Origin of the sequence: Rhodococcus sp. NPDC006774 (assembly GCF_040636045.1) — a bacterium.
In the GTDB taxonomy this organism is placed as follows: Bacteria; Actinomycetota; Actinomycetes; order Mycobacteriales; family Mycobacteriaceae; genus Rhodococcoides.
The window spans coordinates 172,249-278,766 of sequence record NZ_JBEYIW010000008.1; the positions used below are offsets into that span (position 1 = coordinate 172,249).

Below are 106,518 nucleotides of genomic sequence, written 5' to 3' on the forward strand. Positions count from 1 at the left end.
GTGTCGGTGGCCTGCTCGAACAACGGAATACGGGTCTCGTGCCACAGCGCGCGACCGGCGAAGAACGGTGAGTTTGCGGCGAGTGCCACCTGTACGCCCGAAAGAGCTTGCGCTGCATTCCAATACGACGCGAACTCGTCCGGAGCCACCTGGAGGTGCAGCTGAACCGACGTGCAGGCCGCCTCGGGCAGGATCGTGTCGGTCACGATGTCGAGGTCCTCGGCCGCAGCGGCACCGGGCAGCCGAACTCCGCCGATCTTCAGTTCGATGTCCTCGCCGCGAGCGGCGAAGATCTGTTGGTTGAGGAGGTCGTAGCGCGGATTCGCCGAGAGCCACCGGTGCTCGAAGTGCTCCTCGTCCAGAGTCGGGAGCATGCCGATCATGGCGAGACGACTACCCGAGGTGCGGGCGCGTTCGTCCGCTGCATTCAGCGATCTGCGCAGGTCCGTCTCCAACTCGGCGATCGAGGCACCGCGCAGTGGCCGAGGGTCGACGTTGATCTCGATGTTGAACTGGCCGAGCTCGGTTTGATAGTCGGGGTCGGCGATGGCGTCGAGCACCGCCGCGTTGGCCATGGACGGCTCCATGTCGTCGTCGACGAGATTGAGCTCGATTTCCATGCCGATCTGGGGTTCACCGACGTGGAAGGTCTCGTCGGCCAACATGACCGCCAGGGCATCGAGACAATCCTGGACCTTCTGGCGGAACTCGTGCCGGTCCTGCCTGGTGAACTTACGGCGCTCGACGTCCTCGCCCATGGTGACCGCCTATCGGTGCGTGAAGAAGGGCCGTTCGCTCACGCGCAACGACTTCGAGTTACGAGTATCGCAGTCCGCGTTCACCGAGGGGGACGCACGCGAAAATCACCAGGGTGACGGCTGGTAGTCCTTGAGGAACGAGCCGTACAGATCGTTTCCGAGCTCTCCCTGCACGATCGGGTCGTACACCCGGGCGGCTCCGTCCACCAGGTCGAGTGGAGCGTGGAAACCTTCGTCGGCGAGCCGCATCTTGGTGGGGTGCGGTCGTTCGTCGGTGATCCAGCCGGTGTCGACGGCGGTCATCAGGATTCCGCTCTCGAGCATCTCCTTCGCGCTGGTGCGCGTCAGCATGTTCAGCGCGGCCTTGGCCATGTTGGTGTGGGGATGCCCCGGCCCCTTGTAGGCGCGGCCGAATTGGCCCTCCATGGCCGAGACGTTCACGACGTACTTGCGTCGTGCCTCCGAGGCCTCCATCGCGGTACGTAGCCGTGAGACCAGGATGAAGGGTGCGACGGAATTGCAGAGCTGGACCTCGAGCAGTTCCACCGGGTCGACCTGCTCGACGGTGTGGATCCAGCTGTTGGTCTCGGCCAGATCGGGTACCAGACCCCCGGCGTCGATGGCGAGCCCGCTCTCGATCCTCTCGGCCGTGACCGAGCCGGCGACCATGGCGAGCGAGGCCACGTCGTCCGCGCTCAGGGCAGCAGTCGATGTGCCGCCGATCGCGGTGGCGGGCAACGAACTCGCCAGCGACGCGGGGTGCGCATCGCTGGTCTTGCCGAACGTGATGCGCTCCGGCCCTGCGCCCTCGGTCAGGGCCGCGGGCAGCGGTTCGGCTTCCGCATCGGCCAGTGCGCTGTAGGAGCCGGGGGAGCGCTTGACGGTCTGTGCGGCGTTGTTGATCAGGATGTCCAGAGGTCCCTCGGCCGCGACGGAATCGGCAAGTGCCACAACCTGAGCCGGATCGCGAAGATCGATACCGACGACGCGCAGACGGTGCAGCCACTGATCGCTGTCGTCCATCGCGGCGAAGCGACGTACGGCATCGTTGGGGAAGCGAGTGGTGATCGTGGTGTGAGCACCGTCGCGGAGCAGTCGAAGTGCGATGTACATGCCGATCTTCGCTCGACCGCCGGTCAGCAACGCCCGCCGTCCGGACAGGTCGGTTCGAGCGTTGCGCTTGCCGCGATTGAGCGTCGCGCACTCCGGGCACAGCTGGTGATAGAACGAGTCGACGTGGGTGTAGCGCTGCTTGCAGATGTAGCACGGACGGGCCTTGATCAGCGTGCCCGCGATGTCTCCCTCGGCGCGGGAGGTGAGGGAAAGGCCTGCGGTCTCGTCGTCGATCCGGTCAGGGGATCCTGTTGCGGTGGCGGCGACGACGGCACGGTCGGCCGCGTTGACGGCGTTGCGCGCCGCGACGCGTCGAGCACGCTTGAGGTCCTTGAACATCGCACCGGAGGCGCGCTGGACAGCGATCGAATCGGGATGGTTCTTGTCCAGCTCTGCGGCCTGCTTCAGCACGCGCAGGCACGTCTCGAGATCGGTTGGGTCGATCGCGTTCATCGTCGGTCTCCTAGCATCGGCCCCTTCGAGCCGAAAGAAGCGAGTGCAGAACGAAAAAGACCCCGATTCCGAAGAATCAGGGTCCGTTTCGTCTGTCTCAACTCAGATCTGTGAAAATCTCTGTCTGGCAACATCTTTCAGACGGTGTCCGAGGGGGGACTTGAACCCCCACGTCCGTTAATAGGACACTAGCACCTCAAGCTAGCGCGTCTGCCATTCCGCCACTCGGACAAGTGCGACCACTGCCGCATATTCTTTTGTTGCTTTCACAGCCGGCCGCTGTGTGCTGCGTAAGATTATCCGACGGGTTCCCGATAACCCAAATCCCCACGTCAGTTCATGCTCGAGGCCGTTTCTCATGGTGCCCGGAGCGGATTCTGGTGGTAGGAACGACGTGTGCCCAACGATGTGAGCAATCCCGGAAAGACAACCGATATCGACGCCACCGTTGCCCTCGACGAAGTCGTGGATCTCGTCAGTTCCCTCATCCGGTTCGACACCTCGAACACGGGGGAGCTCGACACCACGGTCGGCGAGAAGGAATGTGCCGAGTGGGTGGCGAGCAAGCTCGAGGAGGTGGGGTACGAGACGGAGTACGTCGAGTCCGGGGCCCCCGGTCGAGGCAACGTGTTCGCGTGGCTGCGCGGGTCGGACTCCTCTCGCGGAGCGCTGCTGCTCCACGGACACCTGGACGTCGTGCCCGCCGAACCCGCCGACTGGAGCGTGCATCCGTTCTCCGGTGCCGTCGAGGACGGGTACGTGTGGGGCCGGGGAGCAGTGGACATGAAGGACATGGTCGGCATGGCTCTCGCGCTGGCCCGCCAGTTCAAGTCCAACGGAACCGTCCCACCCCGCGACATCCTGTTCGCGTTCCTGGCCGACGAGGAGGCAGGCGGCAAGTACGGATCCCACTGGTTGGTCGACAATCGACCCGATCTGTTCGAGGGCGTCACCGAGGCGGTCGGCGAGGTCGGCGGCTTCTCCCTGACCGTCGCGCGCCCGGACGGCACCGAGAAGCGGCTCTACATGGTCGAGACGGCGGAGAAGAGCCTGGCCTGGATGCGGCTGACGGCAAAGGCTCGGGCCGGGCACGGATCGTTCCTGCACGACGACAACGCCGTGACGTACCTGGCCGAGGCAGTGGCCAAACTGGGCAATCACACGTTCCCGCTGGTGCTCACCGAATCGGTCTCGCAGTTCCTGCAGGCCGTCTCGGAGGAATCGGGTCTCGATTTCGACCCGACGTCACCGGACATCGACGGCACCCTGCTCAAGCTCGGCAGCATCGCGCGCATCGTCGGAGCGACGCTGCGCGACACCGCGAACCCGACGATGCTCTCGGCCGGCTACAAGGCCAACGTGATTCCGCAGACGGCGACGGCAGTGGTGGACTGCCGAGTGTTGCCGGGCCGGCAGGCGGCGTTCGAGAAGGAGGTCGACGAGTTGATCGGCCCGAACGTCGAACGCGAGTGGATCACGAAACTCGAACCGTACGAGACCACCTTCGACGGCGATCTCGTCGATGCGATGAACGACGCCGTCTTGGCACACGACCCGAACGGTCGAACAGTTCCTTACATGCTGTCCGGTGGCACCGATGCAAAAGCGTTCGCGCGCATCGGTATTCGCTGCTTCGGCTTCGCTCCACTGAGGTTGCCACCGGAACTGGATTTCGCGGCGTTGTTTCACGGCATCGACGAACGAGTACCCGTGGAATCGTTGGAGTTCGGTACACAGGTACTCGAACACTTCTTGCTGCACAGCTGATACGAAAGGAACCATCGTGGCGTACAACCCATACGACTCGCTTCCGGACCTCCCGTCCTTCGAGTTGACGTCCGAGGACGTCGAGGACGGCCAGACATTGGCCGCTCAGCAGGTCAGTGGAATCATGGGAGCCGGTGGGCACGACAACTCTCCGCAGCTGTCCTGGTCCGGATTCCCCGAGGGCACCAAGAGCTTCGCCGTCACCGTCTACGACCCAGACGCGCCGACGGCATCCGGCTTCTGGCACTGGGCAGTGGCGAACATCCCCGTCGGGACGACCTCACTGGTGTCCGGCGCGGGCGACGACGGCGGGACCGGGGTTCCCAGCACCGCGGTGACGCTCAAGAACGACGCCGGTCTGTTCCGCTACATCGGTGCGGCTCCGCCCGCAGGCCACGGCCCGCACCGCTACTTCATCGTGGTTCACGCGGTGGACGTCGAACGGCTCGAAGTGGACGAGACGGCCACCCCGGCCTACCTCGGCTTCAATCTGTTCTCGCACGCCATCGGTCGTGCGGTCCTCACCGGCATCTACGAGGCCTGAGATCGATCGTCGGGTGTCGGAAGATTCGTTTCGACACCCGACGGTTCAGGACTGGTTCGCCGAGCCCACCGCATCGCTGATCGTGGCGAACCCGTGTTCCTCCAGCCGAGCCGCCAATCCACGGTGAATGCTCTTGATCCACAGCGGGCCGCCGTAGATGAACCCGGTGTAGCCCTGCACCAGTGACGCGCCCGCGGTGATGCGTTCCCACGCCTGCGCCTCGGTCTCGATACCGCCCACGGAGATCAGCGTCAGACGCGTTCCCACTCGCCAGTACAGACGTCTGAGCACCTCGAGCGAGCGGTCTGCCAGCGGAGCACCGGACAGGCCACCTGCCCCTGCTGCGGCGACCACGTCGGCGTCGGTCCGCAGACCGGCGCGGGAGATCGTCGTGTTGGTGGCCACGATCCCGTCGAGACCGAGTTCGACGGCCAGGTCGGCCACGGCGTCGATGTCCTCGTCGGACAGGTCTGGGGCGATCTTGACCAGTACCGGGACCGTCACCACGGACTGAACCGCCTCCAGGATCGGCCGCAGCGATTCGACGGCCTGAAGGTCACGTAGTCCAGGGGTGTTGGGGGAGCTGACATTGACGACCACGAAGTCCGCCAACGGGCCCAGCAGCCGAGCGCTGGCCGTGTAGTCCGCGGCAGCACCGACCGGCTCCACGATCTTGGTCTTGCCGATGTTGGCACCGATCGGGATACCGGTGCGCCTGGCCCGGACACGCTGGGCGGCGTGCTCGGCACCGTGGTTGTTGAAGCCCATGCGGTTGACGATGGCGCGGTCCTGAGGCAATCGGAACAGCCGAGGCGTCGGATTACCCGGCTGGCTCTGCGCTGTCACGGTGCCGATCTCGGCGAAACCGAATCCGATGGGCCCCCACGCATCGATGCCGTCGGCATTCTTGTCGAAGCCGGCCGCGAGACCGAGCGGAGCCGGGAAGTCGACGCCGAACACCGTCGAGCGCAGTCGCGGATCGTCGACCACGAACATCTTCTCGGCCAGGTAGCGGAGCGGCGGCACCACGGCGACGACGCGGAGCACCCGAAACGCCAGGTGATGAATCCTCTCCGGTGGAACGAGGAACATCAGGCGCAACAGAACTCGGTACAGACGGTCTCCCACGGTCTTCTCTCCGGTCGATCTGGCTCGGTCGAACACATACTGCGGTTTCAACGATCGTGCGGTCGAACAGTACTGCGAAATGCTCAGATTCCGGGCTCGGGGATGTGATGCGCGGTCTTCTTGCGTTTGAGCAACACACGCCTGCTGCCGTCCGTGTACAGCCGAACCCGCGACAGTTCCCAACCGCCGAACTCCGCCTGAATCGCCAGGCGCATCGAGGCCGTCACACGGGTCACATCCGGTGGCAGCCGCAACGGCACGTACTCCCAATCGTCGGACGGAGACACTTCCCAGCCAACGGGCATCTTTGCGCGCCCAGGTGCCGAATTGTCATGCGCGTCCATATGCCTCCTCAGTCCATAACGGTCGTTTCTGCAGGCTCCACTCCTGCCCTATCGGTAGTTCCTGCAGGCTCCACTCCTCGGTCCCTGTAGGTCAACGACCGGCAGCAGGGATCCGCTGCAGTCCGTCACCGGTTGCCGAACCCACGTACAGGTCGCCGGTGTCGGCGTCGACAGCAACCGAATTCGGCTGCCGCACAGTGGCCAACCGCTCGGCCTCGACCGGAATTCCGGTGTCGAGTGTGTACCCGACCACCTCGTTGGACGCGGGAAGCGTCACCCATGCGACACCGGACTGCTCATCGTAGGCGATCGCCCACGGCTGCGACCCGACCGGAAACCGTTGCCGCATCAGCAGGTCGTGCGAAGTGAAGACGAGCAACTCGGTCCCGGTCGAATCGGTGACCAGCAGGCGTCCGAACTCGTCGCTCGTCATCTCCGCGGCACCTTCGCCTGCGCGCAGGGCCACTCCGAGGGTGCCGTCGTCCAGGTTCAGGTCGGTCACCGACGTCTGGCGACGATCGAGAACCGAGACCCCGTTCGGTGTACTGGCCAGAGCATCGGCCGAGGTCACGTTGCCGCCGGAGACCGTGGTGGTGACCTGACCGTTCGTGTCGAGAACGCGGACCGCTCCGGTGTCGTCGCCGACGGCTGTCGTTCCGTCGGGCAGGTCTGCTGCGGACAATGCGTCACCGTCGACAGGCACGTCGGTGCGCTGTCCATCCGCCACGGCGACCCTCGCGACGGCGCCGTCCATGGGCACCAGCACTGTCGAGTCCCGTCCGGCGACGAGTGCTGCTCCCGTGGAGCCCAGATCGACCACCTGGGTCTGCGCCGTGGCTCCGTCGCGGACCAGAGTCACGGTTGTCGATGCGTCGGTCAGCGCCACCAGGGTGCGGGTGGCGGGGTCGAACGTGAGGGCGTCCACGGGCGCGAACGCGCTGACGGTTCCGGCGGGGGTCACGGTCGCCTCGGGGGACTCGGCCGGCGGTCGGGGTTCGACGGAGATGTCTTCGGCGTTCTCGTCGTCACTGGAGCACCCGCCGATCGACAGGACGGTGACGACGGCGAGCGCAGACGCGACTGCCGCTCGAATCGAACGAGCCGACGGTGTTCGCATGAGGCCGAACCTACTTCCTCGAGAAGACGCTGCCTGTGGAGGCGTTGCCACATCTGTACCAGCGCGCAGCGATCTCGGCGAAATCGACCACGCCGGATCGGTTGTCGTCCGATCGCATCCGAGGACGCGGTAGCGTGATCGTCCGAGGTGAGTGCACGACATGGGAGTGGACGTGGGAACCGAGGAAACACACTTCGTCGTCGAGGAAGTGAACGCCGGAACGCATCCGAACGGCTTCGGGCGCACCGACGACGGCCGAGCGTTCGCGTTCCGTGTGCATCGAAGCACCCTGTACGTGGAGATATACCGCGCCGATGTGCAATCTCCTGTGCCGGACCGGTCCGAGGTCGAAGCGGTGGCCGAGCACTCGGTGACCGAGGTCGATCTGACGGACGAGCGCAGCATCGTCGGTGTGGTGCGTGACGCGGTCGCTCATGCGCAGCAGCTGTCCGATACGTCACAGCGGGACACCACAGCAGTACGTGCCTTCTTCAACCGGGTCAATTCCGTGCTGGAGGGTTTCTGACACGGTGGGGAACCACCAACTGTTCGCCCGTGTCCGGATGATCGAACACGTCGACGGGGTGCCGGTAGACCCGGGCCAGCCGCTCGGCGGTCAGCACCTCCCGCGGCGGACCGGTTGCAATCAGTTCACCCGAGTCCAGGATCGCGACGCGGTCGGCGTAGGCCGCCGCGAGGCCGAGATCGTGCAGCACGACGACCACCGCACGGCCCGCGGCAGCGAGTGAGCGCACCACGGCCATCACCGACTCCTGATGGCCCAGGTCGAGAGCGGCAGTGGGCTCGTCCAGCATGATCGTCGCGGTGTCCTGGGCCACGACGCGCGCCAGCGCAACCCGGGCCTGCTCGCCACCGGAGAGCGACGCGAACGGTCGGTGCGAGAAGTCCGCTACGTCGCACGCGGACATGGCTGCGGCGACGCGGTCGTCGTCGAAGCGCGCCGCCGATGTACCGACCCAGGGGGCTCGACCCATTCGGACGATCTGGCCGGCCGAGAACGCGAACCCGACGCCGTGTTGCTGAGGCAGCACAGCGCGTCGCCTGGCCACATCGACCGTACGGAAGCGGGTCAGTGGTTCGTCGCCCAGTAGAACCGATCCGGCGCTGGGCTCGGTGTCTCCCGCCAGAACGGAGAGCAGCGTCGATTTGCCGGCGCCGTTGGGGCCCACCAGCGCCAAGATCTCGCCCGCGACCACGTCGAGGTGGACGTCGGACAACACCGTCGCGTCCCCGCGCCGTGCGGAGACTCCGCGGGCGACGAGGGTGCTCGAACCCGGTACAGGGGTGGCCGGGATCTCGCGCCGCGCCGCGCCGATTCGTTTCGTCACGCCCAGCCGCCCTGGCGAGCACGGGTACGGCGGAGCAGCCAGAAGAAGAACGGGGCACCCGCCAGTGAGGTGACCATGCCGAGCGGCAGGTCGACGTTCGCTACGAGGGTCCGGGTGACGAGATCGGCAGCGAGCAGCACGACGGCCCCGGCGAGGGCGCTGGCCGGGATGAGCAGTCGATGCGCGGGGCCGAGCACCATCCGCATGGCGTGCGGGACCACCAGACCCACGAACAGGATGATCCCCGTGAACGCGACGCCGGATGCGACGAGCAAGGCGACGACGACGATGGCGAACTGTCTGAGTCGTTCGACGTTCACTCCCAGATGGCGTGCCACGTTCTCCCCGAGCGCAAGCAGGTCGAGTCGGCCGGCGATCGCCAGGGAGGCTCCGATTCCGAGCAGAGCGAGCGGGCCGACCACGGCCACCGACTGCCAGGTTGCGCCCGCGAGCGACCCCAGCTGCCAGAACACGATCTGATCGCGGGCGGCGGGACTGGCGACGAACGTGAAGAACGCGATGACACCGCCGGCGAATGCATTGACCGCAACGCCGGTGAGGATGAGAGTCACCACCTCGGTGCGGCCGGCGTTGCGAGCGAGGAAATACACGGCGATCGTAGTGATCAGCCCGCCGACGAATGCTGCGAACGCCACACTCCAGACTCCGGCGAAGCTGCCACCGAGCACGATCACCGAGCTGGCACCGACGGCAGCGCCCGAGGAGACCCCGACGACACCCGGCTCTGCCAATGGATTGGCGAACACTCCTTGAAGCAGCGCGCCCGCGCACCCCAGACACGCGCCGACGACGATTGCCAGAGTCAGCCGCGGGAATCTGACCTGCCACAACGTCACTTCGCCGCTGGGATGCGCCGGCATCGGGCCGATGTCGAGTCCCACCCGATGCGCGAGGCTGCCCAGCACTTCGAGCGGAGTGGTCGGCACCTGTCCCACGACGGCCGAGATCAGGGCCAGGCACACCAGTGCTACAACGAGGGCTCCGAATGTCGCGAGAACCCGTCCCCGGCCCGTGCCCGGTTCGGCGAGTGTGCGGTCGGTCATGACGCCGGGTCGTACACGGCCTTCGACAGTGCGCCCAACACCTTTCCCGTGTTCGGGCCGAAACTGAGGATGGTGCCGTCGTCCATGTCCACCACCCGGCGTTCTCGGCCTGCCGGGGTCTGAGCGATTCCGGGGATCTGCTCGAGACCCTCGATTCCGCCGATCGATTCCAGGCCCTTGGTCATCATCAGAATGACGTCGGGTGCTGCGGCGATCAAGGCTTCGCTGGTGACCGGCACGAATTGTTCGGTCAGGCCCGATTCGACACCTGCGTCCCTGGCACCGAGAGCCTCGATCAGTGCATCCGCTCCGGAGCCGGGCCCGGCAAGCATCTTGATCGCCGGGCCGCGCATGTACAGGAACGCGATCTTCGGTGGTTCGGTGGACTCGGGTGTGGCGTCCGCCGCTGCCGATATCTCGGTGTTCGTTCGTTCGGCGAGATCGGCACCGGCGTCGGGCACACCCAGGGCGGCTGCCACGGCCTCGATCTGGGTGGCGACGCCTGCCAGAGTGCGCGTGGGGTCGAAGTACACGACCGGAATGCCAGCGGCTCGGATCTGATCCTGCACAGCGCGGGGACCGATGCTGGTATCGGTCAGGACGACGGTCGGCGAGAGCGCCAGAATCCCCTCGGCACTCAGAGAATGGCCCGTCGGGGTGACGTCGGGCACATTCTCGGCCGCAGGAAATGCAGCAGACGTGTCACGTCCGACGAGGTTGTCGCCGAGTCCGAGCGCGAAGACGGTCTCGGCCAGCGTGCCGTACTGGTCGGCCGCGACGATGCGGCTGTTGTCCGTCACCGTGACGGCCACGCCGTCGAATCCGGTCACGGTGACGGGAAGTACCCCCGCCGGATCGTCGGTGATGGGTTCCGGATTCGGATCGTCGACGACGGCGGTGCGGGGGCCGACGGAGTCCGAGGATCCTGCGCCGGGGGTGTTCGCCGAACAGGCGACCAGGAGTCCGGCGACGAGGAGCACGGCGGCGAGACGGTTGACGGTCACAACGGAAGGTTAGCCTGTCCGATGTTTGTGGGGAATCAGGCGCTGACGTCGTCCAGGGCCGACGCGATCGCCGGCGGCAGCTCGAGTTCCTCGGCCATCAGCGCGCCCATCAATTGCGCGAGGTCACGTGCTCCCACGATGGCGCTGCTCACTCCTGGTCGGTCCCGCGCCCATGCGAGTGCGACCACCAGGGGAGACGTGGCCAGCCCGTCGGCAGCGGTGACGGCCGCGTCGACGACGCCCACCGCGGAATCGGTCAGGTACGCGTGCACGGCCTCGGCGTGCAGCTCGTCGGCCCCGCGGGAGTCCGCGGGTACGCCGTTGCGGTATTTGCCCGTCAGGACGCCGCCCGCCAGGGGGACCGCCGCGAGGATGCCGATGCCGTGGTGGTGCGCGGCGGGAACCAGCTCGTCCTCGATTCCGCGCGCGAGCAGCGAGTACTCCGCCTGCGTGGCCACGATGTGTCCGGTACCGGCCGCGCCTGCTGCTGTCGCCAGTTGCCAGCCGAGGTAACCGCGGGCTCCGGTATAGCGGACCCGTCCGCTGGTCACGGCGTAGTCGAGGGTTGCGGCGACCTCGTCGACGGGCGTCATCGGGTCCCAGGTCGCGACCTGCCACAGGTCGAGGTAGTCGGTTCCCAGTTCGCGCAGCGTGGCGTCGAGTTGGCCGAGCAGTCCGCGCCTCGAGCAATCCACGTGATAGCGGCCGTAGCGCGAACTGAGGCCCGCTGCGCTGCTGATCACCAATTCGTGCCGCGGGACCACGTCGTCGAGCAACTCGGCGAGCACTCGTTGCGCGCGTCCGTCCCCGTATGCCGGAGACGTGTCGACGAGCGTGCCGCCTGCCTCGGCGAACGCCGACAGCTGTGCTGCGGCGTCGTCACCGTCGGTTCCGCTTCCCCATCCGAGGGTGCCGAGGCCGAGTCTCGAGACTCGAAGTCCGCTGGTGCCGACCGATCTCTGCTTCATATGTGCCGATTGTCCTTTTACGTGTGATCGTCGGTGTCGAACTGCACTGCCGCCAGTGCACAGTAGTGCGCCGCGCCGCTCGGTGCGTACGTGCCGCGCCGGGTACGGTCGTGCCCGTGAATCGCGAATTCAGGGGGCAGGCCGGCGGCCTCGCATCGACAGTGGACAGTCCATCGACGCTCATCTCGGAGGGTGGCCCCGCATGATCGACATGACGTGGCTGCAGGCGATCATCCTCGGCGCAGTCCAGGGCCTGACCGAATTCCTGCCGATCTCCTCGTCCGGGCACCTGCGCATCGTCTCCAGTGTGTTCTGGAACGAGGACGCCGGTGCCTCCTTCACCGCGGTGACCCAGCTCGGCACCGAAGCTGCAGTGCTGCTGTTCTTCTGGCGAGACATCGTCAGAATCGTCAAGGCCTGGTTCGTCGGCCTGACGAAGAAGGAAGAACGCGGTCTCGACTACCGGATGGGGTGGTACGTGATCATCGCCACCATTCCCATCGGCATTCTCGGCCTGTTGTTCAAGGATCAGATCCGAACCGGTGCCCGCAACCTGTATCTCATCGCGTTCATGCTCATCGCCTTCGCCATCGTCATCGCGATCGCCGAGAAGGTCGGCCGCAAAGAACGTCCGATCGAGAAGCTGACCACCCGGGACGGCCTCGTCATGGGTCTGGCGCAGTGTCTCGCCCTGATCCCCGGAGTCTCCCGTTCCGGGGCGACGACCAGCGCAGGCCTGTTTCTCGGACTCGAACGCGAAGCAGCTGTGCGATTCTCGTTCCTGCTCGCCATCCCGGCGGTCACCGCCTCCGGTCTGTTCTCGCTGCCCGACGCCTTCGAGCCAGTCGGCTCGGGGCTGGCCGCGTCGGGCCCGCAGCTGCTGGTGGCCACGATCATCGCCTTCGGCCTCGGCTACGCCTCGATCGCCTGGTTGCTGAAGTTCGTTGCGAACCACTCGCTGTACTGGTTCGTCGGATACCGCATCGTGCTGGGCGTCGTCGTGCTCGGTCTGCTGGCCGGCGGGGTTGTGTCTGCAACGTAGGTTCACCTTCATTACTCTCGATGCAATGACAGTCATCTTGCTTCGGCACGGCCGCTCGACGTCGAACACCGCAGGCACGCTCGCGGGTCGAAGCGCTGGAGTCGAGCTCGATGATCGTGGTCGTGAGCAGGCGCAGGCGGTGGCGGATCGTCTCGGCGAGCTGCCCGTGTCCGAGATCGTGCGCTCGCCGTTGCTGCGGTGCGAGCAGACGGTCGAGCCGTTGGCCGCCAAGCTCGGGCTCTCGCCGGTGGTCGAGGATCGGTTGGTGGAGGTCGACTACGGACAGTGGACCGGCCGGACGATCAAGGAGCTGCTGGCCGAGCCGCTGTGGAAGGTGGTGCAGCAGCATCCGTCGGCTGCGGTGTTCCCGGAAGGTGAGGGCTTGGCGACGGTGCAGCAGCGCGCGGTGCAGGCCGTGCGCGAGCACGACGCTCGGTTGGCCGCGCAGCACGGCCGCGACGTGTTGTGGGTGGCCTGCTCGCACGGTGACGTCATCAAGTCGGTGCTCTCGGACGCGATGGGTGCTCACCTCGATTCGTTCCAGCGCATCGTCGCCGACCCGGCATCGATCAGTGTCGTTCGCTACACCTCGACGCGGCCCTTCGTACTGCGGACCAACGACACCGGGTCCGATCTGAGTGCGTTCGTGCCGAAGGCCGAGGAGCCCAGCACAACGGAACCGGGCAACGCGGACTCGTCCGACGCGGTCGTCGGTGGTGGGGCAGGCAGCTAGAGCGCCGATTCGGCGCTGACACCCCGATCGGTGGCAGGCTGGAGGGCAAGCAATACCGTCCATGGTCGATCTGTGGCCGATAATGAAAGTTCCGAGAATTGTTTCGCGGAGCTGTTCGAGTCGTTAGGAGGTGCAATGCCGCGCGCCATACACGTTTTTCGCACCCCTGATCGTTTCGTTGCCGGGACCGTTGGGGAACCGGGCGACCGAACGTTCTTCCTCCAGGCGGTGCACGACGCCCGCGTGGTGTCGGTCGCCTTGGAGAAGCAGCAGGTCCAGGTACTCGCCGACAGGATGGGGCTGCTCCTCGAAGAAGTGCACCGCCGCTTCGGAGCCGACGTTCCGGCCGAGGAGACCGATCCGGTCGACACGAGTCCGCTGTTGACTCCGATCGACACCGAGTTCCGCGTCGGAACGATGGGACTCGGCTGGGATGCCGACGCCAACGCCGTCGTGGTGGAACTTCTCGCTGTCAGCGAAGTCGAGGTGGACGAATCGGTCGTTCTCGACGACACCGACGAGGGCCCCGATGCAGTCCGGGTGTTCCTCACTCCGGTGCAGGCCCGCGAATTCGCGGTGCGGTCCGAGCGCGTCATCGCGGCGGGCCGTGCACCGTGCCCGCTGTGCGGGCAGCCGCTGGCTCCCGAGGGACACGTCTGCATCAGAACCAACGGCTACCGCCGCGGTGCGACGTTCGGACCGGTGACCGAGGTCGACGAGTCTTGACCGTCGAACTGCCGCCGTTCGAGGGCCGCGAAACCATGGAGACCGGCGACCTGACAATCGTCGGTCGCGTGGTGTCGGCCAGCAACGCCACGCTGGTGTGCGAGGCGGGCGAAGGCGACTCGGCCGTGCGGTGCGTGTACAAACCCGTTCGCGGTGAAGTGCCGCTCTGGGACTTTCCGGACGGCACTCTCGCGGGTCGCGAAGTGGCGTCCTACGAAATCTCCGAGGCCCTGGGTTGGGGTGTCATTCCACCGACGGTCCTGCGCGACGGGCCGTTCGGCCCCGGCATGGTGCAGAAGTGGATCGACACGCCCGACGATCACGCCGAGGGACGCGTCGACCTCGTCGATATCTGCCGTCCCGATCTCGTGCCGGCGGGATGGATTCCGGTACTGCAGGCGTACGACGGCGAAGGCGAGGAGATCGCGCTCATCCACGCAGACGATCCGCGGCTGCAGCGGATGGCGGTTCTCGACGTGATCCTCAACAACGCCGATCGCAAGGGTGGCCACGCACTCGAAGGTCTCGACGGCTACGTGTACGGAGTCGATCACGGCATCTGCCTGCACGCCGAGAACAAGTTGCGCACGGTGCTGTGGGGGTGGGCTGGCCAGGCCGTGGACGATGCACTGCTGACCGACGTGGTCAGGTTCGTCGAGACGTTCGACGCGGTCACCGCACCCCGATTGGTCGACAAGATCACCCTGACCGAAACGGTCGCAGTGCTCGACCGAGCGCAGGAACTGATCGCCCGCCCCATCATGCCGGAGCCCCGCTCGAGCAGACCCATACCCTGGCCCGCCTTCTGATCGGGCTCGGATAGGCTCGGATACATGCATTCTTGGTCGAGCCCGGAGATCCCGACAATTCCAGGACAGGGTCCAGCGCTTCGATTGTTCGATACCGCAGACCGCCAGGTACGACCCGTCACTCCCGGTTCGACGGCTCGGATGTACGTCTGCGGAATCACCCCGTACGACGCCACCCACCTCGGGCACGCGGCGACGTACCTGACCTTCGACCTGATCTACCGGCTGTGGCTGGACGCGGGCACGGACGTGCACTACGTGCAGAACGTCACCGATGTCGACGATCCGCTGTTCGAGCGCGCCGACCGTGACGGCGAGGACTGGCGCGATCTGGGAGCTCGGGAGATCGAACTCTTCCGCGCCGACATGGAAGCGCTCCGGGTACTCCCTCCGCGCGACTACATCGGTGCCGTCGAGTCCGTCGACGAGGTCGTCGAACTGGTGGAGAAGCTGGTCGCGTCCGGTGCCGCGTACGTCGTCGACGACGCCGAATACCCGGATGTGTACTTCCGTGCCGATGCCACCGAGCAGTTCGGCTACGAGTCCGGTTACGACCGCGCCACGATGGACACGTTCTTCGCCGAACGCGGCGGCGACCCCGATCGGGTCGGTAAGCGGGATCCACTCGACGCGTTGCTCTGGCGCGCGGTGCGGCCGGGTGAGCCGTCGTGGCCGTCGCCGTGGGGTCCGGGTCGGCCCGGGTGGCACATCGAATGCGCCGCCATCGCACTCAACCGCATCGGTACCGGCTTCGACATTCAGGGCGGCGGAAGCGATCTCATCTTCCCGCACCACGAATTCTCGGCCGCACACGCCGAGGCGGCGACCGGTGATCCGCGCTTCGCCCGGCACTACGTGCACACCGGGATGATCGGGCTCGACGGCGAGAAGATGTCCAAGAGTCGCGGCAATCTGGTGTTCGTCTCCAAGCTCCGGGCCGAGAACGTCGATCCAAGCGCCGTGCGACTCGGTCTGCTCTCCGGTCACTACCGGCAGGATCGGCCCTGGTCCGACGAGGTCCTCGAACGGGCTCACACCCGGCTCGCACTGTGGCGGCGGGCTGCGGCCCTCGAGAGCGCAGCATCTGCCGACGATGTGATCAATCGGTTGCGGCAGCATCTGGCCGACGATCTGGACACCCCCAAGGCGCTCGATGCGCTCGACGCGTGGGCGAGTTTCGCCGTCGAGCGTGGCGGATCGGATGCGGGCGCACCCGGTGCCTTCGCCGATGCGGTCGACGCGTTGCTCGGAGTTCCGCTGCGTTAGGTCGAATCCCCGGTCCGCAGATCCGTCAACAGATCCGGGATCAGCCGTTCTTCCATGACTGCCCGGCCCGAGTCACGAAGGGCAGCAGCCAGTTCCGGATCCCACGGACTGTCCGTCGGATGGCCCTTCAGCGGTTCGGAATTCCGTGCATCGAGCGCGTGCCGGTAGGAGTCGACGTCCATGCGCCACGGCGTCGCGTCGTATCGGTCCACTGCGTTTTTCACCATGTTCACTCCGGCCCAATCGAAGTCGGCACGCCATTCGATCGTGGTGCCGGGCGCGCGGGAGGCCAGCAACCGGTGTACCGCGGCGGAGGGCTGACCGTCGGTGCAGATCAGGCTCGCGCAGTTCGACCCGAGAGTGCGGGCTGCAGCGGCGAGAACCGCCACGTTCTCGCAGACGAACACTGTCGACGAGCTGTTGGTGAGCGTCCCGCGCATGAGCATGTCCACGGTGACGGGGAAGGGGATGCCCTCGTCTGCGGCATCGTTCAGCCAACGGGCCACCGTGTGGGTCTCGTCGACGCGGTAGCCGAGCACCAGCACCCGGCTGGACACCGCGTCCACCGACACACCCGCGGTCTCCCACAACGCCCTGATGCCGACCGGATCGACGGGCCGAGGGACGTTCTCGCGCAACGACAGTGCATCCAGAACAAGTTTCGGGGCACCGCCGGCCGAGAGTGCCTTGGTATCACCGCAGGCGCGTTCGGCCAGCTCGGTGAGCGACATCCCGTCCACCGGCAGCATTGCGAGGACCTTCGTTGCCACCTCGAGCGCATCGACGGCGACCCGGCCGCCGAGGGTGCCGTCCTGGTTGAGCAACGATGCGATCCAGTACTCGATCCATTCTCGGTCGGTGCCGCCGCCGAGAACCTCCCTGGCTCGATCGAGTGCATCGGCACGCACCTGAGCCTTGTCTGCGGCGATCCGTTTCTTGTCCTGCAACGGGGCCTGCGAAGTGAGGGTGTCGATCAGTCCGAGGCCGCCGTTGAGCGGATGGCTCAGCCAGGCGTCGAACCGCTCGAGGTCGAGCCTGGTGCTGCGCGCCCGAGAATGCAGACTGGAGTTGGACCGAGAGATCGCGCTGCACAGACGCCACAGCTCCTGGGCGTCGCTCAGGTCGACGGTGATGTTGCCGCCGACGCGAAGCCAGTTGGACTCCAACTTCTTTCGTGCCGCATCGAGCAGCGCATCCAATTCGACGCTGCCGCGCCACTCGCTGTTACCGCTCAAACTCCAGCCCACCTTCGGTTCGGGTCGGCACACGGCGCGTCAGCGGTGACCCGAGTGCGGCAGCGAGGTCGGTACCGTCGTGCTCGGCGAACAGTTCACCGTTCTCCCACACCAGAAGTGCTGCGCTGACGGTGTTCTCGGCCGTCGAATGCGCCAGGTCGTAGTGCGCGCAGCCGGGGACGTCCCCGTAGGTGATCCACAGGTCGTATCCGGTCATGAACAGATCGAGATCGAATTGCACACTCAGGCCGAGCAATTCGCTGCGTCCGTTGTCGTCGACACCGGCGAACGCCTCATCCAGCGCAAGCAGCCGAGGTGAATGTGGATCGGCGGACGAGAGCATCACGTGCGCCGCGGCGAACAGTGGCAGGTGCAGCGACACCGACTGCTCACCGCCTGAGAGCGCACTGTGGCGTGCGACGGTGAGACGATCCTCGTTGCCGTCACCGCTGATGAGCGTGAAAGCGAACACGCGCCAACGACGGTAGTCCAGTGTCGTGGACAGGATCTCGGGGTAGGACCGTTCCGGATGTGCCGCGCGAGCGATTCTGATCTCCGACGCGAAGTGGGCTCGCATGGCGGCCAGATCGTCCTGGTTCAACGCCGAGGCGTCGCGGTCGAGCAGTTTGGACACCGCCCGGGCCCCGTCGTCGAGGTTGTCTGCGAGCACCCAGTGCACGCCGATCGTGTTGCCCGAGGACATGCGGCGCTGCTTCATCTCGGTGGACATCTGGGCGATCAGCTCGCGTGCGTCGACGGTGCGCTCGTGAATCTGCTGCGCCAGGCCGGTCAGCAATGCATCTTCGAGAATTCGGCGCTCCTGCTCGGTCAGCAGCAACTCCTGATCGGCCCTCGCCGAACCGATTCGATCGGCGAAATCTCCGACCGACGAGTAGCCCTGCTCATCCTGGACGCGGACCACGGTCAAACCGTCCGGCGCATCCCACTGCAGGCGGTAGTCCTGACCCGATGCGGCGAGTTGCGAGTCGAACTCCTGCAGCGCACTCGTCAGCGCAGTCCGGGTCGACTTCCGGCTCGAGTCACTGACTTTCACCGACGCCGTCGCTGCGTCGAGTGCCGAATGCAGTGCGCGCACCACCGGTGGAAGTACCGGAACCTCGTCGTCGGGACCGTCGGCCTGCTGGACTCGGTAGAGAATCTGCTCCACGGTCAGCCAGGCGGAATCACTGGCCGGCCAGGCGTACGCCTCGTGGACGCCGAGGATGCCGAGCAGGTCCTTACGAGCGTAGGGCGCGAGCCGTACGGCGTCGCCCAGGGTTTCGGTGACGGCACCCCGCAGGCTTTCCAACGCTGTGTTGCAGGCACCTTCGGCCTTGCCGATCGCTTCGCCGGCTTCCTTGTCCGCTTTACGCGCGGCCCGCTGCTCGGCGCGGCATTTCTCGATGCGTTCGCGTGCGTTCTCGAGATCGGTGTCGATCTGTTCGGCGGTGGCACCGAGCTTCTCGCTCAGGAGCTCGAGGCGTTGCACCTGCTGCCGGTAGTTCTCGTCGGCTATCGCGGCTTCCTCGGCGAGCTCTTCGGCCAGGCCACTCGCTTCTTCGAGCCGGTTGGTTGCTTCGCGGGCGCGTTCTGTTTCACGCGTGTGATCGCCGCGCTTGCGGATCACCATCGAGCCCTGATGCTCGAAATGCCGAATCGCAGCGGCGAGGGCGTCGATGTCTCGACCGATGTGTGGGGTTCGGTGAGCAACGGCGACGGTGCGCAGCTGCTTCTCCTTCGCCGACAGGTCCGCGATCGCCTGGTCGAACTCGCGGTCGGCTGCGGCAGCACCCTCCGTGGAGGTGCGCAGCGCCCCGGCGGCGGCAGTGACGGCGCGTTGCGCTTTCACGATGGCCGAGACCCGGGGAAGTTGCTTCGCGGCCGCACTCAGTGCCTGAACCGATTCGCGGGCAGATCGCTCGTCGGCCGTTGCGGTCTCCAGCGCGGCGGTCGCGGTGTTCATCGCGGCGCCGAGCTCGGCGATGCGTTGCTCTCGCCGACGCGCCCGCGCCGTCGCGCCGATGTACTCGGCATCGGTCTTGGTGTGGCGACCCTGCTGCACACCCTGCCAGTACCGACCGTCGACGCCTACCGAGACGGCGCAGTCCGAGAATGTGCCCTGATCCTGTTGCAGTGCAACCGAATTCAACACGTCGAGTATGCGTGATTCCGATACGGCGGTACCGGGCTCGGGTTCGAGGACGGACGCCAACGTGGTCCCGGTCGGCCTCGAGGCCTCAGGCAGCGGGGACAGATACTGCTCCGAGTTCGATTCGCCCGGGAAGTCCGCGATCGGGTGGATCCAGCCGTCGAGCAGATTCGCCGCCTGCAGCGCGGATTCGATCCCGGCCGCGTCGCCAGGGGACACCGAGTCCGCGAACCGAACCAGCTGCCACAGTGGAGCACCCGAGAGCTCGGCGCGAGAATCGGTTCGGGCCGCGAACGGCGGCGGCGCGTCATCGTGTTCGGCCCGAACCAGGGACAGCTCGTCGCGCAGCGCGTTCAGTTCGGTAGTGCGGGTCGACACGTCGACGCGGGCCTGTGCCTGCCGGGCACGAAGCGCGTCGACCCCATCCGAGGTCTGGTCGGCCAGCACCGATTCCAGGCTCGGAGCGTCGTCGTCGCCGACGTCTGCCAACGCGGCGTCGAGGGCCTCGAACGCTGCGGAGGTGACGCCCGCTGAGGAGTAGAGCGCGGAATGGGTCGACCACCAGGCCCGCAGCCCCGAAGCGAACTGCGCCTTCTGCAGGTCGACGGTCGCCTCGGCTTCGGTGACCGCAGCCGACGCGGCCTCGAGCATCTCGCGAGCCTTCGAAGCGGCCTTCTCCGCACGAGCGCGTTCCGTCGACGCCTTCTCGACGGTTCCCAACGCCTCGCGAACTGCTCGCACGTCGCCGTCGCGTTCCTCGGCATGGCCACGCAGCGCGGTGCTGATCTGATCGCTGCGGGCTGTTACCGGCAGTGGGGTCCAGACGATTCCGGCATCCTCGGCCGCAGTCTGCAGCTCCTCCTCGGCGCGGGTCACCCCGGCAATCGAATCCCGGAGGGCGGAATCGGCCCGAGCCGCTTCGGTGGTGCGCTGTTCCAGTTCTGCTCGAGCCTTGCGTGCGCGGTCGGCCTGTTGGGCGGTCGAGATCTCCAGCTTCGCAGCGGACTCGGCCAGGTCGTCCAGTTGCTGCTTGCCCTCGTACGCGCTCGAGCGCTGCAGGGTCTCGCGGTCTGCGACGGCCTGATCCAGTGCGCGTTCGGCCTCGTCGAATCGAGTTTCCGCAGCCGCTCGCTCCAGCAGACGCCGGTCCTTCAGGGCGGCGGCGGCGAAGTGCGCGGTGGTCGCATGCGTGACTGCCTCGAGCCGGCGCGAGACCTGCTCGACATCCGAACGAGTCTGCACCCGAAGGTATTTGGAGTACACCGAGACGAAGTTCTTGGCGGCGTGATCGGCCTGCGCCAGTCCTTCGAGCGCCCGGCCCACCTCCTCCATGTCGCTGAAGGAGCGCGCAGCTTCCAGTACCAACTGTTCGTCCAACGGGCGCAGGCCGTCGGTCAACGCCTGCGAGAGCCCCTTGGGGTCGAGGTTCTTGGCCAATTGCGGGCGGCGAAGCGTCAGAATCAGATTGATCAGCTGGTCGTAGCGCTGCGCGCCCAGTCCGAACATCCGGGCATCGATCGCGGCGCGATAGTCCACCGGGCGATCGGTCAACGCGTCGGTGCCCAGCTGTTCGCCGAGTTGCTTCTTCGTCAACGGCCGGTCGTCGGAACCCAACAACGAGAAGTCCACGCCCACTCTGCCGTCGGCCACGAAGTACCAGCGGGTCACCTTGTCGTTGTGGCGGCTCGCCCGCATACCGATGCCGACCGTCACCGATTCGGGATCGGCGCGTGAACCGCGGCCGAACTCCATCCACACGTACGAGTGCGCGCTTTCCTGCCCTCGATAGAGCAGGTTGGATTTCATCGTCCGCTCCTCTCCGGCAAACGGATTGAGCCGGCGCGGTTCGATACGACCGTCGAGGACGAACGGGAACAACACTTCGAGCGCTTTGGTCTTGCCTGATCCGTTGGGACCACGCAACACCAGCCGACCGTCGGCGAAGGAGAACTCCTGATCGCGGTAGTCCCAGAGGTTGACGATCCCTGCTCGCGTCGGCCGGAAACGTGTCGAGTGTGTGGTCATCTACTCAAGCCTCTACTTCGGATGGATCGGTGCTGTCGGCCTGGTCGGTACTGGGGGCCTGTTCGGTGCCGAAAAGCGAGTCCTGCGGGGTCCGATCGCGCACACTCACCATCACGTCTCGGTAGCGCGCGATCACCGGCAGCACCAGCACGCCGCCGGACACGCTGTGTATCAATCGAAGTCGGTGCAACAGCGCAATCGACCGCAGCCGCAGGCCGTCCCGATCGGTTTGCCACTGAGCAGCGAAGGTGCGGCCGAAGCGTTCGACGAGATCATCGACGACCGATGTCAGCCAGCTGTCCTCGATCAGCGGATACCGCGTCGCGCCGTCCGCATTCTCGGCTGTCGGGGAATCGGAACCGAACCCGAACTCGGCAAGATCGCCGAATACTCCGCCGTCGGGAATCGCGTCGTCCAACTGCTCGATCAGGGCGTCACCGTCGGGAAGGGGGTAGGTCGCCAGCGCGGGTGCATCCGGATCGATCACTCGGTCCGAGATCTCGCCCGCGATCAACAATGCGACCTGGGCAATGGTTCCGGTGCTGGGGAATCGGTAGTCCGAGAGACGTCCAGAGGTATCGATGAGCGCCACTCCCTCGGCGCGCCGCTCGGCAACGAGGCCGGTGAGCAATTCGACATCGGCAACGGTGCGCGACGCGGCCAGGGCGGTACGGCCGTCCGAGTCGAGATCGTCGAGATAGACGACCGGGTGCTCGACCAACGCCCGGCGTACCGCACGCAGCGTTTCCTTCGGGTCTGCCTCACGTCCGGAATCGGTGTGTGCCGAATCGAACTCCTCGGGATCGATCGGGGCGTCCGAGCCGGCCAACAAACCGCGAATCGATCGCAGATGCTGGACGGCGCGAGGCGGCCTGAACAGGGCGACGACAACGGGTCGGTCGATGTCGTAGAGCGCCTCGCCTGCGGACGGGTTGTTCGCCCAGCCGGTTGCGTCACCGTCGGCCAACGCGATGGCCCCGCGGGTCGCCAACCAGCCGATCGCGTCGACGAACGCGTCTCGGTCGCTCGCCCGGTCGGTCGTCAGTTCGACACCGTCGACCTGACTCGCCTCTGCTGCAACATGATCGGCGAGTTCGGACAGAGTGATCTGGTTGCCCGCCCGGCCGAGTGCAGCCAGAGCCAACGCCAGGTACGCGTACCTGCGGCGGTCGAAGATTCGGTCGGTGGACGTCCGCGCGGGTTGACTGTCGTCGAGTGCGTCGATCACCGGGAAGAGTCGGGCCGTGGTCTCGGTGACCTCGAGGCGATACCCGAACAGTTCGAGCAGGTCCTCGCGCAACTCGGTGGCCCATCTACGCAGCAGTGGCAGCGCGATCCGATCGGGATACGTCGTGGTCACCAGGTGATTCGACAGCGCGACCCGGGCGGCCCGCTGGTAGGAATCCAGTGCGAGGGTGGAGATCTCGCGAGCTCTCATCGGCGTGCCACCTCGCTGACGTCGAGCGCGAGGCGATCCAGATGCAGCCGGCCTCTGCTGGTCCGCACGATCGTCGAACGGTCGCTGTCGCTGAGCGTCAGGCGCACGCCGCTGTCCGATCCGGACGAGTCGGAGGTGCGTCCGCTCACGCGCACCCGCGCCGTGAGTGCAGCGTTCAGCAGGCTCAACAGCACCTCGGTTTCCTGCTCGTCGAGAATTCGGTCGTGGATTCCGGCCGAGGCAAGCGATTGTGCTGCGGCACTGCGTGATCGCTGCGACTCGAGTTGTTGCTCCCGAAGCCGTCTGATGCCGCCGTCGTTGCGCTGCACCCGTCCCGGAACACCGGGGGTCGGAGTGCGTCCGGTCTCGGCCAGGGTGCGTGAGATCTCGACCGGTGGTGCCTCCCACCACGATCGGGACGTCGGGATGATGTCGGCGTCGGGATGCACCATCGACAGATGCCGTGGTTTGCCGAGGCCGAACACGGCATGGAACAGGGCGTGCGCGCTGTCTTCGGTCGGTGCGGCAGCGAACCAACCGGCGAGGTGGCGTAATTGACTTTCGCGACTGACTCCGCCCTTGCGGGTTTCGGTCACCCGACGCAGCAGCGACAGTACGGCAGCGATCGCGCTCATCGTGCCCTCGCGGAGTCGTTCGGACTCGCTGAGTTCGGACTCGGCCGAGACGAACCAGTGCGAGAGGCCGGCCCAGCGGTCGGTCCAGTCGGCGCGGCGTTCGGCGACGGTGAGAAAGACTCGTTCGTCGCTGATCGCGGCTCGCTCGACGAGCTCCTCGATACCGGTGCTCTCGACGAGTGCTATCGCCTCGGCGAGCTTCGGTGCGTAGCGGGTCAGATCGGAGCTGAACTCACGCATGTGCGTCAGTAGGGCGTCCTTGTGGACCAGAAACGACTCCGGAGTGATCTCGGTGGTGCGCACGAGATCGCCGAGCACCAGATAGAAGTGGGCGGCACGGGTCGCCATCTCCGACAGTGTTGAATCGAGTCGGCTGAGCTTGCGGTAGATGCGATCGCCGTCGGCAAGACGGTTCGCCTCGGCCAGCTCGTGCATGTCGGCCAGCAGTTCGGGCAGCACCAGCCGCGACAGCGCGGCGTCGTCCAGGCGGGCCCCGAGCACGTCTTCGACCGCGCGGTAGGCCTTGTATCCGGCTTGGCCGAACTGGTAGACGAAGTGACGGTTGCGGTACTCGGCGAGAGTTGCGGCGCGGGTGCCGTCGTAGCTGCGTTCGAGCAGGCCCCAGGCGTGGAGCTGATCGAGGAGGGGCGCGATGTCGAGGGTGGTCGGAGCTTCGTGGCGCCGCCCGGAGTTGCGCGCGATCAGGTCGGCCACGTCTCCGGAGTGCAGCAGGACGACGTAGTTGGCTCGTGCGGTGTCGAATGCCCGGAGAACGGCCAGGTACTCGGAGCGCTTCTCGGCAACGGCGAACGAGAAGAGACCGAGACGATCTTCCTCGACGAACGCATTCACGACTCCCTGCCGCGCGTCCTCACCTGATTCGCTCACTGGAACAGGGTAGGTGTTCAGTGCCCCAGTCGTTGAACCGTGCCGGTTACAGCTCCACGGTCACTTTTCCGTTCACCACTGCGGCGGGGTAGGTGCGCACCGAATCGATGCCGCTGGGGCAGGTGCCGTCGTCGAGCGAAAAGGTGTACTGGTGCATCGGACACACGACGATGGATCCGTCGATCTGACCGTCGGCCAGTGGCCCGCCCTTGTGCGGGCACACGGCGTCCATCGCCCGCACCGAGCCGTCGTTGAGCAGGAACACAGCGACTTGCTTGCCGTCGACCACGTAGGCCCGTCCCTCGCCGGGTGTCAGGTCCTCCAGCGCACCCACCGGCACGCTCATCGGACCGGCACCTGCGGCAGCGGAAGCAGTGGCAGCGACGGGGTGAACTGGGCGGCCGACTTGGGTGCCGCGCGATCCTGCCATGGGTCGATGTACCCGTCCACCGATGTCTGCATCCGCTCGTCGAGTCCGGCCACGATGCCGTCGCGGTCGTCGATCAACACGCTCTGCAGTTCTTCCAAGCCGAGGCGTGGCACCCACGCGTACGTTCGCTCCAACCACTGGGCGTTCTCGCGGTAATGCTGGATGAACCTGCCTGCCACAGCCAGAACCTCCTCGGCTCCCGTCACGGTGGCCAGTAGATCGCCCTTGCGAATGTGCGCACCGGCCGCGCCGCCCACGTAGATCTCCCACTTGTCCTCGCCGACCGAGACCACGCCGAAGTCCTTGCACAGTGCCTCCGAGCAGTTGCGCGGGCAGCCCGCGACCGCGAGCTTCAACTTCGCCGGAGTCTCCAAGCCCTGGAATCGCTCCTCGAGGGCGATGCCCAGTGCCGTCGAGTCGCCGAGACCGAAACGGCAGAAATCGCTGCCCACGCAGGTCTTCACCGTGCGCATGCTCTTGCCGTACGCGAAGCCCGAGGGCATGTCCAGATCTCCCCACACTTTCGGCAGGTCTTCCTTCTTGATGCCGAGGAGGTCGATCCGTTGGCCGCCGGTGACCTTGACCAGCGGTACGTGGTACTTGTCTGCGACGTCGGCGATCTTGCGCAACTGATCCGGGGTGGTGACGCCGCCCTTCATCTGCGGCACCACCGAGAACGTGCCGTCGCGCTGGATGTTGGCGTGGACTCGGTCGTTGATGAACAACGCCCCGCGCTCGTCCACCCAGTCCGGGCCCCACACCGTCCGCAGCAACGACGCCAACGGCATCTTGGCTGCGGCGTCCTCCGCTCCGCCGGTCGCCAACGCCGCGAACACCGCCGACACCGCGCGAAGATCCTGCGCTCGAACGGCCTCGATCAGTTCCGGCTTGGTCATGGGGATGCAGGGGACGTACCAGTCCGCTGTCGGATCGGCCTCGACGGCACCGCCCGCTGCGCAGGCGATGATGTCCTTGACCAGACCCTTGCACGATCCGCACCCCTTGCCCGCCCGGGTCTTCGCGGTCACGTCGCCGAGGTTCTTCGCGCCCGCGTGTACGCAGGCCACGATGGCACCCTTCGTCACGCCGTTGCAGTTGCACACCTGGACGTCGTCGGCCAATTCGGCGGCTCCTGTTGCCGCAGAGGGCGTTCCCATGTCGAAGAGCATGCTGATGCGCTCGTCGGGTAGCGGCACTTTCTCGTCGAACGCCTGGGTCAGGAAGTTGGCCTTGGAGATGTCGCCCAGCAGGGTGGCGCCGACGAGTTTGTTGCCCCGCACGATCACCGATTTGTACGTACCGCTGCGTGGCTCGTAGAACTGGACGAACTCGTCGTCGTCACGTTCGGGGGAGGTGATCCCCATCGACGCGACGTCGACACCGGCCACCTTGAGCTTGGTGGTCAAACGCGAACCATGGTATGCCGCAGTGGGATCGGCTCCGGTGAGTACGTCGGCCAACACGACGGCCTGCTCCCACAGCGGTGCGACGAGACCGTAGACCTCGCCTCGATGCTGACAGCATTCACCGACGGCATAGATGGAACCCTCGTCCTCGCACCGCAATTGGTCGTCGACGACGATTCCGCGTTCGATGACCAACCCGCCCGCGCGAGCGAAGTCGACGCTGGGACGAATGCCTGCGGTGACCACGACCATGTCTGCGGCGAGCGAGGTGCCGTCGTTGAACCCCACACCGGTCACGACGCCGTCCTCGGAGCGCAACACCGAGGTGGTCCGCTTCGAGGTGTGTACGCCGACGCCGAGTGACTCGATCTTGTTGCGCAGCACGCGTCCACCGCGTTCGTCGAGCTGCTGGTTCATCAGGTGACCGGGGGAGTGCACCACGTTCACCTCGAGGCCCTGGGTGCGCAGACCGTAGGCGGCTTCGAGCCCGAGCAGTCCGCCGCCGATGACGACGGCCGAGACGTCGTCGCGTGACTGCGCCATCTGCAGCATGCCGTTGGTGTCGGCGATGGTACGGAAGCCGAAGACGCCGCGCGCCAGCCTGCCGTCCGACTCACGCAGGCCGTCCATGTTGGGGAAGAAGGTGTTACTGCCGGTGGCGATGATCAGCACGTCGTAGTCGACGGACCGACCGCTCTCGCAGACGACGGTCTTGGAGAAGCGGTCGAGTGAGATCGCGCGGTCCCCGGCGTGCAGTGTGACGCCGTTCTCGCTGTACCAGCTCATCGGATTGAGGATCAGATCCTCGTCGTCGACGGTGGCCTCGCCGGACAGCACGTGCGAGAGCATGATTCGGTTGTAGTTGCCGTACGGCTCGTCGCCGATCATGGTGATCTCGAACAGCGCACTGCCATCGCGTTTGATGATCTCCTCGACCGCCCTGGCACCGGCCATCCCGTTGCCGACCACCAGCAGTCGCTGCTTGCCCTGAGTCATCAGATCAGCACCAGACCGAAATCGACGACGACCTCTCCGCTGGTTCCGGCAGGGGCGGCGACGACCAGTTCCAGCACCGTGTCCGGATCCACGTCCTCCACCACCCGCAGCGGAATGTTCACTCCGTCCTTGGCGCCCATCGGGAACATGCGCATCGGGCTGCCGTCGCGCAGCAAGGTCACGACCACCAGCTCGTCGCTGGAATTTCCGCCGCGAAAGTACAGCGGCTGAGCCGTCGCACCCTCGGGGACGACGAAGCTGAGGCTTGGATCGATCAGCTCGGGCTTGTCCAGACCGTGCCCGGTGAAGGAGAAGATGCCCTGCAGGAATCGCGGTGTGCTGGCCATACCCACGAGGTTGCGGGGTCGGGGTGACGTCACCGCTGCGGTGACGTTACGTCGGGATCAGAAAGACCTCACCGGCTCCCGGTCCGTCGTGTGCGGTCGGTCAGAGCCCGAAGTTGCCCGGACCGCGGCGCCTCAGGTACTTCTCGAACTCGGCCGCGATTGCGTCGCCGTCGATCTTGGCGATTGCATCGGACATGTCCACCTCGGCGTCGCCCCGCTCTTCGAGGCTGCGCACGTACTCGCTGATCTCCTCGTCTTCCTTGGTCATCTCGGTCACCGCCTCTTCCCATTCCTCGGCCTGGGTTGGCAGTTCGCCGAGCGGTACCTCGATGTCGAGCACGTCCTCGACCCTCTGCAGCAGCGCCACGGTGGCCTTGGGGTTGGGCGGCTGAGAGACGTAGTGCGGAACAGCAGCCCAGAAGGAGACCGCCGGCACCCCGGCCTTGACGCACTCGTCCTGCAGAACACCGGTGATCCCGGTCGGTCCCTCGTAGCGGGTCTGTTCGAGGTTGAACTGTTCTGCCGACTCCGTGCTGTAGGCGGTGCCGGTCACCGGAACTGGCCTGGTGTGCGGAGTGTCGGCCAGCAGCGCTCCCAGGATCACCACGGTCTCGACGCCGAGCTGTTCGACGAATTCGAGCAGGTCGTCGCAGAAACTGCGCCAGCGCATGTTCGGCTCGATACCGCGCAGCAGCACCACATCGCGCGAGCTGCCGGGAGGCGAACACACCGACAGTCGAGTCGACGGCCACTCGATCTCGCGAGTGACACCGTCCACCTGGCGGACCGTCGGGCGGTTGACCTGGTAGTCGTAGTAGTCCTCGGAGTCCAGTTCGGCCAGCGGGCTGGCGTCCCAGATCAGTTCCAGATGTTCGATCGCGCCGCTGGCGGCATCGCCTGCGTCGTTCCAGCCCTCGAAGGCAGCCACCAGGATCGGGGAGCGCAACTCGGGAATGTCTTCGTCGAGATCATCCAGATCGTCGATGTCTGTGGCGTTGGCCACAGCATCGTGGACGGCCTCGATCAATGCGGCGTCCAGAGGCACATCCGATCCGGAACCTGAAATGTCCGTATTTTGGGTTCCGTCGTCGATCGGGGACTGGTCATCGAGGTTTCGGGGACTCACCACGACAGCCTACGACCCGACGTGACTTCGGTGCCCACTACTCTGTAGTGATGCCCGCTCAACACAAGCCCAGTCTGCTCGATGCGATTTCACGTCGCGTTGTCATCGGCGACGGTGCGATGGGCACGATGCTCCAGGACGCCGACCTGACTTTCGACGACTTCATCGGTCTCGAGGGCTGCAACGAAATCCTCAACGACACCAGGCCCGACGTCCTGCGCGAGATCCACCGCGAGTACTTCGCGGCCGGCGCGGATGCCGTGGAAACCAATACGTTCGGGTGCAACCTGCCCAACCTGGCCGATTACGACATCGAGAACCGGATCCGTGAACTCGCGGAGAAGGGCACCCGGCTGGCCCGTGAGGCGGCCGACGAGATGGGTCCGGGCCGCGACGGGATGGACCGTTACGTGCTGGGCTCGATGGGGCCGGGCACCAAGCTGCCCACTCTCGGTCACGCGCCCTTCGCCCGACTGCGCGACGCGTACACCGAAGCCGCCCTGGGCATGATCGACGGCGGTGCCGACGCCATCCTGGTCGAGACCTGCCAGGATCTGCTGCAGGTCAAGGCCGCGATCATCGGCAGTCAGCATGCGATGGACAAGCTCGGTGTCCGCATCCCGATCATCACCCACGTCACCGTCGAGACGACGGGCGCGATGCTCGTCGGCAGCGAGATCGGTGCTGCACTGACGGCACTCGAACCCCTCGGTATCGACATGATCGGGCTCAACTGTGCGACCGGCCCGGCCGAGATGAGCGAGCACCTGCGCCATCTGTCCAAGCATTCGCGTCTTCCGGTGTCGGTGATGCCCAACGCGGGTCTGCCCACTCTGGGCGCAAAAGGTGCCGAGTACCCCCTGACCGCCCCCGAACTGGCCGCGGCCCTGAGCGGTTTCGTCAGCGAGTACGGGTTGGCTCTCGTCGGTGGCTGCTGTGGCACCACGCCCGAGCACATCCGCCAGGTTGCCGACATGGTCCACGGGGCAACGAAACTCGAACGTCGGCCTGCGCCCGAGCCGGGCGTCTCCTCGCTCTACTCCGCCGTTCCGTTCGAGCAGGATGCCAGCATTCTGATGATCGGTGAGCGCACCAACTCCAACGGATCCAAGGCATTTCGCGACGCGATGCTCGCGGAGGATTACGAGAAGTGCCTCGACATCGCCAAGGATCAGACACGCGACGGCGCGCACATGCTAGATCTCAACGTCGACTACGTCGGCCGCGACGGTGCCGCCGACATGGCTGCGTTGGCCAGCCGCCTGGCGACGGCGTCGACCCTGCCGATCATGCTCGACTCCACCGAACCTGCCGTTCTCGAAGCAGGTTTGGAGCACCTCGGTGGCCGCAGCGCGGTCAACTCGGTCAACTACGAGGACGGCGACGGGCCGGACTCGCGATTCCAGAAGATCATGCGTCTGGTCAAGGAGCACGGTGCCGCTGTCGTTGCTCTGACCATCGACGAAGAGGGACAGGCACGTACGGCCGAGTGGAAGGTGCGTGTCGCAGACCGGTTGATCACCGACATCACCGAGAACTGGGGCCTGCGCCACGAGGACATCATCGTCGACACCCTCACCTTCCCGATCTCGACGGGCCAGGAAGAGGTGCGACGCGACGGCATCGAGACCATCGAGGCCATCCGGCAGCTCAAGGAAAAGTACCCGAAGGTGCACACCACCCTCGGGCTGTCGAACATCTCGTTCGGCCTCAATCCCGCTGCGCGCCAAGTGCTGAACTCGGTGTTCCTGCACGAATGCACGCAGGCAGGCCTCGACACCGCCATCGTGCACGCGTCGAAGATCCTGCCGATGAACAAGATTCCCGACGAGCAGCGAGAGACTGCCCTCGATCTGGTGTATGACCGTCGTGCCGAGGGCTACGACCCGCTGCAGAAGCTCATGCAGCTCTTCGAGGGTGTCTCCGCGGCGTCGGCGCGCGAATCCCGCGCCGAGGAGCTCGGCCGACTGCCGCTGTTCGAGCGACTCGAACGACGCATCGTCGACGGTGAACGCAATGGCCTCGACGCCGATCTCGACACCGCGATGACCGAGAAGCCACCGCTGGAGATCATCAACGAGACCTTGCTCTCGGGGATGAAGACCGTGGGTGAACTGTTCGGCTCCGGCCAGATGCAGCTGCCGTTCGTGCTCGCCTCGGCCGAGGTGATGAAGGCTGCTGTTGCGTATCTCGAGCCGCACATGGAGGCGACCGACGACGACGGCAAGGGCCGCATCGTGCTCGGTACCGTCAAGGGCGATGTACACGACATCGGCAAGAACCTCGTCGACATCATCCTGAGCAACAACGGCTACGAGGTGGTCAATCTCGGTATCAAGCAACCGATTTCGACCATTCTGGAGGCCGCGATCGACAAGCGCGCCGACGTGATCGGCATGTCCGGGCTGCTGGTGAAATCCACCGTGGTCATGAAGGACAACCTGATCGAACTCAACTCGAAGGGTGTCGCCGAGCAATTCCCCGTTCTGCTGGGCGGAGCGGCGCTGACGCGGTCGTATGTCGAGAACGATCTGCAGGACGTCTACGAGGGCGACGTGCACTATGCACGTGATGCGTTCGAGGGCCTTCGGTTGATGGACACCATCATGACCACCAAGCGCGGCGGCGGACCGGCCCCGGACAGCCCCGAGGCACTCGCCGCGAAGGCCAAGACGGCCGAGCGCAAGGAACGCCACGAGCGCTCCAAGCGCATCGCCGAGAAGCGCAAGGCCGCCGAAGCACCGGTGGTCGTGCCCGAGCGATCCGATGTCGCTGCCGACATCGACATCCCGGTGCCGCCGTTCTGGGGCACGCGCATCGTCAAGGGCGTGTCTCTGTCGGAGTACTCGGGGCTACTCGACGAGCGGGCCCTGTTCCTGGGGCAGTGGGGTCTGCGCGGTGCCCGCAAGGGCGAAGGTGCCACGTACGAGGATCTGGTGGAATCGGAAGGCAAACCGCGCCTGCGGTATTGGCTGGATCGACTGAGCACCGACGGTATCCTCGCGCACGCGGCGCTGGTGTACGGGTACTTCCCGGCGGTCTCGGAGGGTGACGACGTCGTCGTACTCACCGAACCCGAACCCGATGCGCCCGAACGCTTTCGGTTCACGTTCCCGCGGCAGCACCGCGACCGCTTCCTCTGCATCGCGGACTTCGTTCGATCGCGTTCGGCTGCACGGGAATCGGGCAAGGTCGATGTTCTGCCGATGAACCTGGTGACGATGGGCCAGCCCATCGCGGACTTCGCCAACGAGCTGTTCGCCGCCGACTCGTACCGTGACTACCTCGAGGTCCACGGAATCGGCGTCCAGCTCACCGAAGCCTTGGCCGAGTACTGGCATCGCCGGGTACGCGAGGAGCTGAAGCTGTCCGACGGCAATTCCGTTGCCTCGGAGGATCCCACCGAGGCCGAGGGCTTCTTCAAACTCGAATATCGGGGTGCTCGTTACTCGTTCGGTTACGGCGCGTGCCCGGATCTCGAGGACCGCATCAAGCTCGCCGCTCTTCTCGAACCCGAGCGAATCGGCGTGAAGCTGTCCGAGGAACTGCAGCTACATCCCGAACAGTCGACCGATGCGTTCGTACTTCATCACCCGGAGGCCAAGTACTTCAATGTCTAGCGCAACTCACCTGCACGGTGTCCTGTGGGACATGGACGGCACACTGCTCGACTCGGAGAAGATCTGGGACGTCGCCATCGGTGAGTACTCCCGCACACTGGGAACGGAACTCAGCGCGGAGGTGCGCGAGAGCACCCTCGGCAACTCGATGTGGGATGCCCTGCGCAAGGTATTGGCGAATGCCGCGGTCGAGGTCACCGACGAGCACCTGATCCAGGGCCGCGAATGGCTGACCACGCGAGTCGGGGATCTCTTCGCCGAGGGGATTCCCTGGCGCCCCGGTGCCAAGGACGCTCTCGCTCTCGTGCGCGAGATGGGTCTGTCCACGGGGCTGGTCACCAACACCGAGCGGGGTCTGGTCGAGCGGGCTCTGGACACCTTGGGTCGCGAGTACTTCGACATCACGGTGACCGGCGACGAGGTCGAGGCTGGCAAGCCGCATCCGGCGCCCTACCTGCGCGGAGCTGCACTGCTGGGACTGGATGCCGCCTCGTGTCTTGCGGTCGAGGATTCACCCACCGGGTCGTTGTCGGCGCACAGTGCCGGCTGCCCGGTGCTGGTGGTTCCGTCCGAAATCGCAGTGCAGGCCGCACCGGGATACACGATTCGCGACGGTCTCGTCGGACTGACCGCGGACGACGTCAGACGGGCATGGTCGTCCTGATCTCGACCGATTCGCACCCCTGATCGACGACGTGAAAGAATATGCAGCCGTGAAGACTTTCGATTCCCTGTTCGCCGAGCTCACCGACCGCGCGAAGACCCGTCCCGAGGGCTCGGGCACTGTCGCAGCGTTGGACGCCGGAGTTCATTTCCAGGGCAAGAAGGTCCTCGAAGAAGCTGGTGAAGTGTGGATCGCGGCCGAGCACGAGAGCGACGAGGCGCTCGCCGAGGAGATCTCGCAGCTTCTGTACTGGGTTCAGGTGATGATGGTGGGCAGAGGCATCGAGCTCGAGGACGTCTACCGACATCTGTGAGGCAAGGTCCGCACCCCTCCTACGAATTCACCGATGAAGGAAAACTCCATGCTGCGCGTAGCCGTACCCAACAAGGGCGCACTGTCCGAGTCCGCCGCCGAAATTCTCAGCGAAGCCGGCTATCGACGTCGAAGCGACTCGAAGGACCTGACGGTTCTCGATCCGGCCAACGGCGTCGAGTTCTTCTTTCTCCGCCCCAAGGACATCGCAATCTACGTCGGATCCGGTCAGCTGGATCTGGGCATCACCGGACGCGACCTGGCGCTGGATTCCGGTGCCGCGGTCGAGGAGCGCCTGGCACTCGGATTCGGTCGTTCGACCTTCCGCTACGCCGCGCCGGCGGGCAAGGAGTGGGCACCCGAGGACCTGGGCGGACTGCGCATCGCGACGTCCTATCCCAACCTGGTTCGTAAGGATCTGGCCGCCCGAGGACTCGAGGCAACCGTCATTCGCCTCGACGGCGCAGTCGAGATCTCCATCCAGCTCGGGGTCGCCGACGCGATCGCCGACGTCGTGGAGTCGGGACGATCGCTGCGTCAGAACAACCTCGTCGCCTTCGGTGAATCTCTCTGCGATTCGGAGGGAGTGCTGATCGAACGAGCAGGCACCCCGGGCACGGACTCCGCGCGCAAGCAACTGATCGCCCGCGTACAGGGTGTCGTCTTCGCGCAGCAGTATCTGATGCTCGATTACGACTGCCCCAAGTCGATCCTCGACGAAGCAGTCAAGATCACTCCTGGAATCGAGTCGCCGACTTTGGCACCGATGGTCGACGACAACTGGGTTGCCGTGCGCGCCATGGTGTCTCGTAAGGTGCACAACAACGTCATGGATCAGCTCGCCGAGCTCGGTGCCAAGGCCATCCTCGCCTCCGACATCAGGTCCTGCCGCGCCTTCTAGATCCGATACGGCCGTCAGCTCCGACGCCGAACCAACACCGTCTGAGCGATGCGACCGACCGGACCCAGTTCGTCGCTGAGTGTGCCCGCACACATGGCGATACCGTCGGGCCCGGTGGAGGTCTCCGCCGACACCCCGATCCATTCGCCCTGCGGCACTCGGAACACGTGCACGGTCAGGTCGGTGTTCAAGAACGTCCACTCGTCGATCGGGAGCTTCGCTCCGATTCCGTTGGCGATGTCCGCGATCGAGAAGAGCCTTTCGAGGGGCGTCATCGATTCACCCTGCACGAGAACAGGTGTGGGCCTGGCCCAGATCTCGCCCGGCCCATCCGCACCGAGCCCGGTGAGCATCTTGAACTCGACGGCGTCGAGATAGCCCGACGACCAGGTGCCACCGAAGGCGTAGTCGACACCGTCGCTCACCGGTCGCATCACCGGATCGCCCGAGTGTGCAACGTCGTCGGTCGGTACGGTGCGCATGCGCCATGCGCTGCCGCGGGCCACCGCGCGCGCAGTTCCCGAGGTGCCTTCCGCCCAGAGCTCCGCGACGACGAGTTCGATGTTCGCACCGGGTCGCTCCGTCCATGCCCGAATCTCGATGTCCCCGACAGGAATCGGCCCGAGAATGTCGACGGCCACGCGACTGATACGGGTGTCCTCCCTGACGTCCACTCGCTCGAGCGCACGGACCAACAGGGCCGACGGTGGAGCGCCGTGCTGCATCGTCGGTGCCCACAGGCTGACGGTGTGCTCGGTGGCGGTGACCCTCTCGTGGCCTTCTCTGCCGACCCCGGCGGGAACGAAGAAGGCATTCGGAACCGTCACAGCTCGGCGCCCGTCGGTTCGGCAGCGGCCGTGGGCCAACCCGGATAAGCCGGGGGAGTACCGCCGAACTCCGGACACAGCGCCTGGTGGTCGCACCACTTGCACAGTGCGCCTTTCTTGGCGCGGAAGTCACCGGTCTCACCCGCCGCCAGAATCGCCTTCCAGATCGCGGACAGCATGCGCTCGAACCTTCGCAGTTCACCCTCGTCGGGGGTGTAGGTCAGCTCCTGCTTGTCGGAGAGATACATCAACTTCAGTTGCGCTGGAACGACTCCACGCATCCGCATGATCATCAGGGCATAGAACTTCATCTGGAACAGCGCCTTGGACTCGGTGAACTCCCGTGGAGCCCGGCCCGTCTTGTAGTCGACGACGCGGATCATCCCGTTCGGTGCCACGTCGATCCGATCGATGAATCCGCGCAGCGGCGTACCGTCGTCGAGCACGATTTCCACTCGTTGTTCACAGGACTCGGGCTCGAACCGAGTGGGGTCTTCGAGTTCGTAATAGCCGGCGACCAGCGCACGAGCCCGGTCGAGAAACGCCGGTCGCTCGTCCACCGGGACCAGAGTCTCTATGTCGGGTGACCGAGCGACCACTCGCTCCCAGGCCGGATCGACGAGCTCTCGCGCAGTGGTCGGCACACGATCCTGTGCGGGCAACGCGTACAGGGCCTCCAATGCGGCATGCACCACAGTTCCCTTCACCTGAGCTTCGGTGGAGACCTCGGGAATTCGGTCGACGGCACGGAGGCGATAGAGGAGTGGGCACTGCTTGAAATCACCTGCGCGCGAAGGCGACAACGCCGGCGTACTACGAGAACCGGTCGTCGACGGCGAGGGGTGCGCAGTGTCGCCGAGATCGAGTAGAGGCAAGTCGATGGGCGTCGACACGGAAATACTCACGACTGCGAGACTATGCCGTTGGTCCGACATCTTCGGTCAAGGCCGTAGTCTGGCACGTCGAGTCGTCCCAGGTGTCGGACCGAACAGGTCGGGCGTCCAACAGAGCAACGAAAGCAGGTTCCGCTGTGCCGTCCGGTGATGCTGTGTCCTTCGGTGATTCCGCGTCCGCGTCTACCGACGGGTCCGAGGTCGACGCGATCGTCGATGCCCCGGTCATCGGTGCGGACGAAGTGGTCAGCGCGAGTGTCGACGAAATCGAACTCGACGAAGCTTCGACGGCCGACGACGGCATCCCGGTCGAGCCGGTTCCGACCGGACCCGCCCGCAGCGGGCCGTTCCGCGTCGGAGATCGAGTCCAGCTGACCGACGGGAAGGGCCGCCATTACACGGTTGTTCTCGAGGCGGGCAAGGAGTTCCACACCCATCGGGGCGGAATCACCCACGACAAACTTCTCGGTGCCGACGAGGGCAGCGTCGTCACGTCCGTCAACGGCACCCCTTACCTCGCGCTGCGGCCCCTGCTGACCGACTACGTGCTGTCGATGCCGCGTGGCGCGCAGGTCATCTACCCCAAGGACGCAGCCCAGATCGTGCACGAGGGTGACATGTTCCCCGGGGCGCGCGTGCTGGAGGCCGGTGCCGGATCCGGCGCTCTGACGTGCTCGCTGCTGCGTGCCGTCGGCACGGCAGGCACGGTCATCTCCTACGAGATCCGCCAGGACCATGCCGACTACGCGATCAAGAACGTCGAGACCTTCTTCGGCGAGCGGCCGTCCAACTGGCACCTGACGGTGGCCGACGTGGATCAATTCGGTGTCGATCGTCCCGGTGAGCAGGTCGATCGGGTCGTCCTCGACATGCTCGCGCCCTGGGACGCACTGCCCGCCGTATCGAAAGCTCTCGTTCCGGGCGGCGTGCTGCTCGTCTACGTCGCCACGGTGACACAGTTGTCCAAGGTCGTCGAAGCCCTTCGGGCGCAGGAGTGCTGGACCGAACCCCGTTCGTGGGAGTCGATGGTGCGTGGGTGGCACGTCGTCGGACTGGCGGTTCGTCCCGAGCATCGGATGCAGGGGCACACGGCATTCCTCGTCAGTGTCCGACGCCTCGCCGAAGGCACCGTCACGCCGAAGCCGCAGCGTCGATCCGGCAAGGGCTGACGACAAGAGCCGCCACCGGCGATTCCGACCTCGGTCTAGGCGCAGGGAGCCTGCCCCATCGCGAGGATCTGGCAGGTGCTGGCATCGGAAAGCTTCCAGTCGCCGTCGATCAGCACCCAGGTCTGCGGGGACGGAGCTGCCGTTCCCTGAGGCGTGGCAATAGCGACGTCGGCGGTGGATGTCTCGCCCTCGACCGTCGGTTCGGCCACCTCGAAGGTGATCGCGCCGTAGTTCGCCAGGGCCGCGGTCATCGTTTCGAGGTTGGTCAAGCGTGCCTGTCCGTTCTCGACCGCGGCCGCCTTCGTCGCCGCGTCGACGTCCGCGGCCACCAGCTGCAGCAGAGATGCTTCGAGTTCGCCGGAGGTCGGCGGCGCGACGGCGGGTGCATCGGTTGCCGTGGCGCTGCTCTCGGCGGCCGACGTCGAATTGTGATCGGTCCGATCGGATTCGTCGGCCGAGCTGCACCCGGCTACCGACATCACTGCTGCCGCGAGCGCGACACCTGCCGAGAAAATGCGCATCTTCACTGGTGAAGCCCCTGATTCCGTGGTCGGTCCGCTGATTGGTCAGGTGAGGCTAACATGAACTCGACCGACGCTCGGGTGCGGTCGAACACACTGCTTCTCCGTCCCGATCGTGGTGTCGGTCCGCACATTCGGGCCGGTGCCGGTAGCGTTGATAGATCGTCACTGGGAGGAGTCGCTCATGAGCTCAACAGACAATCCGGATGTGGCCGCGGCCAGAGCCGAACTGGACGCCGTGCGAGCCGAAGCTGCTTCACTGCGCCGTCAACTGGGGGAGTCCCCCGAGCAGGTACGCGAACTCGAAGGTCGCGTCGATTCGCTCTCGCTCCGCAACGCGAAGCTGATGGACACCCTGAAAGAGGCCAGGCAACAGCTCATCGCGCTCCGCGAGGAAGTGGACCGCCTCGGCCAACCACCGAGTGGCTACGGCGTTCTGCTGAGCGTCTTCGACGATGGAACGGTCGACGTGTTCACCTCCGGACGCAAGATGCGGCTGACGTGCTCACCCAACATCGAGGCCGACTCGCTGGCACCGGGACAGACGGTGCGCCTGAACGAAGCGTTGACCATCGTCGAGGCCTGCACCTTCGACCAGGTCGGCGAGATCAGCACTCTGCGTGAGCTTCTGGGCGACGGATCGAGGGCACTCGTCGTCGGTCATGCCGATGAGGAGCGAGTCGTGTGGCTGGCCAAGCCGTTGATCGACATGGTCAACGACGAGGCTCCCGTCGACCCGGACGAACCGTCCCGCAAACTGCGCCCTGGCGATTCCCTGCTCGTCGACACCAAGGCCGGCTACGCCTTCGAGCGAGTCCCCAAGGCCGAGGTGGAGGACTTGGTCCTCGAAGAGGTGCCGGACGTCGGGTACGAGGACATCGGTGGTCTCGGTCGACAGATCGAGCAGATTCGCGACGCCGTGGAACTCCCGTTCCTGCACAAGGATCTGTTTCGCGAATACTCGCTGCGTCCGCCCAAGGGTGTTCTGCTCTACGGTCCTCCCGGCTGCGGAAAGACGTTGATCGCCAAGGCTGTTGCCAATTCGTTGGCCAAGAAGATCGCCGAGGCACGCGGGCAGGACGCCAAGGAAGCGAAGTCGTTCTTCCTCAACATCAAGGGCCCCGAACTGCTCAACAAGTTCGTCGGCGAGACCGAACGTCACATCCGCATGATCTTCCAGCGAGCACGGGAGAAGGCGTCCGAGGGCACCCCGGTCATCGTGTTCTTCGACGAGATGGACTCGATCTTCCGCACCCGTGGTTCGGGAGTCTCGTCCGACGTCGAGACGACGGTCGTTCCGCAGCTGCTCGCCGAGATCGACGGCGTGGAGGGGCTCGAGAACGTCATCGTGATCGGTGCCTCCAACCGTGAGGACATGATCGACCCCGCGATCCTGCGGCCCGGTCGCCTGGACGTCAAGATCAAGATCGAGCGGCCCGACGCCGAATCGGCACAGGACATCTTCTCCAAGTACCTGACCGATTCACTGCCGGTCAACGCCGACGATGTCGCAGAGTTCGGTGGAGACCGCGCTGCGTGCATCCGAGGGATGATCGACCGCGTCGTCGAGCGCATGTACGCCGAAAGCGACGACAACCGCTTCCTCGAGGTCACGTATGCCAACGGAGACAAGGAAGTTCTGTACTTCAAGGACTTCAACTCCGGTGCCATGATCCAGAACATCGTCGACCGCGCGAAGAAGTACGCCATCAAATCGGTACTGGAAACCGGCAACGGCGGTCTACGAATTCAGCACCTGTTCGACTCCATCGTCGACGAGTTCGCCGAGAACGAAGATCTGCCGAACACCACGAACCCGGACGACTGGGCTCGAATCTCCGGCAAGAAGGGCGAGCGGATCGTCTACATCCGCACGCTGGTCACCGGCAAGAACGCCAGCGCGAGCCGGGCGATCGACACCGAGGCCAACACCGGCCAGTACCTGTAGATCCTGTACAGAGCAGTATCGGGGCGCGTCCGCACAGGGCGCGCCCCGATCTGTGTCCAGGTGCCGTCTAGGCTCGACTCATGCAGCGCATCATCGGTATCGAGGTCGAGTACGGCATTTCTTCGCCCACCGAGCCCACCGCCAATCCGATCCTGACGTCGACCCAGGCAGTGTTGGCCTACGCGGCCGCTGCAGGGGTACCGCGGGCCAAGCGCACGCGCTGGGATTACGAGGTCGAGTCGCCTCTGCGTGACGCTCGCGGCTTCGACCTCGGACGCTTCAGCGGCCCCGCGCCGGTGATCGACGCCGACGAGATCGGCGCAGCCAACATGATTCTCACCAACGGTGCTCGCCTGTACGTCGATCACGCTCACCCCGAGTACTCGGCTCCGGAGGTACGTGACCCGCTGGATGCAGTGATCTGGGACAAAGCAGGCGAACGCGTGATGGAAGCTGCCGCCCGCCATGCGTCGAGCGTCCCGGGAGCACCGCGCCTTCAGCTGTACAAGAACAACGTCGACGGTAAGGGTGCGTCGTACGGCACCCACGAGAACTACCTGATGTCGCGCGAGACACCGTTCTCGGCCGTCGTCGCCGGTCTGTCGCCGTTCTTCGCCTCGCGGCAGGTCATCACCGGGTCGGGACGCGTCGGAATCGGCCAGTCCGGTGACGAAGCGGGCTTCCAGCTCTCGCAGCGGGCGGACTACATCGAGGTGGAGGTGGGCCTGGAGACCACCCTCAAGCGCGGCATCATCAACACGCGCGACGAACCGCACGCGGATGCGGACAAGTACCGCCGCCTGCACTGCATCATCGGCGACGCGAATCTCGCCGAGATGTCGACCTACCTCAAGGTCGGCACCACAGCGCTCGTGCTCGACCTCATCGAAGCGGGGGTCGACCTGTCCGATCTGCAGCTGGCCAGGCCGGTGACCGCAGTCCATCAGATCAGCCACGATCCGACGCTGCGCAAGGCCGTCGCTCTCGCCGACGGCCGCGAACTGACGGGTCTTGCGCTGCAGCGGATCTACCACCAGCGCGTTGCGAAATTCGTGGCTGCCGAGGGCAGCGACGATGCGCGCGCACTGGACGTGCTCGACAAGTGGGCCATGGTTCTCGACCTTCTCGAACGAGATCCGATGGAGTGCGCACATCTGCTGGACTGGCCGGCGAAACTGCGCCTGCTCGAAGGGTTCCGCCAGCGGGAGGGGCTCGGGTGGTCGGCTCCGCGGCTGCATCTGGTCGACCTGCAGTACTCCGATGTGCGGCTGGACAAAGGACTCTACAACCGGCTGGTTGCTCGTGGGTCGATGGATCGACTGGTCACCGAGCAGCAGGTGCTCGATGCCGTCGGCACCCCGCCGGACGATACGAGGGCGTACTTCCGCGGCGAGTGCCTACGCAAGTTCGGGGCCGACATCGCTGCAGCGAGCTGGGACTCGGTCATCTTCGATCTCGGCGGCGACTCCCTCGTTCGCATCCCGACCCTCGAGCCGCTCAGAGGCACCAAAGCGCACGTCGGGGCACTGCTCGAGTCGGTCGACAGCGCCGCAGAACTCGTCGATCAGCTCACCAACTGACGCACCCGAGAACCGGTGCCGACTATTCGCGGTGTCTTGCCAACCGGCGGAGTCGGTCTGTCGGTAGGGTAAAGGTCCGTGCACTTTCGGCGGAACGTTCGGTTGCACTTGCACATCCACGACGGTGCACCTGGAATCGACCGGTGAGAGTGCAGTAGATCTGTTTTCTCGATATACGGAGGAGGTCGGCGACTATGGCACAGGAGCAGACACGGCGCTCTGGCGGCGGCGACGACGATGAGGTTCCCGGCGACACCGGAGCCGGTGGTCAGGAACGACGCGAGAAGCTGGCCGAGGAGACCGACGACCTTCTCGACGAGATCGACGACGTGCTCGAGGAAAACGCCGAGGACTTCGTCCGCGCCTACGTTCAGAAGGGCGGCCAGTGACGGTGGATCGTTCGGACCCGCGGTCGGTCGGCGACGGCACGGCGATCCCCTTCGGGTCCAGCAGCTCGTCGTTCTCCGATTACCTGCGTCAGCACGCCCCTCATCTGTTGCCCGAGAGCGGTATCGCAGCGGATCTGGCGTCTCACACCGCGAACGGCGGCTCGGACAAGTCCGGCATCGCTCCGCATGGGACGACGATCGTCGCACTGACCTACGCGGGCGGAGTTCTGATCGCCGGTGATCGGCGTGCCACGCAAGGCAATCTGATCGCCAATCGCGACATGCAGAAGGTCTACGTCACCGACGACTACTCCGCTGCGGGCATCGCCGGGACGGCAGGCATCGCGATCGAACTGGTACGGCTCTTCGCCGTCGAACTCGAGCACTACGAGAAGATCGAAGGCGTGCCGCTCACGTTCAACGGCAAGGCCAACAAGCTGTCGTCGATGGTGCGAAGCAACCTCGGTGCCGCGATGCAGGGGCTCGCCGCCGTCCCGTTGCTGGTCGGATTCGACATCGACATCTCGGATCCGGATCGAGCCGGACGGATCGTGTCCTACGACGTGGTCGGTGGGCGCTACGAGGAGCGTTCGGGCTACCACGCGGTGGGATCGGGATCGCTGTTCGCCAAGTCCGCGCTCAAGAAGCTCTATCGCCCCGGAATGACCGAGGAGGAGGCGATACGTGCGGCGGTGGAATCGCTGTACGACGCCGCCGACGACGATTCGGCCACCGGTGGTCCCGACGTCACCCGCGGGATCTACCCGACGGCCGTCGCCATCACCAGCGTCGGGGCGGACGATGTTGCGCACGAGCGAATTTCGGCTGCAGCTCGGTCCGTCCTCGCGGAGCGAACCGAGAGTGCAGCGCATTCCGGCGGCGCCGAGCATCACACCCGGGCCGGCCAACAAGTGAGCGAAGGGGGTAGCGCACCATGACGATGCCGTACTACGCATCTGCCGAACAGATCATGCGCGATCGTTCGGAGTTGGCGCGCAAGGGAATCGGCCGCGGCCGCAGCGTCATCGTGCTGACGTACGCGGACGGGGTCCTGTTCGTGGCCGAGAACCGTTCGACAGCGTTGCACAAGGTGAGCGAACTCTACGACCGGATCGGCTTCGCAGCCGTGGGCAAGTACAACGAGTTCGAGAACCTGCGCAAGGCCGGTATTCAGCACGCCGACATCAAGGGATACACCTACGATCGGCGTGACGTGACCGGCCGTTCGCTCGCCAAGACGTATGCGCAGGCACTCGGCACGATCTTCACCGAGCAGCTCAAACCGTACGAGGTCGAGATCTGTGTCGCGGAGGTGTCGCATCAGGACGAGCCGATCGCGACGCAGCTCTACCGCATCACCTACGACGGATCCATCGTCGACGAGCAGGATTTCGTCGTCATGGGCGGGACGACCGAGCCGATCGTGGCTGCACTGAAGGACACGTACCGCTCCGGGCTCGATCTCGCCGACGCGGTTCGTGTCGCCGTCGACGCACTCACGGCAGGTCCGGCGACACCGCCTGCGGCGGGCGGCGAGCCGGAGAAGAAGGTTCTCGAGGTGTCGGCGCTCGAGGTTGCGGTGCTGGACCAGGGGCGGCCGCGACGAGCGTTCAGACGCATTGCCGGAGCCGCGTTGGAGGACATGTTGCCGACGCCGACTGCGGCGGTCGAGACGGTACCCGACACCGAGGGTGCACCGCCTTCCTGACGGTCGGTCCCCACACTCGTACGGCCTCGTGCGCTACCGCTTCCGGTAGAGCGCGAGGCCGTTCTTGTCACTGGTGAACTCGAACGACGTTCCGTCGCCCACCACTTCGCCGTCGGCCGCGAGCGCGACGGCGGCACCCTCCACCTCGACGGTCAGCTTCTTCACCGCTCGACGGACGTAGGCGGGCGACGAGCCGAGGGTGCCGGTCAACGTTGCACACAGCAGTCTGGTCCTGGATGCCTTCGGCTCCGACGGCAGAAACCGAACATCGAGCGTTCCGGTGTGAATGCTGCTGCGAGACATGGGGACCTGGTCTGTCGGTACGTAGTTGCCGTTACCGACGAACAGCATCCAGACCGAGTGCCTGGTGCCGTCGAGCCGGATGTTCAGCGGTTCGGCAGCAGCCAGCACCCTCGTCATCGCGATCGCGGCGGCCGGCCATTTGCCGATTCGGCGCTGCAGCTTCTGACGCAGCCGCACCGAGTCGGGGTAGCCACCGAATGTGGCGGTGTTGACGAACGACACGCTGCGGCCGTCGACGGACACCTCGGCGATGTCCACCAGTTCGGCGGTGCCCGCTTCGACGGCAGCAGCAGTGTCCTCCACGACGGTCAGCCCGGTGTCGCGAGCGAAGTGGTTGAGGGTGCCACCCGGAAATGCTGCGAGCGGCAAGCCGTTCCGCACCGCCGATGCGGCAACACTGACCACCGTGCCGTCGCCACCGCAGACACCGAGGGCGCGCGGAGACGTGCTTCGAATCCGCTGCTCCAGTTGCTCGTTGAAGTCCTGATCGGGATCGGGCACGAACAGATCGGCGTCGGGAAGTGCTCGACGGATCGCATCGGGCACCGCTTCCGAATCGTCGCCCGAACCCGGATTGACCAGCACCAGCAGCCCCCGGCCGCCGTGCAGTGGCTCGACCTCGGCCGGGGAGCCCAGATCGGCGGGCTTTTCCGACCGCACGGCCCACCAGCGACGGGTGGACAATGCGATGGCCGAGCCGAGAGCGGCACCGGCGATGACGTCCGTCGGCCAATGCACCCCGACGTGGACCCGCGAATAACACACCGCGGCCGCGACGGGTGCCAGCAGCGCGCCCGCCACCGGGGATTCGATCGCCACCGCCGTGACGAACGCAGCCGCCGACGCCGAATGCCCGGAGGGAAACGACGACGACACCGGCGGAGCCAGGACCTGGCGCAGGACGGGAACCGACTCGGAATCGGGACGAGTCCTTGGGAACAGCGGTTTGAGCAGCCCGTTCGCCACCGAGCTCGCACCCGCCAGCGCCACGAGACCCCGAACGCCGCCGCGTCGGGCCGGGCCACCTGCAGCCACGAGAAGTGCGGCCGCGCCGAGCCACAGACGACCGTGGTCGGCGGCGTTACTCAGTGCGCGCAGGCCGCCGTCAGCTCTGCTCTGCCGCAGGGCGGCACTTCGAGCAACCAGGGACAGATCCCACGCGTGAACGGTCGTCGAGATCGAGGTGCGCGTGGAAGTCATGACGCCCAGCCTAGGCACGTGCGACGGCATCTTCACGGACGGACGACATCGGGGCGCTCCGACACATCGTTTCGAGGGTTGCGTTGTAGTGTCGAAGTGTGCAGCGACGAATTATGGGCATCGAGACAGAGTTCGGTGTCACATGTACTTTCCACGGACATCGACGGCTGAGTCCGGACGAAGTGGCTCGCTATCTGTTTCGCCGAGTCGTCTCGTGGGGTCGCAGCTCGAATGTGTTCCTTCGCAACGGTGCCCGCCTGTACCTCGACGTGGGCTCGCACCCCGAGTACGCCACCGCCGAGTGCGACAGTCTGCTGCAGTTGGTCACCCATGACCGCGCCGGCGAGCGGGTCTTGGAAGACCTGCTCATAGACGCCGAGCAGCGCCTGGCAGAAGAGGGCATCGGGGGCGATATCTATCTGTTCAAGAACAACACCGACTCGGCGGGAAACTCCTACGGCTGCCACGAGAACTTCCTCGTCCAGCGTGCCGGTGAGTTCTCCCGAATCTCGGACGTGCTGCTGCCGTTCCTGGTCACGCGCCAGTTGATCTGTGGCGCAGGCAAGGTACTCCAGACGCCGAAGGCTGCGACGTTCTGCCTGTCGCAGCGCGCCGAGCACATCTGGGAAGGCGTCTCCTCGGCAACCACTCGTTCCCGGCCGATCATCAACACTCGCGACGAACCGCACGCCGACGCCGAGAAGTACCGCCGCCTGCACGTCATCGTGGGCGACTCGAACATGGCCGAGACGTCGACGATGCTCAAGGTCGGAACGGCAGCCCTCGTTCTCGAAATGATCGAGGCGGGTGTGTCCTTCCGAGATTTCGCATTGGACAATCCGATTCGCGCCATCCGCGAGGTCAGTCACGATCTCACCGGACGGCGTCCCGTTCGACTGGCCGGGGGACGACAGGCCAGCGCCCTCGACATTCAGCGCGAGTACTACGCACGAGCCGTCGAGCACCTCAAGACGCGCGAGCCGAACACTCAGGTGGAACAGGTCGTCGACCTGTGGGGACGAACGCTCGACGCCATCGAGACCCAGGATTTCGCGAAGGTGGACACCGAGATCGACTGGGTCATCAAGCGCAAACTGTTCCAGCGTTACCAAGACCGGTACTCGATGGAGCTGTCCGATCCCAAGATCGCTCAGTTGGACCTGGCTTACCACGACATCAAGCGCGGCCGGGGAGTGTTCGACCTGTTGCAGCGCAAGGGGTTGGCCAAGCGCGTCACCGAGGACGAACAGATCGACGAGGCCGTGGACCTGCCGCCCCAGACTACCCGAGCCAAGCTGCGCGGAGAATTCATCACGGCCGCCCAGGAGGCAGGTCGCGACTTCACGGTCGACTGGGTGCACCTCAAGCTCAACGATCAGGCTCAGCGAACCGTGCTCTGCAAGGATCCGTTCCGCTCGGTCGACGAGCGAGTGGAGAGGCTGATCGCGTCGATGTAGTGCCCGACGCAGTCGGGTCGTTACCGCTGCGGCCACCCACGAGCAACTAGGCTCGACTGTCGTGGCCACCACCAAAGTCGAACGCCTGATGAATCTGGTCATCTGTCTGCTGTCGACACGTCAGTTCCTCACCGCGGAGTGGATCCGCGAGAGCGTTGCCGGATACGACGACTCCACCAGCCACGAAGCGTTCAGCAGGATGTTCGAGCGGGACAAGAACGAACTGCGTGACCTCGGTGTCCCGTTGGAGACCGGTACCGCCACCAGATTCGGTGGCGTCGAGGGCTATCGCATCAACCGCGATGCCTACGAACTGCCCGACATCGACCTCACCAGCGAGGAATCGGCCGCCGTCGCGGTCGCCGTCAAGCTGTGGGAGTCGCCCGAACTCACCTCCGCGGCACAGAGTGCGTTGCTCAAACTCCGAGCCGCGGGAATTCAGGTCGACCAGAACGAGTCCGCCGCGTCGGTGACCGCGGTTCCCGCACGCACTCGCGGCTCCGAACCTGCGCTGGGAGCCTTGCTGGCCGCGATCGACGACGGCAAGTCGGTGCGGTTCCAACACCGCCCGTCGTTGACCGAGCCGTTCACCACCAGAACCGTCCAGCCCTGGGGTGTCGTGACGTTTCGCGGTCGCTGGTATCTGGTGGGACACGACGTGGACCGCAACGACACCCGCACGTTTCGCCTCTCCCGAATCGGCGACGAGGTCAAGTCGTTCGGCACCCCGCAGAGCGTCCGCAGGCCCGACGGCGTCGATCTGCAGGACATCGTCCGTCGAGTCGCGGGTACGTCCTCGGTATCGGGCACGGCCCGGGTATGGCTGCACGACGGAAGGGCGCTGGAATTGCGCAGGATGGGAACGGTGGTCGGCGTGCAGAGCCTCGGTACCCGCAGCGGCACTGTCGTCGAGGTTCCCGTGCGGTCCTGGGATTGGATCTCGCGGTTGATCGCAGGTCACGGAGCGGATGCGGTGGTACTCGAACCCGCCGAGCTGCGCGCAGACGTGATCTCGACCCTGCAGACAGCGGCCGACGTGGAGAACGAGCGATGAGCGCGCGACTGTCGGTTCGGCTGGCCAGGTTGCTCAACATGGTGCCGTTCTTCATGGCGAATCCCGGGTTGAGCGCCGAGGAGGCCGCGCGGGAGCTGGGGGTGTCGACGGCGACGCTGATGGCCGATCTCAATCAGCTCTGGATGTGCGGTCTGCCCGGCTACGGCCCGGGTGATCTGATCGATCTGTCGTTCTCCGAGGAGAGCATCGACGTGACGTTCTCGGCCGGGATCGATCGACCGCTACGCCTGACGTCGACCGAGGCGACGGCTCTGTTGGTTGCGCTTCGATCTCTGACGTCGATGCCCGGCATGGTCGACCCGTCCGCCGCTCAGCGAGCGATCGCGAAGATCGAGACCGCAGCAGGCTCGGCGGCGGCCAACGTGCCACTTTCGTCCGATCACGACGGAGCAGGTGCAGAGGAGGGCCCGGTCTCGAGTACCGTCCGATCTGCCCTGCGTCACCGGCACGCGTTGGAACTGACCTACTACTCCGCGTCGCGGGATGTCGTCACCGAGCGAACCGTCGACCCGATCAGGACGGTGGTCGTCGACGACCACAGCTACGTGCAGGCGTGGTGCCGAAGCGCCGAGGGAGTTCGACTGTTCCGGTTCGACCGCATCGACTCGGCCACCGAGCTCGACGAACCGGCCGCGCCGCCGGAATCGGTGCAGGACGAGGACGCCTTCGAGATCTTCAACGACGATCCCTCGCTGTCGCAGGCGCGGCTGAAGGTGTCGCCTGCCTTCACCTGGATCCTGGACTACTACCCGATGACACAGGTCGCTGCGGATGCGGACGGGTCGATAGTGGTCACGATGCGGTTCGCGACGCTGCAGTGGATGACTCGGTTGACGTTGGGCTTCGGCGGCGGCGTCACGGTACTGGCACCTGAATCCTTGGTGAACTCCGTCCGCGACCGAGCGCGTTCGGCCCTGGATGCGTACGCCGAGCTCGACGCCACCGGCGTGGACGGCACCGTCGCCACATGAACGCGGGGCAAACCCGCGGCCGCCGCTGCCGGAGGCGGTACCCGCGGTCGGGTACGCTCGATTCATCTGATCTGTAGGAGGTTCGCATGGGATTCACCAGTCCCTGGCACTGGGCCATCGTTGCGGTGGTCGTCATCATTCTGTTCGGTTCCAAGAAGCTGCCCGAGGCTGCTCGCGGACTCGGCCGGTCGTTGCGCATCTTCAAGAGCGAGGTGAAGGAGATGCAGAACGACGGCAAGTCGGACGCCGACACTGCGACGGCACAGCAGCCGACCGCTCCCGCACAGCTGCCCTCGCCTGCGCCCGTCGTGCAGCCGAACAGCGAGACCCAGCACGACGCCAAGTCTGCCTGAGCGCACGGCCGCTCAGCACACCTTCGGTGCCAAGTGGCACCGAAGGTTCACTGCTGTCGGTGACGGCCCTCCGCCGCCGTCCGACCGAAGAAGGCTGACCGTAGAACACCATGCGCATTCCGTTCGATCCGCGGCGTAGCAAGCGCCGAGTCAATCCCGACGGCACCATGTCGTTGGTCGATCACCTGTACGAGCTGCGAACCCGGCTCCTGTGGTCGTTGGTAGCAGTTGCAGTGACGACTGCTTTCGGGTTCTTCTGGTACTCGCACACCATCTTCGGCGTCGAGAGCCTCGGCGACCTCCTACGGGGTCCCTACTGCACGCTCGATCCCAGCCTTCGCGCGAATCTGAGCAACGACGACCAGTGTCGTCTGTTGGCGACCGGACCGTTCGATCAGTTCCTGTTGCGATTCAAGGTCGCGTTCACCGCCGGTGTCGTGCTGGCCTGCCCCATCTGGCTGTATCAGATCTGGGCGTTCATCACGCCGGGCCTGTACGCCAACGAACGTCGACACGCGGTGTCGTTCGTCTCCGCAGCGGCAGCGCTTTTCGTCGCCGGAGCCGTCCTGGCCTACTTCGTGGTCGCCAAAGGCCTGCACTTCCTGCTCTCCATCGGTGACAACGTGCAGATCACTGCCCTGAGCGGCGATCAGTACTTCGGATTCCTGATCAACCTCCTCATCATCTTCGGCGTCAGTTTCGAGATTCCGTTGCTGGTCGTCGCCCTGAATTTTGTCGGCGTACTCACCTACGAGCGACTCAAGGCATGGCGTCGAGGTCTCATCTTCGGGCTGTTCGTCTTCGCGGCCATCGCAACTCCGGGGCAGGACCCGTTCTCGATGCTGGCCTTGGCCTTGGCGTTGACGGTTCTCTTCGAGATGGCAGTGCAGATTGCGCGGATTCACGACAAGCGTAAGTTGCGCAAGAGAAGAGACGAATGGGGTGATGTGTCAGATGACGAAGCAACACGTATCGAAGGCGCAAGTACGATCGAGTCCCCACACGCTGTCGCTCCGACACCGCCGCCCAGCGGATTCGGTGCTGCGACCCGCACCCAGTCACAGTACGACGACACCATCTGATTCCGGCCGCTTCGTTGGGACCAGCGCATGACGGAGACTACGGCGGACGTCCAGCTGAGTCCGAAACCTACTCAGCTGCAACGCTTCTCGGCCGAACTCGGTTTCCCGCTCGATCGGTTCCAGGTCGATGCATGTACTGCTCTGGAGAACGGCCACGGCGTTCTGGTCTGTGCCCCCACCGGTGCCGGCAAGACCGTCATCGGCGAGTTCGCGGTGCACCTGGCGCTCGCCGCGGGACGTAAGTGCTTCTACACCACCCCGATCAAGGCGCTGAGCAACCAGAAGTTCGCCGAGCTGACCGCGCGGTACGGGCGCGACACGGTCGGGCTGCTGACCGGAGACTCGTCGATCAACCCCGATGCCCCCATCGTCATCATGACGACCGAAGTGCTGCGCAACATGCTCTACGCATCATCGGACGCGTTGCGGGGCCTCTCGCACGTCGTCATGGACGAGGTGCACTACCTGGCCGACCGTTTCCGAGGCGCGGTGTGGGAAGAGGTCATCCTGCACCTGTCCGACGACGTTCGACTGGTCAGCCTGTCGGCAACGGTGAGCAACGCCGAGGAGTTCGGTGCCTGGATGAGCACGGTTCGCGGTGACACCTCCGTCGTGGTGGACGAGAACCGCCCGGTGCCCCTCTCGCAGCACATCATGGTGGGCCGCCGATTGTTCGATCTGTTCGACACGCGAGCCCAGTCTGCCGACGGCAGCCAGAAGATCGTCGTCGATCGGGAACTCGTCCGGCACGTCAAACAGCGTCAGTCCCTCGACTCGATGGACCGCTGGCACGCTCCACACAGCAGAGGCCGCGGCGGTCGGTCAGGCGGCGGCGGTCGAGGTGGCGGCCATGGCAGTGGCGCGAACAACCGCCCGCTGGCCCGTCCCGATGTGATAGCCAAGCTCGACGAAGAGGGTCTGCTCCCTGCGATCACCTTCATCTTCAGCCGCGCCGGGTGCGACGGCGCTCTGACCCAGTGCATGCGTTCGCGGCTGGTGCTGACCACGCCCGAGCAGGCGGAGGAGATTCGGTACATCGTCGAGAAGCACACCTCGGAGCTGCCGCGCGAGGACCTGGAGGTTCTGGGTTTCTGGGAGTGGCGCGACGCACTCGAGCGCGGATTCGCCGCCCATCACGCCGGGATGTTGCCGGTCTTCCGGCACACCGTCGAGGAGTTGTTCGTCAAGGGCCTGGTCCGGGCGGTGTTCGCCACCGAGACGTTGGCTCTCGGGATCAACATGCCTGCCCGAACCGTCGTGCTCGAGAAGCTGGTCAAGTTCAACGGTGAGACACACGCCGAGTTGACGCCGGGGGAGTACACCCAGCTGACCGGCCGGGCCGGACGCCGCGGCATCGATGTCGAAGGACATGCCGTCGTGCTGTGGCAGCCGGGCACGGAGCCGACCGAGGTCGCGGGTCTGGCGTCGACCCGTACGTTCCCGCTGCGCAGTTCGTTCGCGCCGGCGTACAACATGTCGATCAACCTGATCGAGCAGTTCGGTGCAGCCGATTCACGTCTGTTGCTCGAAAGGTCGTTCGCACAGTTCCAGGCCGACCGCTCCGTCGTCGGGATGGTTCGCGGTATCGAGAAGAACATGCAGACGCTGGAGGCGCTCGGTGCACGCCTCGGCGGCCCCGACGGGGAGTACTTCGAGTATGCGCGGCTGCGCGAACGACTGAAGGATCGCGAGAAGACCCTCGAACGCCAGAACAGATCCGATCGGCGAGACAAGGCAGTCGATTCGCTGCGCGCACTGCGCCGCGGCGACGTGATCTCGGTGCCGACCGGTCGCCGCAGCGGCCTTGCCGTGGTTCTCGAGCCCGATGACGACCGAGCCGATCCGCGTCCGCTCGTACTGACCGAGGACAAGTGGGCCGGCCGACTCTCGGCAGCGGACTTCCCTTCTCCTGCCACACCTCTGGGCACCATGCGGCTGCCCCGTTTTGTCGACCATCGCACGGCGAAGACCAGGCGAGACCTCGCAACCGCCCTGGTGACGCGCGGAATCTCGCAGCCGTCGGACCGCATCCGACGCAAATCGACCGCAGCGGACGACAAGGAACTGGCCACCCTTCGACGAGCCATCCGATCGCATCCGGTGCACGCGCGCCCCGACCGCGACGTGCTCGGCCGCACCGGTGAGCGATACAACCGGTTGGCGCGAGAGACCGAAACGATGCGGCAGAAGGTATCGGCGACGACGAACTCCCTCGCCCGGACCTTCGACCGCATCCTGGCCTTGCTCGCCGACCGCGGTTACGTGACGGCAGGCAAGGATCCGAAGGTCACCGACGACGGCGCGCGGCTGAGTCGGATCTATTCCGAGTCCGATCTGCTGGTCGCCGAGTGCTTGCGCGGCGGCCTGTGGCAGGGCCTTTCTCCGGCGGAACTGGCGGCCGTGGTCTCGGCTGTGGTCTACGAGTCCAGGTCGGAGGGTGACATCACTCCGCACGGTCCGACGGGTCCGATTCGACACGCGCTGACCGAGACCGTGCGGGTGTGGCACGAGCTGCGGTCCGACGAAGTTCGGCACAAGCTTCCCCCGACGAGAGAACCCGACATGGGCTTCGTGAAGGCGATCTACAAGTGGGCGTCGAACCATTCGTTGGTCGATGCTCTCGTCACAGCGGGTGACAACGGCAAAGCACTCTCGGGTGGAGACTTCGTGCGTTGGTGTCGGCAGGTGATCGACCTGTTGGATCAGGTTCGGCTCGCTGCCCCGGAGCCGGAACTGTCGCGAACTGCGGCGCGGGCGATCGCAGCTCTCCGCCGCGGCGTGGTCGCGGTCGATGCCGCATGACGGGACCGAATCCGACTGCCGGGTCGGTACAGCGGCGAGTCGTACGGGCGGGTTACTGTACCCCCGACGAATCCGAATTTTCAGTGGAGGCGAGATGAGCGGCCCATACGGTCCGAACGATCCGGACAACAGCTGGTCGCGCAAGCCCGATCAGCAGGACGGCGCCGCGAAAGACACGCCGGAGACGCAGCCTGGTGGTTCTTCGGCCGAGTCACAGACTCCGACGCCTTCGGCGTGGGGTCAGTACGGACAGCCGCCGGCCGCGCCCTACGGCGAACCCGGCCAGACGGCGTACGGGCAGAGCCCACAGCAGCCCGGCGGCCAGTACCCTCAGGGCCAATACCCTCAGGGGCAGTACCCCCAAGGGCAATACCCTCAGGGCCAATACCCCCAAGGCCAATACCCACCCGCCGGCTATCCGCAGGGGCAGTACCCCCAGGCCCCGAACGCGCAGGGCGGCTATCCCCAGGGACAGAACCCCACCGCGCAGTACCCCGCCGGTCAGCAGTACGGCGCACCCTATCCCGGTGCCGGCGCGCCTGCATCGGGCGATGCGGCATACCAGAACCCCTACGCACCACAGCAATTCGGTAGTGGGCAATACGGGCCAGGGCAATACGGTCAGCAACCACAGCAGCCTTGGAATCCCAACCAGCAATATCCCAACCAGCAATATCCGAATCAGCAGGGGCCCGGGCAGCCCGGGGCCAAGTCGAAGACGCCCCTGATCATCGCAGGTGCCGTGGTCGCAGTAATCGCGGTGATCGCTGTGGTGTCGTTCTTCGCGTTCGGACGCACGACCACCCTCGATACTGCGGCGGCAGAGGAGGGCATTCGCACGGTCGTCACCGAGTCCTACGGTGCGTCCGACGTCTCCGGTGTGTCCTGTCCCCAGGACATCGAGGTCAAGGCCCGGACCAGTGTCGATTGCACCCTGACGGTCGACGGTGCTTTCAAGACGGTGACGTTGACCTTCCTCGACGACGACGCCAACTACGAGGTCTCTCTACCCAAGTAGACCCGTTTCGGTCACTCGGTCAGGTCGTCGACGCCGTGGCCGCCATCGCAGCGACGAGGCGGGCCACGGCGTTCTCGATACCGAGGGTCTCTGCGAGCGTGTTCAGCGCGTCGAGATCGGCGGGCTCGGCCGGAAGCTCGTCGGACTTCGACAGGACCACATCGGCGTCGGTGACAACCCGGACGACGGGCAGCGCCGCGTCCAGGTAGTCGCCGGCATTGGCCAGCTTCGCTCGGATGCCCTTGGCCATGTCCGACGACGGGTCGAGTGCCGCAGCGCGCAACGCACCGACGGATTCGTAGGTCATCATCAGGCTCGATGCCGTCTTCTCCCCGATACCTTTGACGCCGGGCAGGCCGTCGGAGGCATCGCCGCGCAGCAAGGCGAGTTCCGCGTACGCCGCACCCGCTCGATGAAATGGCACCCCGTAGCGCTCGGAAACCAGTGCGGGATCGAACAATTCGGCTTTGGCCAGCCCACGTCCCACGTAGAGAACGCGCACCTCGTTCGGCTCGTCGGCGGCAACCTGAAGCAGGTCTCGGTCTCCACTGACCACGACCACGGGGTCCTGACGCTCGCGCGCGGCCAGGGTCCCCAGCACGTCGTCGGCTTCGAGACCGTCTGCGCCCGCGGTCGCGATCCCCAATGCGGCGAGCACATCCATGATCATGTCCACCTGCGGTGTCAGCGTTTCCGGAACTTCTTCGCTCTCGGCGACCTCCGGGGCAGCCTCGGCCACACGGTGCGCCTTGTAGGACGGCACGAGATCGACGCGGAACTGTGGCCGCCAGTCCAGATCGAGACACACGGCCAGTCGGCTGGGTTCGGTGCGCGCGATCAACGCCGAGATCATGTCGAGGAAGCCGCGAACGGCATTGACGGGTCGCCCGTCTGGGGCCGTAATCGACTCGGGCAGTGCGTAGTAAGCCCTGAACCACAGGCTCGCACCGTCGAGGAGCAGCAACGGAGACTTTCCGGGGGCGGTCATGGCGCTCATCTTGCCGTACGGCATTAGCCTGAAGGTATGAGTGTCGATTCTTCGGTCAGTTCCTCACGTTTCTCCAGCGATGTCTATGCGTCCAGGCTCGCCCGCGCGGCTCGCCTGACGTCGGAAGCGGGCTTGGATGCCCTGTTGATCACGCCGGGTCCGGATCTGCAGTACCTGATCGGCTCGAAGGCCAGCTCGTTCGAGCGTCTCATCGCTCTGGTGGTTCCGGCGGACGGCAGCACCCCCACGGTCGTCGTTCCGCGGCTCGAGCTCGCCGCGCTGGGTGATTCCGCGGCTCAGGAGCTGTCTCTGACGCTCGTCGACTGGGTCGACGGTGTGGATCCGTACGCACTGGTGTCGGCCGCTGTTCCCGGCGGAACGAGAACAGCCGTCGCCGACGCCATGCCCGCCCTGCATTTCGTGCCGCTGGCCGGTGTCTTCGGCACGGTCCCTGTACTGGCCACGGACGTGCTGCGCGAACTTCGTATGGTCAAGGATGCAGCCGAGATCGACGCGTTGCGGCGCGCCGGTCACGCCATCGACCGCGTGCACGCCCGGATGGGTGAATGGCTTCGAGTAGGCCGCACGGAAGCTCAGATCGCGTCGGACATCGCGGCCGCGATCGTCGAAGAAGGCCACACAGCACCGGAATTCATCATCGTCGGATCCGGGCCTCACGGTGCCGATCCGCATCACGAGGTATCCGATCGAGTCGTCGAGGCGGGCGACATCGTGGTGATCGACATCGGGGGACCCGTCGCACCGGGATACAACTCCGACTCGACCCGGACCTACAGTCTCGGCGAGCCGCAGGCGGAGATCGCCGAGCAGTACGCGGTACTGGAGCGGGCCCAGCAGGCAGCTGTCGATGCGGTGGTGCCCGGTGTCACGGCGCAGTCCATCGATGCGGCCGCCCGCGCCGTCCTGGTCGACGCCGGTCTGGGGGAGGCGTTCCTCCACCGCACCGGTCACGGGATCGGCCTGTCGGTACACGAGGAGCCGTACATCGTTGCGGGTAACGACATCACGCTGACCGAAGGGATGGCGTTCAGCATCGAGCCGGGAATCTACTTCCGCGGACGGTGGGGTGCACGCATCGAGGACATCGTCGTGGTCACCGCAGACGGGTGCGAGTCGGTCAACCTCAGGCCGCACGGTCTGGCCGTCCTGCCGGTGTGACGCCACCGGACGAGACCGACTTCGTCTCGATCGTTCGATCCAATCCCGCTGTCGGCGAGATTCTTCGACGCGCACCGCAGCTCGGGCTGCCCGGGTGGTATCTGACGGCGGGTGGCCTCTTCCAGACGGTGTGGAATCACCTGGCCGGTCGGGATCTTCGTGCGGGTATCCGGGACTACGACTTCTTCTACTTCGACGACTCCGATCTGTCCTACGAAGCGGAGAACGAGGTGATCGAGTCCGCGGCCTCGGTGTTCGCCGACCTCGGTGTGGACGTCGAAGTACGCAACGAGGCGCGCGTACACCTGTGGTACGAGCAGCATTTCGGCTCTGCGATCGCGCCGTACCGAAGTACCGAGGATGCGATCGATCATTTCGTCTCCACCACGTGCTGCTTCGGCATCACCACCGACGAGGGCGGAACGGACGTCGTGTACGCACCGCACGGATTCGACGATCTCTTCGCGGGAATCGTGCGGCCGAACCCGCGGTTACCGATGCAGCACGTGTACGAGGCGAAGGCTGCTCGGTGGATCACCGAATGGCCGAACCTGACCGTCCTACCCTGGGCGTGAGGGTCGAGGAGGTGGCTCTCGTCAGCGATTCAGCAGCGAACGGCTACCCAGCACGCGCTGCACCTGTATCTCGATGACGACCCGGGTGGGGTTCTCCCTGGGTACGCGGTAGCGCTGCGCATAGCGGTTCTCCGCATCGACGACCGATTCACGGTCGTTTCGCACCGACGCGGGCCCCTCCAACGTCAGCCAGCGGGCGCCGTCGATCTGAGTGACCGCGGCGTAGGCGCCGCGACCGGCGTTGATCGCCTTCTGCGACACGTCGTTGGTGATGACCCGAGCACATCGGGATTCGGCATCGTAGGTGAAGCCGACGGCGACGACGTGCGGAGTTCCGTCGGGTCGCAGTGTCGTCAGAGTGGCCAGGTGCCGCTCGGCAAGGAATTCGAATGCGTCGTCGGCGAGGGCAGTCGCGTCTGCGGGGATTGCGGCCATGCCCCGACTGTAGTGAATGCGATTTCATCGGCAAGACTGGTCGGCGTGAGCAGACGAGGAGAACCCGCGGCCGGAACGCTGTTGCTGTTGGGCGGTCGCAGCGAGATCGGACTCGAGGTCGCTACCCGACTCGCGTCGGGGCGCACCGTCGTACTGGCCGCTCGGCGCAGCACCGACCTCGATGCCCAGCAACGACGAGTGCAGCAGGCGGGCGCGGACGCCGTCCACACCGTCGAGTTCGACGCGAACGCGATGGACACTCACGCCGAGCTTCTCGGCCGGGTTGCCGAGCGACACGGTCCTATCGGGATCGTGGTGCTGGCGTTCGGGATCCTCGGGGATCAAGCGCGTGCCGAGGACGACGCGCAGCACGCTCTCGACGTCATCACCACCGACTTCCTGGCTCAGGTTTCGGTGCTGACCCACGCCTCGACACTGCTGCGAGCACAGGGGAGTGGCGACCTGGTCGTGTTCTCGTCGGTCGCGGGTGTTCGAGTGCGACGCGCCAACTACGTGTACGGATCCGCGAAGGCCGGTCTCGACGGGTTCGCCAGCGGACTGAGCGACTCACTGCACGGCAGCGGGGTGCATCTCCTGCTCGCACGTCCCGGATTCGTCATCGGTTCCATGACCGACGGGATGACACCGGCACCCATGTCGAGTACGCCGGATCAGGTCGCCGAAAGCGTCGTCGCGGCGCTGCGCAAGCGTCGGGCCAGCGTGTGGATACCTGGGACTCTGCGACCGGTGTTCTTCGCCATGCGTCTACTGCCGCAATGGCTCTGGCGCAGAATGCCGCGCTGATGGTGGCACCCGAGCCCACTCCGATCGTGGTCGTGGGAATCGGTGCTGACGGTTGGGACGGACTGTCTCTCGGTTCCCGCACGGCCGTCGAGCAAGCAGATGTGGTGTTCGGCTCCGCTCGCCAGGTCGCGGGGGTACGGGAGCACTGCACCGAGACCAGGACATGGCCCAGTCCGTTGGTGCCGAATCTGCGGCCGATGATCGACGCCTGCGCAGGTTCTCGCGTGTGCGTGCTGGCCAGTGGGGATCCGATGTTCCATGGCATCGGGGTGACGCTGGCGCGGGAGTTCGGTGCCGAGCGCTTGAGGGTGCATCCGGCCCCGTCCTCGGTGTCGTTGGCGTGTGCCCGGTTGGGCTGGGCGCTCCACCACACCACGACGGTGTCACTGGTGAACAGTCCGGCCGAGACGGTGTTGCCCGAATTGGCCGACGGTCGTCGGATACTGGTGTTGAGCCGGGGCAGCAGCACGCCGGGTGAGATCGCGGTGGTGCTGTCCGCCAACGGTTTCGGAGCGAGCGAGATGACGGTCCTCGAACAGCTCGGCGGACCGGCCGAGCGCATCGTCGGCGGGATTGCGCGAGAGTCGACGTTCGAGAGCGTCGACCCACTCAATGTCGTTGCACTGCTGTGCGTCCGAGATCCCGACGCTGCCCGCCACACCCGCATTCCCGGCCTGGCCGATTCCGCGTACACCGGGGACGGTCAGATGACCAAGCGGGAAGTTCGAGCACTGACACTCAGCGCGTTGGCGCCAGGGCCCGGAGAGCTGTTGTGGGACATCGGGGGCGGATCGGGAACAATTGCCATCGAATGGATGCGGACCGACGAATCCTGTCGTGCAGTGACGTTCGAGAGTTCGCAGGCGCGCCGTGAGCAGATCGAGACCAATGCACTGCATCTGGGAGTTCCGGGCCTCGTGGTGTACGGCGGTGCCCCGGAGAGTTTCGCGGTGGTCGCGGACGCAGACGCGGCACCGGATGCGGTGTTCATCGGTGGTGGGTTGACCGGCACCGACATGCTCGAAGCGTGTTGGGCCGCGGTGCGCACCGGCGGACGAGTGGTAGCCAATTCGGTGACCGCCGAATCGGATTCGTTGTTGCTGACCGCTGCCGCGAAGTACGGCGGAGAGCTCCGCAGGTTCCAGATCTATCGTGGTGAACCGCTGGGCGCGTTCACGACGTGGAGACCGCAGCTGCCGGTCACACAATGGAGTGCGACCAAACGGTGAAAGTCCTGATTCTCGGTGGTACGACGGAGTCGCGGGCACTCGCGGCCGCTCTGGGCACGGTGCAGGGGATCGAGACGATCACCTCGCTGGCCGGCCGGGTCGCCGAGCCGATACTGCCCGTCGGGCCGACGCGAATCGGCGGCTTCGGGGGTCCGGATGCCCTTGCAGTGTGGCTGCGAGACAACACGATCGACGTGGTGGTGGACGCGACACACCCGTTCGCCTCCACCATCGCGGCGCACGCCGAACAGGCCACTCGGGCAGCGTCGGTCGCGCTCCTGGTGCTGACGCGGCCACCGTGGACCGCGGGCGAGGGTGATCGATGGACCTCGGTTTCCTCGTTGCCCGACGCGGCGTCGGCGATCACCCCCGGCAGCCGGGTGTTCCTCACGACAGGCAGGCAGGGTGTTCACCATTTCGCAAGTGTCGATCACTCGTGGTTTCTGGTCAGGGCGATCGACCCTCCGACAGGTCCGGTGCCGCCGCACATGTCACTGCAACTGAGCCGTGGGCCCTTCGACGTCCACCACGAGTCGATGATGCTCGCAGACAACCGAATCGACCTGTTGATCACCAAGAACAGCGGCGGCGACATGACGCGAGCCAAACTCGATGCGGCACGTGCAGCCTCGATCCCGGTGCTGATGGTCGACCGTCCAGCATCACCTACTGCGGCACCGACCGTGCACGCGGTCGCCGCGGCCGTGGACTGGTTGACGAATCGCTATGCGCTGCCTGCTGATGGGTAGCGCCTGGACGTGAACACCTTCGGCCCGCTTCCCGTCTCCACCACCGTCGTCATCGACGATCCGATGATGAGCAGGCACCGCATGTCGATCGACTCCGGGTCGAGTTCGCCGAGCGTCACGGTACGAACGGATTCCTGCGGGCCGCCCACTGCGCGTCCGATGACCACGGGGGTGTGCGGCGAACGATGCTCGAGCAGAAGCTCTTTCATTGCCGCAACCTGCCAGGTACGTGACTTGGACGCCGGGTTGTAGATCGCGATCGCCATGTCGGCTCCTGCGACAGCCGAGAGCCGCGCTGCGACGACGTCCCAGGGCTTGAGGCGGTCGGAGAGGGAGACGACCGCGTAGTCGTGACCCAGTGGTGCACCCACTCGACTGGCGACGGCGTTGGCGGCCGTCATTCCGGGCACCACCCGCACCGGTACCGAGTTCCACTGCTGCTCGGCTGCCACTTCGATCACGGCGGTGGCCATCGCGAACACACCCGGATCGCCCGAGGAGACCACCGCTACCCGTCGGCCCTGCTTGGCGAGATCGAGTGCGAACGCCGCTCGTTCGGACTCGACCTTGTTGTCACTGGCGTGCCGAATCTGCCCGGGCCTCGGCGGTACCCGATCGATGTAGGTGACATAGCCGACCAGATCGGTGGCGGCGGCGAGTTCGGCGCGCACCTCGTCGGTCGTCCATGCGTCGTCGCCGGGGCCGAGGCCGACGACGACCACTTCTCCGGTGCCGGTGGGTGTTTCGGCTCGGTTGGACGGGCTCGGCACGACGATCATCGAGAAGTACGGCACGTTGTCGGCGTCGGCGGCGTCGAGTATTCGCTGCTGGGACGTGCTGGCGCGTTCCACGTAGCGCGCCTCGTCGAGGCGGCCGGAACGCTCGAGTGCCTCGAGCACCGTCGGGTAGGTCCGGCCCAGTTTCATGATGACAGCCGCGTCGGTGCCGCGCAGTCGACGCGTGAGTTCGTCTGCGGGCAGTGTGCCGGGAAGCACGGTGAACACTTCGTCTCGCTCCACGAGCGGAGTTGCCAGCGCGGCCGAGGCCGCGCTGACCGACGTCACGCCGGGCACGACCTCGACATCGAAGCGGTCGGCCAACCGTTTGTGCATGTGCATGTAGGAGCTGTAGAACAGCGGATCGCCCTCGGCGAGAAGTACTACGGAGCGTCCGGCGTCCAGATGGGTTGCCAGCCGTGCGGCAGCGGATTCGTAGAACTCGTCGATCGCACCCTGATATCCGCCGGGATGCGCCGTGGCCTCTGTGGTCACCGGATAGACGAGATGTTCCTCGAGCTGCCCGTCCCGCATGTACCCGGCCGCCAGTCCGCGGGAGATGCTGCGACCGTGCTGTGCACTGTGGAAAGCAACCACATCGGCCTCGGCGATCACGCGAGCGGCCTTGACGGTCAACAGCTCCGGGTCTCCGGGACCGACGCCGACTCCCCACAGTTTTCCGGTAGTACTCATTCCTGTTCACTCGCAATGGCATTGACGGCCGCGACGGTGATGGGGCTGCCACCACGTCTGCCTCGAACGACCAGGTACTCCACGCCGAGGTCGGCAGCGATCAGATCTTCCTTGGACTCCGCTGCTCCGATGAAACCGACCGGGCCGCCGACGATGGCCGCAGGCTTCGGCGCTCCGGCAGCCAGCATCTCCATCAGGTGAAAGAGCGCCGTCGGTGCATTGCCGATCGCTACGACGGCACCGTCGAGCTTGTCGCCCCACAACTCCAGCGCCGCAGCAGTTCTCGTGGTGCCCATCCTTTTCGCCAAATCCGGTACCCGAGGATCGGACAGCGTGCACAGCACCTCGTTGTCGGCGGGCAGTCGGCGACGAGTGATGCCTGCGGCGACCATGTTGGCGTCGCACAGAATCGGCGCGCCCGCGTTCAGTGCCGCGCGAGCGGAGGTCACGACGGCTGGGGTGTACCCGATGGTCTCGGTCAGATCGATCTCTCCGACCGCGTGAATCATGCGCACGACGACCTGCGCAACGTCCGGTGAGAACCGAGACAGATCTGCTTCGGCACGGATGGTCGCGAACGATTGTCGGTAGATCTCCGCGCCGTCGCGGACGTAGTCGTGCATGCGTTTCACGATAGGGGAGAGGGACCCCTCAGCAGAAAGCCGGTCGCACCTCCGGCGCAGGCACCGACTCAGGACACGCGGTAGCCGATTCCTGTCGCGATGACGTCGGTCACTTCGCCCTTGGGTCGTCCGCACCGCCGTTCGCACCCGGACCAGTGTTGCCGCTCGTCGCGCGGAGTCATCCGGGCATCGACTGCCGCGGAGAGGTCGGCTCGTACGTCGGCCAACGACTTCTCGCACCCCGGCGATCCGGTGCACGAGCTGACGCGAATCCACGGTGATGCCGCGTCGAAGATCAGTCCCATCGGGGCGAGTACGCGGACGACCTGTCCGGCCGGTTCCTCGTCCAGATCACACACGATCAGCGATCGCCACGGGGTCATGATCAGCGGGCGGTCGATGGCCGCGAGGAACTCGGCGAGCCGCGCCCCGAGCACGCCGTTGGCCAATCCCGCAGCCAGCGCCACCAGGCCGTCGTCCTGGTCGAGCCATCCGATCGGTGGCACCTCCACGGGCGCGGGCATCGACACCACGGGGCCGGCCGAGAGCCCGAGGCGGTCGACGATCCGGGCCGGTCCGTCGTCCAATTCGGCCACCCGCCACTGGGACTGCCGCAGCTCCACGAAGGCACCTGCGCAGTCCAGCAGCGTCGACACGACGCCGTCGCGGTCCACGCGAACGCCGCTGTCCCGGCCCGCCAACAGCACCGCGTAGGACCCGTCGGACTGGGCGTAGGCACCGAAATCCGGTTCCAGTCCGCACAGGTCGCCTCGGCCGTCGTCGAGAGCGAACAGCGTCCTACCCGGCAGGTCGGCCAGATCGGGTCGCGCACGCAGGCCCTCGTCCAGCCCACCGACCAGGGCACGCACATCGGTGAGACCGCCCACCCGGCCCGACAGTGGGGAGGCGAGGATGTTGCGCACTCGCTCGTGAGTCGACGACGGAAGCAGCCCTGCATCGGCCAACCTGGTCGCGAAGTCGTCCGGGTCCGACACCGCGCGGACCTGGATGTTGCCCCGCGAGGTCAGCTCCAACGTGCCGTCACCCAACTCCGCGGCGGCCTGTGCCAACACCTGCATCTGCCCCGGCAGCAAAACCCCGCCCGGCAGGCGGACCCGCGCCAGCGGACCGTCCGCGGCCAGATGCGTCGTCAGCGCTCCGGGGCAGCCGTCGGGCACCGACCTCTCTGGCGAACTCATGGTCACCAGGCTACAAGCGCAACGGGTGGCCCGATTCCACGCTCGCCCCGGTAGCATTCGATGTCCACGGCTCCGGCCGAGAGGAAACCGGCGAGAATCCGGTACGGTCGCGCCACTGTGACGGCCTTCGATCCTTCGGGTCGGGGCTGGAGTCAGACCCTTTCGCCGACGAGTCGAAGAGCAGTTTTCACCGATTTTCAGGGGCGCGAAACCCCCGAGGAGGGCGTTACCCGTGTTCTTGTTGCTGTCCACGTCGGACACCGATCTGCTCAGCGCCCGTGCCAGCGGAGCAGACTTCACCTGGGGCAACCCTTCCCGGCTGCTCGCCGAGGACATCCCGGCGATGGCCGAGTCGGCCGAGTTGATCATCGTGCGCATCCTGGGCTCGCGACGGTCGTGGGAGTCGGGCATCGAAGCGGTTCTGGCGACCGGGCTGCCGGTCGTCGTGCTCGGCGGTGAACAGACACCCGATGCGGACCTGATGGAGATCTCGACGGTGCCCGCCAACGTGGCCGCGCAGGCGCACAACTACTTGGCCGAGGGCGGATCCGACAATCTCGAGCAGCTCTACAACTTCCTCTCCGACACCGTGTTGCTGACCGGCCACGGTTTCGACGCTCCGCGGCACCTGCCGACATGGGGCTACCTCGAACGATCGTCCGCTCCGCACTCCGCGGGTCCGACGGTGGCGATCCTGTACTACCGAGCCCAGCATCTGGCCGGAAACACCAGGTACATCGATGCCCTCGCCACTGCAGTGGAGAACGCCGGAGCCACCGCGCTCCCGATCTACTGCGCCTCACTGCGCACGGCCGAACCCGACCTGCTCGACACTCTGAAGTCGGCGGACGCCCTGATCGTGACCGTGCTGGCCGCAGGTGGCACCAAACCGGCCGGAGCGTCGGCCGGCGGCGACGACGAGGCCTGGGACGTCGCCGAGCTGGCCGCACTCGACGTACCGATCCTGCAGGGTCTGTGTCTGACGAGTTCTCGCGCGACGTGGGCCGAGAACGACGACGGACTCTCTCCATTGGACGTGGCAACGCAGGTCGCCGTCCCGGAGTTCGACGGCCGGCTCATCACGGTCCCGTTCTCGTTCAAGGAGATCGACGACGACGGCTTGACCACGTACGTCCCGGACCACGAGCGTGCCGCTCGGGTGGCAGGCATCGCAGTACGGCACGCGCGGCTGCGGCACATTCCGGCTGCCGATCGCCGTATCGCCCTGATGTTCTCGGCCTACCCCACCAAGCATGCGCGGATCGGAAACGCCGTCGGCCTCGATACTCCGGCGAGCGCGATCGCGTTGATGTCGGACATGCGCACCGCCGGCTACGACCTCGGACCGCTCGACGGCCCGGATTCGGTGCCGGGTCTGGCTGCTCGCGACGGTGACGCCCTCATCCATGCGCTCATCGCCCGTGGCGGCCAGGATCCCAACTGGCTCACCGATGCCCAGCTCGAGGGCAATCCCATTCGCATCTCGGCCGCGCAGTACGGCCGGTGGTTCGAGCAGCTGCCCGCGGATCTGCGCGACGGCGTGATCGAGCATTGGGGCCCGGCACCGGGTGATCTCTACGTGGATCGGTCTGCCGATCCGGACGGTGAGATCGTCATCGCTGCAATGCAATTCGGCAACGTGGTCATCATGGTGCAACCACCGCGCGGATTCGGCGAGAAGCCGGTTGCGATCTATCACGACCCGGACCTGCCGCCGAGCCATCACTATCTGGCGGCCTACCGGTGGATCTCGGCCACGCAGGCCGACGGCGGCTTCGGCGCGGACGCCATGGTGCACCTGGGCAAGCACGGCAACCTGGAATGGCTGCCGGGCAAGACACTCGGTATGTCCGCTTCCTGCGGAACCGATGCGGCCCTGGGAGACCTGCCGTTGATCTACCCGTTCCTCGTCAACGATCCAGGGGAGGGCACGCAGGCCAAGCGCCGAGCGCACGCCACCCTCGTCGATCACCTGATTCCGCCGATGGCGCGCGCGGAGAGCTACGGCGACATCTCCCGGCTCGAGCAACTACTCGACGAGCACGCGAACATCTCGGCACTGGACCCGGCCAAGCTGCCCGCCATCCGCCAGCAGATCTGGACGCTGATGACGGCGGCGCAGATGCACAAGGACCTCGGGCTCGAGGAGCGCCCCGACGAAGAAGTGTTCGACGACATGCTGCTGAACGTCGACGGGTGGCTGTGCGAGATCAAGGACGTACAGATCCGCGACGGACTGCACATCCTGGGCCAGGAACCCGTCGGAGACGCCGAGGTCGAGCTGGTGCTCGCGATGCTCCGAGCCCGGCAGATGTGGGGCGGAGAGCAGACGGTCCCCGGCCTGCGAGAAGCACTGGGACTCAGCGAGGACGGCGACGAGGACCGTACCCGCGTCGACGCTGTGGAGGCCGTGGCCCACGGGTTGGTCGCGGCGATGCAGGCAGCGCAGTGGGATCCCGCCGCGGCTGCGCGGGTGGCCGGCGAGCACGGCGGCGTGGTCACACAGATTCTCGAGTTCGCCGCATCCGAGGTCGTTCCGCGTCTGCGCGGGACCTCACGCGAGATCGCCCAGGTGCTGCACGCGCTCGACGGCGGTTTCATCGCGGCGGGTCCGAGCGGTTCACCGTTGCGCGGACTCATCAACGTGCTGCCCACCGGCCGCAATTTCTACTCCGTCGATCCGAAGGCCGTGCCCTCGAAGTTGGCGTGGGAGACCGGGCAGGCGATGGCGGAGTCGCTGCTCGCTCGCTACCGCCAGGATCACGACGAGTGGCCGAAATCCGTCGGGCTGTCGGTGTGGGGTACGTCGGCCATGCGGACCTCCGGCGACGACATCGCCGAAGTGTTCGCGCTGCTCGGAGTCTCTCCGGTGTGGGACGAGGCGTCGCGAAGGGTGACGCGACTCGAGGTGATCGACCTCGTCGAGCTCGGCCGTCCTCGCATCGACGTGACGGTCCGCATCAGCGGCTTCTTTCGCGACGCGTTTCCCCATGTACTGGCCCTGCTCGACGATGCGGTCCGGATGGTCGCCGCCTTGGACGAGCCGCCCGAGCAGAACTACATCCGCGCACACGCGCAGGCCGACCTCGCCGAGCACGGCGACGAACGACGTTCCACGACAAGAATTTTCGGATCGAAGCCGGGGACCTACGGCGCCGGGTTGCTTCAGTTGATCGACAGCAAGACCTGGCGCAGCGACGACGACCTGGCGCAGGTCTACACCACCTGGGGCGGATTCGCGTACGGACGTGGTCTCGACGGCGTTCCGGCCTCGGACGACATGCGCACCGCCTACAAGCGCATTGCCGTCGCCGCCAAGAACACAGACACGCGAGAGCACGACATCGCAGATTCGGACGACTACTTCCAGTACCACGGCGGCATGATCGCAACCGTGCGTGCGTTGACCGGAAAATCGCCCGAGGCCTACATCGGTGACAGCACACGGCCGGAATCGGTTCGCACACGCACACTGTCGGAAGAGACCGCGCGGGTGTTCCGCGCCCGGGTGGTGAACCCGCGGTGGCTCGAGGCCATGCGCAGGCACGGCTACAAGGGCGCGTTCGAGATGGCGGCGACCGTGGACTACCTGTTCGGTTACGACGCGACAACCGACGTGGTGCAGGACTGGATGTACGAGAAGCTGGCCGAGACGTACGTGCTCGATGAGCAGAACAAGAAGTTCATGCAACAGTCCAATCCGTGGGCCCTGCACGGTATCGCGGAGCGGCTGCTCGAAGCGGCCGAGCGAAAGATGTGGACCGAGCCGAACAAGCAGGTTCTCGACGGCTTGCGCCAGGTGTATCTGGAAACCGAGGGCGAGCTCGAAGGGGAGTAGCGACGTACTCTGAGCGGTATGGCTGCCACCTTCGAAGACATTGCCAAGGGCAAGTACGTACTGCTGACGACGTTCAAGAAGGACGGCACCGGGGTGCCGACCCCGCTGTGGGGTGCTCTCGACGGGGATCGGCTGCTGGTGTGGACGGTGGCCGATTCGTGGAAGGTCAAGCGGATTCGCCGCAACCCCGCAGTCACCCTGGCACCGTGCGACATGCGCGGTAACCCCCAGGGCGACGCGGTCGACGCACGGGCCGAGATACTCGACGCGGCCCAGACGGAGAAGGCACGTGCAGCCATCGCGTCGAAGTACGGCATTCTCGGATGGCTCACCGTCAAGGGCAGCGTGCTCCGCCGGGGCAAGAGTGGTTCCGTCGGGCTGGCGATCACCGCCGCCTGAGAAGAACTCGGCACCATCGCTCGTATGCGCAGTTCCGAATGCTTCGTGAGGCAGCTTCCCCTGCTGCCGGAATGGAGCACCACGTGCCTATCGCAGTGACCGATTACAACCATGTTCGCCTCACCGTCAGCGACATCGACCGGTCCCGGTCGTTCTACGACTCGGTGTTCGGTTTCGACGTCGCCTACGCCTGGGATCCCGACGCGGACGAAGAGACCAAGAAGGCCCTCTGGTTCCTCTTCGGCGGCGTCATCTACAAATTCGGCGGCGGCCTGCTCGGTCTGCGCCCGGTCGCACCGAACGACGACACGTTCGCCGAAGACCGTTGCGGGCTCGATCACCTCAGCTTCACCGTCGACACCCGTGCAGCGCTGGAAGACGCCGTGAAGACGCTCGACGAGTTGGGCATCGCACACGAGGGCATCAAGGACGCAGGGCCCGGCATGTCCATCGTCGAGTTCAGGGATCCGGACAATATCGCTCTCGAGCTCACCGGACCCGACAAGTAGTTCGGACCGGCCTTACTGGGCGGCGCTGACCGACGACATGTGAAAGTCGGGAATGCGCAGCGGCGGCATAGCCGTGCGAGTGAACCAGTCCTTCCACTCGCGCGGCAGTGTCGCCTCCGTTGCGCCCGCCTCGGTGACGCGGCGTAGCAAATCCAGCGGGCTCTCGTTGAAGCGAAAATTGTTCACCGCACCGGTGATTCGACCGTTCTCGATGGCATAGACGCCGTCCCTGGTCAGCCCGGTGAGCAGCAGCGATGTCGGATCGACCTCACGGATGTACCAGAGCGTCGTCAGGAGCAGCCCGCGTTCTGTGTCGGCAACCATCTGATCGAGGCCGACGTCCGTGCCGCCCGTCAGAACGAGGTTCTCGCCCGGGACCGCGACGGGAGCTCCGAACTTCTGCGCCGATGCACGTGGGTACGAGAGGGCGGATACCGATCCGTCGCGGATCCAGTCGACGCGCTCGATGTCCATGCCGTTGTCGAACACCGACACCGAATCACTCGACGACCCGGCCACCACGAACGGCGCGTACTCGAGTCCCGATGCGTGTGGATCGGAGAACAGGGTGAGCGGCAGATCGGTGAGTTTCTCGCCCACTCGCGTTCCACCTGCACGCGAGAGCGCGGTACGGCCTTCCTGCGCTCCGCGACCTTCCATGGTCCACATCAGGTAGATCATCAGGTCGGCCACCGCCGACGGGGGCAGCAGAGTCTGATAGCGACCGGCGGGAAGTTCGACGGTGTTCCGGGCCCAGCCGAGTCGGGTGGACAGCTCCGCCAACATCGCCTCGACCGACACGTCCTCGAAGTCGGTGGTTCCGGTGCCCACCCAGGCGCTCGCCCCGGATCGCTTGCCGTTGATCTCGACCGATCCGGTGGGCTGCGTGAACGTACGACGCACACCGGTCGAGGTTCCGAGCCAGACGTTGTCGACGGTGTGCTGCGCAAATCCGTACAGCGTGTCCTCGCCATCGAAACCGACGTTCAATTGCGTTGCCAGCGAGCCGAACACATCGATCGACGTGTGCTGCGCACTGCGGCCCCAGTCGTGCGGTTCCGCGGCCGACTCCATGGGCAGCAAGGGCATCGCGTCGTCGGCGGGCTCCGCCGATCGCGCCGCCGCCTCGCTCGCCCGAACCACTGCCTCGATGTCGTCGGGATCCACACTCGTCGACGACACAGTGCCGACTCGAACGGTGTCGGCCTCTCGCACGATCGAGATCACTTCCCAGCGCCGAGAGGTGGCAATTCCGTTGGTGGTCATGGAGTTTCCGGCCCACCGCAGTGTCGCGTCGCTGGAGTCGGTGACGATCACGATGGTGTCGTCGACACTCGCGCAGGTGAGTGCACGTTCGATCACGAGCTGCGGCGCGATCATCGACCTGCCTCCGATCGGGTGTTGAGAACGTTGACGCCGCGGAACAACGCGACGGGGCAGCCGTGGCTGACGGCGGCCACCTGCCCGGGTTGGGCCTTGCCGCAGTTGAATGCGCCGCCGAGTCGCCACGTGGACGGTCCGCCGAGCAGTTCCATCGAGCCCCAGAACTCGGTGGTCGTCGCCTGGTACGCCACGTCACGCACCTGGCCGTCGAGCACGCCGTTGCGGATTCTGTAGAAGCGTTGACCGGTGAACTGGAAGTTGTAGCGTTGCATGTCGATCGACCAGGATTTGTCGCCGACGACGTAGATGCCGTCCTCCACCTCCCCGATGACGTCGGCGGTCGATCGATCGGTCTCGGGGTCGGCCTGCAGCGACACGTTCGCCATCCGCTGGATCGGTACGTGATGCGGAGAATCGGCGTACGAGCACCCGTTGGACCGCTCGAGACCGAGTTTCGGGGCGAACACTCGATCGAGTTGGTACCCGACGAGTGTCCCGTCGCGTACCAGGTCCCATCTCTGCGACGCGACTCCGTCGTCGTCCCAGCCGATGCTGGCCAGGCCGTTGATCTCGGTACGGTCGGCGGTGACGTGCATGATGGGCGATCCGTAGCGCAACGTCCCCAACTGGTCCGGGGTCGCGAACGAAGTGCCGGCGTAGGCGGCCTCGTAGCCGATGGCACGGTCGTATTCCGTTGCGTGCCCGATCGACTCGTGAATGGTGAGCCACAGGTTGGTCGGATCGATGACGAGATCGGTAGGTCCTGCCACGACGGACGGTGCCTTCACCTTCTCGGCCAGCCACTCGGGGATCCGGGCCAGCTCGTCGGCCCAGTCCCACGTGCTGTCCTCACCCAGGTACTCCCAACCTCGTCCGACGGGTGGCGCGAGGGTGCGCATGGTCTCGAATGCACCGGCGGATCGATCAACCGTGGTGGCCTCGAACTGGGGATGCAGTCGCACCCGCTGCTGCGTGATGCTGCTGCCGGCCAGATCCGCGTAGAACGACTGCTCCTTGACCTGCAGAACCGAGGCGGTGACGTGATCGACGCCGTCCGACGCCGCCAGCCGGGACGAATACTCCGCCAGCAGTGCCACCTTCTCGGCGGTGGGTACCTCGAACGGGTCGATGCTGTACTCCGACACCCACGTCGCATTCGAGTACACCGGCTCGGAGGCGAGTTCGACGCGTTCGCGATTGAGCGTGCGCAGCGCTGTGGCCACCTCGACCGCACTGCGGGCCGTGGCTGCGGCTGCGTCGGTGCCGAGTTCGGCGTGCGATGCGAAACCCCAGGTGCCGTCGACCACGACCCGCACGGCGAGGCCGATCTCACCGGCGTCGATGGCGGATTGAACGGAGCCGTCGCGCAGCGATATGGACTGAGTCGTCAAGCGCTGCACGCGAACATCGGCGTGCGTTGCCCCGGCCGAGCGGGCGGCGCTCAGGGCGGCGTCCGCGAGGGCCTGCAGGGGCAGAGCAAGGAAGTCGGCGTCGACCGATCGATCCGATTGTCTCGTCACGCCTGAAGACGCTAGCCGAATTGTTGCCATCCGAGTCGGATCACCATGCCCACGACCACGACGAGCAGGACGATTCTCACGAATCCGGCACCGCGGGCGACCGCTGTCCTCGACCCGAGGACGGCACCGAACACGTTGCACACCGCCATGGCCGCTCCGAGCTGCCAGTAGACGCTGCCGGTGACGGCGAAGAAGGTGAGGGCACCGACGTTGGACCCGACGTTGATCACCTTGGCCATCGCGGCGCTGCGGACGAACTCGGTTCCGAGCATCGTGGCGAAGACGATGATCAGGAACGTTCCGGTACCGGGCCCGAGAATGCCGTCGTAGAAGCCGATTCCGGCGGCTGCGCACCCGATGACGATCAGAACTTTGCGATGGGTGGGCGGCGACGATGCCGCGCTCAGACCGATGGTCGGACGGCAGGTGACCAGTACGGCCACACCCACCAGAACGACCATGATGATCGGGATGAACAGCTCGCGGTCGATCAACGACACCGCAGCTGCGCCTGCCGCCGAAGCCACGGCGGCGAGGACGCCGGCCGGAATCAGCACCGCCCAGTCGAGCGAGACCTTCCGCGCGAAGGTGACGACGGCGGCGACGGTACCGAATACGGCCGTCGCCTTGTTCGTCGCCAGCGCTGCCTGCTGCGTGAGCTGAGGTGCCACGAGAAGAATCGCGGGCAGCAGGATGAGGCCACCTCCGCCCACCACTGCGTCGACCCAACCGGCGGTCGTGGCAGCGACCATCAGCAATCCCCAGTCGGCAGCAGTCATACGGCAAACTCAATCACATGCGTCGATTCAGTCTGTGGCTCCGTGGGCAGCCGTTCGTGGCCGATGCCCTGCTGGCGGTCGGGCTGTTCGTCGTCGACATTCTCGTCTTCGTCAGCTCGGTCGACGGTCTGAACGGACCGTTGTTCCTGGTCTTCTCGGTCGTGCTGACGATTCCCGTCGCGTGGCGGCGTCGTCTGCCTCGCTCGATCGCAGCACTCACTCTGGTCACCACGCTCGGCTCCGACATAGCGGGCAGCCTCGTGGGCGATGCCTACAACGGTCACCCGGCCGCCCTGGCGCTACCGATCATGCTCTACACGCTGGTTGCGTACGTCGGTCGAGTTCAGGGCGGGATCTATGCCGCCGCCCTCGCTGCGTACACCGCCGCGAACCTGTACCTGTTCACCCAACCGGTGATCACGACGCTGTTGTTCAGCGCGCTGATGTATGCGCTGTCGTGGGTTGCGGCGGAATTTCTCGGTGCCCGCAGGGCATACGACGAAGCGACGCAGGCCCGTCTCGTCGTGGCCGAGTACGACAGGGATCGCCGTGCCGAAGAGGCCGTGATCACCGAGCGCACGCGTATCGCGCGCGAACTGCACGACGTCATCGCCCACAGCGTCAGTGTCATGGTGGTCCAGGCCGACGGCGCCTCGTACGCCATCAGGCGCAACCCCGATCGCGCGGAGCAGGCCGTTGCCAACATCTCCGCCACCGGCCGATCGGCGCTGGCGGAGTTACGTCGTACGGTCGCATTGTTGCGGACGTCTCCCGATTCGGACGACATGCCCCAGTACGGGACCGCAGGCCTGGCCCGTGTCGTCGAGATGATGGGTCGCGCCGGATTGAACGTCGAGCTCGAACAGACGGGAAACCTGGACGACATCAGCCCGGCGATCAGCCTCGGAGTGCACCGGTTGGTCCAGGAATCGCTGACCAATGTCCTACGGCACGCCGGTCATGCGCCGCGCGCGGTCGTGAAAGTGGTTCGCGCAGAAGAGGAGGTGAGCGTCGAGATTTCCGACAACGGCACCGGCTCGGGCACCCCGACGTCGGCGGACGGCGGTGGACACGGATTGCTCGGAATGCGCGAGCGAGTAGCGGTGCTTCGAGGCACCCTGCACGCGGGTCGGACGCCACACGGCAATTGGCTCGTGCGGGCAACGCTGCCGATCGAGTGAGGGTTAGGTTGGGTCGGTGCCGATCACCGTTGTCGTCGTGGACGACCAGGAACTCATGCGCATGGGATTGAACATGGTGCTCGAGGCGCAGGACGACATCGAGGTGGTGGGGGAGGCCTCCGACGGGGCCGGTGCCGTCGAGGCCGTGGCCAGACTGGAACCGGCAGTGGTGCTGATGGACGTCCGCATGCCCGGCGTCGACGGCGTGGCCGCCACCCGCACCATCACCGAATCGGGTTCGGACGCCAAGGTTCTGGTGATGACGACCTTCGATCTCGACGAGCACGTCCTCGGTGCGCTCAGGGCGGGGGCCAGTGGATTCCTGCTCAAGGACACTCCACCGGAGGACCTGGTCTCCGCGATTCGCAGCGTGGCTGCAGGCGATGCCGTCGTCTCACCGAAGGTCACCAAGCGTTTGCTCTCGAGGTTCGTCGCACAGACTCCGTCGACCACCGATGCCTCTGTTCTCGACTCGCTCACCGGCCGTGAACGCGAGGTGCTGGTGCACTTGGCGACCGGCTTGTCCAATGCCGAGATAGCGGCCGTTCTGCATCTGTCCGAGGCGACGATCAAGACCCATATCGGTCGAATCCTGACGAAGTTGGACATCCGCGATCGAGTCCAGGCGGTCGTGCTGGCGTACGAAACCGGCCTCGTCCGACCGGGTTCCTGAGAATTTCCCGGCAAACCGGTCACCCGGGAGCGATTTCGATGCCCCGCGCGTTGTACCGGTGAAGCGAAGAAAGGACCGTCATGCTCGCTCTGTTCGTACTCTATGTCGTGGTCGAGGTCGCAGCGCTGGTCGCCGTGGGAAGCGCACTCGGTGTGCTCTGGACCGTCGTACTGCTGATCGGCGGATCGCTGGTCGGGTCGTTGCTGGTGCGATCGCAGGGCAGACGTGTGCTGGACGGTCTGCAGCGGGCATCCCGAGGCGAGCGATCGGCCGGTGGTGCCGTGGCCGATGGCGCTCTCTTCGCCGCGGGGTCGGTCGCAATGTTCGTGCCGGGACTGGTGACCACGGTGATCGGGTTGCTGTTGTTGATCCCGCCGACCAGGTGGCTGCTGCGCCCGGCAGTGATGTGGGCCGCCGCACGCTGGTTGCCGCAGGTTGCGACCGCGACCCGGCGCATGCGCCCCACCGTCATCGACGGTGAGATCCTCGACGATCATGTCGACGACGCCAGCCGAGCACCGAATGCATCCGGTTCTGCATTGATCCTCGAGGGACAGGTGATCGAGGCCGATCGATTCGATCCCGCCGCCGGGGATTTCCGGAAGCCACACCGGTAGGGGCAGACTGGTCGTTCGTGACCACCGAATTGTTCTGCGGCGGACGGATCTACAGTCCGATGGCGTCGGACGCCACCGCCATGGCCGTGACCGATGGAATCGTCAGCTGGATCGGTGAGGATCGCACCGGGCGAGCGCTCCATCCAGGAGTCCGCGTCACCGACCTGGCGGGGGCCTTCGTGGCACCGGCGTTCGTCGACACTCACGTGCACGTCACCGATCTGGGTCTGTCGTCGATCGGACTCGATCTGTCCGGCTGCACCTCGCTCGAACACTGCATGCGGGTGCTCGCCGAGCACGCATCGTCGTCCTCGGACGCACTGATCTGGGGACACGGCTGGGACGAGAGCTCGTGGCCCGAACATCGCGCACCGTCGACGGTCGACCTCGACGCGGCAGCGCCGGGACGCCCGGTGTACCTCACACGCATCGATTCGCATTCGGCTGCCGTCTCGACGCCGTTGCGCGTCGCCGCGACCGGAATGGAATCCGCCACCGGCTTCTCCGAGCAGTCCCCTCTCACAGCTGCCGCTCACCACCTCGCGCGGCTGACTGCACGATCGATGATCACAGCCGACACCCGGGATCGGGCTCGAACGGCTGCGCTCGACAGCGCTGCGGCGCAGGGAATCGTCGCAGTCCACGAATGTGCCGGTCCGATCGTGTCGGGTATCGACGACTTCCGTGAACTGATGGCCGCCGAACACGGGGTGGAGGTTCGCGGATACTGGGGCGAGCTGGTCGAGACGGCCGAGCAGGCGCGGCAGCTGCTCGGCGAGACCGGCGCTCACGGGCTGGCCGGTGACATCTTCGTCGACGGCTCGCTGGGATCGCGGACCGCGTGGTTGTCGTCGCCGTATGCGGACGGCTCCGGATCGGGCGTGCCGTACGAGGACGTCGATTCGATCGCTGCACACATCTCGGCGTGCACGTCCGCCGGAGTCCAGGCGGGGTTTCACGTCATCGGTGACGCTGCGATCTCGGCTGCCGTCACCGCATTCGAGCGGGTGGTGACCGAGCTGGGAACTCCAGCCGTCGCCGCGTGCGGGCATCGGCTCGAACATCTGGCAATGGTCACGCCCGAGCAGGCCGACAAACTGGCCTCCTGGGGGGTGATAGCCAGCATGCAACCGATGTTCGACGCCCAGTGGGGCGGTTCGGGAGGGTTGTATTCGGCACGGCTCGGCGCAGACCGTGCATCGGCGCTCCATCCGTTCGCGCGCTTGGCATCGGCGGGGGTGGCGCTCGCATTCGGTTCGGATGCGCCGGTCACCCGACTCGATCCCTGGGCGACGGTCAGAGCCGCGGTCAATCACCACACGCCGGGCAGTGCCATCTCGCCTCGGGCCGCTTTCTCGGCCGGTACCCGCGGAGCCTGGCGAGCGGGCGGAGTTCGCGACGGATTGGCGGGGACGTTGGTGCCGGGAGCGCCCGCCTCCTTCGCGGTGTGGGAGGTCGACGAACTCGTCGTCCGAGCACCCACGGACAGCGTGCAACGATGGTCGACGGACCCACGCGCAGGAGTATCTCCCTTGCCCGGTCTGGACCCGTCGTCCACGAGCCCACAGTGCTCGATGACCGTGCACCGCGGACAGGTCATCCATGAGAACTGAGTCCGCTTCGGGTGTCGGGACGGTGGCCTCGTCAGCGGAGCGGCTGCGCCGGACCGCGATGTCGACGGCGCTCTCCGTCGCCGGTGGCGCACTGATATTCGCGAGCTTCCCTCCGCGAACCCTGTGGTTTCTGGCCCCGCTGGGTATCGCGCTGCTGGCCCTCGTCCTGACCGGCTTCGGCGGCCGGAGGTCGGTATCGCTGAAAGGGGGATTCGGCTACGGCTGTGCCGCCGGACTCGGATTCTTCGTTCCGCTCCTCCCGTGGATCGGTGTGTACGTAGGACCGATGCCGTGGCTGGCGCTCGCCGCCGCCGAGTCCGTCTTCGTCGGCTTGTTCGGAGTGCTCGGTGTGTTGTCGGCACGGAGCGCATGGTGGCCGCTGTCGATGGCATTGGCCTGGAGCCTGACCGAATGGCTCAGATCCAGTGTTCCCTTCGGTGGCTTTCCGTGGGGCAGATTGGCATTCGGACAGCCCGAGGGCTGGTTGCTTCCCTTGGCGAGCGTCGGCGGTGCACCGTTGCTCAGTTTCGGTGTGGCACTGACCGGAACCGGAACGGCGGCGCTGCTGGTCGCGGGCAGTCGACGAGACGGAGCGCGTTCGTTCCTCGGACCGGTCGCCGCAACGACGATCGCGTCCATCGTGGCGCTGGGGTTGCTACCGACGCTGCACGGCAACGACGCGCCGGAGGGCGACGAACGGACAGTGACGATCGCGGCCGTCCAGGGAAGCGTTCCGCGGCTGGGTCTGGATTTCAACGCACAGCGCCGCGCGGTGTTGGACAATCACGTCCGAGAGACCATGACATTGGCCGCCGACGTCGAGGCCGGCAGGCAACCTGCCCCGGATCTCGTCGTGTGGCCCGAGAACGCGTCCGATATCGATCCGTTGAGAAATACCGACGCTGCGACTCTCATCACACAGGCGTCGGTGGCTGTGGGGGCCCCGATTCTCGTCGGCACCGTACTCGTCAATGCCGATGGTACGAACACGAATTCGGTGATTGCGTGGAACGGTACGGACGGGCCCGGTGAGCGGCACGACAAGAAGATTATTCAACCGTTCGGCGAATACTTGCCATTCCGAAGTTTTTTTCGATTGTTTTCGGAATATGCCGACCGAGCGGGTTATTTCGTCCCCGGTAGCGGAAACGGAGTGGTGCACGCTGGGGGAATAGCGGTCGGAATAGCAACGTGCTACGAAGTCGCATTCGATCGCGCACTCGAGGAATCGGTCCGGTCGGGCGCGGAGTTCATCGCCATACCCACCAACAACGCGACCTTCGGCGACACCGAAATGACCTACCAACAACTCGCGATGTCCAGAGTGCGAGCCGTCGAGCACGGACGAACGGTTGTGGTGGCCGCTACGAGTGGCGTCAGCGCAATCGTGTCGCCGGACGGTGACGTCCTTCAGCAGACGCCGCTCTTCAGCCCGGACGTGCTGGTGTCCAGTGTTGTACTGCGACAATCCCTCACCGTCGCGACTCGAATCGGCTTCGGATCGGAATTGGTGCTGTGTCTGGCAGCCGTCGGAGCGCTCGGCGCGACGCTTCTGGCCGGACGTCGCCGCTCCGACTCCTGAAACAAACGCCGAGTCGGTAAACAGTGGGTTTATCGCACCGCCGAGTCGGATACGAACGAAACAATGCCGAGCGATGTGTCGTGCGGAGTCATTCGTTCGACCGAATAGCATCTGCTCGGGTAGCACTCTCGGTCACTTCTGTAACAGGCTGGAGGCAGTGATCGATGGTTCTTATGATTACTGCACAAAAGAACCGTGCCGATGTTGTATCTTTGTAAGCCGTTGGGGTGCTCGACACGGAATTTTCAGGTCGGCTTTCAGCGGATGACCGACGGTTTCGCGTTGGTATGTGAGCGCAGTATCGACGCCGACATTGTCGACCGTGTCGTACGCCTGGCGGGGAGGGGAGTTCATGTCGTACAGGACGATGAATTCGAGAGTCACCACACACTCGTTCACTGAACTCACGGTTTGTTCTATTCGGTAGAACCGGGTTCTCTCCCTGTTTCAATCCGGTCGCCCGATCGCGCCGAATTGATACAAAGCCATATCACCACCGAACGTGTGTGAATCGACACGAACGCAGACCAGAACGGAAGCCAGAATTGCTCAATCGCGCGCACAGGCCGCCGCGGCTCGACAGTCCGAACCGAACCGAGGGCTCCGGGTCGATCCACCCGACGTCGGCCTTCGCCGCCGTGACCGTGCCGCCGAAGGGCAAGTGAATGCGCGCAGCAATTACCGGTGGGTCTCAGACGCCCCCGACCGGCCCCGGCTTCGAAAACGGATTCCCGCTGTCGTCCGCTCAGCGTGGCATGTGGTTCGCTCAGCAACTGGCCCCTGACGTCCCGGTCTGTATCGCACAGTATGTAGACCTCCGCGGCAACCTCGACATCGCCGTTCTCCAGGATGCGACGGCTCTCGCGGCGCACGAATTCCAATCTGCGTACCTGAGACTGGCCGAGGTGGACGGCGAGCCCGTCCAGATGGTCGATCACTCCATCGACCAGTCGGTGCACTACCTGGATCTGCGCGGCGAAGACGATCCCATGACCTCGGCGCTGCAGTGGATCGACGAGAACTACGTCCAGCCCGTCGACATGGAACACGATCCCCTCGTCGAGAGCTGGATCATTCAGGTCGAGGACGATCGCAACCTCTGGTACAGCAAGATCCACCACGTCGCGCTCGACGGCTACGGTGCCATGACGCTCGTCAACCGAACCGCTGCGCTGTACACCGCGGCCGTCGAACACGTCGAGCCTGCCCCGAACAAGGCGGCCGAGCTACGCCGACTCTACGAGCTCGATCAGGAATACCGGACGTCGTCCCGCTTCGAGTCCGACAAGGAGTACTGGACGGCTCGCGCCGCGGACATCCACGACGGAGCGTCTCTGTCCAACACTGCCGGTCGCACGATCGCCGCCAGCAAGCTGCGCAGCGTCGCTCTACCCGAGGATGTCGTCACCGAGCTCGAGGCATCCGACGCGACCAAGGGCGGAACCGCTGCTGCGGTGTTCATCGCCGCCTTCGGCTGCTACCTCTCGCGGATGACCGGGCGAGAAGACGTCTCGGTCAACATCCCGGTGTCCGCGCGCACCACCGCACTGCTTCGTCGGTCCGGTGGAATGCTCGTCAACGTCGCACCCATTCCGATCCACGTCCCCCAGGACGCTACCGTCGGCGAGCTGGTTCAGCAGGTACAGCTCGAACTGATGGGAGCCCTGCGACATCAGCGCTTCAGCATCGAGGACATTCGGCGCGAGTTGGCGGCCTCGGGAAGCGACAAACAGCTGTCCGGCCCGATGGTCAACATGATGCTGTTCCATCAGCAGATCAACCTCGGGTCCATCGTCGGCGAGTTCAACATCGTCACCTCGGGCCCGGTCGAGGATCTTCTGGTCAACGTGTACCAGAGCGGTTCTCCGGCCAGGACGTTCGTCGATTTCAGGGCCAACCCCAACCGGTACGACGACGACGACCTCACTGCACACCATTCGAGCTTCGTCGACATGGTGGAATCCTTCATCGCGGCCGGGCCCGATGTCGCAGTCCTCGACGTACATCCGGCCAGCGCACGCGAAGGCCAACGCCGGCGACGCGCCGCAGCCGATCTCGCCTACTGGACCGACCGGCTCTCCGACGCCCCGGATCTTCTCGATCTTCCGATCGACCGCTCGCGGCCCTCTAGCATCGGCCATGTTCGCGCATCCCACGAGGTGACGATCGGATCCGAATCGTGGTCCGCGGTGGCTCGACTGGCGGCCGACCGTTCCACCACTCCGTTCGTGGTCTTCGAATCCGCTCTCGCCGTACTGCTTTCGCGGCTGGCTAACACCGACGACGTGTCGATCGCCGTGCCTGCGGGTGACGGCAACACCGTGGTGCTGCGGACGCGACCCGACGTTCGGCACTCGTTCGCCGAGTTCGTCGATGCGTCCGAAACCGACTTCGATGCGGCGATGGCGCACGGCGATACGTCCTTCGACGCCGTCGCCGCGGCCCTCGGGCTGCCCCGATCGGAAGCACACAGCCCCCTTGCTCAGGTTGCGCTCCGGTTCGGTCCTTCCGCACTGCCGCGTGACGGCGTCGGTATGGATCTGGTCGTTACCGTCGACGAATCCGACACTCACGCTGTCGTTTTCGACTACGCCACAGAACTGTTCGATGACGCGAGCGTGGCTCAACTCGCCCGCCGCCTCGTACGGATTCTCGACGCTCTGACCACCGAACCGAACCTGCGAATCGGTGACGCGGACATGCTGTCCGCTGCCGAACGCGCTCGCCTGGCTCCGGTTCGTGGTCCGCGGTCTGTGGTGGGTGTGGTGTTGCCGGAGTTGTTGGCTGGTGCGGTGGGTGTTGCTGGTGTCGGTGGTGTTGCGGTGGTGTCGGGGTCGCGGTCTGTTTCGTATGGTGAGTTGGATGCGGCGTCGTCGCGGTTGGCGCGGATGTTGATGTCGTGTGGGGTGGGTCCGGGGTCGTTCGTGGCGTTGGCGTTGTCGCGGTCGGTGGAGTCTGTGGTGGCGGTGTGGGCGGTGGCGAAGGCCGGTGGTGCGTTCTTGCCGGTGGATCCGAATTATCCGGTGGATCGGATCGAGCACATGTTGGTCGATTCGGGTGCTGTGGTGGGTGTGACGTTGGGTGCCGATGTGGGTGCGCTGTCGGGTGTGGGTGGGGTGTCGTGGGTGGTGCTCGATGATGCGGATGTGGTGGCGGATCTGGCGTTTCGGTCGTCTGCTCCGGTGTTGGATGCGGAGCGTTCGGGTGTGTTGCGGCTCGATGATGCGGCGTATCTGATTTATACGTCGGGTTCGACGGGTGTGCCCAAGGGTGTGGTGGTCACTCATCGTGGTGTGGGGAACTTGGCTGCCGAGGAGCGGGTGCGGTTCGGTGTGGGGCCGTCGTCTCGGGTGTTGGCGTTTGCGTCGCCGAGTTTCGATGCGTCGATTCTCGAGTTCGTGTTGGCGTTCTCGGGTGGGGCGACGATGGTGATTGCGCCGCCGTTGGTGTTCGGTGGGGTGGAGTTGGCGTCGTTGTTGGCGCAGGAGCGGGTCTCGCATGCGTTCGTCACGCCTGCGGCGTTGGCGTCGGTGGATCCGGTGGGGTTGGAGTCGGTCGAGGTCGTGGTGACCGGTGGTGATGTGTGTGCGCCGGAGTTGGTGGCGCGGTGGGCGCCGGGTCGGCGGATGTTCAATGCGTACGGTCCGACGGAGGCGACGATTTTCTCGTCGATTTCGTCGGCGTTGGTGGTGGGGGAGTCGGTCGATATCGGTTCTCCGACGATCGGTTTCGCGGAGGTGGTGTTGGATTCGCGGTTGAATCCGGTGCCGGTGGGTGTGGTGGGTGAGTTGTATCTGGCGGGTCCGGCGTTGGCTCGTGGGTATCACGCGCGGTTGGGTTTGACGGCGGATCGGTTCGTGGCCAATCCGTTCGGTGGTGCGGGTTCGCGGATGTATCGCACCGGTGATGTGGTGCGGTGGAATGCCTCGGGTGCGTTGGAGTATGTGGGGCGTAGCGATTTTCAGGTGAAGGTGCGTGGTTTCCGGATCGAGTTGGGTGAGATCGATTCGGTGTTGGCTGCGGTGTCGGGTGTCGATTTCGTGGTGACCATCGGGCGTGAGAGTGCTGCCGGCAGTACGGTGTTGGTCTCGTATGTGTTGCCGGTGGCGGGTACGGTCGTCGAGGTCGATGCGTTGCGTGAGCATGCCGGTTCGATGCTGCCTGCGCACATGGTGCCGTCGGCGTTCGTGATGTTGGAGTCGATTCCTCTCACTCCGGCAGGCAAACTCGACCGCACCGCACTCCCCGAACCGGATTGGTCCGCTCAGGTCACGGCCGGTCGCGATGCGGACAATGCGGTCGAGAAGACGTTGGCCGGATTGTTCGCCGAGGTTCTTCGCCTGGACCGCGTCGGCGTCGACGATTCGTTCTTCGCCCTCGGCGGCGACAGCATCATGTCGATTCAGCTGGTCTCGCGCGCCAAGGCGGCCGGACTGTCCCTGTCGCCACGAGATGTGTTCGAGCACAAGACCGTTGCGGCTCTGGCCGAGGTGGTCGCGTCCGCGGACGGCACCGCACCTCTCGTGCTGGAGGAGTTGCCCGGTGGCGGTGTCGGCGACGTACCGCTGACTCCGATCGTGGCATGGATGCTCGATCGGACGGCAGTCCTCGACAAGCACACGCAAACGGCGGTTCTCACTCTTCCGGTCGACATCGAGCTGGAGGTGCTCGAGGCCACCGTCCAGACGGTCCTCGATCATCACGACATGCTCCGCGGCGTACTGCACCGCGGCGAGCACCCCACGATGGAGGTCCTACCCGTCGGATCGGTCTCGGCGAACTCGGTGGTGCACCGCGTGACGTCGACAACCGTTCGCGGAGAAGGATTCTCGCAGCAGGCCACGGTCGAGGCAGAAGCAGCAGTAGGCCGGCTGGCTCCCGATTCCGGTGTGATGATCCAGATGGTGTGGTTCGACGCCGGCTCCGAGGGGAGCCGTCTGCTCGTCGTCGCCCACCACCTGGTCATCGACGGCGTGTCCTGGCGAATCCTGGTTCCGGACCTGGCGTCGGCATGGGCCCAGATCATCGGCGGAAACACGCCCGAGCTGGCTCCGGTCGGCACCTCCATGCGTCGTTGGTCGCACGGTTTGCGTGAGGTCACCGCCACCCGCGGCGACGAGCTGGCGATCTGGCGCGATGTTCTGGCACAACCGGATCCGCTCATCGGATCGCGAGCACTCGATCGCGAGATCGACGTGTACGGCACAGTGGACAAGGTCGAGTTGTCGCTGTCCACCGACGTCACCGAGGGTCTGCTGACGGCACTGCCCGACGCGTTCCACGGCAGCGTCAACGACGGCCTGCTCGCCGCTCTCGCGCTCGCCACGGCGGTGTGGCGACGTGGTCGGGGAGTGGCCGTGGACGACGCGTTGATCTCGCTGGAGGGTCACGGCCGCGAGGACCACGTGGTACCCGGTGCCGATCTCGGCCGGACCATCGGTTGGTTCACCACGATCTACCCGCTTCGGTTGACCCTTGCCGGTCTGGACCTGGACGATGCCCTCGCCGGCGGTGTCGACGCAGCGCGTCTGATCAAGTCGGTCAAGGAACAGTTGCTGGCAGTTCCCGACCACGGCATCGGGTACGGCATGCTTCGCTACCTGGACGAGGACGGTGCCGCTGCTCTGCGCGACTTCCCCGCTCCCCAGATCAGTTTCAACTACCTCGGGCGCTACAGCACCGATGTTCCGGACGAGCTTCGCGGACACGGCTGGCTGCCGGTCGACGACTCCGGTGTCGGCGATTCGCAGGACCACGATCTACCGGTCGCAGCAGTGCTCGACATCAATGCCGTCACCACCGCGACGCCGACCGGCCCGCGGTTGGAGGCGACGTTCGCTTTCCCCACCGGTGTGCTCGACGCCGACGAGGTCGGCGAACTGGCCGAGTTGTGGCGTCAGGCTCTGACCGCGCTGACACAGCTCGCCCAGCGACCGGGGGCAGGTGGCTTCACGCCGTCCGATCTCGATCTGGTGCGGCTCGATCAGAGTTCCATCGACGACCTCGAACGGGTCTATCCCACGCTGGACGACATCTGGTCCATGACGCCCCTGCAGGCCGGATTGCTGTTCCACGCCGAGCTGTCGGATCAGTCCGTGGACGCCTACATCGTCCAACTCGTGTTGGAGTTGCGCGGTAGCGTCGACGAGGCGCGATTCCGGCGTGCTGCTCGGGCGCTCCTGCGTAGACACGCGAACCTGCGAACAGCTTTCGTTCACAACAACGACGGCGAGTCCATCCAGATCGTTCACCACGACGTGGACGCTCCGTGGTCGTCGATCGACCTGACCGAACTGGACGTCGAAGATCGAGCCGTCGAGCTCGATCGCATCGAACACGACGACCGCGCCACCCGATTCAACATGGCGCAAGCACCTCTGTTGCGTTTCATGCTCATCACCGTGGCACCGGGCGAGTGGCGTCTGGTGGTGACCAACCACCACATCTTGCTCGACGGTTGGTCCACGCCGCTGCTGCTCAAGGACCTGCTGACGCTCTACGTCGTCGACGGCGACGACACCGTGCTCCCGCGGGTTCCCGCCTACCGCGACTACCTGTCGTGGCTGGCCAAGCGCGACCGCTCGTCGGCACTGGAAGCGTGGACGAACGCGCTCGCAGGGTTGTCCGAGCCGACGCTCCTGACGCCGGTGGAGAGCCGACGCCAGGAGTCGACGTTGGCCGGGCGTTCGTTGGTCTCGCTCGACGTGGAGCAGACGAACCGCCTGCGCAGCGTCGCTCGTGCCCGTGGCGTCACGATGAACTCCATGGTCCAGGCGTCGTGGGCCCTGGTCCTCGGCACTCTGACCGGACGCTCCGACGTCGTGTTCGGTGCCACGGTGTCCGGACGCCCGCCTGAGGTCTCCGACATCGAGTCGATGGTCGGTCTGTTCATCAACACTCTGCCGGTGCGGATCGTGCTCGATCCTTCGGAGACACTCGGTGAGTACCTCGAGCGGGTGCAGGCCGAACAGGCCGCTCTGCTCGATCACCACTACCTCGGCCTCACCGACATTCAGCGAGCGGTGGGACCTTCCGTCGCCTTCGACACCCTGACGGTGTTCGAGTCGTACCCGATGGACCGCGCGGGATTGTCGGCGGAGACCGACCTCGCCGGAATGCAGGTGCACGACGTGCACGACGGCAGCGACACAGCGCAGTATCCGCTGACGCTGGTCGCCATGGTCGACGATCGGCTGCACATCGAGGCCAAGTACCTACCGGAGTTGTTCGAGCACAGCGTCGTCGCGGCGACGGTCGACAGAATCGTGCGGGTTCTGGAAGCCATTGCCACCGACACCGGTCGACGTGTCGGATCGCTGTCGCTGCTGTCCGAGGAAGAACTGCGCCGGGTGGCACCGGTGCGGGGACCGGCATCGTCCGATGCTCGGATGCTTCCCGATATCTTCACCGACGCCGCAGCCGCGAACCAGCACGGCACCGCTCTGTGGAGCGCCGGCCGCACCGTCGACTATGCCGAACTCGACGCGCAATCATCAGCTCTCGCAAGAACATTGATCGCTCGCGGTGCCGGCCCGGAAACTGTCGTTGCGCTGGCTCTGCCACGGTCCGTCGAATCCGTACTCGCCATCTGGGCAGTCGCCAAGACCGGGGCGGCATTCCTGCCGATCGATCCGAGCTACCCGCGCGATCGCGTCGAACACATGCTCGTCGACTCGAACGCGTCGATCGGTCTGACCCTGTCCGAGCACGTGGCCGCGGTCTCGGATCTCGGCTCTGCTCAGTGGACCGTGCTCGACCACGAGGACACGCGCGCCGAACTCGCCGGTCACCCGACCGCGCCGGTTCGCGACGGCGACCGTATTCGCCCGATGCACATAGATCAGGTCGCGTACCTGATCTACACCTCGGGTTCGACGGGTGTTCCCAAGGGCGTCACCGTCACCCATCGCGGGTTGGCGAATCTGGCCGAGGAGGAGCGGACTCGTTTCGAGGTGACCCCGGACGCTCGGGTTCTCGCGTTCGCGTCCCCGAGCTTCGATGCCTCGATACTCGAACTGCTCATGGTGTTCTCCGGTGCCGCGACCATGGTCATCGCGCCGACGTCGGTCTACGGTGGCACCGAGTTGGCCGAACTGCTCGCAGCACAGCGCGTCACGCATGCGTTCGTCACGCCCGCCGCGCTGGCATCGGTGGATCCGGCCGGGCTGACCGAGTTGGCCGTGGTCGCAACCGGTGGCGACGTGTGTCCGCCCGAGCTCGTGGCCCGCTGGGCACCGGGCCGTCGTATGTTCAACGCGTACGGTCCCACCGAGGCGACGATCTTCTCGTCCATCAGTGATCGACTGCACGTCGATTCCGCCATCGACATCGGTTCGCCGACAATCGGTTTCAGTGAGGTCGTTCTCGACGCACGATTGCATCCCGTCCCGGTCGGAGTTGCGGGCGAGCTCTATCTCGCCGGGCCGGCACTGGCACGTGGCTACCATTACCGCTTCGGGCTGACCGCAGACCGTTTCGTCGCGAATCCCTTCGACGAGAACGGTGCCAGGATGTACCGCACCGGCGACGTGGTGCGGTGGACCGAGTCGGGAACGCTCGAGTACGTCGGTCGCAGCGACTTCCAGGTCAAGGTGCGCGGTTTCCGCATCGAACTGGGCGAGATCGACGCCGTCCTGACCGACGATCCGACCGTCGAGTTCGCGACCACGGTGGGTGTCGACGGCCCGACGGGCAACACCATTCTGGTCGCCTACGTTCTTCCGAGATCCGGCGAGCAGGTCGACGCGGCAGCTCTGCGCACGCACGTGTCGAGTTCACTACCGACTCATATGATCCCGACGGCCTTCGTCGCACTGGAGTCGATTCCGTTGACACCGGCCGGCAAGCTGGATCGCAACGCACTGCCTGCACCCGATCTTCATCTCGGGGGCGACTCGCGTGCACCGCGCAACGACACCGAGCAGATCATTGCCGACATCTTCGGCGAGGTACTGGGGATCGACGGCGTCGGAATCGATTCGAGCTTCTTCGATCTGGGTGGCGACTCGCTCAGTGCCACCAGACTCACCGCCCGCGTCAACTCTGCCCTCGACACCACGATCACCGTCCGCGCATTGTTCGAGGCGCCCACCGTCGAGTCACTTGCGGTGCGGGTGCACAGCAACCCGGTCGGCACCCTGCGCCGTCCCGCACTCGTAGCGAAGCCGCGACCGGATTCGATTCCGTTGTCGCTCGCGCAGCAACGAATGTGGTTCATCAATCAGTTCGACGTGACCTCGGCGGCGTACAACATCCCGCTTGCGGTGAGACTGACGGGTCGACTCGACATCGCTGCGATGAGCGCGGCCGTCGGGGACGTCCTGGAACGTCACGAGTCGCTGCGCACGGTGTTCCCCACCCACGGGGAGCGCCCCGAGCAGAAGATCCTCGACGTTCGGACGGCGAGGACCGAACTCGCCGTCGTCGATCTGGACGCCACCGAGGTCGTTGCGGCCATCTCGGCCGCTGCAGCAACAGGATTCGACGTGTCGACCGACCTACCGTTCCGCGCGGTCCTGTACCGGGTGACACCGGACGAGTTCGTGCTCTCGATCGTCGTGCACCATATCGCCGCCGACGGCGCGTCCATGGCACCCTTGGCACGAGACGTCATGGTCGCCTACGGTTCTCGCGCAGCGGCCGGCGCTCCGATGTGGGCACCGCTCGACGTCCAGTACGCGGACTTCGCGATCTGGCAACGCACCGTCCTCGGCGACGAGTCCGACCCCTCGTCCATTGCCGCGCAACAGTTGGACTTCTGGAAGACAGCCCTGGCGGATCTTCCCGACGTGCTGCCGTTGCCGCTCGATCACCCGCGGCCCGCTCGGCAGTCCATGCGCGGCAACAGTGTTCGGTTCGAGATCGACCGCACCACTCATGCCGAACTGGTCGACCTCGCACGCGCCAACGAGGCGACCGTCTTCATGGCCGTCCACGCGGCATGGTCGATCCTGATGGCACGCATCAGCGGCACCGAGGACATCGCGGTCGGTACTCCGATCGCCGGACGAGGTGACGCCGCACTCGACGATCTGGTCGGCATGTTCGTCGGCACCCTGGTTCTGCGCACGGAGGTGGCACCGCAGCTCTCGTTCACCGATCTGCTTCGAGCCACTCGTACGGCCGATCTGGCGGCGTTCGAGAACACCGATGTTCCGTTCGAGCGGTTGGTCGACGTTCTCGACCCGACCCGTTCGACCGACCGTTCGCCGTTGTTCCAGGTGCTACTCGAATTCCAGAACAACACGTCCGCGACGCTCGAACTGCCGGAGCTCACGGTCGAGGCAGTCGACATCGACGCGCACGTTGCGAAGTTCGATCTGCAACTGACCGTCGCCGAGGAGTTCGACGAGTCCGGTGCACCGGCCGGAATGACCGCCGCGATCACCTACGCGGTCGACCTGTTCGAGGAATCGTCCGTCGACGAGTTCTCGGCGCGGTTCGGCGCGGTGCTCACCGCCGTGACGGCCGATCCGGAGCGCGCCGTCGGCGACATCGATCTCCTGCTCCCGGGCGAGCTCGACGCCATGACGGGCGAGTGGAATCACGCGGGCCTCGTGGCATCCGATGCAACGTTGTTCGATCGATTCGCCACTGCTGCAGCGCGATTCCCCGATTCGCGCGCAGTCGTCTTCGGAGATCGCACGCTGACCTACGCCGAGTTGGACGACCGGTCGAGTCGACTCGCACGACTCCTCGTCCAGCGCGGTGTGACCTCGGAATCGCTCGTGGCGGTCGCGATGCCGCGCAACGAGGAGCTCATCGTCGCGCTGCTCGCGGTGATCAAGTCCGGTGGCGGCTACCTTCCGATCGACGTGTCCTACCCAGCGGATCGGCTGGCGTTCATGCTCGAGGATGCCTCGCCGGTCTGTGTGATCTCCACGGTCGCCGACAGTGCGGCAGTACCTGCCTCGGATCTCGATGTCCTCGAGATCGATTCGCCCGAACTGATCGCCGAACTGGACGGCATGTCGGGTGCGCCGCTGACCGATGCGGACCGCTCGGGTGGCACCAGTGCCGACTCGATCGCGTACGTCATCTACACCTCGGGCAGTACCGGTCGACCCAAGGGCGTGCAGATCGCGCACCGCAACGTGGCGACGCTGTTCGCCAACACCGCTGATCTCTTCGATTTCGACGATCGCGACGTCTGGACGATGTTCCACTCGTATGCGTTCGACTTCTCGGTGTGGGAGCTGTGGGGACCGCTGCTGCACGGGGGAACGCTCGTCGTCGTCGACTACTACACGGCACGCTCCCCGGAGCTGTTCCGTGAGTTGCTGGCACGCGAGAAGGTCACGGTGCTCAACCAGACACCGACGGCGTTCTACCAGTTCGCGGAAGCGGATCGAGTGGCCACCGAAAGCCTCGCCGGCACCGCGGACTCAGACCTGTCGTTGCGCTACGTGATCTTCGGCGGCGAGGCACTCGATCTCGGCCAGTTGGCTCGCTGGTACGCCCGACACGACGAGTCCGCGCCGACTCTGGTCAACATGTACGGCATCACCGAGACGACGGTCCACGTGAGCCACCTGGCCCTGACCGAGCAGTTCGCGGCGTCGGCCTCGGCCAGCGTCATCGGTCAGGCGATCCCCGCACTGCGCGTCGCCGTGCTCGACACGCGTCTGAATCCGGTTCCGCCGGGTGTGACCGGTGAAATGTACGTCTCCGGGGCACAGCTCTCTCGCGGCTACCTGGGCCGGGCCGGCCTGTCGGCCACCCGTTTCGTCGCCGATCCGGCCGGAGAAGCCGGTGCCCGCATGTACCGCACCGGCGACACTGCGCGGTGGAATCGCGACGGGGCACTCGAGTACCTGGGCCGCAGTGACATGCAGGTACAGCTGCACGGCTTCCGCATCGAACTCGGCGAGATCGAGAGTGCGCTGCTCGCATTCGACGGTGTCGCCGCTTCCGTGGTCTCGGTTCGAGACGACGGATTCGGTGATCGACTGATCGGATACGTCGTCGCCGAAGCGGGTCGAACACTCGATCACTCCGCCGTTCTCGACTTCGTCGGACACTCACTGACGTCGTACATGGTTCCGGCTGCGTTGATCGTGCTGGACGAGCTGCCGCTGACCGCCAACGGAAAGCTCGATCGCCGAGCACTGCCGGCTCCGGACTTCTCCGCCAACGTGACCGAAAGCCGTTTGCCGGCAACCGAAGTCGAGTCGATCCTCGCCGGGTTGTTCGCCGATGTCCTCGGCCTCGACGCCGTCGGCGTCGACGACTCGTTCTTCGCTCTCGGCGGCGACAGCATCATGTCCATCCAGCTGGTCTCACGCGCCAAGGCGGCCGGTCTGGTCCTGGCTCCGCGCGACATCTTCGAGCGCAAGACCGTCGCGGCGTTGGCGGAGGTCGTTGTTCTCGGGGGCGACGTCGTCGTACTGGAAGAACTCGACGGTGGGGGAGTCGGCTCGCTGCCTCTGACACCCGTCGTTCGCTGGATGTTGGACCGCAGCACCGACTTCGGTCGCTACACCCAGACTGCCCTGCTTCAGCTTCCGGTCGGTATCGAGAGCGAGACTCTCGAGCGCACCGTCCAGGCCGTGCTCGATCGTCACGACATGCTCCGGTCGCGGCTGTTCGAGGATGCGGACGGCATCTGGCACGAGGAAGTATCTCCGATCGGGACCGTGTCCGCCGCGTCGGTCATCCATGCCGTCTCGGTCGATTCCGTGGACGGTGCCGAGTTCTCCTCCCGCGCCGCAACCGAACTCGACGCCGCAGCGGATCGGCTGGTCCCCGCCGACGGGGTCATGGTCCAGATGGTGTGGTTCCAGGGCCCGAACGGGTCAGGCCGACTGCTCGTCGTCGCGCACCACCTCGTCATCGACGGCGTGTCCTGGCGCATCCTCGTTCCGGATCTGGCCACGGCATGGAGCCAGATCGTCGCGGGGGCCGAGCCTGTGCTGGCACCGATCGGCACATCGATGCGACGGTGGTCCACCGGATTGACCGAGGTCACCGCGAGCCGCGCCGACGAGCTCGGGTTGTGGCAGCGGATTCTCAGCGGCGACGATCCGACGATAGGTTCGCGACCACTGGACAAGAGCGTCGATGTCGACGCCACCGTGCAGCGCATTCGCACATCGCTACCGGTCGAGGTCACCGAGCGCCTGCTGACCACGGTGCCGAATGTCTTCCGGGGCAGCGTCAACGACGGCCTCCTGGCCGGGTTGGCTCTCGCGCTCACGGCATGGCGTCGTGAACGGGGAGCCGTTGTCCGCAGTGCGCTGATCACGCTCGAAGGCCATGGCCGTGAAGACGCCGTGGTTCCCGGAGCCGATCTCGGCAGAACCGTCGGCTGGTTCACCACGATCTTCCCGGTGCGACTCGACCTCGGTTCGGTGGACATCGCCGACGCGTTGTCGGGTGGAGACTCTGCCGGTGCACTGATCAAGGCCGTCAAGGAACAGCTGTTGGAGATTCCCGATCACGGAATCGGTTACGGCATGTTGCGGTACCTCGATTCCGCTGGGACCGAGGCGCTGTCCGACTTCGCCGCTCCACAGGTCAGCTTCAACTACCTCGGGCGATTCTCGACCGGATCGTCCGAGGGTATGGAAGACGTGGGCTGGATTCCGGTCGCCGACGCCGAACTGGGCGATGCGCAGAACCCGGACATGCCCGTACCTGCCGCGCTGGACATCAACGCCGTGACCACCTCGACACCCGACGGTCCGCAGCTCGACGCCACCTTCGCGTTCCCGGCCGGGATCCTGGGTGCGGACGAGGTCGATCGGTTGATCGAACTGTGGACGCAAGCACTGACCGCGATCACCGAGCACGCCTCGACCGAGGGTGCGGGCGGCTTCACCCCGTCCGACCTCGAGCTGGTGGACATCGATCAGCGCTCCATCGAGGTGCTCGAGAAGCGGTTCCCCGACCTCGACGACGTGTGGTCGATGTCGCCACTGCAGGCCGGTCTGCTCTTCCATGCGCGCCTCGCAGGCGAGGTCGGCAGCGACAGCGCAGGCGTCGATGCCTACATGGTGCAGCTCGGTCTCGAGCTGCGTGGCGTCGTCGATGCCGAGCGGATGCAGGCCGCTGTGAACAAGCTCGTCTCTCGTCATCCGAACTTGCGGGCAGCCTTCGTACACAACAGCACCGGCGAATCGCTGCAGGTCGTGCAGAGTTCGGTCACAGTGCCGTGGTCCGAGGTCGACCTGCGCGGTGAGGCCGACGTCGAGGCTGCGCTCGAGGCCGTCCTCGCAGCCGATCGCGGTGTGCGGTTCGAGATGGACTCTGCGCCGCTCCTTCGATTCACGCTGATCACTCTCGCCGACGATCACTGGCGACTGCTGCTGACCAATCACCACATCCTGCTCGACGGATGGTCGACACCGCTGGTCGTCAAGGAACTGATCACCCTCTACGTCACCGAGTCCGACGACTCGATGCTCCCGCGTGTGCCCGCCTACCGGGACTACCTCGCGTGGATGCGGCAACGCGACGTCGCGATCTCCACTGCGCAGTGGGTCAGTGCGATGGCCGGTGTCGAGGAGCCGACGCTATTGGTCACCGGTGATCGAGGTCGCCAGTTGTCCACCGTCTCGAGCGAGACCGAGCGGTCGTTGTCGATCGAGACCACAGCGGCTCTTCGCGATTTCGCGGCGCGACGCGGGTCCACTCTGAACACCCTCGTTCAGACCGCGTGGGGCATCGTGCTCGCCACTCTGACCGGACGCGAGGACGTCGTCTTCGGCGCCACGGTGTCGGGTCGGCCGCCTGAGGTCTCCGGTATCGAGGGCATGATCGGGCTCTTCATCAACACGCTGCCCGTTCGAGTCACTCTCGATCGAAGCGAAACACTCGGAGCCTTGGTCGATCGCGTCCAGGCCGAGCAGGCGTCACTGCTGGACCACCATTACCTCGGTCTGACCGACATCCAGCGCGCGGCCGGTGCCGGCGTCGCATTCGACACCTTGACGGTGTTCGAGTCGTACCCGGTCGATCGCGCCGGAGCTTCTGCGGCAACAGATTTTGCAGGCATGCAGGTGACGGACATCCTCGGCACCGACGCCGCGCACTACCCGCTGACTCTGGTGTCGTCGGTCGACGAGCGCCTCAACCTCAAGGCCAAGTACCTGCCCGAGCTGTTCGAGCTCGAGGACGTGCACGCGATCGTCGATCGAGTCGAGCGGGTACTCGACGCGGTCCTTGCCGACGAACAGCAGCCACTGGCTCGACTCCGGCTGCTGGCCGATGCCGAGTTCGCCTCTCTGGCTCCGGTGTTCGGACTCGAGGGCCGGTCGGCGCGGTTGTTGCCGGAGATCTTCTCCGACGCAGCTGCCGTCGATCCTGACGCCATCGCAGTCCGCAGCGTCGACGGCGAGTTGACGTACCGAGAGCTGGACCGACAGTCGAACCGGCTCGCGCGCATTCTGCTCGGCCACGGTGTGCGCCCCGAGACGTTCGTAGCGCTCGGGATCGCTCGCTCCATCGAGTCGGTGCTGACGGTCTGGGCCGTCGCGAAGTCCGGAGCCGCCTTCGTACCGGTCGATCCGAACTACCCCGCCGATCGCATCGAACACATGCTGGCCGACTCCGGCGCAACGTTCGGTGTCACCACCCGCGCTCATCTCGACGGTCTGCCGTCGACCGTCCCGTGGATCGTTCTCGACGACCTCGGCACGGACGGTCCGAACGCGGTGAGCGACGAGCCCATCGCGGAGGACGAACGCCATGGTCGCGTCACCCTCTCGAGTGCCGCGTACACGATCTACACGTCGGGTTCGACCGGAGTTCCCAAGGGGGTCGTGGTCACCCACACCGGCCTCGACAACTTCGCGACCGAGCAGCGCGAGCGCTACCGGGTCACGAAGGACTCACGCACACTGCATGTTTCGTCGCCCAGTTTCGACGCGTCCGTGCTCGAGTACCTGCTCGCGTTCGGCGTGGGAGCCACGATGGTGATCGTTCCGCCCACGGTGTACGGCGGCGCCGAGCTGGCATCGTTGCTGGCCGAGGAATCGGTCACTCACGGCTTCATCACCCCGTCCGCCCTCGCCTCGGTCGATCCGGCCGGTCTCGACACGTTCGCCGATGTCGTCGTCGGCGGCGAGGCCGTCCCGGCCGAGTTGGTCACCAAGTGGGCTCCCGGTCGCAACCTGTTCAACGGCTACGGACCGACCGAGGCCACCATCATGTCCAACATCAGCGCACCGATGGTCGCCGGCGAGCCGGTCTCGATCGGCGGGCCGGTGCGGGGTGTGTACGAGGTGGTCCTCGACTCGCGGCTGCAGCCGGTTCCCATCGGGGTTGCAGGTGAGCTGTATCTCGCGGGCGTCGGACTGGCCCGCGGTTACCACGATCGGATGGGGCTGACGGCCGAGCGATTCGTCGCCGACCCGTTCGGCGCTCCCGGTGCCCGGATGTACCGCACCGGAGATGTGGTGCGCTGGTCGGCCGATCTGACCATCGAGTACGTCGGTCGAAGCGACTCGCAGGTCAAGGTCCGCGGCTTCCGCATCGAACTCGGGGAGATCGACGCCGCACTCTCCGCGCATCCGGCGGTGGATTTTGCAGCCACCTTCGGAACTCCAGGGCCGAACGGTGCCACTGTTCTCGTGGCGTACGTACGCCTGACGGGAGACAGCCCAGCAGAGACGGTCGATGCTTTCGACACGGCGGTTCTGCGCGATCATCTCGCCGCCGCACTGCCGTCGCACATGGTGCCCAGCGCCATCGTCGTGCTCGAGTCGATTCCGCTCACTCCGGTGGGCAAGCTCGATCGCGCCGCACTGCCCGTACCCGAGTTCGGCTCGGCCACCTCGTACCGAGAGCCGAGCACGCCTGCCGAGCTGACGGTCGCTGCGGTCTTCGCCGAGATTCTCGAGGTGGATCGAGTCGGTGCAGACGATGGCTTCTTCGAGCTCGGTGGCGACTCGCTCAGTGCAACGCGGGTGATCGCTCGCGTCAACGCCGAGTTCGGCACCTCGATCGGTGTGCGCACGATCTTCGAGACCCCGACGGTGTCGGGATTGGCAAGCGCGGTCGGCACGTCCGACACTCGCGCGCAGCGCCCGGCTCTCGTTGCGGCGGCGCGTCCGGAGCACGTTCCGCTCTCGCTCGCCCAGCAGCGTATGTGGTTCATCAACCAGTTCGACACCTCGTCGGCCGCGTACAACGTGCCGCTGGTCGTCAAACTGACCGGGCGGCTCGACACCGCTGCGCTGGCGGACGCGGTGGTCGACGTTCTTGGACGCCACGAGTCTCTGCGCACGACCTTCCCCGACGGCCCGCAGTTCCCGGTGCAGCTCGTGCACCCGGCCGCCGATGTCGCGCCTGTGGTCGAATCCGAACGGATCGATGCCGCTGTACTGACCGATCGCGTCGCTCTGTTGGCAGGTCGAGGATTCGACGTGACCACCGAAATTCCGGTACACGTCGAGCTGTTCGAGGTGCTCGATACCCACGTCGACGCATCCCAGGATCCCGTCTTCGTGCTCGCCATGGTGGTGCATCACATCGCTGCCGACGGTGCCTCGATGGCACCTCTCGCTCGCGACGTCGTGCTCGCGTACTCGGCGCGCAGCGCAGGTACGGCACCGAATTGGCAGCCGCTGCCCGTCCAGTACGCCGACTACACGATCTGGCAACGGTCGCTGCTCGGAGACGAGCAGGACGCGTCGAGCGTGGCAGCGGCTCAGCTCGAGCACTGGTCCACTGCGCTCGCGGGTCTTCCCGATCTGTTGCCGTTGCCGACGGACCGGCCGAGGCCTACCACTCAGGACTTCCGCGGTGGCCGAGTTCGCTTCACCGTCGATGCCGACATCCATCGGGCCCTCGTCGACATCACTCGCGAACAGAACGTCAGCATGTTCATGGTTCTGCACGCCGCGTTCGCCGTCGTTCTGGCTCGTTTGAGCGGCACCGACGACATCGCGATCACCACCCCGGTGGCCGGGCGCGGTGACGCTGCGCTCGACGACCTCGTGGGTATGTTCGTCAACACGCTCGTGCTGCGCAGTCGGGTCGACGAGTCCGCTTCGTTCGACGACCTGCTGAACCAGGTCAAGGCACACGATCTCGACGCATTCGATCACACCGAAATGCCCTTCGAGAGAATCGTCGAGGTTCTCAATCCCACTCGTTCGACCGCATACGCTCCGCTCTCGCAGGTTGCGCTGTCGTTCCAGAACAACGAGAAGGCCTCGGTCGAGCTTCCGGACCTACGCGTGGAGGGCTTCGACTTCGACGTTCCCGTGGCCAAGCAGGATCTGCAGTTGCTGCTGTCCGAGACCTTCGACGAGGACGGGCGTCCGTCCGGCTTCGAGGCCGCGTTCGACTACGCCACATCGCTGTTCGACGCGGCCAGCGTCGAGGCCATCGCGGCGCGACTGATTCGAGTTCTCGATGCCGTCGGACGCGACCGACACACGGTGGTCGGAGACATCGAAATTCTGGGCGCCGACGAGCTGCGCGAGTTGGTGCCGGCGCGCGGAAACGCGGACGCGGCAGTCCGGACGTGGCCGGAGTTGCTCGCGGCGGCCGTCGCGCTCGACCCGTACGCAGTCGCCGTCACCTACCGAGGCATCAGCCTGTCGTACGCCGATCTCGACAGCTGGTCCAACCGAATCGCTCGAATGCTGATCGACTACGGCGTCGGTCCCGAGACGTTCGTCGCGTTGGCGCTGCCTCGATCGATCGAGTCGGTTTTGTCGGTGTGGGCTGTGGCCAAGACCGGTGCCGCCTTCCTGCCCGTCGATCCGAACTACCCGGCGGACCGAATCGCGCACATGCTCGAAGATTCCCGTGCCGCAATGGGTCTGACCGACATCGACAGCAGAGAATCGCTGCCCGACACCGTTCCGTGGCTGGTGCTGGACGATCCGGAAATTTCCGCGGAGTTGTCTCGCTATCCGGCAGACGCGGTGACCGACGTCGAGCGCACGGCGACCCTGCACATCGACCACCCCGCCTACCTGATCTACACCTCGGGTTCGACCGGTCGCCCGAAGGGCGTTGCAGTGCGGCACCGTGGCTTGGCCAACCTCCAGGCCGAGGTGCTTGAGCGATTCCGCCCCACTCGGGATTCGCGTGTGTCGCACATCGCGTCGCCGAGTTTCGACGCATCCATCTACGAGCTGACGATGGCGTTCGGCGTCGGTGCCACCGTCGTGATCGTGCCGCCAGGAGTCTTCGGCGGCGGCGACTTGGCCGACCTGCTCGAATCCGAACACGTCACCCATGCGTTCCTGACTCCCGCGGCGCTGTCGTCGATCGACGAGTCACGTCTGGGCAGCGTTCGGGTCCTTGCCGTCGGAGGCGAGGCATGCACTCCGGAGTTGGTGGCGAAATGGGCACCGGGCCGCAAGATGTTCAACGGCTACGGTCCGACCGAGACCACCATCCAGGCAAGTGTCGGTGGACCGTTGGTGCCCGGTGGCACAGTGGACGTCGGCAGGCCTGGAACCGGATTCCGGTTCCAGGTGCTCGACGCACGACTGCGGCCGGTTCCGGCCGGAGTGTCGGGCGAGCTCTACATCGCCGGCCCCGGTACCGCCCGCGGATACCTCGGTCGCTTCGGGCTGACATCCGAGCGCTTCGTCGCCGACCCGTTCGGCACTCCGGGCGATCGGATGTATCGAACCGGTGACGTCGTGCGCTGGGGAAGTGCAGGGGCCGTCGAGTTCGTCGGCCGCAGTGACTTCCAGGTCAAGGTGCGCGGTTTCCGTATCGAACTCGGTGAGATCGACTCCGCCCTCACCGAGCACGACCAGGTCGGGTTCGCCGCCACGATCGGGCACACGGCGGCGTCCGGTGACACAGTTCTCGTGTCCTACGTCCTCGCGGCCGACGGCGAATCGGTCGACACCGAAGCACTTCGCGATCGCGTCGCCAAAATGCTTCCACGGCATATGGTTCCGTCGGCGATCATCGAGCTCGACGACATTCCGCTCACTCCTGTGGGCAAGCTCGATCGGCGGGCACTGCCGGTTCCGGAACTGACGACGTCGACAACGCCGTACCGGGCACCGACGACCGATGTGGAAGCTGCGATCGCCGATGCGTTCGCTCAGGTTCTCGGGGTCGATCGGGTCGGCATGGACGACAACTTCTTCGAGCTGGGCGGAACGTCGCTGGTGGCCACGAAGATCGTGCCCGCCATCGAGAACGCCATCGGAGTCCGGGTCCCACTGCAAGCGCTGTTCGTCGATCCGACACCGGCAGGGCTGGCCGCACGCGTCGCCGCAGATGCCGACGCCGGGGGCGCGGATCTCGACTCGGTGTTCGGAGTCGTGATTCCGCTGCGCGGTAGCGGGTCCAAGGCCCCGTTGTTCTGCGTCCACCCGGGAATCGGGTTGTCGTGGGGATACGCCGGTCTCGTCTCACAGCTGAGCGACGACCGTCCTGTGTACGGCCTGCAGCTGCCGAGCATCGTGGAAGGGTCGACCTTCGGATCCATTCGCGATCTCGCACACCGCTACGCCGACGAGATTCGTGCCGTCCAGCCGGTGGGGCCCTACCACCTTCTCGGGTGGTCGCTCGGCGGCTCGCTCGCTCACGCGATAGCCGTGGAACTGCGCAGCACCGGCAGCGATGTTCGGACGCTCGCTCTGCTGGACAGCTACGTCGACGGCCACGACGGCGAACCGGACGGGGGAGCGTTGAGCGTCGAGAATCTGCTTGCGGGATTGGGGCTCGACCTGACGGCACAACCGTCGTCCGAGCCGTTGACCTACGAACGGGGCGTCGAACTACTCGACGAGTCGTTGGGGCAGACGACCGGCATTTCAGCCGACCATCTCCGACGTATCAGTGCGGGATTCGAGAACTCGACTCGAATAATGGCCGAATTCGTCCCGGACGTCTTCGACGGAGATGTTTTGTTCTTCTCCGCAACTAAGGGTGCGAGCGATGGAATTGTTCGATCCCCGCAAGAATGGCGGCCGTATGTGACAGGAGATATCGTCATCCACGATGTCGACGTTTTCCACAACGAGATGACCAATGCGGACGCTGCCACGGTGATCGGGCCGGTCGTCGATTCGCATCTCGGTAATACACCCGAATAACGATTGGTGTGTTCTTCACATCGAAGGGCAGATCTACGAATACCATCGGCATTCGACACGAATGCCGTCGAATACGAATCACAACCACCAGGGGACAGAAGTGAAACTGATCAGAACAGCAACGGTAGCGGTGGCGTTGACCGCTGCGGTGGCCACCGGTGCAGGCCATGCTGTGGCAGACCCGTCGTCGGACCCGGTGAACTACGAGACGTCGGTCAACCCCGACGGAACGGTCACCACCGTCCTCGATGCCGGACTGTTCCGGGTCGATGCCACGAGCGAGACCGTGTCCATCATCGACCAGGCCGGTGCCACGGTTGCATCTGTTCCGCTGGAGTACACCATCAACGGCACCGTCTATTCGATCGCACCGCTGATCGGTGCCGAGGGCCGCGAACTGACGTTGACTCCGCAGACGGTTCCCGTCGCCGAGGTCGCAGGTCCGCGGACCAAGCAGCAGGCATTCGACAACATGGTCAACCAGCTCGCCATCGGCTGGAACAACGGCGGCGGTGTCGGCACGGCGATCGGCGCAGGCCTCGGTTTCGCCATCGGCTGTGTGTCGATCTTCCCGAACTTCATCTCCGGGTGCATCATCGGAACCGTCATCGGTACGGTGGCCGGCGCAGTCATCGGCACCAGCAACGGAAACCCGCAGGCCCAGCCTGCTGTGTTCGAATACTTCACCACTCCGTAAGGCAGCACGGCCTCGAGCCGAAGGATCTACGAACAGCGGGTGGAGCGCGTGTGCTCTACCCGCTGTTCGCTGTCCGCCCGGTCAGCGCTCGGCGCATGGACACAGCCTTGACCATCGTCTCCTCGAATTCCTCGTCGGGATCCGACAGTGCCACGATCGCGCCACCCACCCCGTAGGTCACTTCGTGTTCGGTGGCCACGATCGTGCGAATGACGATCGAGAAGTCCGCGGTGCCGGTGATCGAGAAGTAACCGATTGCACCCGAGTACACCCCCCGCGGTCCGTCTTCGAGCTTGTCGATGATCGCCATCGTGCGGATCTTCGGTGCTCCCGTCATCGATCCACCCGGAAACGCAGCACGGATGCAGTCCGCCGCGGACGCGTCGTCGCGCAGGCGACCACGAACGGTCGAGACCAATTGGTGTACCGGAGCGTAGGTTTCGACATCGAACAGCTTGGGCACGTGTACCGACCCCGGCACGCACACCTGGGCGAGGTCGTTGCGCACCAGGTCCACGATCATCAGGTTCTCGGCCTTGTCCTTCTCGTTCGCGACGAGGTCCGCCTTGAGTGCGTTGTCGTCCTCCGCTGTGGCCCCGCGGGGACGCGTTCCCTTGATCGGTTTGGACTCGACGATCCGGTCGGCGTCGATGCGCAAGAAGCGTTCCGGAGACGCACTCAACACGGACAACTCGGGGAACTTCAGCAGCGCACTGTACGGAGTGGGGTTGATCTCGCGCATGTACGAGTAAGTGGCGGTTGCGTCGATGGAACCGGCTACGGACGCCGTGTTGGTCAAGCAGACCTCGTACGTCTCACCGGAGCGAATCTCGGCAAGACACTGGGAAATCAGATCCAGATAGTGGGCACGGTCGTGGCGCAGTCGGGGCTCGAGCGACCGATCGGCTCCGAGTAGGGGAGTGCCGGTCGCAGGCGCACCCGCACGGTCGACCGAGGTGGCCTTTCGGGACAGGCCACGCAGGGTGTCGGTGACCGAGTCGAACCACTGCGCCAACACAGGATCCCCGGGGGTGGTGGCCAACCCCATCAGATAGAGGGTGCCGGCCTCGTGGTCGAACACCAGCGCGCGATCTGCGAAAACCATCGATGCGTCGGGAGTCGCAGCTGTGTGAACCAGCTGCCCACCGGTGTCCGCCTTGAGTTCGTAACCCAGGTACCCCACGTAGCCGAGCCCGAAAGCAAACGGTAAGTCGTGCCGAGGGGGAGTGGCCCGCTCTCGCAATCGGTCGTCGATGTAGTCGAAGAATGTCGAGTGGATGAGCTCGGTCGTACCGTCGGCACCCTGCACGGTCACCGTCGTCTCGGCAACCGAATAGGTCACGTACTCAGCGTGGGGACCCGAGCAGTCGCCCATGACGGTGAACCTGCAGTCGGGTTCGAGAGCCGCGCTGCCGTCCAGCCAGAAACTCTTCGAGCCGTCCGCGAAGAGGGCTTCGAATACCTGCTCGGAATCGAAAGCCTCGTCGAGCGAACGTGTCTCGATGGTGAACATCGAATCCTGAGTACGCGCAGCACTCGATGCACTCGATTGTGCCAGTGTCAGATCGCGGAAGTTGGCGAGAAGTTCACGGCCGTATTCGGTACTGATCGACTCGGGATGGAACTGAACTCCCCACATGGGCTTGCTGCGGTGCCGAACTGCCATGACCAGTCCGTCGGGCGTCCATGCGACTTCCTCGAAGTCGGCAGGGGTACGGGTCACGACGAGCGAGTGGTACCGCACAACCGAGTACGGCGACGGAATCCCGGCGAACAGATCCACACCGGTATGAGTGATGTCGGTGATCCTGCCGTGCATCGGCGCCGGCGCGAGATCCACGGTGCCACCGAACAGATGACACAGACCCTGATGCCCGAGGCACACGCCGAGTATCGGTAGACCGGACTCGTTGATCACTCGGGCACTGATTCCGAAGTCCTGCTCCAGATCCGGGCGCCCGGGACCGGGCGAGATCACGACATTGTCGTAGGCATCGAAATCCAGTGACGTCCATTCGACGTCGTTCTTGACCACCGTCGGCGGCCGACCGTTCACCTCGGCCAGAAGGCTGTACAGGTTGTAGGTGAACGAATCGTAATTGTCCACCAGGAGCGTATGGATCGTCATCGGGGTGCTTCTACCGTTCACTGTCGAGGCCGGGCGGCGGAGAATCGATGATCGAATCCTCGACGCGACATGCCTCTGCAATCATCGATCGGTACAGATCTTCGAGAAAGTCGGGAGACAAACCGTTGGCCGATGCGAAGTCTCTCGCTCGCTCGGTCACCAGCCCGACGCGGCCCGGTTGCATCATCGGAATCGCGTGTTCACGTTTTACGTGTGCAACACGTACACACACATCGATGCGATCTCGAATTGCAGCGCGAAGAACTTCGTCGATTCCGTCCAACTCGCGCCTCAACTCCGCAAGCTTTTGCTCGCCGACCGCACGATGACCTTCCGATTTCGCTTCGGAGGCCGCCGTACGCAAAGCGTCGGTCGAGCGCTGATCAGAATCCTGGCTCACGAGTTGCTGCCCCCTGATTTATCGACTCCGGTGCTGCTGTTTATCGGTATTTTCCGACAACCGTTACGGCGACCGTTCACGAATCGTCCACCTGTGTGACAACCGATACTCGATGATGTCACCTCGGACTGTCACGCCGCCACTCGATCGTAATTGGAATCCCTGTTCAGGCGACAATGAATGCAACAAAGCGAACGAAAACATCTAATGGGTTCGAAATACATAAAAAAACTGCACCGCCGGATTGTTTCCAATCAGGCGGTGCAGTGAGCAACGACAATCATGCGCCGCGGCGCTTCACCTTCAGCAGGTCCAAGCGCTCCTTGAGAAGTTCCTCGAGCTCGTCGACCGAACGACGCTCGAGCAGCATGTCCCAGTGGGTACGGGGAGGCTTGACCTTCTTGGCCTCCGGCGCGGTGCCCTCGATCAGCGACCCTTCCAACCCGTTGCGGCATGCCCACGTTCCGGGGATCTCGGCATCGTCGGCGAACGGTACGTCGAACTCCTCGCCGTTGTCGCACCGGTAGCGCGCAACGCGGCGGGGAGCCAGGTCGTGATCACGGTCGGTCTCGTAGCTGACCGCTCCCAGTCGGCTACCTCGAAGTACACGATCTGCCATGGTGAAGTCCTCTCCATCGATAGTAGGTACGTGCGTCGAAGCCATCCGTCGACATCGAACTACACCGTCTACCCACTGATCTACAACGTCGCCGCGCGCCGGTTCGTTCCCGGGCCGATGAGCCCCGGTGCGGTCCCATCGGCGCAGCTTATCGAGCGATCTTACCTCGCGACCGCAGTAGGCTGAACGACCATGTCCGCCAGAACCCGCCGCGACCAGACCTGCGCCTGGTGTGGGCGCCCGGTCGCCGACACCGGAACCGGCCGCAAGCGGCGGTACTGCCGTCAATCGTGCCGTCAACGCGCCTACGAGCAGCGCAGCGCAATCAAAGGAACGTCGATTCCCGACGACGCCGTCGTGCTGACCGCCGAGGAGGTGTCGGCGGCGGCCGACCGAGCGTTCGAGGTTCGGTGTGCCGCCGAGGATGTCGGCACGGCGGTGGCGGAAGGGGCCGACGCCGCGGAACTGCACCGACTGTGTGCCGAACTGTTGGCCAAGGCGCAGGACGCAGAGCGGCTGCGCTGAACTGCGGTTCCTGTCTCGTTCACCGACTCCATGGACAATGGTCGTACCGTCCATGCGACTGCGCGGACGGTACGACCTAGTGAGGAGCTCCATGGCGTTCTGGGATCAACTCAAGTCCAAGGCACAGGAATTGAACGGCCAGCTGCAGACCAAGACCAGCCAGTTCAAGAACAAGGAATTCGCCAACGGCAGCATGGCCATGTGTGCCCTGATCGCGGCGGCGGACGGCACCATCGATCCTGCCGAGCGCCAGAAAACGGCATCCCTGATCGCCGGCAACGAGGCCCTGCGGGTGTTCGAGCCCGACGAGCTTCGACAGAAGTTCGACTGGTACTGCGACAAGCTGCAAGGAGACTTCGACTTCGGGAAGGTCGAGGCGACAGCGACGATCGGCAAGTTGAAGTCGAAGCCCGACCAGGCACGAGCCGTCATCCAGATCGGCATCATCATCGGCGGCGCGGACGGCCATTTCGACGATCACGAGAAGGCTGCCGTACGCAATGCGTGCTTCGCAGTCGGAATCGATCCGGCCGAGTTCGAGCTCTGAGACCTTCCGCACGGAGGGACCGGTAGCTCGATCGTGCTCACGGCGATCGACGAAGTCATCTGACGACTTCGTCGATCGCCGTTCTCGTCGGCAGTCGTGCGCTGTGAAATACCCGGATTGCCGGGATACTGGGGGCACTCCGACGGCATGTGCCGATGTCGTCGATCCGTTGGAGATCCGGTTGCAGCCCACCAGCAAAGGGACCGTGCATGACAATTGCCGCGATCTACCTCGTCATCGCCTTCGGTTTGGGCGGACTTGCCATGGTGGTACGGCTACCTCCCCTGGTCGGGTTTCTCGCTGCCGGTTTCGTCATCAATGCGCTCGATGTCGGTGAGGTGCCCCAGCTCGAGCTCATCGCCGATCTGGGCGTGACGCTGCTGTTGTTCGCTATCGGCCTCAAGCTCGACGTTCGTATTCTTCTGCGCCGGGAGGTGTGGCTGACGACCTCGGTGCATCTGGTGGCGAGCATCGTGGTCGGTACCACCGTGCTGTGGCTCGCCGCCGTCGCCGGATTGGCCATGTTGTCCGGCCAGAGCCTGACGACGATAGCGTTGCTCGCCTTTGCGATGTCGTTCTCGAGCACAGTGTTCGTGGTCAAGGTTCTCGAAGAGCGAGGGGAGTCGCACGCCCTCTACGGGCGCGTGGCGATCGGTGTCCTGGTCATGCAGGACATCGTTGCCGTGGTTTTCCTCACGATCACCAGCGGTTCACTACCGAGCCCATGGGCGGTGACGCTCGTACTGCTGTGGCCGGTGACGCGGATCCTTCGGAGAATATGGAGCGGACTGGGCCACGGCGAGATGCAATCACTGTTCGGCATCGTGATGGCGCTGGTCCCGGGTTACGCATTGTTCTCCGCCCTCGGACTCAAAGGGGACCTGGGCGCGCTGGTCATCGGTGTGTTGCTGGCATCGCATCCGGCCTCGTCCGAACTGTCACGATCGCTGTTCCACATCAAGGAACTGCTCCTGGTCGGCTTCTTCGTCTCGATCGGTCTGTCCGGGTTGCCGGACCTACCCAGTCTTGGCGTCGCCCTGCTCATGGTGCTTCTGCTGCCACTCAAATCCGTCCTGTACCTGGGCTTGTTCGCCATGATGAAGTTGCGATATCGGACCGCGCTCCTCGCCGGACTGAGCCTGATGAACTACTCCGAGTTCGGTCTGATCGTCGTTTCGGTAGGTGTGACGACCGGCCTCCTCGCACCGGCATGGCTGGTCGAAATGTCGATCGCCGTAGCTCTGAGTTTTGTCGCGTCGGCTCTGGTGAACGGCCGTGGACACCTGATGGTCGAGAAGATCGCGACACGTCTGCCCGAGCAGGACGAGCAGAGCCTGCATCCCGAGGAGCGATCCGGCGACGCCGGCGACGCCGAGGTCGTCGTGATCGGCATGGGTCGTGTCGGATTCGCGGCCTATCAGCGACTCACCGATCACTACCGTCTCGATGTGGTGGGAGTCGACTACGACGGGCCTCGTATTCGCCGCCTCGCCGATCAAGGACTGCGAGTCATCGAGGGGGACGCAACCGATCTCGATTTCTGGAATCAACTGCGGCATTCCGAGTCGGTCCGCATTGCCGTGCTCGCGATGCCACGTCACGGTGCCAACGTCACAGCACTCGCCTGTCTGCGCGAATCCGGATTCAGTGGAACGGTCGCAGCCGTGGCTCGCTACGACGACGAAGTGCAGTGGGCCAAGGAGCACGGCGTGGACATCGCGTTCAACGTCTACGCAGGTGCGGGATTGGAGTTGGCGGATCAGGTGGGTGCTACGCCCCCCGATCCCGTCGGCGACGAATTCGACCCCGCTCTCGGGACGCACGAAAACGAGAAGTTTCCCAGATCCACAACGGAACCGGTACCTCTCGAGGAGCGTCCGTGACCGACGCGCGTGACCACCCAACGCCGAGTGGAACGCGAAGGCCGGGGAGAGACACCTGCTCACGCCGGCCAGCGACTGCGTTTCGCGCGATACATCTCCGAGTCCGCGATGCGCAGTACGTCGTGCGCAGACTGCCGAACATCGCTGTCCGCGTCGATGTGTACGGCCGCCGACCCGACGCTGACGGTGAGTCCGGACAACATCCGGGCCTGTGTAAGGCTCGCTACGAGGTCATCAGTTCGAGCAGCGAGGTCGGCACGCCGACCGACGGCGATGCATGCGAACTCGTCACCACCCAATCGTGCAACGATCCAGCGGTTTGCGGCCAACGCTCGCAGATGCTGGGCAACGTCGACCAGGACAGCGTCGCCGGTGTGGTGTCCGTAGTTGTCGTTGACACGCTTCATCCCGTCGACGTCGGCGGCGACGGCGCATATCACCCTGGGTTCGACATCCGACGTCGCCATCGCGGTGGCAGCAACCGCAGAGAACAGCCCGCGACGGTTGTGTAGACCGGTCAACGGATCGACCAGCGATTCTCTTGCACGAGAACGGAGTTCGCTCACGTACACCACCAAGACCAGAGGAGAGGCGAATATCAACAACATGGTCAAGCTGTGTGCGGCGACGACCCAGCCGCTGGCGATGTCGGCCTGGACCGTGCGTACGGCCACGACGGACAGAATGGCCGTAGCGAAAAGCATATGTATGGCGCAGGGGAGTGGCGGCACCGCTATTACGGCCAGCATCGTGACTACAGCGAACAAGACCGTTCCGCCCATTGCCGTCAATGCCGTGTCTTTCATCACCAGACTGACCGCGATGGATATATCCGAATACACGATGAACGCGCTCAGCAGACGCCGGCCGGGCCATCTGCCGAACACCCAACGCAGCGCCACCGGAAACGCGGTCAGACTTATTACGACCACCGCATACACTCGCCAACCGCTGTACTCCTCGGACGGTGCGCTGAGCAATCCGATGAGCCCGATCGAGAACGTGCCCAAGCCGACGATCAATCGAATGAGGCGAGTTCGAGTCGCGTCCAGATCCAACAACTCCGACACCGACGTGTCCTCGCGTGGGCGTGACGCATTTCGACCCGAGGCCGAGCTGAACGGACGAACGGCAAACATCGAGTGACCTTCGGCTGGTTTTTGCCCCGAGCAACAATTCCTCGGAGCGTAACAGGAACGGGTGATTCGACCAGTCGATCGGCCAGTACTGACCACAACGACTGTTTATGCCTCGAGCGATTATCGCCGATGTCAGGTGGCAACGAATGGCAGTTCCGCTCCATCACATCGAATCGTCACTGTGACGATTCGATGTGATGGAGTTGGACCTGAAGTCGACCCCAGGAGGCGACCAGAAAAGGGCCGCCCGGGTTACGTCGATACCGAGCATTCCATCGATTCGCGGCGAGCAGCCGCCTGCTGGGCAACTCCACGGATGACCGCCGGAGGCCACTCGAGAAAGCGGATTGCCGATGGACAGGCGACAAGGACCTACCCGGAATGAGTCAGCGCACGCGAGACGACCTGCCGACCATCGACACAGCCTCCGAGCTGCGGCCATACTTTGCCGATAATCAACATTATGTCAAGTAGTAGACTGGTTATCAGCACTCGGCGCGAATATCTCTGCTTCGTGTAACTGCTCCCGTGATTCGCCAATACTCACCTGAGCTGCATCG

Annotated in this window: 76 protein-coding genes, 1 tRNA gene and 1 riboswitch (1 of these 78 only partly in view); of the genes, 43 read left to right on the top strand and 34 right to left on the bottom strand. The window is 65.4% G+C overall.

All coding sequences use genetic code 11. The annotated features are described in order from the left end of the window. From ABZ677_RS14875 to ABZ677_RS14885, 3 genes are all read right to left on the bottom strand, one after another. Nucleotides 1-758, bottom strand: the 5' portion of a protein-coding gene (locus tag ABZ677_RS14875) for a glutamate-cysteine ligase family protein (protein ID WP_037189336.1). The gene continues 739 nt to the left of window position 1, outside the view; the window shows 758 of its 1,497 coding nt (coding positions 1-758); its start codon is at nucleotides 756-758; its stop codon lies off the left edge, out of view. A 105-nt stretch (nucleotides 759-863) separates the two neighbouring features. Continuing rightward, entirely contained in the window at nucleotides 864-2,324 is a 1,461-nt protein-coding gene (locus ABZ677_RS14880) for an SDR family NAD(P)-dependent oxidoreductase (protein WP_037189335.1), read from the bottom strand. 145 nt (nucleotides 2,325-2,469) lie between these two features. Beyond that, a tRNA-Leu gene (locus ABZ677_RS14885) sits at nucleotides 2,470-2,555 on the bottom strand. A 204-nt stretch (nucleotides 2,556-2,759) separates the two neighbouring features. Here ABZ677_RS14885 and ABZ677_RS14890 point away from each other — a divergent pair. After that, the gene (locus tag ABZ677_RS14890; protein ID WP_358370636.1) at nucleotides 2,760-4,091 is read left to right on the top strand and encodes a M20/M25/M40 family metallo-hydrolase; all 1,332 of its coding nucleotides are present in this window, start codon (nucleotides 2,760-2,762) and stop codon (nucleotides 4,089-4,091) included. Nucleotides 4,092-4,107: 16 nt separating this feature from the next. Beyond that, the gene (locus tag ABZ677_RS14895; RefSeq protein ID WP_037189334.1) at nucleotides 4,108-4,635 is read left to right on the top strand and encodes a YbhB/YbcL family Raf kinase inhibitor-like protein; all 528 of its coding nucleotides are present in this window, start codon (nucleotides 4,108-4,110) and stop codon (nucleotides 4,633-4,635) included. Nucleotides 4,636-4,680: 45 nt separating this feature from the next. On the opposite strand, the gene ABZ677_RS14900 is transcribed toward ABZ677_RS14895, so the two are convergent. From ABZ677_RS14900 to ABZ677_RS14910, 3 genes are all read right to left on the bottom strand, one after another. Continuing rightward, a complete protein-coding gene (locus ABZ677_RS14900; RefSeq protein WP_358370639.1) occupies nucleotides 4,681-5,751 on the bottom strand; it encodes a quinone-dependent dihydroorotate dehydrogenase in 1,071 nt (356 codons plus the stop codon). A gap of 95 nt (nucleotides 5,752-5,846) precedes the next feature. After that, entirely contained in the window at nucleotides 5,847-6,107 is a 261-nt protein-coding gene (locus ABZ677_RS14905; RefSeq protein WP_052047489.1) for a DUF5703 family protein, read from the bottom strand. 91 nt (nucleotides 6,108-6,198) lie between these two features. Continuing rightward, on the bottom strand, nucleotides 6,199-7,224 hold the full coding sequence (locus ABZ677_RS14910) for a hypothetical protein (RefSeq protein WP_037189333.1): 1,026 nt from the start codon (nucleotides 7,222-7,224) through the stop codon (nucleotides 6,199-6,201). Nucleotides 7,225-7,384: 160 nt separating this feature from the next. On the opposite strand from ABZ677_RS14910, the gene ABZ677_RS14915 reads away from it, so the two are divergent. Continuing rightward, nucleotides 7,385-7,750 carry a hypothetical protein gene (locus ABZ677_RS14915; protein ID WP_037189332.1) on the top strand — a complete coding sequence of 122 codons (366 nt, stop codon included), beginning with the start codon at nucleotides 7,385-7,387 and terminating at the stop codon, nucleotides 7,748-7,750. Here the strand turns inward: ABZ677_RS14915 and ABZ677_RS14920 are convergent. The 4 genes from ABZ677_RS14920 to ABZ677_RS14935 are packed head-to-tail and all read right to left on the bottom strand — an operon-like array spanning nucleotide 7,725 to nucleotide 11,609. After that, a complete protein-coding gene (locus ABZ677_RS14920; protein WP_358370641.1) occupies nucleotides 7,725-8,579 on the bottom strand; it encodes a heme ABC transporter ATP-binding protein in 855 nt (284 codons plus the stop codon). The genes ABZ677_RS14915 and ABZ677_RS14920 overlap by 26 nt on opposite strands. After that, nucleotides 8,570-9,637, bottom strand: a complete 1,068-nt coding sequence (locus tag ABZ677_RS14925; RefSeq protein ID WP_037189331.1) for an iron ABC transporter permease — start codon at nucleotides 9,635-9,637, stop codon at nucleotides 8,570-8,572. Before ABZ677_RS14925 ends, ABZ677_RS14920 begins: the two co-directional genes overlap by 10 nt. Next, nucleotides 9,634-10,641, bottom strand: a complete 1,008-nt coding sequence (locus ABZ677_RS14930) for an ABC transporter substrate-binding protein (protein ID WP_094634391.1) — start codon at nucleotides 10,639-10,641, stop codon at nucleotides 9,634-9,636. Before ABZ677_RS14930 ends, ABZ677_RS14925 begins: the two co-directional genes overlap by 4 nt. 35 nt (nucleotides 10,642-10,676) lie before the next feature. Beyond that, nucleotides 10,677-11,609: an aldo/keto reductase gene (locus ABZ677_RS14935; protein WP_037189329.1), complete on the bottom strand. Its 933-nt coding sequence runs from the start codon at nucleotides 11,607-11,609 to the stop codon at nucleotides 10,677-10,679. Between the two features lie 202 nt (nucleotides 11,610-11,811). Between ABZ677_RS14935 and ABZ677_RS14940 the strand changes: the two genes are divergently transcribed. The 5 genes from ABZ677_RS14940 (at nucleotide 11,812) to mshC (ending at nucleotide 16,185) form a co-directional block, all read left to right on the top strand. Next, complete coding sequence (locus ABZ677_RS14940) at nucleotides 11,812-12,651, top strand: undecaprenyl-diphosphate phosphatase (protein WP_358370520.1); 840 nt, start codon at nucleotides 11,812-11,814, stop codon at nucleotides 12,649-12,651. Between the two features lie 25 nt (nucleotides 12,652-12,676). Further along, on the top strand, nucleotides 12,677-13,384 hold the full coding sequence (locus tag ABZ677_RS14945) for a histidine phosphatase family protein (protein WP_037189326.1): 708 nt from the start codon (nucleotides 12,677-12,679) through the stop codon (nucleotides 13,382-13,384). Between the two features lie 135 nt (nucleotides 13,385-13,519). Then, entirely contained in the window at nucleotides 13,520-14,110 is a 591-nt protein-coding gene (locus ABZ677_RS14950; RefSeq protein ID WP_037189325.1) for a DUF3090 domain-containing protein, read from the top strand. A gap of 35 nt (nucleotides 14,111-14,145) precedes the next feature. Then, nucleotides 14,146-14,919, top strand: coding sequence for an SCO1664 family protein (locus tag ABZ677_RS14955; RefSeq protein WP_358370643.1), 774 nt, complete (start codon nucleotides 14,146-14,148; stop codon nucleotides 14,917-14,919). 24 nt (nucleotides 14,920-14,943) lie between these two features. Further along, nucleotides 14,944-16,185 (top strand): cysteine--1-D-myo-inosityl 2-amino-2-deoxy-alpha-D-glucopyranoside ligase, encoded by a 1,242-nt coding sequence (mshC, locus tag ABZ677_RS14960; protein ID WP_037189321.1) that lies wholly within the window; start codon nucleotides 14,944-14,946, stop codon nucleotides 16,183-16,185. Here the strand turns inward: mshC and ABZ677_RS14965 are convergent. The 8 genes from ABZ677_RS14965 to ABZ677_RS15000 all read right to left on the bottom strand — a co-directional run bounded on the left by ABZ677_RS14965 (nucleotide 16,182) and on the right by ABZ677_RS15000 (nucleotide 28,737). Continuing rightward, complete coding sequence (locus ABZ677_RS14965; RefSeq protein ID WP_358370524.1) at nucleotides 16,182-17,420, bottom strand: DUF2399 domain-containing protein; 1,239 nt, start codon at nucleotides 17,418-17,420, stop codon at nucleotides 16,182-16,184. The two genes, mshC and ABZ677_RS14965, sit on opposite strands and share 4 nt — an antisense overlap. Further along, nucleotides 17,410-21,594, bottom strand: a complete 4,185-nt coding sequence (locus ABZ677_RS14970; RefSeq protein WP_358370527.1) for a TIGR02680 family protein — start codon at nucleotides 21,592-21,594, stop codon at nucleotides 17,410-17,412. Before ABZ677_RS14970 ends, ABZ677_RS14965 begins: the two co-directional genes overlap by 11 nt. 4 nt (nucleotides 21,595-21,598) lie before the next feature. After that, nucleotides 21,599-23,032, bottom strand: a complete 1,434-nt coding sequence (locus ABZ677_RS14975) for a TIGR02678 family protein (protein WP_358370530.1) — start codon at nucleotides 23,030-23,032, stop codon at nucleotides 21,599-21,601. Further along, nucleotides 23,029-24,519 (bottom strand): TIGR02677 family protein, encoded by a 1,491-nt coding sequence (locus ABZ677_RS14980; RefSeq protein WP_358370646.1) that lies wholly within the window; start codon nucleotides 24,517-24,519, stop codon nucleotides 23,029-23,031. Before ABZ677_RS14980 ends, ABZ677_RS14975 begins: the two co-directional genes overlap by 4 nt. A gap of 82 nt (nucleotides 24,520-24,601) precedes the next feature. Continuing rightward, entirely contained in the window at nucleotides 24,602-24,901 is a 300-nt protein-coding gene (locus ABZ677_RS14985) for a nitrite reductase (NAD(P)H) small subunit (RefSeq protein ID WP_358370533.1), read from the bottom strand. Next, complete coding sequence (nirB, locus tag ABZ677_RS14990) at nucleotides 24,898-27,387, bottom strand: nitrite reductase large subunit NirB (RefSeq protein WP_358370535.1); 2,490 nt, start codon at nucleotides 27,385-27,387, stop codon at nucleotides 24,898-24,900. The genes ABZ677_RS14985 and nirB overlap by 4 nt, the downstream gene beginning before the upstream one ends. Continuing rightward, a complete protein-coding gene (locus tag ABZ677_RS14995) occupies nucleotides 27,387-27,734 on the bottom strand; it encodes a hypothetical protein (protein WP_037189311.1) in 348 nt (115 codons plus the stop codon). Before ABZ677_RS14995 ends, nirB begins: the two co-directional genes overlap by 1 nt. 100 nt (nucleotides 27,735-27,834) lie before the next feature. Next, nucleotides 27,835-28,737, bottom strand: a complete 903-nt coding sequence (locus ABZ677_RS15000) for a PAC2 family protein (protein WP_358370648.1) — start codon at nucleotides 28,735-28,737, stop codon at nucleotides 27,835-27,837. A 173-nt stretch (nucleotides 28,738-28,910) separates the two neighbouring features. On the opposite strand from ABZ677_RS15000, the gene metH reads away from it, so the two are divergent. From metH to hisG, 4 genes are read left to right on the top strand one after another with little or no spacing between them, the layout of a single operon-like run. Next, nucleotides 28,911-32,480 (top strand): methionine synthase, encoded by a 3,570-nt coding sequence (gene metH / locus ABZ677_RS15005; RefSeq protein ID WP_358370537.1) that lies wholly within the window; start codon nucleotides 28,911-28,913, stop codon nucleotides 32,478-32,480. Continuing rightward, nucleotides 32,473-33,144 carry an HAD family phosphatase gene (locus ABZ677_RS15010; protein WP_094741952.1) on the top strand — a complete coding sequence of 224 codons (672 nt, stop codon included), beginning with the start codon at nucleotides 32,473-32,475 and terminating at the stop codon, nucleotides 33,142-33,144. The genes metH and ABZ677_RS15010 overlap by 8 nt, the downstream gene beginning before the upstream one ends. 31 nt (nucleotides 33,145-33,175) lie before the next feature. After that, a complete protein-coding gene (locus ABZ677_RS15015) occupies nucleotides 33,176-33,457 on the top strand; it encodes a phosphoribosyl-ATP diphosphatase (RefSeq protein WP_179274667.1) in 282 nt (93 codons plus the stop codon). A gap of 48 nt (nucleotides 33,458-33,505) precedes the next feature. Beyond that, nucleotides 33,506-34,357 carry an ATP phosphoribosyltransferase gene (hisG, locus tag ABZ677_RS15020; protein WP_037190018.1) on the top strand — a complete coding sequence of 284 codons (852 nt, stop codon included), beginning with the start codon at nucleotides 33,506-33,508 and terminating at the stop codon, nucleotides 34,355-34,357. Nucleotides 34,358-34,371: 14 nt separating this feature from the next. On the opposite strand, the gene ABZ677_RS15025 is transcribed toward hisG, so the two are convergent. Both ABZ677_RS15025 and ABZ677_RS15030 read right to left on the bottom strand, forming a co-directional pair. After that, nucleotides 34,372-35,184, bottom strand: a complete 813-nt coding sequence (locus ABZ677_RS15025; RefSeq protein WP_358370541.1) for a thioesterase family protein — start codon at nucleotides 35,182-35,184, stop codon at nucleotides 34,372-34,374. Next, nucleotides 35,181-35,987: a RecB family exonuclease gene (locus tag ABZ677_RS15030; protein ID WP_358370651.1), complete on the bottom strand. Its 807-nt coding sequence runs from the start codon at nucleotides 35,985-35,987 to the stop codon at nucleotides 35,181-35,183. Before ABZ677_RS15030 ends, ABZ677_RS15025 begins: the two co-directional genes overlap by 4 nt. 392 nt (nucleotides 35,988-36,379) lie before the next feature. Here ABZ677_RS15030 and ABZ677_RS15035 point away from each other — a divergent pair, with 392 nt between their 5' ends. Beyond that, the gene (locus ABZ677_RS15035; RefSeq protein WP_052047554.1) at nucleotides 36,380-37,246 is read left to right on the top strand and encodes a tRNA (adenine-N1)-methyltransferase; all 867 of its coding nucleotides are present in this window, start codon (nucleotides 36,380-36,382) and stop codon (nucleotides 37,244-37,246) included. A 35-nt stretch (nucleotides 37,247-37,281) separates the two neighbouring features. Here ABZ677_RS15035 and ABZ677_RS15040 read toward each other — a convergent pair whose 3' ends face one another. Beyond that, nucleotides 37,282-37,767 carry a hypothetical protein gene (locus tag ABZ677_RS15040; RefSeq protein WP_358370653.1) on the bottom strand — a complete coding sequence of 162 codons (486 nt, stop codon included), beginning with the start codon at nucleotides 37,765-37,767 and terminating at the stop codon, nucleotides 37,282-37,284. Nucleotides 37,768-37,951: 184 nt separating this feature from the next. Here ABZ677_RS15040 and arc point away from each other — a divergent pair, with 184 nt between their 5' ends. From arc to prcA, 5 genes are all read left to right on the top strand, one after another. Further along, nucleotides 37,952-39,715 carry a proteasome ATPase gene (gene arc / locus ABZ677_RS15045; RefSeq protein WP_358370544.1) on the top strand — a complete coding sequence of 588 codons (1,764 nt, stop codon included), beginning with the start codon at nucleotides 37,952-37,954 and terminating at the stop codon, nucleotides 39,713-39,715. A gap of 80 nt (nucleotides 39,716-39,795) precedes the next feature. Next, complete coding sequence (gene dop / locus ABZ677_RS15050; protein ID WP_037189306.1) at nucleotides 39,796-41,295, top strand: depupylase/deamidase Dop; 1,500 nt, start codon at nucleotides 39,796-39,798, stop codon at nucleotides 41,293-41,295. Nucleotides 41,296-41,489: 194 nt separating this feature from the next. Continuing rightward, nucleotides 41,490-41,684 carry a ubiquitin-like protein Pup gene (locus ABZ677_RS15055; protein WP_008716348.1) on the top strand — a complete coding sequence of 65 codons (195 nt, stop codon included), beginning with the start codon at nucleotides 41,490-41,492 and terminating at the stop codon, nucleotides 41,682-41,684. Then, the gene (gene prcB, locus ABZ677_RS15060) at nucleotides 41,681-42,622 is read left to right on the top strand and encodes a proteasome subunit beta (RefSeq protein ID WP_037189305.1); all 942 of its coding nucleotides are present in this window, start codon (nucleotides 41,681-41,683) and stop codon (nucleotides 42,620-42,622) included. Before ABZ677_RS15055 ends, prcB begins: the two co-directional genes overlap by 4 nt. Next, complete coding sequence (gene prcA, locus ABZ677_RS15065; protein ID WP_094634402.1) at nucleotides 42,619-43,392, top strand: proteasome subunit alpha; 774 nt, start codon at nucleotides 42,619-42,621, stop codon at nucleotides 43,390-43,392. Before prcB ends, prcA begins: the two co-directional genes overlap by 4 nt. Nucleotides 43,393-43,425: 33 nt before the next feature. On the opposite strand, the gene ABZ677_RS15070 is transcribed toward prcA, so the two are convergent. Then, nucleotides 43,426-44,895 (bottom strand): bifunctional phosphatase PAP2/diacylglycerol kinase family protein, encoded by a 1,470-nt coding sequence (locus ABZ677_RS15070; RefSeq protein ID WP_037190002.1) that lies wholly within the window; start codon nucleotides 44,893-44,895, stop codon nucleotides 43,426-43,428. 98 nt (nucleotides 44,896-44,993) lie between these two features. Between ABZ677_RS15070 and pafA the strand changes: the two genes are divergently transcribed. The 7 genes from pafA to ABZ677_RS15105 all read left to right on the top strand — a co-directional run bounded on the left by pafA (nucleotide 44,994) and on the right by ABZ677_RS15105 (nucleotide 53,653). Further along, nucleotides 44,994-46,352: a Pup--protein ligase gene (gene pafA, locus ABZ677_RS15075; RefSeq protein ID WP_170944814.1), complete on the top strand. Its 1,359-nt coding sequence runs from the start codon at nucleotides 44,994-44,996 to the stop codon at nucleotides 46,350-46,352. Between the two features lie 61 nt (nucleotides 46,353-46,413). Continuing rightward, the gene (locus ABZ677_RS15080; protein WP_037189303.1) at nucleotides 46,414-47,406 is read left to right on the top strand and encodes a YafY family protein; all 993 of its coding nucleotides are present in this window, start codon (nucleotides 46,414-46,416) and stop codon (nucleotides 47,404-47,406) included. After that, nucleotides 47,403-48,398, top strand: coding sequence for a YafY family protein (locus ABZ677_RS15085; protein ID WP_037189302.1), 996 nt, complete (start codon nucleotides 47,403-47,405; stop codon nucleotides 48,396-48,398). Before ABZ677_RS15080 ends, ABZ677_RS15085 begins: the two co-directional genes overlap by 4 nt. Before the next feature lie 86 nt (nucleotides 48,399-48,484). Then, nucleotides 48,485-48,751: a Sec-independent protein translocase subunit TatA gene (tatA, locus tag ABZ677_RS15090; RefSeq protein ID WP_037189301.1), complete on the top strand. Its 267-nt coding sequence runs from the start codon at nucleotides 48,485-48,487 to the stop codon at nucleotides 48,749-48,751. A gap of 110 nt (nucleotides 48,752-48,861) precedes the next feature. After that, nucleotides 48,862-49,833, top strand: coding sequence for a twin-arginine translocase subunit TatC (gene tatC, locus ABZ677_RS15095; RefSeq protein ID WP_037189300.1), 972 nt, complete (start codon nucleotides 48,862-48,864; stop codon nucleotides 49,831-49,833). A gap of 27 nt (nucleotides 49,834-49,860) precedes the next feature. Further along, nucleotides 49,861-52,635, top strand: coding sequence for an RNA helicase (locus ABZ677_RS15100; RefSeq protein WP_358370552.1), 2,775 nt, complete (start codon nucleotides 49,861-49,863; stop codon nucleotides 52,633-52,635). A gap of 94 nt (nucleotides 52,636-52,729) precedes the next feature. After that, nucleotides 52,730-53,653 (top strand): DUF4333 domain-containing protein, encoded by a 924-nt coding sequence (locus tag ABZ677_RS15105; RefSeq protein ID WP_358370555.1) that lies wholly within the window; start codon nucleotides 52,730-52,732, stop codon nucleotides 53,651-53,653. A gap of 19 nt (nucleotides 53,654-53,672) precedes the next feature. On the opposite strand, the gene ABZ677_RS15110 is transcribed toward ABZ677_RS15105, so the two are convergent. Further along, entirely contained in the window at nucleotides 53,673-54,650 is a 978-nt protein-coding gene (locus ABZ677_RS15110) for a 5'-3' exonuclease (RefSeq protein WP_358370656.1), read from the bottom strand. 27 nt (nucleotides 54,651-54,677) lie between these two features. On the opposite strand from ABZ677_RS15110, the gene ABZ677_RS15115 reads away from it, so the two are divergent. Both ABZ677_RS15115 and ABZ677_RS15120 read left to right on the top strand, forming a co-directional pair. Then, entirely contained in the window at nucleotides 54,678-55,820 is a 1,143-nt protein-coding gene (locus ABZ677_RS15115; RefSeq protein WP_358370558.1) for a Xaa-Pro peptidase family protein, read from the top strand. Further along, nucleotides 55,817-56,395: a nucleotidyltransferase family protein gene (locus ABZ677_RS15120; protein ID WP_037189298.1), complete on the top strand. Its 579-nt coding sequence runs from the start codon at nucleotides 55,817-55,819 to the stop codon at nucleotides 56,393-56,395. Before ABZ677_RS15115 ends, ABZ677_RS15120 begins: the two co-directional genes overlap by 4 nt. A gap of 21 nt (nucleotides 56,396-56,416) precedes the next feature. On the opposite strand, the gene ABZ677_RS15125 is transcribed toward ABZ677_RS15120, so the two are convergent. Next, nucleotides 56,417-56,830 (bottom strand): TIGR03618 family F420-dependent PPOX class oxidoreductase, encoded by a 414-nt coding sequence (locus ABZ677_RS15125; protein WP_037189297.1) that lies wholly within the window; start codon nucleotides 56,828-56,830, stop codon nucleotides 56,417-56,419. Nucleotides 56,831-56,875: 45 nt separating this feature from the next. Here ABZ677_RS15125 and ABZ677_RS15130 point away from each other — a divergent pair, with 45 nt between their 5' ends. The 3 genes from ABZ677_RS15130 to ABZ677_RS15140 are packed head-to-tail and all read left to right on the top strand — an operon-like array spanning nucleotide 56,876 to nucleotide 59,612. Further along, nucleotides 56,876-57,634, top strand: coding sequence for an SDR family NAD(P)-dependent oxidoreductase (locus ABZ677_RS15130; RefSeq protein ID WP_358370561.1), 759 nt, complete (start codon nucleotides 56,876-56,878; stop codon nucleotides 57,632-57,634). Continuing rightward, complete coding sequence (gene cbiE, locus ABZ677_RS15135; protein WP_358370564.1) at nucleotides 57,607-58,863, top strand: precorrin-6y C5,15-methyltransferase (decarboxylating) subunit CbiE; 1,257 nt, start codon at nucleotides 57,607-57,609, stop codon at nucleotides 58,861-58,863. Before ABZ677_RS15130 ends, cbiE begins: the two co-directional genes overlap by 28 nt. Beyond that, complete coding sequence (locus ABZ677_RS15140) at nucleotides 58,842-59,612, top strand: cobalt-precorrin-6A reductase (RefSeq protein ID WP_358370566.1); 771 nt, start codon at nucleotides 58,842-58,844, stop codon at nucleotides 59,610-59,612. The genes cbiE and ABZ677_RS15140 overlap by 22 nt, the downstream gene beginning before the upstream one ends. Here ABZ677_RS15140 and ABZ677_RS15145 read toward each other — a convergent pair. The 3 genes from ABZ677_RS15145 to cobG form a co-directional block, all read right to left on the bottom strand. After that, nucleotides 59,588-61,081, bottom strand: coding sequence for a precorrin-2 C(20)-methyltransferase (locus ABZ677_RS15145; RefSeq protein ID WP_358370569.1), 1,494 nt, complete (start codon nucleotides 61,079-61,081; stop codon nucleotides 59,588-59,590). The two genes, ABZ677_RS15140 and ABZ677_RS15145, sit on opposite strands and share 25 nt — an antisense overlap. After that, the gene (locus tag ABZ677_RS15150) at nucleotides 61,078-61,704 is read right to left on the bottom strand and encodes a precorrin-8X methylmutase (RefSeq protein ID WP_358370571.1); all 627 of its coding nucleotides are present in this window, start codon (nucleotides 61,702-61,704) and stop codon (nucleotides 61,078-61,080) included. The genes ABZ677_RS15145 and ABZ677_RS15150 overlap by 4 nt, the downstream gene beginning before the upstream one ends. Before the next feature lie 68 nt (nucleotides 61,705-61,772). Then, nucleotides 61,773-62,903 carry a precorrin-3B synthase gene (cobG, locus tag ABZ677_RS15155; protein ID WP_358370575.1) on the bottom strand — a complete coding sequence of 377 codons (1,131 nt, stop codon included), beginning with the start codon at nucleotides 62,901-62,903 and terminating at the stop codon, nucleotides 61,773-61,775. Nucleotides 62,904-62,985: 82 nt separating this feature from the next. After that, a riboswitch (cobalamin riboswitch) is annotated at nucleotides 62,986-63,061 on the top strand. 74 nt (nucleotides 63,062-63,135) lie between these two features. On the opposite strand from cobG, the gene cobN reads away from it, so the two are divergent. The 3 genes from cobN to ABZ677_RS15170 all read left to right on the top strand — a co-directional run bounded on the left by cobN (nucleotide 63,136) and on the right by ABZ677_RS15170 (nucleotide 67,649). Further along, entirely contained in the window at nucleotides 63,136-66,741 is a 3,606-nt protein-coding gene (gene cobN, locus ABZ677_RS15160; protein ID WP_358370577.1) for a cobaltochelatase subunit CobN, read from the top strand. 18 nt (nucleotides 66,742-66,759) lie between these two features. Beyond that, nucleotides 66,760-67,140, top strand: a complete 381-nt coding sequence (locus ABZ677_RS15165) for a PPOX class F420-dependent oxidoreductase (protein ID WP_094634411.1) — start codon at nucleotides 66,760-66,762, stop codon at nucleotides 67,138-67,140. A 71-nt stretch (nucleotides 67,141-67,211) separates the two neighbouring features. After that, nucleotides 67,212-67,649 carry a VOC family protein gene (locus ABZ677_RS15170; RefSeq protein ID WP_212556210.1) on the top strand — a complete coding sequence of 146 codons (438 nt, stop codon included), beginning with the start codon at nucleotides 67,212-67,214 and terminating at the stop codon, nucleotides 67,647-67,649. 12 nt (nucleotides 67,650-67,661) lie between these two features. Here the strand turns inward: ABZ677_RS15170 and ABZ677_RS15175 are convergent, their stop codons facing one another. The 3 genes from ABZ677_RS15175 to ABZ677_RS15185 are packed head-to-tail and all read right to left on the bottom strand — an operon-like array spanning nucleotide 67,662 to nucleotide 71,331. Then, nucleotides 67,662-69,029, bottom strand: a complete 1,368-nt coding sequence (locus ABZ677_RS15175) for a metallopeptidase TldD-related protein (RefSeq protein ID WP_358370581.1) — start codon at nucleotides 69,027-69,029, stop codon at nucleotides 67,662-67,664. Beyond that, the gene (locus tag ABZ677_RS15180) at nucleotides 69,026-70,552 is read right to left on the bottom strand and encodes a TldD/PmbA family protein (RefSeq protein WP_358370584.1); all 1,527 of its coding nucleotides are present in this window, start codon (nucleotides 70,550-70,552) and stop codon (nucleotides 69,026-69,028) included. Before ABZ677_RS15180 ends, ABZ677_RS15175 begins: the two co-directional genes overlap by 4 nt. Nucleotides 70,553-70,563: 11 nt before the next feature. Further along, nucleotides 70,564-71,331 carry a TSUP family transporter gene (locus ABZ677_RS15185; RefSeq protein WP_094634414.1) on the bottom strand — a complete coding sequence of 256 codons (768 nt, stop codon included), beginning with the start codon at nucleotides 71,329-71,331 and terminating at the stop codon, nucleotides 70,564-70,566. A 17-nt stretch (nucleotides 71,332-71,348) separates the two neighbouring features. On the opposite strand from ABZ677_RS15185, the gene ABZ677_RS15190 reads away from it, so the two are divergent. The 7 genes from ABZ677_RS15190 to ABZ677_RS15220 all read left to right on the top strand — a co-directional run bounded on the left by ABZ677_RS15190 (nucleotide 71,349) and on the right by ABZ677_RS15220 (nucleotide 98,717). Further along, on the top strand, nucleotides 71,349-72,512 hold the full coding sequence (locus ABZ677_RS15190) for a sensor histidine kinase (protein ID WP_037189287.1): 1,164 nt from the start codon (nucleotides 71,349-71,351) through the stop codon (nucleotides 72,510-72,512). Between the two features lie 16 nt (nucleotides 72,513-72,528). Continuing rightward, nucleotides 72,529-73,185, top strand: a complete 657-nt coding sequence (locus tag ABZ677_RS15195) for a response regulator transcription factor (protein ID WP_358370588.1) — start codon at nucleotides 72,529-72,531, stop codon at nucleotides 73,183-73,185. 80 nt (nucleotides 73,186-73,265) lie between these two features. Further along, entirely contained in the window at nucleotides 73,266-73,802 is a 537-nt protein-coding gene (locus tag ABZ677_RS15200) for an FxsA family protein (RefSeq protein WP_037189285.1), read from the top strand. A gap of 59 nt (nucleotides 73,803-73,861) precedes the next feature. Next, nucleotides 73,862-75,415 carry an amidohydrolase gene (locus ABZ677_RS15205; RefSeq protein ID WP_358370660.1) on the top strand — a complete coding sequence of 518 codons (1,554 nt, stop codon included), beginning with the start codon at nucleotides 73,862-73,864 and terminating at the stop codon, nucleotides 75,413-75,415. A gap of 58 nt (nucleotides 75,416-75,473) precedes the next feature. After that, nucleotides 75,474-76,997 (top strand): apolipoprotein N-acyltransferase, encoded by a 1,524-nt coding sequence (gene lnt, locus ABZ677_RS15210; protein ID WP_358370663.1) that lies wholly within the window; start codon nucleotides 75,474-75,476, stop codon nucleotides 76,995-76,997. Nucleotides 76,998-77,662: 665 nt separating this feature from the next. Next, entirely contained in the window at nucleotides 77,663-98,020 is a 20,358-nt protein-coding gene (locus ABZ677_RS15215; protein WP_358370591.1) for an amino acid adenylation domain-containing protein, read from the top strand. Between the two features lie 100 nt (nucleotides 98,021-98,120). Next, nucleotides 98,121-98,717, top strand: a complete 597-nt coding sequence (locus ABZ677_RS15220) for a hypothetical protein (RefSeq protein WP_037189282.1) — start codon at nucleotides 98,121-98,123, stop codon at nucleotides 98,715-98,717. A gap of 55 nt (nucleotides 98,718-98,772) precedes the next feature. Here the strand turns inward: ABZ677_RS15220 and pabB are convergent, their stop codons facing one another. The 3 genes from pabB to ABZ677_RS15235 form a co-directional block, all read right to left on the bottom strand. Further along, a complete protein-coding gene (pabB, locus tag ABZ677_RS15225) occupies nucleotides 98,773-100,845 on the bottom strand; it encodes an aminodeoxychorismate synthase component I (RefSeq protein ID WP_358370594.1) in 2,073 nt (690 codons plus the stop codon). A 10-nt stretch (nucleotides 100,846-100,855) separates the two neighbouring features. Next, on the bottom strand, nucleotides 100,856-101,245 hold the full coding sequence (locus ABZ677_RS15230; protein WP_358370596.1) for a chorismate mutase family protein: 390 nt from the start codon (nucleotides 101,243-101,245) through the stop codon (nucleotides 100,856-100,858). Between the two features lie 280 nt (nucleotides 101,246-101,525). Then, on the bottom strand, nucleotides 101,526-101,864 hold the full coding sequence (locus tag ABZ677_RS15235; RefSeq protein WP_027497120.1) for an RNA polymerase-binding protein RbpA: 339 nt from the start codon (nucleotides 101,862-101,864) through the stop codon (nucleotides 101,526-101,528). 192 nt (nucleotides 101,865-102,056) lie between these two features. Between ABZ677_RS15235 and ABZ677_RS15240 the strand changes: the two genes are divergently transcribed. The 3 genes from ABZ677_RS15240 to ABZ677_RS15250 all read left to right on the top strand — a co-directional run bounded on the left by ABZ677_RS15240 (nucleotide 102,057) and on the right by ABZ677_RS15250 (nucleotide 104,819). Continuing rightward, a complete protein-coding gene (locus tag ABZ677_RS15240; protein WP_094634419.1) occupies nucleotides 102,057-102,389 on the top strand; it encodes a hypothetical protein in 333 nt (110 codons plus the stop codon). Nucleotides 102,390-102,480: 91 nt separating this feature from the next. After that, a complete protein-coding gene (locus ABZ677_RS15245) occupies nucleotides 102,481-102,936 on the top strand; it encodes a TerB family tellurite resistance protein (protein WP_032398482.1) in 456 nt (151 codons plus the stop codon). A 209-nt stretch (nucleotides 102,937-103,145) separates the two neighbouring features. Continuing rightward, nucleotides 103,146-104,819 (top strand): cation:proton antiporter family protein, encoded by a 1,674-nt coding sequence (locus tag ABZ677_RS15250; protein WP_358370601.1) that lies wholly within the window; start codon nucleotides 103,146-103,148, stop codon nucleotides 104,817-104,819. A gap of 59 nt (nucleotides 104,820-104,878) precedes the next feature. Here ABZ677_RS15250 and ABZ677_RS15255 read toward each other — a convergent pair whose 3' ends face one another. Further along, the gene (locus ABZ677_RS15255; protein ID WP_358370604.1) at nucleotides 104,879-105,958 is read right to left on the bottom strand and encodes a GGDEF domain-containing protein; all 1,080 of its coding nucleotides are present in this window, start codon (nucleotides 105,956-105,958) and stop codon (nucleotides 104,879-104,881) included. Between the last annotated feature and the right edge of the window lie 560 nt (nucleotides 105,959-106,518).

What these genes read in the sequence shown, in the direction of transcription:
- ABZ677_RS15110 (WP_358370656.1), bottom strand. Translation starts at nt 54,650, where the DNA reads ATGAGCGCCATGACCGCCCCCGGAAAGTCTCCGTTGCTGCTCCTCGAC.
- ABZ677_RS14970 (WP_358370527.1), bottom strand. Translation starts at nt 21,594, where the DNA reads ATGACCACACACTCGACACGTTTCCGGCCGACGCGAGCAGGGATCGTC.
- ABZ677_RS15100 (WP_358370552.1), top strand. Translation starts at nt 49,861, where the DNA reads ATGACGGAGACTACGGCGGACGTCCAGCTGAGTCCGAAACCTACTCAG.
- lnt (WP_358370663.1), top strand. Translation starts at nt 75,474, where the DNA reads ATGTCGACGGCGCTCTCCGTCGCCGGTGGCGCACTGATATTCGCGAGC.
- ABZ677_RS15145 (WP_358370569.1), bottom strand. Translation starts at nt 61,081, where the DNA reads ATGAGTACTACCGGAAAACTGTGGGGAGTCGGCGTCGGTCCCGGAGAC.
- ABZ677_RS15255 (WP_358370604.1), bottom strand. Translation starts at nt 105,958, where the DNA reads ATGTTTGCCGTTCGTCCGTTCAGCTCGGCCTCGGGTCGAAATGCGTCA.
- ABZ677_RS15200 (WP_037189285.1), top strand. Translation starts at nt 73,266, where the DNA reads ATGCTCGCTCTGTTCGTACTCTATGTCGTGGTCGAGGTCGCAGCGCTG.
- ABZ677_RS14905 (WP_052047489.1), bottom strand. Translation starts at nt 6,107, where the DNA reads ATGGACGCGCATGACAATTCGGCACCTGGGCGCGCAAAGATGCCCGTT.
- ABZ677_RS15205 (WP_358370660.1), top strand. Translation starts at nt 73,862, where the DNA reads ATGGCGTCGGACGCCACCGCCATGGCCGTGACCGATGGAATCGTCAGC.
- ABZ677_RS15175 (WP_358370581.1), bottom strand. Translation starts at nt 69,029, where the DNA reads ATGATCGCGCCGCAGCTCGTGATCGAACGTGCACTCACCTGCGCGAGT.
- ABZ677_RS14995 (WP_037189311.1), bottom strand. Translation starts at nt 27,734, where the DNA reads ATGGCCAGCACACCGCGATTCCTGCAGGGCATCTTCTCCTTCACCGGG.
- ABZ677_RS15085 (WP_037189302.1), top strand. Translation starts at nt 47,403, where the DNA reads ATGAGCGCGCGACTGTCGGTTCGGCTGGCCAGGTTGCTCAACATGGTG.
- ABZ677_RS15245 (WP_032398482.1), top strand. Translation starts at nt 102,481, where the DNA reads ATGGCGTTCTGGGATCAACTCAAGTCCAAGGCACAGGAATTGAACGGC.
- ABZ677_RS15170 (WP_212556210.1), top strand. Translation starts at nt 67,212, where the DNA reads ATGGAGCACCACGTGCCTATCGCAGTGACCGATTACAACCATGTTCGC.
- ABZ677_RS15165 (WP_094634411.1), top strand. Translation starts at nt 66,760, where the DNA reads ATGGCTGCCACCTTCGAAGACATTGCCAAGGGCAAGTACGTACTGCTG.
- ABZ677_RS14940 (WP_358370520.1), top strand. Translation starts at nt 11,812, where the DNA reads ATGATCGACATGACGTGGCTGCAGGCGATCATCCTCGGCGCAGTCCAG.
- ABZ677_RS14945 (WP_037189326.1), top strand. Translation starts at nt 12,677, where the DNA reads ATGACAGTCATCTTGCTTCGGCACGGCCGCTCGACGTCGAACACCGCA.
- ABZ677_RS15040 (WP_358370653.1), bottom strand. Translation starts at nt 37,767, where the DNA reads ATGCGCATTTTCTCGGCAGGTGTCGCGCTCGCGGCAGCAGTGATGTCG.
- ABZ677_RS15215 (WP_358370591.1), top strand. Translation starts at nt 77,663, where the DNA reads ATGCGCGCAGCAATTACCGGTGGGTCTCAGACGCCCCCGACCGGCCCC.
- mshC (WP_037189321.1), top strand. Translation starts at nt 14,944, where the DNA reads ATGCATTCTTGGTCGAGCCCGGAGATCCCGACAATTCCAGGACAGGGT.
- ABZ677_RS14935 (WP_037189329.1), bottom strand. Translation starts at nt 11,609, where the DNA reads ATGAAGCAGAGATCGGTCGGCACCAGCGGACTTCGAGTCTCGAGACTC.
- ABZ677_RS14950 (WP_037189325.1), top strand. Translation starts at nt 13,520, where the DNA reads ATGCCGCGCGCCATACACGTTTTTCGCACCCCTGATCGTTTCGTTGCC.
- tatC (WP_037189300.1), top strand. Translation starts at nt 48,862, where the DNA reads ATGCGCATTCCGTTCGATCCGCGGCGTAGCAAGCGCCGAGTCAATCCC.
- ABZ677_RS15055 (WP_008716348.1), top strand. Translation starts at nt 41,490, where the DNA reads ATGGCACAGGAGCAGACACGGCGCTCTGGCGGCGGCGACGACGATGAG.
- ABZ677_RS15150 (WP_358370571.1), bottom strand. Translation starts at nt 61,704, where the DNA reads ATGCACGACTACGTCCGCGACGGCGCGGAGATCTACCGACAATCGTTC.
- arc (WP_358370544.1), top strand. Translation starts at nt 37,952, where the DNA reads ATGAGCTCAACAGACAATCCGGATGTGGCCGCGGCCAGAGCCGAACTG.
- ABZ677_RS14985 (WP_358370533.1), bottom strand. Translation starts at nt 24,901, where the DNA reads ATGAGCGTGCCGGTGGGTGCGCTGGAGGACCTGACACCCGGCGAGGGA.
- ABZ677_RS14925 (WP_037189331.1), bottom strand. Translation starts at nt 9,637, where the DNA reads ATGACCGACCGCACACTCGCCGAACCGGGCACGGGCCGGGGACGGGTT.
- ABZ677_RS15115 (WP_358370558.1), top strand. Translation starts at nt 54,678, where the DNA reads ATGAGTGTCGATTCTTCGGTCAGTTCCTCACGTTTCTCCAGCGATGTC.
- ABZ677_RS15185 (WP_094634414.1), bottom strand. Translation starts at nt 71,331, where the DNA reads ATGACTGCTGCCGACTGGGGATTGCTGATGGTCGCTGCCACGACCGCC.
- cobG (WP_358370575.1), bottom strand. Translation starts at nt 62,903, where the DNA reads ATGAGTTCGCCAGAGAGGTCGGTGCCCGACGGCTGCCCCGGAGCGCTG.
- ABZ677_RS14975 (WP_358370530.1), bottom strand. Translation starts at nt 23,032, where the DNA reads ATGAGAGCTCGCGAGATCTCCACCCTCGCACTGGATTCCTACCAGCGG.
- ABZ677_RS15235 (WP_027497120.1), bottom strand. Translation starts at nt 101,864, where the DNA reads ATGGCAGATCGTGTACTTCGAGGTAGCCGACTGGGAGCGGTCAGCTAC.
- ABZ677_RS15070 (WP_037190002.1), bottom strand. Translation starts at nt 44,895, where the DNA reads ATGACTTCCACGCGCACCTCGATCTCGACGACCGTTCACGCGTGGGAT.
- cbiE (WP_358370564.1), top strand. Translation starts at nt 57,607, where the DNA reads ATGGCTCTGGCGCAGAATGCCGCGCTGATGGTGGCACCCGAGCCCACT.
- ABZ677_RS15250 (WP_358370601.1), top strand. Translation starts at nt 103,146, where the DNA reads ATGACAATTGCCGCGATCTACCTCGTCATCGCCTTCGGTTTGGGCGGA.
- metH (WP_358370537.1), top strand. Translation starts at nt 28,911, where the DNA reads ATGCCCGCTCAACACAAGCCCAGTCTGCTCGATGCGATTTCACGTCGC.
- ABZ677_RS15125 (WP_037189297.1), bottom strand. Translation starts at nt 56,830, where the DNA reads ATGGCCGCAATCCCCGCAGACGCGACTGCCCTCGCCGACGACGCATTC.
- ABZ677_RS14910 (WP_037189333.1), bottom strand. Translation starts at nt 7,224, where the DNA reads ATGCGAACACCGTCGGCTCGTTCGATTCGAGCGGCAGTCGCGTCTGCG.
- ABZ677_RS15190 (WP_037189287.1), top strand. Translation starts at nt 71,349, where the DNA reads ATGCGTCGATTCAGTCTGTGGCTCCGTGGGCAGCCGTTCGTGGCCGAT.
- ABZ677_RS14955 (WP_358370643.1), top strand. Translation starts at nt 14,146, where the DNA reads ATGGAGACCGGCGACCTGACAATCGTCGGTCGCGTGGTGTCGGCCAGC.
- prcA (WP_094634402.1), top strand. Translation starts at nt 42,619, where the DNA reads ATGACGATGCCGTACTACGCATCTGCCGAACAGATCATGCGCGATCGT.
- ABZ677_RS14880 (WP_037189335.1), bottom strand. Translation starts at nt 2,324, where the DNA reads ATGAACGCGATCGACCCAACCGATCTCGAGACGTGCCTGCGCGTGCTG.
- nirB (WP_358370535.1), bottom strand. Translation starts at nt 27,387, where the DNA reads ATGACTCAGGGCAAGCAGCGACTGCTGGTGGTCGGCAACGGGATGGCC.
- ABZ677_RS15010 (WP_094741952.1), top strand. Translation starts at nt 32,473, where the DNA reads ATGTCTAGCGCAACTCACCTGCACGGTGTCCTGTGGGACATGGACGGC.
- ABZ677_RS15140 (WP_358370566.1), top strand. Translation starts at nt 58,842, where the DNA reads ATGGAGTGCGACCAAACGGTGAAAGTCCTGATTCTCGGTGGTACGACG.
- tatA (WP_037189301.1), top strand. Translation starts at nt 48,485, where the DNA reads ATGGGATTCACCAGTCCCTGGCACTGGGCCATCGTTGCGGTGGTCGTC.
- dop (WP_037189306.1), top strand. Translation starts at nt 39,796, where the DNA reads ATGCAGCGCATCATCGGTATCGAGGTCGAGTACGGCATTTCTTCGCCC.
- pabB (WP_358370594.1), bottom strand. Translation starts at nt 100,845, where the DNA reads ATGACGATCCATACGCTCCTGGTGGACAATTACGATTCGTTCACCTAC.
- ABZ677_RS14915 (WP_037189332.1), top strand. Translation starts at nt 7,385, where the DNA reads ATGGGAGTGGACGTGGGAACCGAGGAAACACACTTCGTCGTCGAGGAA.
- ABZ677_RS15240 (WP_094634419.1), top strand. Translation starts at nt 102,057, where the DNA reads ATGTCCGCCAGAACCCGCCGCGACCAGACCTGCGCCTGGTGTGGGCGC.
- hisG (WP_037190018.1), top strand. Translation starts at nt 33,506, where the DNA reads ATGCTGCGCGTAGCCGTACCCAACAAGGGCGCACTGTCCGAGTCCGCC.
- ABZ677_RS15105 (WP_358370555.1), top strand. Translation starts at nt 52,730, where the DNA reads ATGAGCGGCCCATACGGTCCGAACGATCCGGACAACAGCTGGTCGCGC.